Annotated in this window: 90 protein-coding genes, 1 tRNA gene and 1 riboswitch (1 of these 92 running past the window's edge); of the genes, 32 read left to right on the plus strand and 59 right to left on the minus strand. The window is 68.5% G+C overall.

Annotation, left to right across the window (positions count from 1 at the left end; genetic code table 11):
- On the plus strand, positions 1 to 900 hold the 3' portion of the coding sequence (locus V7702_RS00270; protein ID WP_335648142.1) for a phytanoyl-CoA dioxygenase family protein. It extends 33 nt beyond the left edge of the window; only the last 900 of its 933 coding nucleotides appear in the window; the start codon falls outside the window, past its left edge; its stop codon occupies positions 898 to 900.
- A gap of 18 nt (positions 901 to 918) precedes the next feature.
- Here the strand turns inward: V7702_RS00270 and V7702_RS00275 are convergent, their stop codons facing one another.
- Positions 919 to 1,764 carry a universal stress protein gene (locus tag V7702_RS00275; protein ID WP_335648143.1) on the minus strand — a complete coding sequence of 282 codons (846 nt, stop codon included), beginning with the start codon at positions 1,762 to 1,764 and terminating at the stop codon, positions 919 to 921.
- A gap of 93 nt (positions 1,765 to 1,857) precedes the next feature.
- Entirely contained in the window at positions 1,858 to 3,102 is a 1,245-nt protein-coding gene (locus V7702_RS00280) for a hypothetical protein (RefSeq protein ID WP_335648144.1), read from the minus strand.
- A 203-nt stretch (positions 3,103 to 3,305) separates the two neighbouring features.
- Here V7702_RS00280 and V7702_RS00285 point away from each other — a divergent pair, with 203 nt between their 5' ends.
- Together V7702_RS00285 and V7702_RS00290 are read left to right on the plus strand one after the other, a co-directional pair.
- On the plus strand, positions 3,306 to 4,823 hold the full coding sequence (locus tag V7702_RS00285; protein WP_335648145.1) for a CehA/McbA family metallohydrolase: 1,518 nt from the start codon (positions 3,306 to 3,308) through the stop codon (positions 4,821 to 4,823).
- Between the two features lie 124 nt (positions 4,824 to 4,947).
- Positions 4,948 to 5,574, plus strand: coding sequence for a DUF1134 domain-containing protein (locus V7702_RS00290; protein WP_335648146.1), 627 nt, complete (start codon positions 4,948 to 4,950; stop codon positions 5,572 to 5,574).
- Positions 5,575 to 5,608: 34 nt separating this feature from the next.
- Here the strand turns inward: V7702_RS00290 and pheT are convergent, their stop codons facing one another.
- The 9 genes from pheT to V7702_RS00335 all read right to left on the minus strand — a co-directional run bounded on the left by pheT (position 5,609) and on the right by V7702_RS00335 (position 15,517).
- The gene (gene pheT, locus V7702_RS00295; protein WP_335648147.1) at positions 5,609 to 8,041 is read right to left on the minus strand and encodes a phenylalanine--tRNA ligase subunit beta; all 2,433 of its coding nucleotides are present in this window, start codon (positions 8,039 to 8,041) and stop codon (positions 5,609 to 5,611) included.
- A gap of 114 nt (positions 8,042 to 8,155) precedes the next feature.
- Positions 8,156 to 9,265 (minus strand): phenylalanine--tRNA ligase subunit alpha, encoded by a 1,110-nt coding sequence (gene pheS / locus V7702_RS00300; RefSeq protein WP_335648148.1) that lies wholly within the window; start codon positions 9,263 to 9,265, stop codon positions 8,156 to 8,158.
- Between the two features lie 122 nt (positions 9,266 to 9,387).
- Positions 9,388 to 9,744 carry a 50S ribosomal protein L20 gene (rplT, locus tag V7702_RS00305; RefSeq protein WP_293321438.1) on the minus strand — a complete coding sequence of 119 codons (357 nt, stop codon included), beginning with the start codon at positions 9,742 to 9,744 and terminating at the stop codon, positions 9,388 to 9,390.
- A 17-nt stretch (positions 9,745 to 9,761) separates the two neighbouring features.
- Complete coding sequence (gene rpmI / locus V7702_RS00310; RefSeq protein ID WP_293321436.1) at positions 9,762 to 9,962, minus strand: 50S ribosomal protein L35; 201 nt, start codon at positions 9,960 to 9,962, stop codon at positions 9,762 to 9,764.
- Between the two features lie 146 nt (positions 9,963 to 10,108).
- The gene (locus V7702_RS00315) at positions 10,109 to 11,323 is read right to left on the minus strand and encodes an MFS transporter (protein WP_335648149.1); all 1,215 of its coding nucleotides are present in this window, start codon (positions 11,321 to 11,323) and stop codon (positions 10,109 to 10,111) included.
- On the minus strand, positions 11,320 to 12,534 hold the full coding sequence (locus V7702_RS00320; RefSeq protein WP_442958376.1) for an MFS transporter: 1,215 nt from the start codon (positions 12,532 to 12,534) through the stop codon (positions 11,320 to 11,322). Before V7702_RS00320 ends, V7702_RS00315 begins: the two co-directional genes overlap by 4 nt.
- 195 nt (positions 12,535 to 12,729) lie before the next feature.
- Positions 12,730 to 13,251, minus strand: a complete 522-nt coding sequence (infC, locus tag V7702_RS00325) for a translation initiation factor IF-3 (RefSeq protein WP_304713508.1) — start codon at positions 13,249 to 13,251, stop codon at positions 12,730 to 12,732.
- 110 nt (positions 13,252 to 13,361) lie between these two features.
- Positions 13,362 to 14,354: a glycosyltransferase family 9 protein gene (locus V7702_RS00330; RefSeq protein WP_335648151.1), complete on the minus strand. Its 993-nt coding sequence runs from the start codon at positions 14,352 to 14,354 to the stop codon at positions 13,362 to 13,364.
- On the minus strand, positions 14,354 to 15,517 hold the full coding sequence (locus V7702_RS00335; RefSeq protein ID WP_335648152.1) for a glycosyltransferase family 4 protein: 1,164 nt from the start codon (positions 15,515 to 15,517) through the stop codon (positions 14,354 to 14,356). Before V7702_RS00335 ends, V7702_RS00330 begins: the two co-directional genes overlap by 1 nt.
- A gap of 82 nt (positions 15,518 to 15,599) precedes the next feature.
- Between V7702_RS00335 and V7702_RS00340 the strand changes: the two genes are divergently transcribed.
- Positions 15,600 to 16,355: an alpha/beta fold hydrolase gene (locus tag V7702_RS00340; protein WP_335648153.1), complete on the plus strand. Its 756-nt coding sequence runs from the start codon at positions 15,600 to 15,602 to the stop codon at positions 16,353 to 16,355.
- Here the strand turns inward: V7702_RS00340 and V7702_RS00345 are convergent.
- The 3 genes from V7702_RS00345 to V7702_RS00355 form a co-directional block, all read right to left on the minus strand.
- Positions 16,340 to 17,200 carry an SDR family oxidoreductase gene (locus V7702_RS00345; RefSeq protein WP_335648154.1) on the minus strand — a complete coding sequence of 287 codons (861 nt, stop codon included), beginning with the start codon at positions 17,198 to 17,200 and terminating at the stop codon, positions 16,340 to 16,342. The genes V7702_RS00340 and V7702_RS00345 overlap by 16 nt on opposite strands.
- A gap of 11 nt (positions 17,201 to 17,211) precedes the next feature.
- Entirely contained in the window at positions 17,212 to 18,420 is a 1,209-nt protein-coding gene (locus V7702_RS00350; protein WP_335648155.1) for an NAD-dependent epimerase/dehydratase family protein, read from the minus strand.
- Positions 18,421 to 18,539: 119 nt separating this feature from the next.
- Positions 18,540 to 19,409 (minus strand): UTP--glucose-1-phosphate uridylyltransferase, encoded by an 870-nt coding sequence (locus V7702_RS00355; protein ID WP_335648156.1) that lies wholly within the window; start codon positions 19,407 to 19,409, stop codon positions 18,540 to 18,542.
- Positions 19,410 to 19,696: 287 nt separating this feature from the next.
- Between V7702_RS00355 and V7702_RS00360 the strand changes: the two genes are divergently transcribed.
- Positions 19,697 to 19,963, plus strand: coding sequence for a hypothetical protein (locus V7702_RS00360; protein ID WP_335648157.1), 267 nt, complete (start codon positions 19,697 to 19,699; stop codon positions 19,961 to 19,963).
- 64 nt (positions 19,964 to 20,027) lie between these two features.
- Here V7702_RS00360 and V7702_RS00365 read toward each other — a convergent pair whose 3' ends face one another.
- A complete protein-coding gene (locus V7702_RS00365; RefSeq protein WP_335648158.1) occupies positions 20,028 to 20,591 on the minus strand; it encodes a demethoxyubiquinone hydroxylase family protein in 564 nt (187 codons plus the stop codon).
- On the minus strand, positions 20,588 to 21,103 hold the full coding sequence (locus tag V7702_RS00370; RefSeq protein WP_335648159.1) for a disulfide bond formation protein B: 516 nt from the start codon (positions 21,101 to 21,103) through the stop codon (positions 20,588 to 20,590). Before V7702_RS00370 ends, V7702_RS00365 begins: the two co-directional genes overlap by 4 nt.
- Positions 21,104 to 21,275: 172 nt before the next feature.
- Here V7702_RS00370 and hppD point away from each other — a divergent pair, with 172 nt between their 5' ends.
- The 6 genes from hppD to V7702_RS00400 are packed head-to-tail and all read left to right on the plus strand — an operon-like array spanning position 21,276 to position 26,355.
- The gene (gene hppD, locus V7702_RS00375; protein ID WP_335648160.1) at positions 21,276 to 22,379 is read left to right on the plus strand and encodes a 4-hydroxyphenylpyruvate dioxygenase; all 1,104 of its coding nucleotides are present in this window, start codon (positions 21,276 to 21,278) and stop codon (positions 22,377 to 22,379) included.
- 12 nt (positions 22,380 to 22,391) lie between these two features.
- Entirely contained in the window at positions 22,392 to 23,429 is a 1,038-nt protein-coding gene (locus tag V7702_RS00380; RefSeq protein WP_335648161.1) for an isoaspartyl peptidase/L-asparaginase family protein, read from the plus strand.
- Entirely contained in the window at positions 23,429 to 24,562 is a 1,134-nt protein-coding gene (locus V7702_RS00385) for a homogentisate 1,2-dioxygenase (protein WP_335648162.1), read from the plus strand. The genes V7702_RS00380 and V7702_RS00385 overlap by 1 nt, the downstream gene beginning before the upstream one ends.
- Positions 24,559 to 24,834: a hypothetical protein gene (locus V7702_RS00390; RefSeq protein WP_300578535.1), complete on the plus strand. Its 276-nt coding sequence runs from the start codon at positions 24,559 to 24,561 to the stop codon at positions 24,832 to 24,834. Before V7702_RS00385 ends, V7702_RS00390 begins: the two co-directional genes overlap by 4 nt.
- Before the next feature lie 22 nt (positions 24,835 to 24,856).
- Positions 24,857 to 25,864 carry a fumarylacetoacetate hydrolase family protein gene (locus V7702_RS00395; RefSeq protein ID WP_335648163.1) on the plus strand — a complete coding sequence of 336 codons (1,008 nt, stop codon included), beginning with the start codon at positions 24,857 to 24,859 and terminating at the stop codon, positions 25,862 to 25,864.
- Positions 25,861 to 26,355 (plus strand): MarR family winged helix-turn-helix transcriptional regulator, encoded by a 495-nt coding sequence (locus V7702_RS00400; protein ID WP_335648164.1) that lies wholly within the window; start codon positions 25,861 to 25,863, stop codon positions 26,353 to 26,355. Before V7702_RS00395 ends, V7702_RS00400 begins: the two co-directional genes overlap by 4 nt.
- Here V7702_RS00400 and feoB read toward each other — a convergent pair.
- Together feoB and V7702_RS00410 are read right to left on the minus strand one after the other, a co-directional pair.
- A complete protein-coding gene (gene feoB / locus V7702_RS00405) occupies positions 26,352 to 28,226 on the minus strand; it encodes a ferrous iron transporter B (RefSeq protein ID WP_335648165.1) in 1,875 nt (624 codons plus the stop codon). The genes V7702_RS00400 and feoB overlap by 4 nt on opposite strands.
- Positions 28,223 to 28,558, minus strand: a complete 336-nt coding sequence (locus V7702_RS00410; RefSeq protein ID WP_335648166.1) for a FeoA family protein — start codon at positions 28,556 to 28,558, stop codon at positions 28,223 to 28,225. The genes feoB and V7702_RS00410 overlap by 4 nt, the downstream gene beginning before the upstream one ends.
- Positions 28,559 to 28,734: 176 nt before the next feature.
- Here V7702_RS00410 and V7702_RS00415 point away from each other — a divergent pair.
- Positions 28,735 to 28,819, plus strand: a tRNA-Leu gene (locus V7702_RS00415).
- Between the two features lie 20 nt (positions 28,820 to 28,839).
- Here the strand turns inward: V7702_RS00415 and V7702_RS00420 are convergent.
- Positions 28,840 to 30,309: an SLC13 family permease gene (locus V7702_RS00420; protein ID WP_335648167.1), complete on the minus strand. Its 1,470-nt coding sequence runs from the start codon at positions 30,307 to 30,309 to the stop codon at positions 28,840 to 28,842.
- A gap of 169 nt (positions 30,310 to 30,478) precedes the next feature.
- On the opposite strand from V7702_RS00420, the gene V7702_RS00425 reads away from it, so the two are divergent.
- The 5 genes from V7702_RS00425 (at position 30,479) to ypfJ (ending at position 34,487) form a co-directional block, all read left to right on the plus strand.
- The gene (locus V7702_RS00425; RefSeq protein WP_335648168.1) at positions 30,479 to 31,444 is read left to right on the plus strand and encodes a hypothetical protein; all 966 of its coding nucleotides are present in this window, start codon (positions 30,479 to 30,481) and stop codon (positions 31,442 to 31,444) included.
- Between the two features lie 155 nt (positions 31,445 to 31,599).
- The gene (locus V7702_RS00430) at positions 31,600 to 32,451 is read left to right on the plus strand and encodes a DMT family transporter (RefSeq protein ID WP_335648228.1); all 852 of its coding nucleotides are present in this window, start codon (positions 31,600 to 31,602) and stop codon (positions 32,449 to 32,451) included.
- Positions 32,452 to 32,587: 136 nt separating this feature from the next.
- Positions 32,588 to 33,157 (plus strand): tetratricopeptide repeat protein, encoded by a 570-nt coding sequence (locus tag V7702_RS00435; protein ID WP_335648169.1) that lies wholly within the window; start codon positions 32,588 to 32,590, stop codon positions 33,155 to 33,157.
- 55 nt (positions 33,158 to 33,212) lie between these two features.
- Entirely contained in the window at positions 33,213 to 33,581 is a 369-nt protein-coding gene (locus tag V7702_RS00440) for a hypothetical protein (RefSeq protein WP_335648170.1), read from the plus strand.
- A gap of 57 nt (positions 33,582 to 33,638) precedes the next feature.
- Positions 33,639 to 34,487, plus strand: coding sequence for a KPN_02809 family neutral zinc metallopeptidase (ypfJ, locus tag V7702_RS00445; RefSeq protein WP_335648171.1), 849 nt, complete (start codon positions 33,639 to 33,641; stop codon positions 34,485 to 34,487).
- Positions 34,488 to 34,493: 6 nt separating this feature from the next.
- Here the strand turns inward: ypfJ and V7702_RS00450 are convergent, their stop codons facing one another.
- From V7702_RS00450 to V7702_RS00465, 4 genes are all read right to left on the minus strand, one after another.
- Entirely contained in the window at positions 34,494 to 35,195 is a 702-nt protein-coding gene (locus V7702_RS00450; RefSeq protein WP_335648172.1) for an aspartate/glutamate racemase family protein, read from the minus strand.
- Positions 35,192 to 36,196, minus strand: coding sequence for a D-cysteine desulfhydrase (locus tag V7702_RS00455; RefSeq protein ID WP_335648173.1), 1,005 nt, complete (start codon positions 36,194 to 36,196; stop codon positions 35,192 to 35,194). The genes V7702_RS00450 and V7702_RS00455 overlap by 4 nt, the downstream gene beginning before the upstream one ends.
- A 185-nt stretch (positions 36,197 to 36,381) precedes the next feature.
- Positions 36,382 to 36,777: an MAPEG family protein gene (locus V7702_RS00460; protein WP_335648174.1), complete on the minus strand. Its 396-nt coding sequence runs from the start codon at positions 36,775 to 36,777 to the stop codon at positions 36,382 to 36,384.
- Positions 36,778 to 36,883: 106 nt separating this feature from the next.
- The gene (locus tag V7702_RS00465; RefSeq protein WP_335648175.1) at positions 36,884 to 39,298 is read right to left on the minus strand and encodes a TonB-dependent receptor; all 2,415 of its coding nucleotides are present in this window, start codon (positions 39,296 to 39,298) and stop codon (positions 36,884 to 36,886) included.
- Between the two features lie 138 nt (positions 39,299 to 39,436).
- Between V7702_RS00465 and V7702_RS00470 the strand changes: the two genes are divergently transcribed.
- Positions 39,437 to 41,038, plus strand: a complete 1,602-nt coding sequence (locus V7702_RS00470; RefSeq protein WP_335648176.1) for a tetratricopeptide repeat-containing sulfotransferase family protein — start codon at positions 39,437 to 39,439, stop codon at positions 41,036 to 41,038.
- On the opposite strand, the gene V7702_RS00475 is transcribed toward V7702_RS00470, so the two are convergent.
- Positions 41,026 to 41,472 (minus strand): DUF6491 family protein, encoded by a 447-nt coding sequence (locus V7702_RS00475; RefSeq protein ID WP_335648177.1) that lies wholly within the window; start codon positions 41,470 to 41,472, stop codon positions 41,026 to 41,028. The genes V7702_RS00470 and V7702_RS00475 overlap by 13 nt on opposite strands.
- Positions 41,473 to 41,599: 127 nt before the next feature.
- Positions 41,600 to 41,707: riboswitch (TPP riboswitch) on the plus strand.
- On the opposite strand from V7702_RS00475, the gene V7702_RS00480 reads away from it, so the two are divergent.
- A complete protein-coding gene (locus V7702_RS00480) occupies positions 41,703 to 42,110 on the plus strand; it encodes a hypothetical protein (RefSeq protein WP_335648178.1) in 408 nt (135 codons plus the stop codon). (Overlaps the previous riboswitch by 5 nt.)
- Before the next feature lie 39 nt (positions 42,111 to 42,149).
- Positions 42,150 to 43,988 carry a phosphomethylpyrimidine synthase ThiC gene (gene thiC, locus V7702_RS00485; protein ID WP_335648179.1) on the plus strand — a complete coding sequence of 613 codons (1,839 nt, stop codon included), beginning with the start codon at positions 42,150 to 42,152 and terminating at the stop codon, positions 43,986 to 43,988.
- A 6-nt stretch (positions 43,989 to 43,994) separates the two neighbouring features.
- Here thiC and V7702_RS00490 read toward each other — a convergent pair whose 3' ends face one another.
- Positions 43,995 to 44,474 (minus strand): DUF421 domain-containing protein, encoded by a 480-nt coding sequence (locus V7702_RS00490; protein ID WP_335648180.1) that lies wholly within the window; start codon positions 44,472 to 44,474, stop codon positions 43,995 to 43,997.
- 300 nt (positions 44,475 to 44,774) lie between these two features.
- Here V7702_RS00490 and V7702_RS00495 point away from each other — a divergent pair, with 300 nt between their 5' ends.
- Positions 44,775 to 45,020 carry a hypothetical protein gene (locus tag V7702_RS00495; protein ID WP_335648181.1) on the plus strand — a complete coding sequence of 82 codons (246 nt, stop codon included), beginning with the start codon at positions 44,775 to 44,777 and terminating at the stop codon, positions 45,018 to 45,020.
- A 76-nt stretch (positions 45,021 to 45,096) separates the two neighbouring features.
- Positions 45,097 to 47,025 (plus strand): S9 family peptidase, encoded by a 1,929-nt coding sequence (locus V7702_RS00500; protein ID WP_335648182.1) that lies wholly within the window; start codon positions 45,097 to 45,099, stop codon positions 47,023 to 47,025.
- A 10-nt stretch (positions 47,026 to 47,035) separates the two neighbouring features.
- On the opposite strand, the gene V7702_RS00505 is transcribed toward V7702_RS00500, so the two are convergent.
- From V7702_RS00505 to V7702_RS00515, 3 genes are all read right to left on the minus strand, one after another.
- Positions 47,036 to 47,389, minus strand: a complete 354-nt coding sequence (locus V7702_RS00505) for a DUF1428 domain-containing protein (protein WP_335648183.1) — start codon at positions 47,387 to 47,389, stop codon at positions 47,036 to 47,038.
- A 77-nt stretch (positions 47,390 to 47,466) separates the two neighbouring features.
- Positions 47,467 to 47,934 (minus strand): YaiI/YqxD family protein, encoded by a 468-nt coding sequence (locus V7702_RS00510; RefSeq protein WP_335648184.1) that lies wholly within the window; start codon positions 47,932 to 47,934, stop codon positions 47,467 to 47,469.
- A gap of 48 nt (positions 47,935 to 47,982) precedes the next feature.
- Entirely contained in the window at positions 47,983 to 48,306 is a 324-nt protein-coding gene (locus tag V7702_RS00515; protein ID WP_335648185.1) for an ArsR/SmtB family transcription factor, read from the minus strand.
- Between the two features lie 62 nt (positions 48,307 to 48,368).
- Between V7702_RS00515 and V7702_RS00520 the strand changes: the two genes are divergently transcribed.
- Entirely contained in the window at positions 48,369 to 48,818 is a 450-nt protein-coding gene (locus V7702_RS00520; protein ID WP_335648186.1) for an SRPBCC family protein, read from the plus strand.
- A gap of 21 nt (positions 48,819 to 48,839) precedes the next feature.
- Here V7702_RS00520 and V7702_RS00525 read toward each other — a convergent pair whose 3' ends face one another.
- Positions 48,840 to 49,025: a hypothetical protein gene (locus V7702_RS00525; protein ID WP_335648187.1), complete on the minus strand. Its 186-nt coding sequence runs from the start codon at positions 49,023 to 49,025 to the stop codon at positions 48,840 to 48,842.
- A gap of 164 nt (positions 49,026 to 49,189) precedes the next feature.
- Between V7702_RS00525 and V7702_RS00530 the strand changes: the two genes are divergently transcribed.
- The 3 genes from V7702_RS00530 to V7702_RS00540 all read left to right on the plus strand — a co-directional run bounded on the left by V7702_RS00530 (position 49,190) and on the right by V7702_RS00540 (position 51,714).
- The gene (locus V7702_RS00530) at positions 49,190 to 49,765 is read left to right on the plus strand and encodes a hypothetical protein (protein ID WP_335648188.1); all 576 of its coding nucleotides are present in this window, start codon (positions 49,190 to 49,192) and stop codon (positions 49,763 to 49,765) included.
- Entirely contained in the window at positions 49,762 to 50,937 is a 1,176-nt protein-coding gene (locus tag V7702_RS00535; protein ID WP_335648189.1) for a zinc-dependent alcohol dehydrogenase, read from the plus strand. The genes V7702_RS00530 and V7702_RS00535 overlap by 4 nt, the downstream gene beginning before the upstream one ends.
- A 66-nt stretch (positions 50,938 to 51,003) precedes the next feature.
- Positions 51,004 to 51,714: a Crp/Fnr family transcriptional regulator gene (locus tag V7702_RS00540; protein WP_335648190.1), complete on the plus strand. Its 711-nt coding sequence runs from the start codon at positions 51,004 to 51,006 to the stop codon at positions 51,712 to 51,714.
- An 18-nt stretch (positions 51,715 to 51,732) separates the two neighbouring features.
- Here V7702_RS00540 and V7702_RS00545 read toward each other — a convergent pair whose 3' ends face one another.
- The 13 genes from V7702_RS00545 to V7702_RS00605 all read right to left on the minus strand — a co-directional run bounded on the left by V7702_RS00545 (position 51,733) and on the right by V7702_RS00605 (position 59,921).
- Positions 51,733 to 51,966 (minus strand): DUF6894 family protein, encoded by a 234-nt coding sequence (locus V7702_RS00545; RefSeq protein ID WP_335648191.1) that lies wholly within the window; start codon positions 51,964 to 51,966, stop codon positions 51,733 to 51,735.
- 91 nt (positions 51,967 to 52,057) lie between these two features.
- Positions 52,058 to 52,492, minus strand: a complete 435-nt coding sequence (locus V7702_RS00550; RefSeq protein ID WP_335648192.1) for a YciI family protein — start codon at positions 52,490 to 52,492, stop codon at positions 52,058 to 52,060.
- Between the two features lie 90 nt (positions 52,493 to 52,582).
- Positions 52,583 to 52,987, minus strand: a complete 405-nt coding sequence (locus V7702_RS00555; RefSeq protein WP_335648193.1) for a hypothetical protein — start codon at positions 52,985 to 52,987, stop codon at positions 52,583 to 52,585.
- A 96-nt stretch (positions 52,988 to 53,083) separates the two neighbouring features.
- Positions 53,084 to 53,467, minus strand: a complete 384-nt coding sequence (locus tag V7702_RS00560) for a limonene-1,2-epoxide hydrolase family protein (RefSeq protein ID WP_335648194.1) — start codon at positions 53,465 to 53,467, stop codon at positions 53,084 to 53,086.
- Positions 53,468 to 53,564: 97 nt separating this feature from the next.
- Entirely contained in the window at positions 53,565 to 54,242 is a 678-nt protein-coding gene (locus V7702_RS00565; RefSeq protein ID WP_335648195.1) for a nitroreductase, read from the minus strand.
- 125 nt (positions 54,243 to 54,367) lie between these two features.
- Positions 54,368 to 54,571 (minus strand): hypothetical protein, encoded by a 204-nt coding sequence (locus tag V7702_RS00570; RefSeq protein ID WP_335648196.1) that lies wholly within the window; start codon positions 54,569 to 54,571, stop codon positions 54,368 to 54,370.
- Positions 54,572 to 54,579: 8 nt separating this feature from the next.
- On the minus strand, positions 54,580 to 54,855 hold the full coding sequence (locus V7702_RS00575; protein ID WP_335648197.1) for an ArsR/SmtB family transcription factor: 276 nt from the start codon (positions 54,853 to 54,855) through the stop codon (positions 54,580 to 54,582).
- Between the two features lie 105 nt (positions 54,856 to 54,960).
- Positions 54,961 to 55,350, minus strand: a complete 390-nt coding sequence (locus V7702_RS00580) for a MazG nucleotide pyrophosphohydrolase domain-containing protein (protein ID WP_335648198.1) — start codon at positions 55,348 to 55,350, stop codon at positions 54,961 to 54,963.
- A 212-nt stretch (positions 55,351 to 55,562) separates the two neighbouring features.
- A complete protein-coding gene (locus V7702_RS00585; protein WP_335648199.1) occupies positions 55,563 to 55,892 on the minus strand; it encodes a DMT family transporter in 330 nt (109 codons plus the stop codon).
- The gene (locus V7702_RS00590; RefSeq protein ID WP_335648200.1) at positions 55,892 to 56,821 is read right to left on the minus strand and encodes a prephenate/arogenate dehydrogenase family protein; all 930 of its coding nucleotides are present in this window, start codon (positions 56,819 to 56,821) and stop codon (positions 55,892 to 55,894) included. The genes V7702_RS00585 and V7702_RS00590 overlap by 1 nt, the downstream gene beginning before the upstream one ends.
- The gene (hisC, locus tag V7702_RS00595; protein WP_335648201.1) at positions 56,821 to 57,942 is read right to left on the minus strand and encodes a histidinol-phosphate transaminase; all 1,122 of its coding nucleotides are present in this window, start codon (positions 57,940 to 57,942) and stop codon (positions 56,821 to 56,823) included. The genes V7702_RS00590 and hisC overlap by 1 nt, the downstream gene beginning before the upstream one ends.
- A 37-nt stretch (positions 57,943 to 57,979) precedes the next feature.
- Positions 57,980 to 58,789, minus strand: a complete 810-nt coding sequence (locus V7702_RS00600) for a chorismate mutase (protein WP_335648202.1) — start codon at positions 58,787 to 58,789, stop codon at positions 57,980 to 57,982.
- Between the two features lie 97 nt (positions 58,790 to 58,886).
- Positions 58,887 to 59,921: a DUF2125 domain-containing protein gene (locus V7702_RS00605; protein WP_335648203.1), complete on the minus strand. Its 1,035-nt coding sequence runs from the start codon at positions 59,919 to 59,921 to the stop codon at positions 58,887 to 58,889.
- Between the two features lie 36 nt (positions 59,922 to 59,957).
- On the opposite strand from V7702_RS00605, the gene V7702_RS00610 reads away from it, so the two are divergent.
- On the plus strand, positions 59,958 to 60,485 hold the full coding sequence (locus V7702_RS00610) for a gamma-glutamylcyclotransferase (protein WP_335648204.1): 528 nt from the start codon (positions 59,958 to 59,960) through the stop codon (positions 60,483 to 60,485).
- A gap of 3 nt (positions 60,486 to 60,488) precedes the next feature.
- Here the strand turns inward: V7702_RS00610 and V7702_RS00615 are convergent, their stop codons facing one another.
- The 4 genes from V7702_RS00615 to ftsE form a co-directional block, all read right to left on the minus strand.
- Positions 60,489 to 61,193 carry a lysophospholipid acyltransferase family protein gene (locus tag V7702_RS00615; RefSeq protein ID WP_335648205.1) on the minus strand — a complete coding sequence of 235 codons (705 nt, stop codon included), beginning with the start codon at positions 61,191 to 61,193 and terminating at the stop codon, positions 60,489 to 60,491.
- An 88-nt stretch (positions 61,194 to 61,281) separates the two neighbouring features.
- Positions 61,282 to 61,908, minus strand: coding sequence for a YdcF family protein (locus V7702_RS00620; RefSeq protein ID WP_335648206.1), 627 nt, complete (start codon positions 61,906 to 61,908; stop codon positions 61,282 to 61,284).
- A gap of 6 nt (positions 61,909 to 61,914) precedes the next feature.
- Entirely contained in the window at positions 61,915 to 62,808 is an 894-nt protein-coding gene (locus V7702_RS00625; RefSeq protein ID WP_335648207.1) for a cell division protein FtsX, read from the minus strand.
- Positions 62,805 to 63,536 (minus strand): cell division ATP-binding protein FtsE, encoded by a 732-nt coding sequence (gene ftsE / locus V7702_RS00630; RefSeq protein ID WP_300578905.1) that lies wholly within the window; start codon positions 63,534 to 63,536, stop codon positions 62,805 to 62,807. Before ftsE ends, V7702_RS00625 begins: the two co-directional genes overlap by 4 nt.
- A 56-nt stretch (positions 63,537 to 63,592) precedes the next feature.
- On the opposite strand from ftsE, the gene V7702_RS00635 reads away from it, so the two are divergent.
- Both V7702_RS00635 and V7702_RS00640 read left to right on the plus strand, forming a co-directional pair.
- The gene (locus tag V7702_RS00635; protein ID WP_335648208.1) at positions 63,593 to 64,462 is read left to right on the plus strand and encodes a DUF3426 domain-containing protein; all 870 of its coding nucleotides are present in this window, start codon (positions 63,593 to 63,595) and stop codon (positions 64,460 to 64,462) included.
- Entirely contained in the window at positions 64,452 to 64,982 is a 531-nt protein-coding gene (locus tag V7702_RS00640; RefSeq protein ID WP_335648209.1) for a phosphoribosyltransferase, read from the plus strand. The genes V7702_RS00635 and V7702_RS00640 overlap by 11 nt, the downstream gene beginning before the upstream one ends.
- 19 nt (positions 64,983 to 65,001) lie before the next feature.
- On the opposite strand, the gene arfB is transcribed toward V7702_RS00640, so the two are convergent.
- The 3 genes from arfB to V7702_RS00655 form a co-directional block, all read right to left on the minus strand.
- The gene (gene arfB / locus V7702_RS00645; RefSeq protein WP_335648210.1) at positions 65,002 to 65,421 is read right to left on the minus strand and encodes an alternative ribosome rescue aminoacyl-tRNA hydrolase ArfB; all 420 of its coding nucleotides are present in this window, start codon (positions 65,419 to 65,421) and stop codon (positions 65,002 to 65,004) included.
- Positions 65,405 to 66,712: a hemolysin family protein gene (locus tag V7702_RS00650; protein WP_335648211.1), complete on the minus strand. Its 1,308-nt coding sequence runs from the start codon at positions 66,710 to 66,712 to the stop codon at positions 65,405 to 65,407. The genes arfB and V7702_RS00650 overlap by 17 nt, the downstream gene beginning before the upstream one ends.
- Before the next feature lie 88 nt (positions 66,713 to 66,800).
- The gene (locus tag V7702_RS00655) at positions 66,801 to 67,298 is read right to left on the minus strand and encodes a Fur family transcriptional regulator (RefSeq protein WP_335648212.1); all 498 of its coding nucleotides are present in this window, start codon (positions 67,296 to 67,298) and stop codon (positions 66,801 to 66,803) included.
- A gap of 101 nt (positions 67,299 to 67,399) precedes the next feature.
- Here V7702_RS00655 and V7702_RS00660 point away from each other — a divergent pair, with 101 nt between their 5' ends.
- Positions 67,400 to 69,484 carry a TonB-dependent receptor gene (locus tag V7702_RS00660; protein ID WP_335648213.1) on the plus strand — a complete coding sequence of 695 codons (2,085 nt, stop codon included), beginning with the start codon at positions 67,400 to 67,402 and terminating at the stop codon, positions 69,482 to 69,484.
- Positions 69,485 to 69,570: 86 nt separating this feature from the next.
- Here V7702_RS00660 and V7702_RS00665 read toward each other — a convergent pair whose 3' ends face one another.
- From V7702_RS00665 to V7702_RS00675, 3 genes are all read right to left on the minus strand, one after another.
- Positions 69,571 to 70,518, minus strand: a complete 948-nt coding sequence (locus tag V7702_RS00665; protein ID WP_335648214.1) for a DUF4167 domain-containing protein — start codon at positions 70,516 to 70,518, stop codon at positions 69,571 to 69,573.
- A 247-nt stretch (positions 70,519 to 70,765) separates the two neighbouring features.
- Entirely contained in the window at positions 70,766 to 71,635 is an 870-nt protein-coding gene (gene prmC / locus V7702_RS00670; RefSeq protein ID WP_335648215.1) for a peptide chain release factor N(5)-glutamine methyltransferase, read from the minus strand.
- The gene (locus tag V7702_RS00675; protein WP_335648216.1) at positions 71,632 to 72,432 is read right to left on the minus strand and encodes an MOSC domain-containing protein; all 801 of its coding nucleotides are present in this window, start codon (positions 72,430 to 72,432) and stop codon (positions 71,632 to 71,634) included. Before V7702_RS00675 ends, prmC begins: the two co-directional genes overlap by 4 nt.
- Before the next feature lie 78 nt (positions 72,433 to 72,510).
- On the opposite strand from V7702_RS00675, the gene V7702_RS00680 reads away from it, so the two are divergent.
- Complete coding sequence (locus V7702_RS00680) at positions 72,511 to 73,731, plus strand: YihY/virulence factor BrkB family protein (RefSeq protein ID WP_335648217.1); 1,221 nt, start codon at positions 72,511 to 72,513, stop codon at positions 73,729 to 73,731.
- A gap of 1 nt (position 73,732) precedes the next feature.
- On the opposite strand, the gene prfA is transcribed toward V7702_RS00680, so the two are convergent.
- The 7 genes from prfA to V7702_RS00715 form a co-directional block, all read right to left on the minus strand.
- Positions 73,733 to 74,809, minus strand: a complete 1,077-nt coding sequence (gene prfA, locus V7702_RS00685; RefSeq protein WP_335648218.1) for a peptide chain release factor 1 — start codon at positions 74,807 to 74,809, stop codon at positions 73,733 to 73,735.
- A gap of 145 nt (positions 74,810 to 74,954) precedes the next feature.
- Positions 74,955 to 75,251, minus strand: coding sequence for a hypothetical protein (locus V7702_RS00690; protein ID WP_304711673.1), 297 nt, complete (start codon positions 75,249 to 75,251; stop codon positions 74,955 to 74,957).
- A gap of 70 nt (positions 75,252 to 75,321) precedes the next feature.
- Positions 75,322 to 75,786 carry a hypothetical protein gene (locus V7702_RS00695; protein ID WP_335648219.1) on the minus strand — a complete coding sequence of 155 codons (465 nt, stop codon included), beginning with the start codon at positions 75,784 to 75,786 and terminating at the stop codon, positions 75,322 to 75,324.
- A 38-nt stretch (positions 75,787 to 75,824) separates the two neighbouring features.
- The gene (gene ispG, locus V7702_RS00700; protein ID WP_335648220.1) at positions 75,825 to 76,967 is read right to left on the minus strand and encodes a flavodoxin-dependent (E)-4-hydroxy-3-methylbut-2-enyl-diphosphate synthase; all 1,143 of its coding nucleotides are present in this window, start codon (positions 76,965 to 76,967) and stop codon (positions 75,825 to 75,827) included.
- 56 nt (positions 76,968 to 77,023) lie between these two features.
- Entirely contained in the window at positions 77,024 to 78,025 is a 1,002-nt protein-coding gene (locus V7702_RS00705) for a helix-turn-helix domain-containing protein (RefSeq protein ID WP_335648221.1), read from the minus strand.
- 150 nt (positions 78,026 to 78,175) lie between these two features.
- Positions 78,176 to 80,437 (minus strand): phosphoenolpyruvate--protein phosphotransferase, encoded by a 2,262-nt coding sequence (ptsP, locus tag V7702_RS00710; protein WP_335648222.1) that lies wholly within the window; start codon positions 80,435 to 80,437, stop codon positions 78,176 to 78,178.
- An 87-nt stretch (positions 80,438 to 80,524) separates the two neighbouring features.
- Positions 80,525 to 80,803, minus strand: a complete 279-nt coding sequence (locus V7702_RS00715; protein ID WP_335648223.1) for a metal-sensitive transcriptional regulator — start codon at positions 80,801 to 80,803, stop codon at positions 80,525 to 80,527.
- A gap of 96 nt (positions 80,804 to 80,899) precedes the next feature.
- On the opposite strand from V7702_RS00715, the gene V7702_RS00720 reads away from it, so the two are divergent.
- A partial coding sequence (locus V7702_RS00720; protein WP_335648224.1) for an HAD-IC family P-type ATPase occupies positions 80,900 to 82,127 on the plus strand: 1,228 nt, incomplete at its 3' end.

Below are 82,127 nucleotides of genomic sequence, written 5' to 3' on the forward strand. Positions count from 1 at the left end.
GGTCACCCCGCGATCGACGATTTCGCCCTGGATGGCGTCCACGTCTTTGAGGATCTGGTGGACCCCGCGGCGGCGGCGAGCCTTCTGGCCGAGATCCGCGCGACCCGCCCCTTCGACCACCGGCTGTTTCTCAGCGAGGCCGAGTTCGACGCCGATCCGCAGTATGTGGGCGTCAACCCGCGGCCGGGGCGCAATCTTCTGGAGCGCTTCGAAGACCGGCTGGGCTTTGTCGATCAGGCGCCCCACATCGCCTCGGCCCTGCAGGCCCTGCTGGGCGAGGGCTATGAACTGCTGAACCGAAAGGTGGTCTGCGGCGTGCCCCAGACCGCCGTGCCGGACTGGCTGCGCCAGCGGATTCTCGGCAATCCGGTGAACAATCTCGGCGCCTATGTGCGGCCGGAATACCGCGATGTGACCTATTTCTACGGCATCGACTTCCACCAGGACCTGATCGACTACCGTGACCGGCCGGCCGATTTCCTGACCCTCTACGTCTATCTCCATCCCGTGGGACCGCAGGACGCGCCCCTGTTCCTGCTGACCGGCAGTCACCGCCTCGGGGGCACGGTGTTTCCGCACGACCTTCAGCGGGACGGCGCGGACGCCTGGACCTACCGTGACGGCCGCGGGCGCGAGGTGAAGACGCATCAGCGCCTGCTCACCGGCCCGGCGGGATTTGCGGCCATCTGGCACGCCTGCACCCTGCACGGCACCCAGCCCGACGCCGCCGATCACGAGCGGATCTCCCTGCGCTATCTCCTGGCCCGCGGCCATGGCCCTGCAGGCATCGACGCGGTGAACGCCCGCCTCGCGGGACCGCTGTCCTTGCCGCAGACCCGCACCGACCTCGCGCCGGATGGCCGCGCGGCCGTGAAGGGCAATATCGTCAACCAGGTCTGAGCCCCGGCTCAGCCGTCTTCAGTGGCTGAGCAGGAGGTAGCGGCTGGGCTCGTCCAGCAGCGTACGGGTCACGCCGCCGAACGCCCACTCCCGCAGCCGGCTGTGGCCATAGGCGCCGGCCACAATCAGATCAGCACCCAGGGCGTCGGCGGCCTTGTTCAGTTGGTCGACTACGCCGGCCTCCGGCACGACGCTCACCTGCGCCTGAGCCGAGAGGCCCCGATCCACGAGATAGGCGGCCACGTCCTCCACCTGAGCCTGCACGGCGCCTTGCTGATCGGCGCTGCAAACCCCCACGACCAGCACCTGGTCGGCCCGGTGCAGGAAGGGCAGGGCGTCGGCCAGGGCGCGCCGGGCCTCCCGGGTGTCCTTCCAGGCCACGACGATGCGCTTGCCGTTCAAGGGCTTGGCCTGGTCGGGCATGATCAGCACCGGGCGGCCGCTGCGCATCACCACCTCGGCGGGATCGGCGGCGTGGAAATGGTTCTGACTTGGATGGGCGGATACGATGATCAGGTCGCACGCCCTGGCGCTCGCCGCCAGGGCGTGGGCGGGCATGTCGCGGGCCTCGCGCCACTCGCGCTCTACGCGGGAGGCGAGATGATCGAAGCTCGCCCTGGCCGCGCTCAGGTCGGCCTCCACCTGCTGGGTCATGGCTGTGACCCATTCGGCGGTGTTCACGCCGCTATAGGGGGTGGCCAGCAGAGGTTCGACCATCTCGGCGCCCAGTCCGATCAACCGGGCCTCCAGCTCGCCGGCCAGGGCGACGCTCGCGTTCAGCCGGCTGGCCGAGTCCTCGCCTGGCCCCACATGGACAAGAAGGGCGCCGATGGCGGGCGGGGCGGCTTTGGAAGGGGCGGGCATGGCGATCTCCTGACGTATGGCCGGTCCGGCGTCAGGATACTGAGGGCGCCGACGCCCTTCGCCATTGATCTGAGTCAGCCCGTGGTGGCGTTGTCAGGCGCTGGCCCTGTGCAGGGCTTCGGCCGGAGACGGCACGGGCAACTGGTCCACCGGCCAGGATCGCCCGCCCATGGGCCTGGGTTGCAGGCGGCATACCGCCGGCCCGGTGATGAAGGGCAGGTGCGCCTCCAGGGCCAGGTCCAGCTCCCGCGGGTGCCGCACATTGGTCACGGCGGGCCAGATCCGACGGCGCTTATAGGCGTCGATCTTGCTGATGAAGCGCCGCAGCACGATGAGCCGCCGCTCCGGTTCTGCCTGGGGTAGGACCAGGGTGACGCTGGTCACCGCCTCCGCGTTGAGCTGCTCGATCTCGAAGGCTGGGTCCCGGGTTCGCAGGTCGATGGCGCTGAAATGCTCGTCCAGGGCTTCGTGCAGCTGTTTCAACGCCTGGAACGATGGGGCGCGGGGAACGTCGTAGACGGCCGCGGACAGCCGCCGCCGCTCGGAATGCGGCAGGATCGACAGCACCTCCGCATAGGCCGCCCGTCTGGAAGGTCGCAGCAGGGTCGAGAACGAAACCGGCAGGTAGAGCGGGGTGTCAGCCTGGGCCTCGGCGAGGAAGGCCATGGCGGCGATCACGCAATCGGCGTCGAAGGCCGCGGATTCGGGCGGGAGATGCTCCTCGCCGTCAACCAGGCTGTAGCGGGTGCGCGAATCTCCGGGCGTGCTGCTGATCACGTCGCCGACGAAGATCTGGCGGGCGGGATAGTAGATGCCCTGCAGGCCCTCCACATTCGGCTCGCGTTCGCGGAAGGGGGCCGGGGGTCTTGGGCTTCGGGTTTCGTCTTCAGCCAGATTCGAGCCGTCGGGCGGCGGCAACTGCAGGCGGCTTCCATCGGTGGCGATGCGGCTCAGTCGACCGCCCTCCGGAGCCGCCGCCGGATCGACCATGGCCCGCTCAAGCTCGCCGTCGCCCAATTCGGCGAACTTCGCCATGGCCGCGTCTTCGCCTTCGAACAGCAGGACCGTGACCTTGGCGCTTTCATCATTGGTCGCGCCGAACAGATGCGCATGGAGTTCGGCCGACAGCCGGCCGAGCTCGGCGGTGTCCAGTTCTGTCGCCGTGGGATCGTTAAGCAGGAAGGCGTAGGGGTTCAGCGCCGAGAATTTCCGTGGCCACGCCCAGCGCACTTCCAGAAAGGCGCTGGTGAACTTGGCCACAAGCGCGCTGAACATGGCTTCAGACAGGCTGGTCTGCTCGGAACGAACCACAACGCGCAGACAAGCCAGGGCCGACACGGACGTACTCCTCCAAAGAGGAATAGCCTCGCAGGACGGAGTGAAGGGGCCGTTAGCGGGGGAGGGCGCCAAGCTGCTCCGTTGTCGCAGGCGGCGCGCCAAGACGCCGGCTGCATCGGATTGCGGGCTGTTCTTTCTCCAGATTGGCGTCGATGCTGGAGTCGTGGGGCGGCGCAGGCTCGGTGAACCCTCGGGAGGCGGACATGGGCCGGTTTCAGGTCGCAGGCGCGGGCGCGTGGATCGTCGCCCTGGTGATGGCTCTGACCGCCGCGCCACCCTTCGCCGCTGCCGAGCGTCGCGCCGACATCCGCCTAGAGGGGGAACTCAGCCGCCAGAATCACGAGACCTATGTCGAGTTGCCCTTCGCGGTGCCTCCGGAGACCGGGCGGTTGACGGTCGTGTTTCGGCATGACGGCGCGGGCGACCGCACGACAATCGATCTTGGCCTGCGCGACCCGGACCGCTTCCGAGGCTGGAGCGGCGGGGCGCGGGATCGTTTCACCGTGGCCGAGACCGATGCGACGCCGGCCTACCTGCCCGGCCCACTCCCAGCGGGAACCTGGAACCTCGTCCTGGGGGTTCCCAACCTCCGACCGGGGGTGACGACGACCTATGTCGCCGAGATCTGGCTCGATCCCCAGGGCGCGCCTTCCGTGGGCCTGACAGAGGCGCCCCTACGGCAAGGCCCGGCCTGGTGGCGCGGCGACCTCCACGCCCATTCCGGCCACAGCGATGGAAGTTGCCGCAGCCGGCTTGGCGTGCGCATCCCCTGTCCCGTCTTTCGCGTCGTCGAAACCGCCGCCGCGCGTGATCTCGACTTCATTGCGCTTACCGAACACAACGCCGTCTCCCACACCCAGGCGCTGCGGGAGTTGCAGCCCTATTTCGACGACATCCTGCTGATCCCGGGCCGCGAGCTGACCACCTTCCAGGGTCACGCCAATCTCCTGGGCCTGACCGCGCCCCTGGAGTTCCGACTGGGCGCGCCGGGAGCGGCCGATCTGGACAGGGTGCTGGACAGGGCCGGGGCCCTGGGCGCGACCGTCTCGGTCAACCACCCGCGCATGCCGTCGGGCGAGGCCTGCATGGGGTGTGGTTGGCAGGCGGAGATCGACTGGTCGAAGGTTCATGCCATCGAGGTTCTGAATGGCGGCGCCATGGCCGCGTTCGGGGGCCGCGCGGAGAGCCCGCTCAGCGGCGTCGGCTTCTGGGAAGGCCTGCTCGATCAGGGCCACCGACTGACCGCCATCGGCGGAAGTGACAGCCACGACCCCGACCGACCGGTGGAGGCGCCCGGCGCCCTTGGGCGGCCGGCCACGGTCATCCATGCCGCCAGCCTCTCGCAGTCTGACCTGATGGCCGGCCTCCGGGCGGGGCGTGTCTTCATCGACCTTGGCCATCCCGGCCTGAAACGGCTTGACCTGGAGGCGGCCGCCGCCGGGCGCACCGCGCTGATGGGCGGCGCTCTGGACGCCCCGGCCGGCGCGTCTATCGCCTTCCGCGTCGCCATCGAAGGCGCCTCGGGCGCGCGGATCGAAGTGGTCGAGTCGGGTGGAGTCCGTGAACTGCTGCCCGCCCAGGCCGGCGAACAGATCGATCAGACCTTCACCCGCCGCAGCGACGGCCAGCGCCGCTGGCTCCGGATCAACCTGCGGGACGAGAGCGGCTCCCTGCTGGCCATCGGCAACCCGATCTATCTGAACTGGGGCGATGCGCCGTAGGTCGGAACCTGGGGGATGTCAGGGCCGCCTCGGTCAACCAAACATGCTTAATCGGGGTTTAACCAAGCTGCCCCATTCATGCCTTCGAGAGACGGGACGATCCCACCGTCATCAGGAGAACCACATGGACCGTCGCAAGCTGATCGTAAGCGGACTGGCGGCGGCCGGCTCGGCAGGCCTCGCCAGCTGCGCCACGGCCCAGCCGACCCCCCAGGGCGCGCCCCTGCCCGAGCAGGACCCCAACTACCCGGCCGAGGCCCAGCAGGCCGCGACCTATTCCCGCGATGAGATCGTCAGGGACGTCTCGGACTTCATGGGCGTGACGGCAGAGGCCGCCGGCGGCGCGGTGGAGCGCATCTTCGCCGAGAACGGTCAGCCCACGGGCTATATCGCCGGCGAGGAAGGCTCAGCGGCCATCGCCATCGGCGCCCGTTATGGCCGTGGCCTGCTCTATATGAAGAACCGCCAGACCCAGGAAGTGTTCTGGCAAGGGCCTTCAGTGGGATGGGATTTCGGCGGCAACGCCAGCCGGGTCTTCACCCTCTGCTACAACCTGCACTATCCGGACGCCATCTATCAGCGTTTCCCGGGCGTGGAGGGCTCGGCCTATCTGGTGGGCGGCCTGGGTGTGAACTACCAGAAGGCCAGCGACATCATCCTGGCGCCGATCCGGGCCGGCGTCGGCCTGCGCCTGGGCGCCAATATCGGTTACCTGGCCTATAGCCGGCAGCGGAACCTCTTCCCGTTCTAAGGCGTCGGGCGCGGCCGTCGCTGCGCCCCTTGTCCTAGCTTCGCAGTTTCGCGCCCACGGCCTTGGCTGCGGCGGCCACGACCTTGGCCGACAGCTGCTCGATCTCGGCTTCGGCCAGGGTGTGGTCCTGCGGCTGGACCAGGATCTCCACGGCCAGGGACTTCACGCCCTCGCCAAGCCCCGGACCGCGATAGACGTCGAACACCCTCGCCTGGGCGATCAGCGCCTTGTCGGCCCCGGCCACGGCCCGGATCAGGTCACCGGCCGCGACGCCTTCCTCGACCACAAAGGCGAAATCGCGGCTGAGCGGCATGTAGGGTGACAGCGCAAGGGCGGGCTTGGTCTTCACCGCCTTCCGCTTGCCTTCGGGCAGGGCGTCCACATTCAACTCGAAGGCCAGCATCGGGCCGGCCACGTCCAAAGCCTTCAGCACTCGCGGATGCAGCTCGCCGAACTCCGCGACAATGGTCTTGGGGCCGAGCTGCAGGCGGGCCGAGCGGCCAGGATGCCACCAGGACGAGGTGGAGCCCTGGGCGGTCTGCAGGGCCGGCGCGCCCAGTTCCTCGAGCAGGCCCATGAGATCGGCCTTCAGGGCGAACAGCGGATCATCGCCGCCGCCGTCCCACCGCCGCGGCGAGTGGGGGGCGATGAGTCCTGCGACCACGACCGACTGGCCCTCTGGCGTGTCGTCCCGATAGATCGGGCCGATCTCGAACAGGGCGACGTCGGCGAAGCCCTTGCGGGCGTTGCGGCCGGCCGCCTCGATCAGGTTGGGCAGGGCCGAGGGGCGCATGCAGTCCAGGTCGGCCGAAATCGGGTTGGCGATCATCAGCGCGCCGCCGCCGCCGCCGAACAGGCGCGCGGCTTCGCGCGGCAGGAAGCTCCAGGTGATGGCCTCGGCATAGCCCAGGGCGGCCATGGCCCGCCGGGCGGTGCGCATCCGGCCCTGGCGCAGGCTCAGCACTCCGCCGGCCGGGCGGGGCATTTCGGGCAGGGGCTCGACGGGCAGGGCGCCATAGCCCTCGATCCGAGCGACCTCCTCCACCAGGTCGGCCCGACCCTCCACGTCGCGACGCCAGGTGGGCGGGGTGACCTGTGCGCCGTCCACGGCGAAGCCCAGGTCCGTCAGAATCTGGTCGATGCGCGTATCAGCCAGGGAAAGGCCGGTGAGCTGACGCACATAGCTCCGATCAAATGTGATGGGGCCTGGCGCGGCCGGCGCCTCGCCGGCGACGACGACGTCCGAGGCCTCGCCGCCACACAGGTCGAGGATCAGCCGGGTTGCCAGCTCGAGGCCATCGACCACGAAGCCCGGATCGACCCCACGGGCGAAGCGGTACTGAGCGTCCGAGGTGATGCCGGTGGTCCGGCCGGTCTGGGCGGTGCGGATCGGATCGAACCAGGCGCTCTCCACGAAGACCTCGGTGGTGTCCTCCGAACAGCCGGTGCTCTCGCCGCCCATGACGCCGCCCAGGCCCACCGGGCGCTCACCGCCGGCGTCGGCGATGACGCACATCTCGGAGGTGATGTCGTAGGTCTTGCCGTCCAGGGCGATCAGCTGCTCGTCCCGGTGCTCGGCCGGCGTCGGCTCATCGGTGTGGGCCGGGGCGTTCGCATCCCGGCCGGCGCCCAGCCGGGCGACAATCACCTCACCCACCAGCTTGGCCCGGTCATAGACGTGCAGGGGCCGGGCGCGGTCGTAGGAGATCAGGTTGGTGATATCGACCAGTGTATTGATCGGGCGCAGGCCGATGGAGATCAGCCGGTGCTGCAGCCAGGCCGGCGAGGGGCCGTTCTTCACGCCGCGGATCAGCCGGCCGGCGAAGATCGGGCAGGCCTCGGGGCTGTCGAGACGGACCGAGACCGGGCAGGGGAAGGCGCCCTTTACCGGGACGACCGAGATGTCCTTCAGCGTACCGAGGCCGGCGGCGGCCAGGTCGCGGGCGATGCCGGCGACGCCCAGCCAATCGGGGCGGTTGGGGGTCACCTCGAAGTCGATGACGGCCTCCAGGCCGAGCGCCTCGGCGGCTGACGTCCCGACGGCGAGATCGCCGGGCAGCTCCATGATCCCGTCGGACTCCTCGGCGGTCTCGAGCTCGGAGGCCGAGCAGAGCATGCCGTTGGAGACGACGCCGCGCACCGGGCGCGCCTCGAGCGTGATGCCAGAGCCGGGCACATAGGCGCCCAGCGGCGCATAGATGGTGGTCAGGCCGGGCCGGGCGTTGGGGGCGCCGCAGACGATCTCCTTGCGGCCATCCTTGGTGTCCACCTGGCAGACCCGCAGCCGGTCGGCATTGGGATGCTGCACGGCCTCGACGATCTTGGCCACGGAGAAGGCCGCCAGCTTGGCCGCCGGATTCTCCACATGCTCGACCTCCAGGCCGGCCATGGTCATGGCCTCGACCACCTGATCGACGGTGGCCTGGGTGTCCAGGTGTTCCTTGAGCCAGGAAAGGGTGAACTTCATCGTGTCAGCTCGTCAGGTCCGTCCCCTCCTGCGAGGGGGCTGGGCAAGCTGCGAATTGGGTCTCGCGCTTGCGCCGGGGGGTGGCGTCGGTCTTGGAGACGCCTCGAATGGTGATCAGCTCAGTCCCGTGGCCGGGTTGGGCATGGCGAAGGGCGAAAAGCCGTAGTGGCCCAGCCACCGGGCGTCGCCGGCGAACATGTCGCGCAGATCGGGCATGCCGTATTTCAGCATCCCCAGCCGATCGACGCCGAAGCCGAAGGCGAAGCCCTGCCAGACTTCGGGGTCCAGGCCGCAGTTGCGCAGCACATTGGGATGCACCATCCCGCAGCCCACCACCTCCAGCCAGTCGGTCCCCTGACCGATCTTGATGTCACCGCCGGAGCGGTCGCACTGGACGTCCATCTCGGCCGAGGGCTCGGTGAAGGGGAAGTGGTGCGGCCGGAACCGACTGACCACGCCCTCGGTCTCGAAGAACCGCGAGATGAAGGTCTCCAGCGTCCATTTCAGGTGGCCCATATGGACCGCCTTGTCGATGACCAGGCCTTCCATCTGATGGAACATGGGCGTGTGGGTGGCGTCGGAGTCGCAGCGATAGGTGCGGCCGGGCACCACCACGCGGATCGGCGGCTCCTGGCCGGTGGCGACCCAGGCCGGGACCTTCTCGTTGATCTGGCGCATCACCCGCACCTGCACGGGGCTCGTGTGGGTGCGCAGCACCTTGCGTTCACCGGCCTCGTCGGCGGCCATGAAGAAGGTGTCGTGCATCTCCCGCGCCGGGTGCTTGGGCGGGAAGTTCAGCGCGGTGAAGTTGTTGAAGTCGGTCTCGATGTCCGGCCCTTCGGCCACCGAGAAGCCCATCTCGGCGAAGATCGAGACCATCTCGTCCATCACCTGCATGGTTGGATGGACGCTGCCCCGGCGCCTGGGCGGGGCGGGCAGGGACAGGTCGACGCCCTCCGCGGCCAGGCGGCGGTCCAGCTCGGCGGCTTCCATCTGCGCCTTGCGCTCGGCGATGCGGCCGGCGACAGCGTCGCGCAGGCCGTTGATCAGCGGGCCCTGCTCGCGGCGTTCGTCCGAGCTCATCTTGCCCAGCGACTTCAGGAGCTCGGAGATCTGGCCGCTCTTGCCGAGGGCTGAGATGCGGATCGCCTCCAGGGCGGCGGCGTCGGGCGCGGCCTCTACCTGGGCGATCAGGTCGGTCTTGAGGGTGTTGAGGTCGGTCATGGCCTGGGTGCTCTATCGCGTGGTCGTATCGGCGGGAAGGGCGCGCAGCAAAAAGCCCTCCGACGGCGACGCCGGAGGGCTTCTCGTAAGATCGGAGGAGAGCTGGAAGCTCTCCGCAATCCTTAAGCCAGCGCGGCGCGAACCTTGTCTGCGATGGCCTTGAAACCGGTCGGATCATTGCCCGCGATGTCGGCGAGCACCTTACGATCCATCTCGATCCCGGCCTTGTCGAGGCCGAAGATAAAGGTCGAATAGGTCATGCCTTCCAGGCGCGCCGCCGCGTTGATCCGCTGGATCCACAGCGAGCGGAAGTTACGCTTGCGCACCTTGCGGTCGCGATAGGCGTACTGGCCGGCCTTGTCGACGGCGGCCTTGGCGGTCCGGATGGTGTTCTTGCGGCGGCCGTAGAAACCCTTGGCCTGCTCGAGAACCTTCTTGTGTCTGGCGTGGGCGACCACACCGCGTTTAACGCGTGCCATATCTTATGCGCTCCCGATCACAGGCCGTAGGGCAGGAAGGTCTTGATGATGCGGGTATCGGCCGCGCTCATGACCTTGGTGCCGCGGTTCTGGCGGATGTACTTGCTGTTATGGCTGATCAAGCGGTGGCGCTTGCCCGCGACGCCGGCCTTGATCTTGCCGGTCGCGGTGAGCTTGAAGCGCTTTTTGGCGCCTGACTTCGTCTTCAGTTTCGGCATTTCACTTGCGGAGCGCCAGGCGCCCCGTCCTCTGGCGTATTGATGAGCCGTCCTGGCATGCCTGTTGGCCAGACGGCTCCGAAGGGGCGGGTGCTTACGCCAAGCCCGGACAAAAGGCAAGTCCGCGACCGCTGGCCGGCCTCCACTCAGGCCCGGCGATCAGCGACCTTGGCCATGATCTGCAGGCACAGCCAGATGGCCGGCAGGATCAGCAGGGCCGTCAGCGCGAACGGCGCCCCCGGCGCCACCAGCGAGAAGAGCTGGCCGGCCAGGACCGGGCCGCCGATGCGGGCCAGCGCGTTGTTGGACATGTTCAGGCCCAGCACCTCGCCCTGTCGCTCGGACGGGGTGGCCATGGAGATCAGGGCCACCAGATTGGGGAAGGTGATCGACTGGCCGAAGACGACGATGGCCAGGCCCAGCACCGCCATGGGCCAGCCTATGGCGGCGAACTGGGTCACCATGCCCACGAACATGAGGCACAGGCCCGCCAGCAGGACCCGGCCCTCGCCATAGCGGCGCACCAGCAGCCCTGTCAGCGAGCCCTGGGCCACCACGCCGATGACCCCGGCCAGCATGAAGGCCAGGCCGATCTGCTGCGGGCCCCAGCCGAAACGGGCCTCGGTCCAGAGCCCGTAGGTGGCCTCGATCCCGGCGAAGCCCGAAATGGTCACGAAGCTGATCAGGAAGACCCGCAGGATGACGGGGTCGGCCAGGGCCTGTCGCAGGACCGCCCCCCGCGGCGGGGCCGGCGGCCGCACCGCGTCCTTGGCCTGCGGAACGATGGTTTCGCGCATGAACAGGAAGACCCCGAGCGCCGAGGCCAGGCCGAAGGCGGCGGCTGCATAGAGGGGGATCTGGAAGCCCGTCGGCCCAAGCTCCGGCCGGGCCAGCAGGCCCCCCAGGGCCGGCCCTACCATGAAGCCCAGGGAGAAGGCTGATCCCATGATCCCCATCCGCCCGGCGCGCTGCTGCGGCGGGGTGATGTCGGCCAGATAGCCCTGCAGGGTGGAGATATTGCCGGACAGGAAACCGCTCACCAGCCGCACGGCGAGCGCCGTCCAGATGCCGGGCGCCAGCGCCAGGGCCACATAGGCCAGCGCCCCGCCGGCGGTGGTGAGGATCAGCACGGGTCGCCGCCCGATGCGGTCCGACAGCTTGCCCCAGAAGGGCTCGCCCAGGAACTGGCCCACCGAGAAGGCGGAGAACATCAGGGTGATCTGCCAGGCCGGCGCATCAAACGCCTGGCCGAAGAAGGGCAGGAGCGGGATGACCAGGCCAAAGCCGGCCATGTTCAGGAAGATGACCGACAAAAGGACGATCAGCGCCCGCGGATCATCCTTGGGCGCCTCGGAGGTCACGGCCGACTGGCCTCGGCTTCAGCCAGGTCGTCAAGCTGGGCTTCCATGGCCGGGGCGCGCCGACTGGCGGCCAGGGCCAGCCATATGGCCGGCGCCAGCATGAGGGCGGCGAGGAAGAAGGGACCGCTGATGGAGATGCCCGCAAAGGCAAGGCCCGCGCAGAAGGGGCCGACCACCCGCGCCAAGGCGCCCATGGCGTTGTTCAGCCCCAGGATCTGGCCGGTCCGGCTGGGATCGGCGGTGCGGGAAATCAGCGCGCTGACATTGGGGAAGGCCACCGACTGACCCACCGCCATGCAACACATCAGGGCGATGACCACGGTCCCGTTCGGCGCAAACGGCTGGGCGAGCGCGCTGACCAGGGTCAGGCTCATGCCGACGGCCAGCATCGGGCCTTCGCCATAGCGCTCAGACAGCCGGCCGGTGACGAACATCTGGGTGGTCGCCGCACAGACGCCGACAAAGGCGAAGCAGACGCCGATCTCGCGGGGCCCCCAGTCGAACCGCGCCTGGGTCCAGAGGCCGAAGATCGATTCCACCCCGGTGAAGGCGAAGCCGACCATGAAGGTCAGCAGCATGAGGCGGCCCACCACAGGATGACCGACGGCCTCGCCGATGGCCGACCAGCGGCTGGGCTGGTGCTCGAACACCTCCTGGCGGGCGCGGCTTTCACGGATGAACATCAGAATCGAAAGGGCCGAAGCCGCCGCCAGGCTCGAGGCGATCAGCAGCGGCAGGCGGAAGCCCAGGGGGCCGGCCTCCGGATGGGCGAAGATGCCCCCGACCGACGGGCCGACGATCAGGCCGACATTCCACGCCGCCCCCATGTGGGACATGCGGCGGGCGCGCTTTTCCGGCGGCGTGACATCGGCGATATAGCCCTGGATCACCGATCCGTTGCCGCTGGCCAGGCCGCCCAGAAACCGGACTCCGAGCGCGATCCAGACATTGGGGGCGAAGGCCAGGGCGAGATAGCACAGGCAGTTGCCGGCGATGGTGCTGATCAGGATCGGCTTGCGGCCATAGCGGTCCGACAGCCGGCCCCAGAAGGGTTCGCCAAAGAAGGCGCCTGCCGAATAGGCCGAGAAGATCAGGGCGATCTGCCAGGCCGGGGCGTCGAACGACTTGGCGTAGAAGGGCAGCAACGGAACGATGATCCCGAAGCCCAGCATATTGATAAAGATGACGGCGATCAGCGACGGCGCGGCCATAGCGGACGGAGTCGCCGCGCTACGCGCAGTCTTCGACATGGCGGGGTTGTTAGGCGTAGCCTTGAATTCCGGCAAGGCCCCTCGTCGCCAGATTTTCTGAGGCCTGGATAAATCTCCCTCGTCCCTTTGATCGGGGCGTCAAAAAAAAGGCCGGCGTCGCCGCCGGCCCCTCTTCGGTCTCAAGGGTCTCTGGGTCTAACGCGGCGCCAGGATCATGATCATCTGGCGGCCCTCCATCCGGGGCTCGTATTCTACCTTGGCGACTTCCTCGAAGTCGGCCTTGACCTTCTGCAGCAGCTTCATGCCGAGTTCCGGGTGGGCCAGTTCGCGACCGCGGAAGCGCAGGGTGACCTTCACCTTGTCGCCCTCCTCGAAGAAGCGATGCATCGAGCGGGACTTCACCTCGTAGTCGTGGGTGTCGATGTTGGGGCGGAGTTTGATCTCCTTGATCTCCACCACCTTCTGCCGCTTGCGCGCCTCGTTCTTCTTCTTCTGTTCCTGGAACTTGAACTTTCCATAGTCCAGAATCTTGCAAACGGGCGGATCCGCGTTGGGCACGATCTCCACCAGATCGAGGCCAGCTTCCGCGGCTGCTTCCAGAGCAGACGACGTGGGCATCACGCCCTGCTTCTCACCCTGCTGATCGATCAGCAGGACGCGCGGAACACGGATGTCCTCGTTGATGCGCGGCCCTTCCTTTTGGGGCGGCGCTTGCATGGGGCGGCGAATAGGCAAAGCTCCTAAGTCTGTTTCAGTGACGAACGTCGTGGACGCGCGCAGGCGCGCTCACCGAACGACAGACTATATGACGATGGCGCCGGACGCGATCAAGCATTCGCCCCGCTTGGAAACCGCGTCAGGGCGCGGACGGCCTGCATCACCTGAGCGACCGGCATGTCGGCCAGGTCCTGGGCCTGCAGGGCGGCCACATGCCCCCGGGGCGCCGAGAGGATCGGATCGGAGGCCTTGGAGAACAGCACGATGGTCGGCGGCCCGGCGGCGGCGGCCAGGTGAACCGGCCCGGTGTCATTGCCGACCACCAGGGCGGCGCGGGCGCCCAGCATGGCGATTCGAGCCAGATCTGTGCGTCCGGTCAGATCGCGGGCCTTGTCGACCGACTTCTGAATGGTGCGCGCCAGGGCGCTTTCCTGGGGGCCGCCGACCACGACGATGTCGAAACCGCCGACATAAAGCTCGCGGGCCAACCGGGCGTAGCTCTCGATGGGCCAGCGCTTCTCCAGCCGATGCGCCGAGCCGCCAGGCGCCATCAGCACATAGGGCCTAGCCTCGATGCCGCCGGCCACGGGGCGCGGGGCCTCGACCTTTCGCAGGATCCACGAGACGTCGGGCCCTGGGGCCGAGCCGGGTTCCGTGGGCGCGTCTGGCCATATGCCGGCGGCCCTCAACTGGTCGGCATGTCGCTCCAGGGTGTGCATCTGGTCGCGCCGCGGATTGCGATGGGGCAGGGCGCAGCCGGTGGCGATCCCCGACCACTCCGGGGCGAAGGGCCAGAGGCCATAGAAGATCATGCTCGACCGGGACGAGGTCTGCAGGTCGTAGACGCGGTCGTAGCGGGCCTTGCGGAGGCGTCCCACCAGGGCCAGCCATTCGCCGGCCCCCTCTGGCCGCCCGTCGGTCTCGACGGCGTTGAAATAGGGGCAGAGCTTGGCCAGCCCTTCAAAGGGCGGAGTGGTCAGCAGGGTGATCTGCGCCTTCGGATGGGCCTGGCGGATCTTCTTGGCCGCCGCCAGGGCGAGGATGAAATCCCCCATGGCCGAGAGCTTGACGACCAGAACCTTCTTGATCTCGCGAGAGGCCATCAGGCGCGCGCCTCCAAAACCTGCTGATAGGCCTCAAGGGTGGCGGCGCACATGGCGTCCACCGAATAGAGTTGGCGCGCCCGGTTGGCGGCGGTCGCGCCCATGGCGGCCAGGCGGCCAGGGCCAGCCTCGATCGCTCGGGCCAGGCCCGCAGTCCAGGCGTCCACGTCGCCGGGCGGGACGAGCCAGCCGGTTTCACCGGGAAGCACCGTCTCGATCATGCCCCCCAGCTGAGAGGCCAGCACCGGCCGTCCCATGACCTGGGGCTCTACCGCTGTCCGCCCGAAGGACTCCGGGACGATGGACGGCAGGATGGCGACGTCGGCCAGCAGATACGCCGCGGGCATGTCATCGCAGTGACCGACCAGCCGTACGCGCTCGCCCAGCCCAGCCGCCTCGATCTGGGCCTCCAGCTCGGCGCGGTAGGCCACCCGGCCCTGGTCGTCGCCGACCAGGATCAGGCGGAAGTCGTCTCGACCCTCCGCCTTCAGCCGGGCGAACGCCTCGATCACCGGCCCATGGCCCTTGATCCGGGTCAGGCGGGCGGCCAGCAGGAAGGTGGTGCGGCTAAGGTCGGGCGCAAGGTTCCACGCCTGGCGCAGGGCCTCCACCCGCTCGGGCGTAACCCAGTTGGGATTGAAGCGCTCGAGGTCTACGCCGCGGGGGATGCTGACGATCCGGGCCGGATCAAGCTGATGTTCAGCCAGCACGTGGTCGCGGGTGAAGTCGGAATTGGCGATCACCAGATCGCCCCGGGTCATGACCGCATTGTACCAGCGCTTCAGGCTGGAGCGCGCATTATAGACCCCGTGATAGGTGGCCACGAAGGGCGTGCGGGTGGCCTGGGCGGCCCACAGGGCCGAAAAGGCCGGGGCGCGGGACCTAGCGTGAATCAGGCTCACCTTTTCGCGGCGGATCAGGTCCGCCAGTCGCGCGGCGTTGCCCAGCATCACCAGGGGATTCTTGGTCTGCACCGGCATCTCGGCCAGCCGACCGCCGTCCGACTCCAGCCGCGCAGCCATGCGACCGCCGCGGGTGGCCACCAGCGCCTTGCCGCCGGCCCGCACCACAGCGTGGGCGACATCGATCGTGGTCTGTTCGGCCCCGCCCGTGTCGAGCTCGGGCACGACCTGCAGAAGCGTGAAGTCCGGGGGCAATGTCACGGCGCCCTCCATAACGCAGAACACGGCTTGGTAAACCCCGCACCACCCTGGGAAGGCGCCGAGACGCGCGCTATAGACCCTCATGGGCGAAGAGATTGGCATGCTGAAGCGGCCCGATGGGGCCAGCCTGGCCTGGCGCCGTGTGGCGGGCTCAGGCCCGACCGTGGTCTGGATGGGCGGCTTCCGCTCCGACATGGCCGGGACCAAGGCGGAGGCCCTGGCGCAGTGGGCGAGCGCGACCGGCCGGGCCTATGTGCGGTTTGACTATTTCGGCCACGGCGAATCCGAAGGCGACTTCGCCCGGGGCACGATCACCCGCTGGCGGGAGGATGCGCTCGCGGTCCTCGACGAGCTGGCGCCGGGGCCGGTCATTCCCGTCGGATCGTCCATGGGGGGCTGGATCGCCTGCCTCGCGGCCATGGTCAGGCCCAAGCAGGTGCAGGGTCTCGTGCTGGTCGCCCCGGCCCCGGACTTCACCGAAAAGCTGATGGGGCCGGAGATCGATGCGGCAGCCCGGCGCTCGCTTGAGGAGACCGGCGTCTGGATGCGTCCGTCGGACTATGGCGAACCCTATCCGATCACCCGCAACCTGCTGGAGGACGGCGACCGCTGGTCGATCCTGACGGGTCCGGTCCCGGTGACCGCGCCTGTGCGCATCCTGCAGGGCGGGGAAGATCCGGACGTGCCCTGGCGCCACGCCCTGGAGCTGGCTCAGGCGATCAACAGCCCCGACGTGGTCTTCCAGCTGATCAAGGACGGCGACCACCGCCTGTCGCGGCCCCAGGACCTCGTCCGCCTGATCGCGGCGGTCGAAGAGCTCGTTCAGCCGCCCGCCTGAAGGATGGCGCTCAGGCCCTCGCGATAGGTCGGATAGGCCGGCCGCCAGCCGAGTTCGGCCTTGGCCCGGGCGTTGGAGACCCGCTTGCTCTCGGCGTAGAACCGCTGGGCCGGGCCAGCCAGGTTCGCCTCTTCCACCGGGATTTCGGGGGGCGCGGCAAGCCCCAGAAGCTCCGCCGCATAGGCCACCACCTCGCTGTTGGGGGCCGGCTCGTCGTCACAGAGATTGTAGATTCCGCCCGCCCGCGGGCGGGCGATGGAGGCGGCCAGGCCCGCGGCCAGGTCGTCCACATGGATGCGGGAAAAGACCTGGTCTGGCGCGACGATTCGCTTGGCCCGGCCCGCGCGGAGGCGATCGAGCGTCGAGCGGCCAGGCCCATAGATGCCGGGCAGGCGAAAGATGGCCGTGGTCAGGCCCATGCCCTTGCCCACGTCGAGCCAGTCCCGCTCGGCGGCGACCCGGCGGGCGCCCTCCATCGACTGGGCCGCCAGGCGGCCAGTCTCGAAGACCCAGCCCCCCTGGCGATCCCCATAGACCCCGGTGGTGGAGAGATAGCCCAGCCAGTCGGGAAAGGCGCCGGCCCGCGCCATGGCCGGGACCAGGGCGCGCAGGCCCGGGCATCCTTCCGTGTCGGGGGCCGCGGTGACCAGGACGGCGTCGGCGGCCTTCAGTTCGTCGGCGAGCGCCGCCGGATCGCCTATTGAAACCGCATCGACGCCCAGCGCCTTGAGCCGCTCGGCGTCTTCAGTCCGCCGGTAGGTGGCCGCCAGGCTCCAGCCCTGGGCCGTCAGCCGCGTCCCCAGGGCCTGGGCCGAGAACCCGTAGCCGAAGGTGAAGAGCCGCACGGCCTGCGCCTCTATTCCGCCGCCACCGCCTTGCCCGGCGCGCTGGCCGCGGCCGCCCGCTCGGCGTTCCAGTGGGAGTGGCAGGGAATCTTGCTCATATCGGCCCGGTCGGCATAGGCGCGGGCGATCTCGGCGACCTCCATCAGCAGGCCGTCCTCGAGCCGGATAGGATTGAGGCCATAGTCCAGCAGGCACTTGTTCTCGACCACCAGGTCGTTCTCGTCAGCCTCGGCCCGGGGATTGGGCAGGTGGGCGACCTCGGCCTCGGTCAGCCCGGCGATCATCTGGGCCAGGTCCCGGACCCGCCAGGTCTCGGTCATCTGGTTCATCACCTTCACCCGGTCGCCGCGCTCCGGCGGGTGGGCGAGGGCCAGTTCGACGCAGCGCACGGTATCCTGGATGTGGATGAAGGCCCGCGTCTGGCCGCCGGCGCCGTGGACGGTCAGCGGATATCCGACCGCCGACTGCATCAGGAAGCGGTTCAGCACCGTGCCATAGTCGCCGTCATAGTCGAACCGGTTGATCAGCCGCTCGTCCTTGCGGGTCTCTTCGGTCTGGGTGCCCCAGACGATTCCCTGGTGCAGGTCGGTGATCCGCAGGTGATCGTTCTTGGCGTAGAACTGGAAGAGCAGGGCGTCCTGCGTCTTGGTCATGTGGTAGATCGACCCTGGATTGGCCGGATAGAGGATCTCCCGTTCCACCCAGCCATCGGGGGTTTCGATCTTGACGGTGAGATAGCCCTCGGGGATCGCCGCGCCGGCCGTGCCGTAGCCGTAGACGCCCATCGTGCCGAGATGGGCCAGATGGATGTCGAGGCCCGAATCGACGATGGCCGCCAGCACGTCGTTGGTGGCGTTCAGATTGTTGTCGACCGTGTAGCGCTTGTGCCTGGCCGACTTCATCGAATAGGGCGCGGCCCGCTGCTCGGCGAAGTGGACAACGGAGTCCGGCCGCCAGGTTTTCAGCAGATCGAGCAGGGCGTCGTAATCCTTGCCCACAGTGATGTCGTGAAAGCCGATCTCGTGACCTGAAACCTCTTTCCAGGCGGCGATCCGCTCATGGATATCCCGCACAGGGGTCAGGGATTGAACCCCCAACTCACCGTCGATCCGACGTCGGGACAGGTTGTCGACGATGGCCACGTCATGGCCACGGGCCGAGAGGTGGAGGGCCGTGGGCCATCCACAAAAGCCGTCGCCGCCGAGAATGAGTACGCGCATCGCCGCTCCGATCCGTACGGGTTTCACCTTCGCCAGGGCTAACAAACGCCAGGGCATTGGGAAAGCGCCGTCGACGAGATCGGGTTCAAGAGGTCAGGGTTCAGACGTTCCGCGGGTTGTCAGAGCAGGCCCGTAATCGCCTCGCGTGCAGCGCCGCCAAACGTCGGGTGGCGCAGGGCGAAGGCCACATTGGCGCGCAGCAGACCGATCTTGTCCCCGCAGTCATAGGTTACGCCCTCATATTCCAGGGCGTGGAAATCCTGGACCTTCATCAGTTCGGCCATGGCGTCCGTCAGTTGGATTTCCCCGCCGGCGCCCTTTCCCTGCTTTTCCAGCAAGGGGAAGATGTCGGGCTGCAGGATGTAGCGGCCGCTGATGAACAGGTTCGAGGGCTCGGTCCCCGGCGCAGGCTTCTCGACCATGCCCCGCATGCGGTTGATGCGGCCCTTCTGGCTCTCCAGGTCGACGATGCCGTACTTGTGCGCCTCGCCCTCCGGCGCCGGCTCGACGACGATGATATTGCCGCCGACCTGATCGTAGGCGGCTACGGCCTGGGCCAGGGTCGGGGTGTCGGCGGCCATCAGCATGTCCGGCAAAATCACCGCGAACGGCTCGTCGCCGATGATGTCGCGGGCGCACCAGACGGCGTGGCCCAGGCCCAGGGGCGCCATCTGGCGCACGAAGCTCATCTGGCCGGGCTGGGGCAGGTCGCGGCGAACCTCGGCCAGGATGTCGGCCTTGCCCTTGGCCTCCAGGGCGCCCTCGATCTCGGGCGAGGCGTCGAAATAGTCTTCGATCGCGCCCTGGCCGCGACCGACGATGAACACGAAGTGCTCGATTCCCGCGGCGCGCGCCTCCTCGACGATGTAGGACAGGATCGGACGGTCGAAGACATTGAGCATGTTCTTCGGCGTGGTCTTGGCGCCGGGTAGGACGCGCGTCCCCAGTCCCGCCACCGGCAGCACAGCCTTGCGAACCTTGGTGGTCATCTCGTCCTCCGTCACTGCTGTCCGGACTCGCCTAGACGAGGCGCTGCGCGAAATCCACCGTCGATCGGCGAAACATTCCCGGTTCCGGGCGCCTTCGATTCGATGGCGTCACAAAGCCGGGAACACGGCCTCGTGATGCAGCGTTTCGCAGGAAGGCAATTCGCCGTAGAGCCCGATGCGATCAGACGGAACCCTCTGGTCGGTGAATCAGGCCCTAAACTCTAAGGTTTGAACGCGCCCCGATAACGGGTCCCACCTGTCGGAACGCGCTCTAGGGAGCCAAAAACGTGAATATCCGCACGCTTTCCACCTTTGCCGTCGGCGCCCTCGCCGCGGTCACCCTTGCCGCCTGTTCCGATAACGATGCGGCCGACACCACCGAGGTCACGCCGCCGGCCGATAGCATGGCGACGACGCCTGCCGACCCGATGCCGCCAGCCACAACTGACCCGGCCATGCCCGCCGACGGCATGACGCCGCCTCCGGTGAACGATCCCGCGGCCATGGATCCGGCGGCCACATCGCCGGCTACCGACACCCCGCCGGCGCCCTGATCTTTGGGAAACATAATGCGGCCCCGCTCCGGCGGGGCCGTTCTTGTCCAGGCGAGCGGTCGCCTCAGACCTTCTCGCTGATCCTGATCGCCGTGCGACATCCGGCGCGGATCGCCGCTGACAGCAGGCCGTAGCCCGGCGCGCCATGGGCGCCTTCGTCTATGGCCAGATCCTTGTGGGCCAGCTCCTCGTCCCGGAACCGAGAGAGTTCCGCCGCCAGTTCCGGCTCGCGCTCGGCCAGTTCAGCCACCTGATCGGCATAGTGTTTCTCGATGACCGACTCCACCGCCTCGGTGCAGGCATGGGCCGCCTTCTCCCCCATCAGGGCCGTGCCGGCCCCCAGGGCGAAGCCCGCCAGGCGCCACAGGGGCGTCATGACGGTGGGACGCACGCCGTGTTCATTCAGCAAGGCGTCGAAGCGGGCCAGATGGACAGCCTCGTGACCCTCCATCTCCTCCAGCTGAGCGGCGATGCGCGCCTTGTCCTTGGCCGCGCCCAGGACCGCGCGCTGACCCTGGTAGATGTGGACCGCACCCAGTTCGCCGGCATGATCCACGCGCAGGATTTCGGCCAGCCGGGCTTCAAGGGTTCCGGCGCCGGGACGGGCGGGAATGGGCTTTTCGCTCATCGCTTGCCTCTTTCGTAAGCCGCCGCCGCCAGGCTCAGCGCCGCCAGGGCCAGGGAGATTAGGGCGTTCCACCCGGCCATGGACAGGCCGGCGAACACCCAGGGCGCCTCATCGCAGGCCGGGGCGCGGACGGCGGCGCCTTCTAGCAGACCCGACAGGGCCTCAAGGCTGACGGCCCCGCCGGTCGATGCGCAGGCCGAGGGACCGGGCCACCACTTCCACTCTGCGCCGGCGTGATAGGCCGCGACGCCAAAGCCTACGGCGAACACCATGGCCAGGCCAAGATTGAAGGCCGGGCGGAATCTCGCCCCGCCTTGCAGCCGGGTGAGGACCATGCCGGCCAGGGCGACCGCGACGGCTGCCCAGTAGACCTCCCGCTGGCGCAGGCACAGGGCGCAGGGGGCGAGCTCACCGAAGGTCTGGAACCCATGGGCGATGGCCAGCATGCCGGCCGAGGCGACCAGGGCCGAAAGCCGCCAGCGATGAAGGATCGGGTCGAGACCTTTGATCATGGAGTCCGATTGAACTGCATATTCGGCCTGTAAGCCACGGGGGACTGAAGAAAGCGCAACCCGGCTGGCGAGCGACCCTCGCCCATTTGCTAGCAGGGACACAGTAGCTTGTCTCCCGCCGCCGCGAGGTAGATAGTTGCATCTGATACTATATCGCTGGCAGGAGACTTCCATGACCGCGCTTGCGTCCACACCGACGACGCCCCTCGACCTGTTCGAGAATCCGCTGGGCACCGACGGCTTCGAGTTCGTCGAATTCACCTCGCCCGAGCCCGAGCGGCTGGGCGCCCTTTTCGACCTGATGGGCTTTACTGCGGTGTCGCGGCACCGGTCGAAGAATGTGGTCCGCTATCGCCAGGGCGACATCAACTTCCTGCTCAACATGGAGCCCTCGGGCCAGCCGGCCGACTTCCGCGAGGTTCACGGTCCCTCGGCCAACGCCATGGCTTTCCGGGTGCGAGACGCGGCCAAGGCCCTGGCCCTGGCGATCGAGCGCGGCGCGACCCCGGTCCAGGGGCCGGTGGGACCCATGGAGCTGAACATTCCGGCCATCGAGGGGATCGGCGGCTCGAACCTCTATCTGGTCGACCGCTACGGGGCCCAGGAAATCTATGACGTGGACTTCGTCCCCATCCAGGGCGCGGCCGAGCTGGAGGCTGAGCGCGGGGTCGGCCTGACCTATCTCGACCACCTGACCCACAATGTGTTCCGCGGCAACATGGCCAAGTGGGCGGACTTCTATGAGCGGATCTTCAATTTCCGCGAGATCCGCTATTTCGACATCGAAGGCGCCCAGACCGGCCTCCTGTCCAAGGCCATGACCAGCCCCTGCGGCAAGATCCGCATCCCGCTGAACGAGAGCCGGGACGACCACTCCCAGATCGAGGAGTTCCTCAAGGACTATAAGGGCGAGGGCATCCAGCATTTGGCGCTGGGAACCGACGACATCTACGCGGCCGTGGAGACCATGCGCGAGCGCGGGGTCCGCTTCCAGGACACGCCGGAGACCTATTACGACCAGCTCGACGCCCGGGTGCCCGGTCATGGCGAGGACCTGCAGCGGCTGCGGGCCGACCGTATCCTGGTGGACGGGGCGCCCACCGAGGGCCAAGGTCTACTGCTGCAGATCTTCACGGAGAACATGATCGGGCCGATCTTCTTCGAGATGATCCAGCGCAAGGGCAATGAAGGGTTCGGTGAGGGCAACTTCAAGGCGCTGTTTGAGTCCATCGAGCTCGACCAGATCCGCCGGGGCGTGCTGCCGAAGAAGGACTAGGGACGTTTGAGCATGCGGATAGTCGGTCTGGCGTTGGTGCTGGCGGGCCTGATGGCGGGGAATGCGATGGCGCAGCCGAAATGGGCGATCGTGGTTCATGGGGGCGCAGGCGTGATCGCGCGCGCAGACCTGACGGCTGAACAGGAGGCCGCCTATCGCGCCGCCATGACCCGGGCGACGCAGGCCGGCGGTGAGGTGCTGGCGCGCGGTGGTTCGGCTCTGGACGCCATCGAGACGGCGATCGGCCTCTTGGAGGACGATCCCCTGTTCAATTCGGGGCGCGGGGCGGTCTTCACCGCCGAAGGCCGCAATGAACTGGACGCCTCGATCATGGACGGCGCGACCTTGAAGGCCGGGGCGGTGGCCGGCGTCACTCGCACCCGACACCCGATCTCGCTTGCTCGGGCGGTGATGGAGAAGTCGCCGCACGTCATGCTGATGGGCGCTGGCGCCGACACCTTTTCCCGCGAAGCCGGCCTCGAGCAGGTGGAGCCGGCCTATTTCTACACCGAGCGCCGCTGGCGATCCCTGGAGCGGTTCCTGAACGAGAACAACCTGCCGGTCCCGGCGCGGCCAGAGGGCGCGGCCACCCCTGACGAAGCGGCGGGCCTGGCCCATGACGAGGGCAAGTACGGCACGGTCGGCGTGGTGGCGCTCGACCAGGCGGGCCATGTGGCGGCCGGCACCTCGACCGGCGGCACGACGGGCAAGCGCTGGGGCCGGGTGGGCGACAGCCCGATCATCGGCGCCGGCAACTACGCCTCGGACGCCTCCTGCGCGGTCTCGGCCACCGGAACCGGGGAGTATTTCATCCGCCTGACCGTGGCCCGGGAGGTCTGCGCCCTGGTGGAGCACAAGGGCCTCTCCCTGCAGGCCGCCGCCGACGAGGTGATCCAGACCAAGCTGACGGCCCTGGGCGGCGACGGCGGGGTGATCGCCGTGGCGCCCGGCGGCCAGATGGCCTGGAGCTACAACACCTCGGGCATGTACCGCGCCCGGCTGGCTGACGGCGAGCCCCTGAGCGTGGGGATCTACAAGGACGAGCCCTGATGGCGACCCGCAACTGGATCCCCGTGCGCGGCGCGCAAGGCGTCCATTCGCGCCAGGCCCATGCGGACCTGCCGGCCGGCACCTATGAGCGCGAGATCTCCAAGGAGGGCTTCTTCGGCCCGGCCGCCTTCCTGCATCATCCTCGGCCGCCCACCGGCTGGACGAACTTCGAAGGCCCCCTTCGGCCGCGGGCCTTCGATCTGGCGCGGCTGAACGAACCGCAGGCCTCGCCGTGGGATGCGCCGGTGGTGCTGCACAACGCCGCCACGGAAATCCGCTTCTGGAAGCTGGATCAGGCCATGCCGAGCCTGGTCCGCAACGCCGACGGCGACCAGCTGTTGTTCGTCCACCAGGGGGCCGGCGATCTCTTTTGCGACTATGGCCGCATCGGCTTTGGCGCCGGCGACTATCTCTATCTGCCGCGGGGGACCATGTGGCGCCTGGCGCCGGCCGAGCCCTGCGCCATCCTGACCATTCAGGCGACCAACAGCCACTTCACCCTGCCCGAGAGGGGCCTCCTGGGCCCCCATGCCATCTTCGATCCGGCCCTGCTGGACACGCCGGTGATGGATGAGGCCTTCCGCGACCACCAGGCCCACGACGGCGAAACCACGGTGGCCATCAAGAAGCGCGGGCAGGTCTCGACCGTGACCTATCCCTACAACCCCCTGGACGCGGTGGGCTGGCATGGGGAGTTGGCGCCCGTGCGCCTCAACGTGGCCGACATCCGGCCGGTGGCCAGCCATCGCTATCACCTGCCGCCCAGCGCCCACACGACCTTCGTGGCCGACCGCTTCGTGGTCTGCACCTTTGCGCCCAGGCCCTTCGAGACCGATCCCGGCGCGCTCAAGGTGCCGTTCTTCCACAACAATGACGACTATGACGAGGTGCTCTTCTACCACGCTGGCGACTTCTTCAGCCGCGATGGCATCGATGCGGGGATGATGACGTTTCATCCCTCCGGGTTCACCCATGGCCCGCACCCCAAGGCTCTGAAGAACATGCTGTCCCAGCCCAAGCCCGCCACCGACGAATATGCGGTGATGATCGACACCCGCGACCCGCTGGAGGTGGGCGAGGCCGCCGGCCCGGTGGAGAACCCCGCCTATGTCGACAGCTGGAAGGCCCGATGAACGCCGCCGTCCATGACGATCTGGAGGCTGCGGCCCGGGAGGAACTGGTCCAGGCCTGCGATCTCGGCTGGCGGGCCTTGGCGCCCTGCACCCCCTGGGGCGACACCTTCGAGGGCTTTAGCCCCCAGGGCCGGCCGGTCTGTTTCGAGCGCAACTACATGTGGGAGGCGGCGCCCGGCGGCGACATCCGCGTGGAGGTGCACGTCTATGAGGCCAAGGCCTTCGAGGCCGGCGTCCGACTGGTCCAGACCCTGATCCAGGAACAATCCTGAGCCCCAAGAAGCGGAGACCTAGATGAAGCTCGCCTCGCTGAAGTCCGGCCGTGACGGCCGTCTCGTGGTGGTCTCCAACGACCTGGCCTGGTTCACCGATGCGGCCACCGTCGCGCCCACCCTGCAAGCCGCCCTCGACGACTGGGAACGATGCGAGCCCATGTTGCGCGCCCTGGCCGAGAGCCTGGAGCATGGCGGCGTGCCCAAGGAACGCTTCCATGAGCACGAGGCCGCCAGCCCCCTGCCGCGGGCCTATCAGTGGGCCGACGGCTCGGCCTATGTGAACCACGTGGACCTGGTGCGCCGCGCCCGGGGGGCGGAGATGCCGCAGAGCTTCTGGACCGATCCCCTGATGTACCAGGGCGGTTCGGACGGGTTTCTTCGTCCGCGCGATCCTATTCCACTGGCCGACGAGGCCTGGGGCTGTGATCTGGAAGCCGAGGTGGCGGTGATCACCGGCGATGTCCCACAAGGGGTGAGCGCGTCCGACGCCCTGGACCACGTCCGCCTGGTGCTGCTGGTCAATGATGTCTCCCTGCGCAACCTGATCCCCGACGAGCTGGCCAAGAGCTTCGGCTTCTTCCAGTCCAAGCCCGCCTCGGCCTTCTCCCCGGTGGCGGTGACGCCGGACGCGCTGGGGGAGGCCTGGCGCGCGGGCCGCCTGCATGGCGCCATGGAGGTGGAGCTGAACGGCCAGGTCCTGGGCTGCGCCGACGCCGGCGTCGACATGACCTTCGATTTCGGGACCCTGATCGCCCATGCGGCCAAGACCCGGGCGCTGGCCGCCGGCACGATCATTGGCTCGGGCACGGTGTCGAATCGCGGACCTGATGGCGGTCCAGGAAAATCGGTGGCCGAGGGCGGCGTCGGCTATTCCTGCCTCGCCGAGGTGCGGACCGTGGAGACCCTGGCCCATGGAGAGGCCAGAACGCCCTTCCTCAAGGTCGGCGACACCGTACGGATTGAAATGCGCGATGGGCGCCGACACTCGATATTCGGCGCCATCGAACAGGAAGTACAAGCCCCATGACCGTGCAGACCCGGCCAGAACCGGCCGACGCCGCCGGCCTCCAGCTGGACGCCTATCTGCCCTATCGCCTGTCGGTGGCCTCGAACGCCGTCAGCCGGCTGATCGCGCGGGCCTATGAGGACCGTTTCGGCCTCACCATCCCCCAGTGGCGGCTCGTCTGCGTGCTGGCCGAGGACGGGCCGATGAACCAGAGCGCTCTGGTCAGCCGGACAGGCATGGACAAGGTCACCGTCAGCCGCGCCGCCCAGGGCCTGACCAAGCGCCACCTGCTGGAGCGTTCTGAGAACGACCGGGACGGCCGCTCCCACGTGGTGGCGCTGAGCCTGGAAGGCGTGCGCCTGCACGCCGAGATCGCGCCCCTGGCCCTGGCCTATGAGGCCGCCCTGATCTCAGGGCTCGACCCCCATGAGGTGGCCCTGCTCAAGCGCCTGCTGCTCCGTCTTCAGGGCGCCGCCGGCGTGCTGGCCGGCGAGACGCCGAGTCCAGGTTAGCCCCAGCCCAGCGCCACCGCGCCGTGATAGACGCCCATGGCCGCCAGATAGGCCAGGGTGACCATGTAGGCGAACATCACCGTGGGCCACAGCCAGCTGTTGGTCTCGCGCTTCACCACGGCCAGGGTCGGCGCGCACTGGGGCGCGAACACGTACCAGGTCAGGAAGGCCAGCCCCATGGCCAGGGACCAGTCGGCCGAAAGCGCCCCGGCCAGGGTGCCGACCTGCTCCTCGGCGTTGGCCACCGCATAGACGGTGCCCAGCGCGCCCACGGCGACCTCGCGGGCGGCCATGCCCGGGATCAGCGCCACGGTCATCTGCCAGTTGAACCCGATCGGGGCGAACAGGGGGTGGATCAGGTGGCCCAGCCGACCGGCGAAGCTGTAGTCGATGGCCGGTCCCGTCGCGCCCTCCGGCGGATAGGGGAAGGTCGACAGGACCCAGATCAGCACCATCAGCGGCAGGATGATGCGGCCGGCGCGGTTGATGAAGATCTCGGCCCGCTGCCACAGGTTGCGCAGGACGCTCTTGGGATCAGGCGCCTTGTAGGTCGGCAGCTCCATCAGGAAGGGCTCGACCTGCCCCCGCCAGAACAGCCGCCGGGCGATGAACGAGATGGAGAGCGCGCTGGTGATGCCGGCCACATAGAGGCCGAACATGACCACCCCTTGCAGGTTGGCGAAGCCCCAGACGGTCTGGTCGGGGATGAAGGCCGCGATGATCAGGGTGTAGACCGGAATCCGCGCCGAGCAGGTCATCAGCGGCGCCACCATGATGGTGGTCAGCCGGTCGCGCTTGGAATCGATCACCCGGGTGGCCATGACGCCCGGAATGGCGCAGGCGAAGGACGACAGCAGGGGGATGAAGGCCCGGCCATGCAGGCCCGCCCCGCCCATGATCTTGTCCATCAGGAAGGCGGCCCTGGCCATATAGCCGAAGTCCTCCAGCAGGATGATGAAGAAGAACAGGATCAGGATCTGGGGTAGGAAGACGAGCACGCTGCCGACGCCGGCGATCAGGCCATCGACGATCAGGCTCTGCAAAAGACCGTCCGGCAGCACCGTAGCGACCAGTCCCCCCAGGGCGCCCACGCCGGCCTCGATGCCGTCCATCAGCGGCCCGGCCCAGGCGAAGACGGCCTGGAACATGACGAACAGCAAGGCCAGCAGAATGGCCAGGCCCGCGACCGGGTGCAGCAGCACCCCATCGATCTTGCCGGTCAGGGTGTCGGGGCGTTCGGCCGGCCGCACATGGGCCTTCATCAGGCGCTGGGCCTCGGCGTGGGCCCGGCGGATTTCAGCGGGGCTCGGCTCATGCCAGGTGTTGGGGGCGTCCAGTTCGCCCGCGGCGGCCAGGGCCTCGACCTTGGCCTCTACCTGGGCGACCAGGTCCTCGATGCCGCGCTTGCGGGTGGCCACGGTGGTGACGATCGGCGCGCCGATGTCGCGGGCCAGGCCCTCCAGGTCGATGCGGAGGCCCTGGCGCTGGGCGATGTCGAACATGTTGAGCGCCAGAACCATGGGCCGGCCCACCTGGCGCAGTTCCAGGATCAGGCGCAACACCAGGCGCAGATTGGTGGCGTCGGCGACACAGACCACCACGTCCGGGGGCGTCTCTCCCTTGAGCTGCCCCAGGACGGCGTCGCGGGTGACCTCTTCGTCCGGGCTGCGGGCGCGCAGGGAATAGGTGCCGGGCAGGTCGATGACCGACAGGGTCCGCCCGCCAGGTGTCGTGACCATCCCCTCCTTCTTCTCCACCGTCACCCCAGCATAGTTGGCCACCTTCTGGCGGCCGCCGGTCAGAGCGTTGAACAGGGCGGTCTTGCCGGAATTGGGATTGCCGACCAGGGCGATGCGGGCGCTGGTGCTCATCGGCCAGCGCTCCGGGCGTCCAGGCGGATGATCACGTCGGCGGCGTCGTGGCGGCGCAGCGCCACGCGCATATCGTCCAGGCGCACCGCAATCGGGTCCCGGCCGATGGCGCCTTCGTGGATGACCTCGATGGCGGCCCCTTCGACGAAGCCCAGCTCCAGCAGCCGGCGCTCCAGCTCCTCGGCGCTCAGGCCGTGATGATCGACATCGGGGCGCACATGGACCCTACCGATGACGCCGCGATCCCCGAGCCGCGCCTGGCTCAGCCGCACCTCGCCATGGGCGGGCTGGGGATCGGCGGCCAGGGCCGAGGCGGGCGTGAGGTGGTCCATAAGCAAATCCAGGCCTGAGGCGAAGGGCGGCGCACGCGGCGCCGCGTCTGCGAACGATTATCAGTTACGGATGACCCATCGGCGATGCAAGCCCTGTCGCCCTGTCAGGACGATTCACCGCGCCGCCAGCCCACATTGACGCGACGGCGCGCGCCGCTAGATTGCGCTGCCCGCGGGCCCCTGTGGTGGAATTGGTAGACGCGCCGCACTCAAAATGCGGTACCGCAAGGTGTGTCGGTTCGAGTCCGACCGGGGGCACCAGGCCTTGGCGTGATGGGCGGCTAGCCCCCCGCCGCAAAGATCAGCGGGACGGCGATCAGGGCGATGGCCGAGATCACGACCACGCCGATGATGTTCAGCCACAGACCCGCCCGGCTCATCTGAGCGATGCTGATCAGGCCGCCGCCATAGACGACGGCGTTGGGAGGCGTGGCCACCGGCAGCATGAAGGCGCAGGAGGCCGCAAGCGCCAGCGGGATGGCGAACAGCAGCGGGTCGACGCCGATGGCGAGCGCCAGCGCTCCGCCGATCGGCAGGAAGGTGGCGGCCGAGGCGGTGTTACTGGTCAGTTCGGTCAGGAAGATCATCGCCAGGGTGACGATGACCACCAGGGCCGCCACAGGCCAGGCGCCCAGCACGCCCAGGAGTTCCCCCAGCCAGGCGGCCAGGCCGCTGTCGGAGATGGCTGCGGCCAGGCTCAGGCCCCCGCCGAACAGGGTCAGCACGCCCCAGGGCAGGCGCTTGAGTTCGGCGTCGGTGACCAGGCGCTCGCTGCGGAAGCCGGCGGCGGGGGTGAAGGCCAGGGTCACGGCCGCGGCGATGGCGATGCCGGTGTCGGTCAGCCAGGGCGCGTAGGGGGCGAGCAGGGGCCGGAAGATCCAGGCGCCGGCCGCCAGGGCGAAGATGATCGAGACCCGCTTCTCCGGCCCCGTCATCTGACCCAGCCTCGCCCGTTCCTCCCGGAACAGCACGCCGGCCTCCGGCAGGACCAGCTTCACGGGGTGGAGGGCCGTGAGCACGACCCAGGCGGCGCCCAGCAGGATCAGCGCCACCGGCACGCCGATGATCATCCACTGGCCAAAACCGATCTCGACCCCGTGCTCGCGGGCCATATAGCCGGCCAGCAGCGCGTTGGGCGGGGTGCCGATCAGGGTGGCGACACCGCCGATGCTGGCGCCATAGGCCACCGCCAGCAGGAGGGCGACGCCGAGATTGCGGTACGAGACCGGATCCTCGCGCCCGCCATGGTCCTCGGCCAGGGCCAGCACGGCCATGGCGACCGGCATCATCAGGACGGCGGCGGCGGAGTTGCTGACCCACATGGAGACCAGCGCCGTGGCGCCCAGCACGCCGGCCACCAGCCGACGGGGCGTGGCCCCAGCGGCGGCGGCGCAGCCGAGGCCGACCCGCCGGTGCAGGTCGCACCGTTCCATGGCCGCGCCAAGGACGAAGCCGCCCAGGAACAGGAAGATCACCGGGTCGGCGTAAGGGGCTGCGGCGTCGCGGATGTCGCTGACGCCCAGGGCCGGAAACAGAACGATGGGCAGCAGCGCGGTGGCCACCAGGGGCGCAGCCTCCGTGATCCAGAGGATGGCCATCAGGACGGCGATCGCCGCCACGGGCCGGACGGCAGGCCCCGGCCCGAAATCCGGCGCCAGCAGAATCGCCCCGAAGGCGAAGAATCCCAGGATCAGTCCAGCCGCCCGTCGGCGCGACCCGCCGGCCGCCTCATCGCTCGCCCCAAAGTCCACTTTTCTTCCCCCCGCTCGGCCGCACGCCCGGCGACCTGAACCGCGGCCAATATGGGCTATGCCGCACCTGTGACGCCAGAGGGAGGGCCGCCGTGCGCCACCTTCGCTCTGCGCCGTGCTAAACTGTCGCCCCAGGCTACGGCGCTCTGATGCGACTCCATGAGGCGAAATGGACGACCCCTCGGATACGGCCGGAACGGCGCAGGACGCCGCCTGCCAGGACATGTCTCGGCTGATCATCCAGTGCGCCATCCCCCACTTCGTCCAGGGCGTGGCGACCCTGGGGCACTTCGCCGGCGGCGATCCTCTGACCGGCGTCCTGGCGCTCTCGATTATCGAGGCCAATGTCCGGCATATCGTCCGGGATCCGGTCCTGGCCCTGCGCTACGCCGGCGTGGACAATCCGCCGCCCGACGACATCCGTCGGCCCATCAGCGTCGGGGCCCTGGCCGCGTCTTTCAGCATTCCCTACGACGCCGCCCGGCGTCGGGTCGCCGATCTCGAGGCCCGGGGCCTCTGCCGGCGGACCACCCGCGGGGTCTATATTCCGGCCGCGGCCCTCGAGACCGAAGCCAACCGTCAGGCGCTCGGGCGCAGCCTGGCGACGGTGCGCGCCCTGGCCGCCGATGTCCGCGCCGCCGCGCCCAACTTCGACCTGACGGGCGGCGCCAAGCCCATGCCCGGAATCACGCCGCCCACCTCCCAGGAGCGGCTGGCCGCCCGTTTCACCGCCGAATACGTTCTGCGGTTCGCCGAGCGCCTGACCCGCACAACCGGGGACTTCAGTCGCGGCATGATCCTTCTGGCCATCCTCGAGGCGAACTACCGGCCGCTGCATGAGGACCTGGAGGTGGCGCGGCGCTATGCATCGGTTCGACGGCCGCCGCCCGATGACCTGCTGGCGCCGATCAGCGTCCTGGCCCTGTCCAACAGCCTGAAGCAGCCGTTCGAGACCACCCGCCGAAATGTGAACGTTCTGATCCAGACCCGGCGCTGCCTTCGGACTCCCAAGGGAATCGTCGTCCCCGCCCAGGCCTTCAGGACACGTCTGGCCCACGATGCGCTGACCGGTCATGTGGCGGACATCCAGCGGGTGTTCGGCGCCATGGCGCGCCTGGGCGTGACCTTCGACTGACCCAGGGCGCGCCGTATGGGTGGCGGCTAGCCCTTGCCGCCCCAGGCGCGATTGACGGCGGCGTCGCCAGGGGCCATGGGCTGCCCATCGTGACCATGGCCTCCCCCCCGCGCCCCGTTCCTGAACGTCCGGCTTCCAAGATTGGCCTGGGTGTGATGCTCCGTGTGGCGGCCATGGCCTGTATGGCGGGCCTGTTCGGGCTGGTGAAGGTCGCCTCCGAGCGGGGGGTTCCGATCTTCGAGACCCTGTTCTTCCGCAACGCCTTCGCCTTCATCCCGATCGCCATCTACATCCTGCGCACCAGCGGGTTCGGCGTGTTGCGGACCAGCCGGCCGGGCGCCCATGCGGCCCGCGCCATGGTCGGGCTCACCGGCATGATCGGCGGTTTCATGGCGGTCTCCCACCTGCCGCTCACCGAGGCGACGGCGCTTTCCTTCTCCGCGCCCCTGTTCATGACCGCCCTTTCGGTTCCGTTGCTCAAGGAGGCGGTGGGGCCGCACCGCTGGGCGGCCGTCGCCGTCGGCTTCGTCGGCGTGCTGATCATGATCCGGCCGGACCCCGCCAACATGGCCAATATCGGGGTCATCTTCGCCCTGATCGGCGCCGTGGGGTCGGCCGGGGCCATGATCACCATCCGCCAGATCAGCATGACCGAGCCGGGTCCGCGGATCGTCTTCTACTTCACCCTGGCCGGCGCCGTGGCGGGCCTGGCCAGCCTGCCGTTCGGCTGGGTCATGCCCGATCGGGAGACCTTCCTCCTGCTGGTGGTCATGGGCCTGCTGGGCGGGGTCGGCCAGCTTCTGCTGACCGAGGCGATCCGCGTGGCGCCGGTCACCGTCGTGGCGCCTTTCGACTACACCCAGCTCATCTGGGCCAGCCTGTTCGCCTTCATCGTCTGGGACGAGCTCCCACGTCCGCTCACCCTGGTGGGGGCTGCGGTGGTGGCGGCCAGCGGGATCTATATCCTCTATCGCGAGACGATCCGCCGTCGCGAACCGCGACCCTAGGTCCTCCGGAAGTTGATTTCACACGACAAGTTGCGAAGACGGCGTCGCCGCCGCATTGACGGAACGTGGATACGGGAAGATTCTGTCGGCCTCGTCGGCGTTGGGTCGGCGAATCTTTCTTGAAGGAGGTCCCGCCATGCGTCGTGGACTTTCAATTCTCGCGGCGGCGGCCGCCTTTGCCTTCTGCGCCGGCGCAGCCCAAGGCGCGGTGACGGTCATTGGCGGCGGCATGGCCGAGGCCTGCTCCCGCGCCGCCGTCAACGGCGAGTCCGACAAACGGTTCGAGGAGTTCTGCGATATCGCCCTGGAGACCGAGTTCCTCAATTCCCGCGACCGGGCCGGCACCTATGTGAACCGGGGCGTCCTGCGTCTGCGGCGCACCGCCTATGAGGCCGCGGTGAAGGACTTCGACATGGCGGTGAAGATGAAGCCGGACCTGGGCGAGGGCTATGTGAACCGCGGCGCGGCCCTTATCGGCCAGGAGCGCTATGCCGAGAGCCTGGGTCAGATCAATCGCGGCCTGGAGCTCGGCGTCGAGGAGCCGGCCAAGGCCTATTACAACCGCGCCCTGGCCCATGAGGGCCTGGAAGACGCCAAGTCCGCCTATTTCGACTATCAGAAGGCCATCGAACTGGCGCCGGGCTGGAGCGCGCCTGCCGAACAGCTGGCCCGCTTCACCGTCACCACCCGGGCGCAGGCGAACTGAGCGGAGCTAGAGAAGCCATGGCGCGTTGAGGTCCTGCGCCTCAACGGAGCCTCCCATGCGTCCAGCTGCTTTTGTCGTTCGCCCGATGCTCATGGGCCTTGCCCTGATGGCTGCGGCGCCCGCCGCCGCGCAAAACGCCTATTATGATCATCAGCTGGGGGTTCTTCAGGCCCAGCAGCAGATGGACCGCCAGCGGGCGATCGCACTGGAGAACGAGCTCAACGCCCTCAGCGCCCAGGTCCAGACCGAGCAGGCCCTGCGCGCCTTGCGGATGCAACGCCAGGTCCCCGCCATCCCTTCAATCCTGCCCCGGCCAGGGGGGGAGGTCGCTGAACAGCCCGCCCTCGATCTGCCGACCACGCCGGACGCCCGTCTGGCGGCCTCCAACGCGCGGGTGAAGGCGATCCTGGACGGTTCGAAGTAGGCGCGCGCCCGCGACCAGGCCATGGTCGCGCCCTGAGACATATTCGGAGACGACTACATGCGTTGGCGGGGCGGACGGCGTTCTGGGAACATCAGCGATCGTCGGGGCATGGGTCCGGTGGCCGGCGGCTTGGGCGTGGGCGGCGTCGTCCTGGCCCTGATCGGCTATTTCGTCTTCGGCATCGATCCCACGACTACGCTCAGCGTCGTCAATGGCACCGGGGCGCCGGCCGCGGAGAGTTCCGGCGTGCGCGGGGCGCCCGATGATGAGGCCGGACAGTTCGTCGATGTCATCGAAACCTCCACCGCCGAGGTCTGGACCGAGGTCTTCGCCCAGGCGGGCCGGACCTATGAGCCCCCCGCCGCCGTGGTGCTCTACGAGCAGTCCACCAACACCCGCTGTGGGACAGGGCAGGCGGCCATGGGCCCCTTCTATTGCCCGGCCGATCGCATGGTCTATCTGGACCTGTCCTTCTGGGATGATCTGGAGAACCGCTTCGGCGCCGAGGGCGAGGCGGCCCGGGCCTATGTGATCGCCCACGAGATTGCTCACCATGTCCAGAACCTGACCGGCCAGATGGACAAGGCCCAGCGCCTGGGCTCGCAAGGGGCCGAGAGCGGGGCGGTGCGCTTGGAGTTGCAGGCCGACTGCTATGCCGGCGTCTGGGCCGCCCGGGCCGAAGCTGCGTCGGGCGGAGCGGTGGCTCTGGGGCCGGACGATATCGCCCAGGGGCTGGCGGCGGCCTCGGCCATCGGCGACGACACCCTGCAGAAACAGAGCCAGGGCCGGGTCGTGCCCGACGCCTTCACCCATGGCTCCAGCGCCCAGCGGATGGCCTGGTTCAGGACCGGCGCGCAGACCGGCGACCCCAAGGCCTGCGACACCTTCAGCGCCGCCCGGCTCTGACCGCCGTCAGATCGGTGGGGGCGGTTCAAACTCGAGGCAGATGTCCACGCAGCGGCGCGCCAGCAGGTCGCCCGCATCAAGGAAGGGGACCTGGACGTCGTCCGACGAGAGCACTAGCGGGGCCTCGGTGCAGCCGGCGATCAGGGCCTCGGCGCCCGCGGCCACCAGTTCACCCGCCATCCCGGCCATCTCGGAGCGGGCGCGGGACGAAAGGTCACCGCCCTTGATGCGATAGAGCAGGGCCATGAAGGCCTCCTGCCGCTCACCGCCGAGCGTCACCAACCCCAGGCCCCGGGCCGCGAGATATTCCCGATAGAGTTTCAGGGCGCCCTTGGTGCCGAGCACGCCCACCCGGTGGGCGCCGGTGTCGGCGGCGGCCTTGGCCGCGCCGCCGATCATGTCGATCAGGGGCAGGCCGCTGGCCCGTACGATCAGGTCGGCATGGGCGTGGGCGGTGTTACAGGGCATGGCCAGGACCTCGGCCCCGCCGCCGGCCAGCCCGCCGGCCATCTCGGCCAGGACATCGCCGGCCCCGGCGCCAGCGCCGGGACTGGGGGCGTTCCGGTCGGGGACCTGGGGGTTGAGGTCCATCAGGACGCGGATGTGGTCCTGGTCCCGCTGCGCCGGCGTGTAGGCCTGCAGCTTGCCGAGGAAGTCCAGGGTGGCGGCCGGCCCCATGCCGCCCAGAACCCCGAGGATCAGGCTCATGCCAGCTTGCCTTCCAGCTCGCTCTGATAGCCGAACAGGCCCTGGGCGCCGCCGGTGTGCAGGAAGACGACGGTCTCGCCCGTGAAGGCGCCCTTGGCGCAGAGGTCGATCAGGCCCTTCATCGCCTTGCCGCTATAGACGGGATCGAGGATCAGCGCTTCGGTGCGAGCCGCCAGCTTCAGGGCGTCGATCACCGCCTGGTCGATCAGGCCGTAGCCCGCGCCCACATAGTCGCAATTGGCCGACACCATCTCGCGGGTGACCCGGCCCTCCTGGCCCAGCAGGGCGCAGGTTTCCTGGGCCAGCTTGAACACATTGGCCTCCTGCATCGCCTGGGGCGCGCGGACCCCGATCCCCAGGACCGGGATGTCGGCGCCGATCACCGCCAAGCCTGCGACGAGGCCGGCCTGGGTGCCGGCGCTGCCGGTGGCGGTGACGATCCGGTCGATCTTCAGGCCCATGGCGTCGGCCTGGACCACCAGCTCCCGCGCGCAGTCGGCATAGCCCAGGGCGCCGACGGCGTTGGAGCCGCCGCCGGGGATCACATAGGGCCGCCCGCCGCGGTCGCGCACGCCTTGCGCAGTCTCTTCCAGCGCGGCGTTCATGTCGTTGCCGCCGGGCACGGTGCGGATCGCTGCGCCGAGAAGTCGGTCGAGCAGGACGTTGCCCGAGCCGTTGTAGTCGGTGGCCTCCGATCCGGTGCGGGCCTCCAGGACGATCTCGCAGGCCATGCCCATCCGCGCCGCCGCCGCGGCCGTCTGGCGGACATGGTTGGACTGGATGGCGCCCTGGGTCACCAGGGTGTCGGCGCCGCGGGCGCGGGCCTCGCCGACCAGGAACTCCAGCTTGCGCGTCTTGTTGCCGCCGCCGGCCAGGCCCGTGGCGTCGTCGCGCTTGATGAACAGGTTCAGGCCGCCGAGCGCCTCGCCCAGACGAGGCGCGCCCTCCAGCGGGGTGGGCAGATGGGCGAAGCGGGCGCGGGGAAAACGGGCCAGGTGCATGATCAGGCTCCTCAGATGAACTGAAGCCTGCCGTAGAGCATGATGCGATCAGACGGAACCGTCTGATCGTTGAATCATGCTCTAGCTTCAAAAGCTTGAGCGCATCTCATCCGTGAAACCGGATTCCACTTTTACGGGATGCGCTCGAGCACGCGCCTCCCCGCGCGTCTGCGGCCCAGCCGGGGTCAGGGGATCAGGATCGGGGCGGCGACCAAGCCCAGTCCCACGATGCTGACCAGCCAGGCCAGGGAGCGGACGCCCCGGACCCCGAAGGCGTAGAGCGGCACATAGGCGACCCTGGCCCAGAAATAGACCTGCGCCCCGATGGCCGTCAGCTCCGAGGCGCGGCCGGTGACATGGACGATCAGCACCGCGCCGATGAACAGCGGCAGGGTCTCGAACAGATTGGCCTGGGCCCGCTGCAGCCGGTTGGCGCGGGGGTTGAGGGCCGGCATCTCCTCGTCCCGGGCGCCGGTGTTCCACTTCAGCCCGTATTGCGACGTGCGGGCCATGTCGAAGAGCAGGATCTGAACGAAGGCCAGGACCAGTGTCCAGGCCAGCATGACGAGTTCGATGGTCACGTGACGTCCCCCAGGCTTGCGGGCCGCAGGCTGCGGTCCTTCGGCCCAGGGGACGCTCACGTGCCGGTCGCCGTCAAGGACGACCCAGCGTCAGCCTAGATGGCGATCAGCCGCCGAACTTGCGGGTGAAGCGCACCCCGATGGCCCGGGGCGGCAGGACATAGGTGTAGTAGCTGCGCACATAGACCGGGTCGCCGTCCCCGTCGAAGACCGGCTGGTTGTACTGGCTGGTGGCCCGCGCGCCGGTCTCGGCGAACTCGTTGAACAGGTTCTTCACATAGAGGGTGGCGGTCCAGACGTCGGTGCTGAGCGAGACCGCAGCATTGTGCACCTGATAGCCCTCGAGCGTCAGGCTCTCTGCCCGGCCGCCGGTGCGGGTCAGCACGTCGCCGAGCGCCGTGACGCCGTAGTTGACGCCAAAGTCCATGCCATTGGAGAGCGGCCGCTCATAGTCGATGAACAGGCTGCCCTGATGTTCCGGCGAGCCGGGCAGGCGGTCGCCAGGCATGCCGTCCTCATAGGTGATGGTGCCCTGGAAGCCCGGCGGGTTGAAGCGTGGCACCAGGTTCGGCGTGATCTCGGTGAGCTCGGAGGTGTTGTAGGAATAGCTGCCGCGGACGGTCAGATCGCCCGTGACCTGGCCGATGAAGTTGATCTCCACACCCTTGGACTCGGCCGCCGAGCCGTTCTTGGTGATGGGGATCAGGCCGTTCTCCGTGGCCGAGGCGACCTGTGGATCGCTCCATTCGATGAAATAGGCCGAGCCGTTGAGGGTCAGGCGATCATCGAACAGCTGGGTCTTCAGACCGATCTCGTAGTTCAGGGTCTTGTCGGGCTGATAGGCCAGCTCATTGGGGAGCGCGCAGCTGAGCTGGTTGGTGGGCAGCGGGTCGGGGCAGGGGCCGACGCCGTTGGAGTTGCCGATCCGGTAGCCTTCGCTGACCGTCAGATAGCCCAGGATGTCGTCGGTGAACTGGTAGGAAGTGTTGAACTTGAACAGCCAGCCATCGTCCTCCTGGCCGCCCGGCTCGAAGTCCAGGGTGATCGCATCGGGCGCCGCGCCGAAGAAGACGCTGTTGAGCAGCGGGAAGTCGACGGCCTGGAAGGTCTCCAGCTCGTAGGAGTATCGCCGCGCCCCGGCCGTCACCTGCCAAGCCGGGGTGATGTCATAGGTGACTTCACCATAGATGGCCTGCTCCTTCAGGTTGGTGGTGCCCACGTTATAATATTCCAGGGCGTCCGGCCGCTCACCTCCGAGCCACTCGGCGTAGCCCGGGGTGAACTCCTTGCTCGAGGAATTGGAGTCCAGCTCGTAGTAGAAGCCGCCAAGGATCCAGCTGAAGGGACCCTCATGATCCGACACCAGCCTGACCTCCTGGCTCAGCACCTGCTGGCCAGCCTCTTCCAGGGTGTAGGCGGTGAAGGTCGGGAAGGCTTCGTAGCTGTATTCCAGGCTGATCAGCAGGTCGGTCTGGTCGCGCTGGCCGCGCTCGGTGTAGCGCGACTTGCCGGTGGAAGAGGTCAGCTGAGCGAAGCCGAGGTCGGCGGTGACCTCGAGGGCCAGAAGCTCGTTCCAGCGCGTGTTGGGCTCCAGGACGCGCTCGGCTGATTCATAGTCGCCGGTGGCCAGCGTGCTGCGGCGATGGCTGACCTGACGGGCGCCCACATCCTTGTCCTGGAAGTGATAGGTGAGCGTGCTGTCCAGCCAGTCGGTGGGCGCCCAGCGCGCCGCCAGCCGGCCGGAGGTGACGTACTCGTAGTTCGCATCCTTCTCGTGCCGCAGGTTCTGCGACACCGCGGCAGGGTCGCTGAAATCCGGGTCGGGGTCGGAGATGCCGGGCTGCTGAACCAGGAAGTTGTAGTCGATGAAGCCGGTGTCGTGCAGCCGGTCGAAGGAGGCGCGCAGGGCGAAGGTGTCGCTGATCGGCGCGTTGAAGGTGACGCCGATGTCGTTCGAGAGCGAGGCGGATTCGCTGTACTGATAGGCGTCAGCGCGCACCTCCATCATCGGCGCGCTGAAGTCCGGCTTGTTGGGGATGTAGCGGATCGCGCCCCCCAATGTGCCGGCGCCATAGAGGGTGCCCTGCGGACCCAGCAGGATTTCGACCCGCTCCAGATCGTTGGTCTTCAGGTCCACATAGAGCGGGATTTCGCCGACATAGGTGGCCACCGTGCCGCCGCCGGCGGTGACGCCTTCGTCCGAGCCGAGCGGGTCGGCATTGAGACCTCGCACGATGATCCGGTTGTCCGAACGCGAGCCCTGGTCGACGATGTGGATGCCAGGCACCCACTTGGCTACGTCAGAGAGGTCCGACAGGCCCTGCTTCTGCATCTCCACCGCGCCGACGGCGGCGATGTTGATCGGAGCATCCTGAACGGTGGAGTTCCGCCGGGTGGCGGTGATGATCAGTTCCTCGACCTCGACGGCCTGGGCGGAAACGACGGTGGGCGTGGCGACAGTGACGGCGAGCGCGCTGATCGAGGTCAGCAGGGCTGCTCGCGGAGACAGATTGAGACGCATGATTGTTCCCCTCGGCTTTGCTGATAGGCAGGCTGGGGATGGCCGGGACCGCCTCTCAAGGGCGTTGTTGCGCCGCAGAACGCAATTATTCAGTATGACGAAAATATGAGCGCGTATGCACTGGTTTGACGGCGCCCCATGACCGCACAGCCCCCCAACGCCACTGTGGCGCGCCTCGTCCAGGCCGAGCGGCTGATGGCCGACAAGGCCTATGAGCCGGCCCACGCCCTGTGCATGGAGGCCCTGTCGGTCGATCCCGGCGCGGCCCGCGCCTGGTTCCTCCTGGGCGTCCTGGCGGCCGACCACGACAATCCTGGCAAGGCCGCCGAACTGTTCGGCCGCGCGGCGACCCTCGACCTCGACGACCCCCGGGCGCCGGCCCAGCTGGCCCGCTGCCTGATCGCCCTCAATCGCCGGGACGAGGCCCTGGTTCAGGCCCAGGCGGCCGCTGGCCGCGGCCCGGCCGACGCCCTGACCCTCGACACCCTGGGCGTGGTCTACAGCCGGGCGGGCCTGCATGAGCGCGCCATCGGCTTCTTCGAAGCCGCCTTCGCCCGCGAACCCCGCAACGCCAGCTTCGCCTACAATCTGGCGGCCTCGCGCCAGTTCTCCGGCGACTTCGAGGGCGCCGAGGCGGCCTATGCCCAGGCGCTCGCCCTCGACCCCAGCCTGCACCGGGCCTGGTCTTCCCGGGTGCAGCTACGTCGGCAGACGCCCGAGGCGAACTTCATCGCCGAGCTGGAGGCGCAGTTCGCCGCGCGAGGCGCTGACGCCGACCGGCGACTGCACCTGGGCCACGCCCTGGCCAAGACCTATGAGGATCTGGGCGAGCACGAGATTGCGCTGGACTGGCTGATCAAGGCCAAGTCCGCCAAGCGCCGTCAGGTCGGCTACGATCCCCGGGCCGACGCCGATCTGTTCGCGGCGGCCCGGGCGACCTTCGGCGCCGGCGACCTGGCGGCCGGCGATCCGTCAGACCGGCCGATCTTCGTGGTCGGCCTGCCGCGGACTGGCACAACCCTGGTTGACCGCATCCTCTCCAGCCATCCAGACGTGACCTCGGCCGGCGAGCTCACCAATTTCGGCCTGATCCTCAAGCGCATGACCGGCTCGCCCGGCGCCTTCGTGCTGGATGAGACCACCCTGGAGGCGGGCGGGGAGATCGATCTGCGCAAGGCCGGCGCGGCCTATGTGCAGAGCGTGGCGCCCCTGGTGACGGGCCAGGGCCGGTTCGTCGACAAGATGCCGCTGAACTTCGTCTATGCCGGCCTGATCCATCGCGCCCTACCCCACGCGCGGATCATCTGCCTGCGGCGCCATCCCATGGACGCTTGTCTGTCGAATTTCCGGCAGCTCTTCGCCACCGGGTTTTCCTATTACGACTACGCCTACGATCTGGCCGATACCGGCGCCTACTATGCGGGTTTCGACCGGCTGGTGGCCCACTGGCGCGCGGTCCTGCCTGCCGACCGCTTCACCGAGCTTGCCTATGAGGACCTGGTGGCTGACCAGGAGGGCGAGACCCGGCGCATCCTCGACTTCTGTGGCCTGGATTTCGACCCGCGCTGCCTGGCCTTCCACGAGAACGCAGCCCCCGTGGCGACGGCGAGCTCGGTGCAGGTGCGCAGCCCGATCTACGCCAGCTCCATCGGCCGCTGGCGTAGATACGGACCGGGCCTTGCGCCCCTGCGCTCAGCCCTGCAGGCGGCTGGAATAGAGATCGACGATCAGGGCCGCTGATCGTTCGGCAAGGCTGCGACCTCGGCTACGGTCAGCTTGCGCACCTCCTGGATCAGGCAGGGGGTCGCGCCGATGGGCGAGGCGACCTTCACGTCCAGATCCATGCGATTGCAGACGATGTCGGACCCGCCTGAGGGGATCAGCACCAGCGGGTCGGAGCTGACCGTGGTCAGGCAGGCGTTGCGCATGTCCATGCGGAAGACATCCTGTGGTCCAACGCTGGTGCGGAACAGGACGGTGCTGCGATCCACGATCTTCTGACCCCGGATGCCACTGACCCGGAAGCAGGCGCGCTCGCTGGGCGTGGCGGTCGCCGACGCCATGACGTCAGATCCCGTGGCCGCCTGTGGGCTGGGCATGCCGGCCGCACAGCCGGCGAGGGCCAGGGCGGTGAGGGCGCCGATCGGCGCTGCAATGTTCAGTTTGATGTTCATGATGGCTCCTTCCACCCACAACCCCCGCGGTCGTCCCGATGTTCCATACCGGTTTTGCGAGCCATTGCGGCCAAACCGGGGCGCAGCCGCAGCCCCTTGGCGCGACGCGACGTCGCGACTAGACTTCTGATCGTCCTCGGGGGGCCGCGCTTGGGCGGCTGAGAGGCGGGTGAGCCCGCGACCCGTAGAACCTGATCCGGGTCATGCCGGCGAAGGGAAGGGAGAGCGCCATGGCGCGGGTACTGGATTCGACACGACTGACCGCCCGGATTCTCGGGCCATTCCTGGCTGTAGCCGGCGCGGCCGCGGTGCTGCGCCGTGACGACCTCATTGGCCTGATTGAAGGCTTTCAGGACGACCCGGCCCTGACCTTCGTCACCGGCATGCTCCTGGTGCTGGCCGGGCTGGCCCTGATGGCGGTCCACCAGCGCTGGCGCACGCCCGCCGAGATCGCGCTCAGCCTGACCATCTGGCTCCTCACCCTGCGCGGCGTATTTCTGATCTTCGCCCCCAGCGTCATCTTCGACCTCGCCGACAATGTCATAGCCTCCACGCCCCTGGTGGTGGCCGCAGGCCTCGCCGCCGTGGGCGTCGGGGTCTGGCTGACCCTGGTCGGCTATCGCCGCGCGGCCGGCTAGGCCGCTCCCAACTCAGATGCTTCTCCTCAAGGTTCGCCCATGAACAAGCCGCTCACGCCAACCCTCGACGCCGACGCCATCCCCACGGGCGAGCGGCCGGGCTCGCGCAAGGTCTATGAGGCCGGCCGGCTCTGGCCGGACATCCGGGTGCCCTTCCGCGAGGTGGCCGTCCATGAGAGCGCCGGCGAGCCGCCGGTGACCCTCTATGACCCGTCAGGCCCCTATACCGACCCCACCGCCAGCATCGATATCGACAAGGGCCTGCCCCGCACCCGCGAGCCCTGGGTCGTCTCCCGCGGCGATGTCGAGGTCGTCGCAGAGCCCCGGAACGTCAAGCCGGAGGACAACGGCTTCGCCCGCGGCGCCCACCTGGCGCCCGAGTTCAGCCAGCCCCGTCGGGTCTATCGCGCCCGCCCCGGCGCCAGCGTCACCCAGATGGACTATGCCCGCCGCGGGATCGTCACGCCCGAGATGGAATATGTCGCCATCCGGGAGAACCTGCGCCGCAAGGAGGGCGAGGCCTTCATCCGCGACGGCGAGGACTTCGGCGCCTCGATTCCCGACCTGGTGACCCCGGAATTCGTTCGCGACGAGATCGCCCGCGGCAGGGCGATCATTCCGGCCAATATCAACCACACCGAGCTGGAGCCGATGGCCATCGGCCGGAACTTCCTGGTCAAGATCAACGCCAATATCGGCAACTCCGCCGTCCTCTCCACCGTCGCCGACGAGGTGGACAAGATGGTCTGGGCCATCCGCTGGGGCGCCGACACGGTCATGGACCTCTCCACCGGCCGTAACATCCACAACATCCGCGACTGGATCATCCGCAACAGCCCGGTGCCGATCGGCACCGTGCCCATCTACCAGGCCCTGGAAAAGGTGAACGGCGTCGCCGAGGACCTGAACTGGGAGGTGTTCCGCGACACCCTGATCGAGCAGGCCGAGCAGGGAGTGGACTATTTCACCATCCACGCCGGCGTGCGTCTGCCCTATGTGCCGCTGACCGCCAACCGGGTGACCGGCATCGTCTCCCGCGGCGGCTCGATCATGGCCAAGTGGTGCCTGGCCCACCACCAGGAGAGCTTCCTCTACGAGCACTTCGAAGACATCTGCGAGATCATGCGGGCCTATGACATCAGCTTCAGCCTGGGCGATGGCCTGCGGCCCGGCTCCATCGCCGACGCCAACGACGCCGCCCAGTTCGCCGAGCTGGAGACCCTGGGCGAGCTCACCCAGGTGGCCTGGAAGTACGGCGTCCAGACCATGATCGAGGGGCCAGGCCATGTGCCCATGCACAAGATCAAGGCCAATATGGACAAACAGCTCGCCGTCTGCGGCGAGGCGCCCTTCTACACGCTCGGCCCGCTCACCACCGACGTGGCGCCAGGCTATGACCACATCACCAGCGCCATCGGCGCGGCGATGATCGGCTGGTTCGGCACCGCCATGCTCTGCTATGTGACGCCCAAGGAGCATCTGGGTCTGCCCGACCGCAAGGACGTGAAGGACGGGGTGATCACCTACAAGATCGCCGCCCACGCCGCCGACCTCGCCAAGGGCCATCCCTCGGCCCGGGCCTGGGACGACGCGCTCTCGCGAGCCCGGTTCGAGTTCCGCTGGGAGGACCAGTTCAACCTGGGCCTCGATCCGGAGACGGCTCGGCTCTATCACGACGAGACCATGCCCAAGGAGGCGCACAAGACGGCGCATTTCTGCTCCATGTGCGGCCCCAAGTTCTGCTCGATGAAGATCAGCCAGGACATCCGCGAGGCCGCCCGCGGCCAGAACGCGGTGGCGGACCAGGGCATGGCGGAAATGAGCGAGAAGTTCCGCGCCACCGGCGGCGAGGTCTATGTTCCGACTCCCAAGGGCTGATCGGTCTTAGTCCTTGAGGACGGCGCTGAGACTGCCGTCCGATTCCAGCACCACGAAGGCGGCGTCCGAAAGCTGGGCGCCGCCTGAGGTGCGGATGGCCGCCAGCAGCTCCTCCTGCGTCACCCGCTGCTGGCGCAGGGCGCCGGGCAGGGGCTTGCCGTCCTTCAGCAGCAGGCTCGGCTCGGACTTGACCAGCTTGTCGATCCCCTTGATCCGCACCGACAGGAAGGTGACGGCGTATTGCAGCCCGACCAGCAGGGCGAGCGCCGCCACCCCCTCGGCCAGGGCCAGGTCCTTGGACGTCAGGATGCTGGAAAAGGTCGAGCCGATGGCCACCGTCACCACCAGATCGAAGGCGTTGAGCTTGGACAGGGTCCGCTTCCCCGAAGCCCGCAGCACGACAACCAGGGCGAAATAGGCCGCCGCCCCGACCACCAGGATGCGGATGATCGGGTCCCAGCCGGTGAACAGGGCGTCAGCGTCCATGGTGGTGGCTTCCGAAGTGATGCATGGCGGAGCAACACGCTGGCCGGCGAAAAGGCTCCTTCGGCTGACTGATGTCGGAACCATCAGCCCCTCACCGTCATCCTGGGCCTTGTGCCCAGGATCCCTTGTGACGCTTGCGCCCGCCTCGACGAGGGATGCTCGTCACAAGGGCGAGCATGACGGCGGGGGAGGACGCCGCCACCGTGCGGTGACCCTGGCTTCTCGCCGATCCGGGGCTTGACGCCGATCAAGGCCGCGCCGCGATCTTTGGCCAAGCTCTCTCCAAACAGGGAGCCGCCCATGGTGGATGAAGAATCGCAGACCGCCGGCCGTCGGAGCCCCCTGCGGGCGGTCTGGGGGATGGCGGCCGCCCTGGCGGGCCTGGTCCTAGTCAGCGCCATGCTGGCGGTGTCTCACATGCCCGAACTGGAACGCCTGCTGTTTCAACTCGGGCTCGGCGGCACGGCCCTGATCGCCGCCATTGGGCAGGTCCTGATCCTGGGTGGTCTGGCCCTGTTGTGGAGCGCCCTGCGCCGCCCGCGGTGATCTTCTGGCTTAGCCGCCATTGACGCCGCCGCCGTCAGGGGAAAGGCTCACCCCTTGGTTGTTCAAGGGTCTCGCCATGATGTTGCGCAAAGTCTTTCTGGGAACGGGCCTGGCCCTGCTGATGGCGACCAGCGCCCTGGCTCAGGTCGAGCGCCGCGAGGTCGGCCAGCTGGTCTATGAGGGCGCGCCGGCCATCTCGCCGGAGCTGCAGGCGACCATCTCCCCCTATTACGAGGTGCGCGCGGCCACATTCGAGGACTGGCTTGCCGACGGCTCCATGCTGGCGGCTACACGCTTTGGCCAGACCGAGCAGATCCATCACATCGCCCAGCCGCTGGGCGCGCGGACCCAGCTGACCTTCTTTGACGAGCCGATCACGGTGGCCACGGCCCAGCCGGGCGCCACGCGGTTCGCCTATCGTCGGGACGAGGGCGGCTCGGAATACTACCAGGGTTTCCTGCGTGACCTGTCGGGCCAGGAGGTGCGGCTGACCCGGCCTGAGACCCGCAACAGCGACTTCGTCTTCTCCAAGGATGGCCGGCAGGTGGCCTGGAGCCAGGTGACGCCGGGCGATCCCAACTACGACATCATGATCGCCGAGGCCGCCAATCCGGACGGCCGTCGCGTCGTCCTGGAAGGCGAGGGCGCCATGTCGCCCCTGGAGATCTCGGCCGATGGGGGGCGCATGCTGCTGACCCGCTACAACTCCGTCGCCGATGTGGAGCTCTTTGTCCTCGACGTGGCGTCGGGCGACCTGACGCGCCTGGGGCCGAGCGACCGCAAGGTCCACTATGCCGGCGCGGCCTTCGGCCCCGGCGCCGCCTCGGTGGTGACCTTGTCCGACGATGGGTCCGAGATGACCCGGCCTGTGGTCTTCGACCTCGCCACCGGCGCCATGCGCGACCTGGACCCCGGTGCGACCTGGCCGGCCGAGGGCTTCGACCTCAGCCCCGATGGGCGGACCATCGCCTATGTGGTGAACGAGGAGGGTTATTCGAAGGTGGTCCTGCGCGACGTGGCTAGCGGTCGCGTCCTGCCGGGGCCTGACCTGCCGCAGGGCGTGCTGACCGCCCTGAAGTTCTCGCCGGACGGCGCGCGCCTGGGCCTGAGCCTGTCGACCTACAACGCCTCCGGGGATGTCTGGAGCTACGACCTGGCCAGCCGCGAACTCACCCGCTGGACCGAGAGTGAGCTGGGCGGCCTGGACGCAGGGCGCCTCGTGGAGCCCGAGCTCTTCCGGTACACGACCTTCGACGACCGCTCGATCCCGGCCTTCATCTACCGTCCGGAGGGCGCCGGCGGAAAGCTGCCGGTGGTCATTCAGATCCACGGCGGACCCGAGGGCCAGGAGCTGCCCAGCTTCAGCGCGCGTCGCCAGTCTTGGGTGAAGGAACTGGGCGCGGCGGTGATCATCCCCAATGTCCGCGGCTCGTCCGGCTACGGGAAGACCTACCTCTCCCTCGACAACGCCGAGAAGCGCGAGGATTCCGTCAAGGACATCGGCGCCCTGCTCGATTGGGTCGCTCAGCAGCCGGACCTGGACGCCTCTCGCGTGGCTGTGGTCGGCCAGTCCTATGGCGGCTACATGGCCCTGGCGGTGGCAGCCCACTACAACCCCCGTCTGGTCGGCGTCATCGACCTCTACGGCATCTCCGACTTCGCCACCTTCCTGGAGAACACCGAGGGTTATCGCCGCGACCTGCGCCGGGCCGAGTATGGCGATGAGCGCGACCCGGCCATGCGCGCCGTCTTCGAGCAGATCGCCCCGATCAATATGAGCGACCGGATGAAGAAGCCCATGATGGTCTACCAGGGCGCCAACGACCCCCGGGTGCCCCAGAGCGAGTCCGAACAGATGGTCGCCAAGCTGCGCGATCAGGGGACCGAGGTCTGGTACGTGCTCGCAAAGGACGAAGGGCACGGGGTGCACAAGAAGGCCAACCAGGAGCAGGTCCGCGCCATGGAGGTGCAATTCCTGCAGAAGGTCCTGAACACCCAGCCCTGAGGCGGGCGGCTCAGCGAACGATCATCGACTCGAAGCCGCCGAAGATCATGCGCTTGCCGTCGAAGGGCATCTGGCCTGGCTCGTGATCCATGCGCGGATCGGCCATGACCTTGGCCACCACGGCGTCGCGGCTGGCGCGGGACTCGTAGGTGACCCAGGAGAAGATCACCACTTCGTCGTCCTTCGCCTGCACGGCGCGCGGGAATGAGGTCAGTTCGCCCATCGGCACGTCGTCGCCGATGCACTCCACATAGGTGAGCGCCCCGTGGTCCATCCACACCTCGCCTGCGAGGGTGGCCATCGCCCTGTAGGCTTCCAGATTGGCCTTGGGGACTGCGAGTACGAAGCCGTCGACATAGGGCATGGGACTTTCCTCATTCGGGTCCAGGTTTCGCCTCCAGGACGCACGGGACGACGGCATTCCGACAACAGCTCGGAAATTCAGCCGCGGCGCCGCCGCTCTTTCTGGATCACCTGGTCGAGCGCCTGGAGGAAACGCGAGCGGTCATTGCGATCGAAGGGCTTGGGGCCGCCATAGATGTCGCCCGTGGAGCGAAGTTGCTCCATCAGCGCGCGCTGGGCGATGGCCGAACCGATGGAGTCCTCGGTGAACGGCTTGCCGTTGGGCGCAATGGCGTGGGCGCGCGCCTGCAGCACCCGCTCGGCCAGGGGAATGTCGTTGGTGATGGCCACGTCGCCGGGCGCCACATGCTCGGCGATCCAGTCGTCCGCCACATCGGGGCCGGCATCGACGATCACCCGCTCGATCATGGGCGAGGTCGGGATCATCATGAAGGCGTTGGAGACCACCCAGGTCTTCAGGCCGTAGCGCTGGGCCACCTTGTAGACCTCATCCTTCACCGGGCAGGCGTCGGCGTCGATGAAGATTTCGATGGGCTTGTGGTCCATGGCGGTTCCCGTGAATTCGCTGGCGAACATATGGCGCAGGATCGCGCCTCAGGCTTCCAGATCCTGCTTCAGCCGGTCCAGAAGGCCGACCGCGCGGGCCGCATAGGCGCCGATCCAGCGATCATGGATGTGCTTGATCGGGAGAGGGTTGAGGTGGTTCCACCGCTCGCGACCCCGGCGCTCGACGATCACCAGGTCGGCGGCGTCCAGCACCTTGAGGTGCTGCATCACCGTGCAGCGGTCGAGGGCCGGGAACAGCGCGCAGAGATCGCCTGTGGTGCGCGGATTATCCCTCAGAGCATCCAGCAATTCGCGACGGATAGAGGAGGCCAAGGCCTTGAAGACCCGGTCTGATTCGGCGGCTGTTGACATGTTATGAAATTATAACATTATTGAGCGAGATACAAACTGACGTTGACCGCGGGGAGGCTGCTGTGGATCTCAAATTCAAGGTGTCGGCCCATATCGCGCGGCCTGTGTCCGAGGTGTTTGAGGCGGTGGCCGACCCGGCCAAGCTGTCAGGCTACTTCACCACCGGCGGCGCCAAGGGACGGCTGGAGACCGGGGCCACGGTCTATTGGGACTTTCACGATTTCCCCGGAGCCTTTCCGGTGGAGGTGACGTCGGTCGAGCCGAACAGCCGCATCGTGCTCAACTGGGCCGCCGAAGACCGGGACGGCGCCTATCCAACCACCGTGGTGATGACATTCGAGGCGCTGGAGGACGGGCGGACCCTGGTGACCATCGCTGAGTCCGGCTGGCGCGAAACGCCGGAAGGCCTCGCGGCCTCCTACGGCAACTGCCAGGGCTGGATGCAGATGCTCTGCGCGCTCAAGGCCTATCTGGAATACGGGGTGAACCTGCGCGAAGGCATGTTCAAATAGACCCGAGCGCGCAGGCGGGGTTCACCCAGGCTTTTTCTTGAAAGTGTCGCCGACCACGGTGGGATCGGGTCCGTCGGGCCCGGCGGCGTGGCGCGACTTCTCGCCGTTGTGCTTGATCTCGTCCTCGGAGGCGAGGCCCGGCTGTTTGCCCAGGGGTTGGGCGGCGTTGTCCTTGCGGCCTTCGGACTGGAGCGGGGGCTTGGTCATGGGGGTCTCCGCAGCGCTTCGATGTTGGGGGCTATAGGATCACTGGCGCAATCCACCGGCGCGCCGGGAGTTCCCCGCGTGACCATCGGATCATCAACCTCTGCAGAAGGAACGAAAGCCGCCGCAACGGGTCTTAGGACTTCAGACCGGTCAGGAGGCCCACCTTGCCCACCTCAGATATGTCCGCGCCCGTCGCCCAGTGGCGGCGAAAGGCCGGCGCAATTTCCCACGATCTGCTTAGCCTTGGCCGTTGGATGGGGGGAAAGCCCCTGGCCGACGCCCCGTCGGTGGAGTTCACCACCCCAGGCGGCGGGCGCATGAAGTTGACGACGGACCGGGTGCGCGCCCGGCCGGCCCTGACGCCCCAGCTGTCCTTCATGCTGGGCCAGAACGCCATCGGCCTCGGCGTCTGGGGCCTTTTGTTTCCCAAGGCGGTCAACAGGTTCCTGGGCGTGCAGGCCTCGCCCCAGGCGACCCAGGCCCTGTTCGGCGCGCGGGAGATGGCCACGGGCATGAGCCTGTTCTCCAACCCGACCCGCTCTGGCGTACTTTGGGCCCGGGTGGCCGGGGACCTCTTCGATATCGCGGTCCTGAGCCGGCTGAACCGGCCCGGCAACCCGAAGCGGGGCAATGCCCGCATGGCCCTGGGCGTCGTCCTCGCGGTCACGGCCCTCGACGCCATCGCCGCGGCGCGGCTGTCCAATGTCCAACGCAACAGCGCTTCCGGAGGTGCCCGATGAAAGCCATCTGCTGGCAAGGCAAGAAGGACCTCCGTTGCGAGGAGGTGCCTGATCCGATCATCGAAGACCCCCGCGATGCGGTGATCCGCGTGACGTCGACCTGCATCTGCGGCTCGGACCTGCACCTGAGGAACGGCTTCGTTCCCACCATGTGCGCCGGGGACGTCATGGGCCACGAATCCATGGGCGAGGTGGTGGAAGTCGGTGCGGAAGCCCGCGCCCAGGGTCTGTCGGTGGGCGACCGGGTGGTGGTCCCGTTCCAGATGACCTGCGGCGTCTGCGAACAATGCCGGGCCGGCAACTATTCGGTCTGCCAGACCACCAACCGCAACGCCGACCTGGCCAAGGCCTTCTTTGGCGATACGACCGCGGGCCTGTTCGGATATTCCCACATCACCGGCGGCTATGCCGGGGGGCAGGCGGAGTATCTGCGAACCCCCTTCGCTGCGACCTCGCTGATCAAGATTCCCAAGACCGGCGTCGACGAGAAGTATCTCTTCCTCAGCGACATCCTGCCGACCGGCTGGCAGGCGGCGGCCTTCGCCGACATCCAGCCCACCGACACCGTGGCGGTCTGGGGTTGTGGTCCCGTGGGCCTGTTCACCGTGCTCTCGGCCATCCTCCAGGGCGCCCGCCGCGTCATCGCCATCGACGACGTGCCCGAGCGCCTGGCCATGGCCCGACAGCTGGGCGCCGAAGTGATCGATCGCAGCCAGGCCAAGGTCCTGCCGACCCTGAAGGAGATGACCGGCGGCCACGGTCCGGAGAAGTGCATCGACGCCGTCGGCATCGAGGCCCACGGTCCCACCCCCCTGCTGGAGCTGATCGATCGAGCGCAGACCGCCCTCAAGCTGGAGACCGAACGTCCGGTGGCCCTGCGTGAGGCGATCATGGCCTGCAAGGCCGCAGGCACGGTTTCGGTGCCAGGGGTCTATGGCGGGATGTCCAACATGATCCCCATGGGCGCCTTGATGAACAAGGGCCTGACCCTGCGCACTGGTCAGACCCATGTGCGACGCTGGAGCGACGATCTGCTACGTCGCCTGGACGAGGGCGAAATAGACCCCACCTTTCTCATCACCCACACCGAGCCCCTGGGGCGTGGACCGGAGATGTATGACCTCTTCGACGAAAAGCGGGACGGCTGCGTGAAGGTGGTGCTCAAGCCGTGAGATCCGGCCGGTGCTGAACTGAAGCTTGGCGTCAAGCGTTCCGGGTTCCGACCAGAGGACCACGCCATGCCAGAAAATCGCTTTCTCAGCACCTTGGGTCGCGCCGACGCCGCCCTGCTGGGGCCGGCCCTGCGCGGCAGGACCCTGGCGCGGGACGATCTGGTGGCCAGCGAAGGCCGCCCCGTCGAGCGGGTCTTCCTGCCGGTCAACTGCATCCTCTCGGTCATCGCCGTTCTGCGGGATGGCCGGGAGGTGGAGACCCGCACCATCGGCTTTGAGGGCGGTTATGGCCTCCTGCACGCCCTGGGGTCTCTCCTCTCCTACGAGCGGGTGATCGCCCAGGTGCCGGGGGACGCCTACGAACTGCCCCTCGCCGCCCTGGCGCAGGCGGCCCAGGCCAGCCCGAGTCTCGTCAACCACATCGTCAGCTTCGCCCAAGCCTCTCTGATCCAGTCCGCCCAGACCACGGCCTGCAATGCGGTCCATAGCGCCGAGCAGCGCATGTGCCGCTGGCTGCTGATGTCTCAGGATCGCCTGGGGTCTGACCTTCTGCCGCTGACCCAGGAACACCTGTCGATCATGCTCGGCGTCCAGCGGACGACGGTGACCGCCATCGCCAAGGACCTGCAGGGCCGAGGGCTCATCCTCAACGGTCGCGGGCGTATCCGCATCATCGATCGCGAAGGTCTCCAGCGGGTTGTCTGCGAATGCTATGAGGCGCTGGAGGCCGGCGTCGCCCAGATGGTGGGTTTCAGACCCGCGGAGCAGGCGGGCTGAAAAACAGCCGCCGCCCGCTTAGATGTCGCTTGCCGTCGCCTCCACGGTCAGGACAAAGACCTCTTCCTGCGCCGCGTTGGTGACCAGAACCCGGGCCGGTCGCCCGCGCCACAGGTGCTGCTCCATCATCGGCAGCATTTCGCACAGCAGCCTCAGGGCTGCGTGGCGCGCCGCAGCGTCGTTCTCGTAGTCGGAGCCCTGCTCATCAACCACGCGACGCCCGTTCTCGGCGTGAAAGTAGTAGCGGGCCATGGGCGCTCCGGGCTTTCGCCGGCCGCGTCAGGCGGCGTGGCCAGCCTCAACCCGGTAGGGGCGGCGGGTGTTCCGCCGCCGCCCGAGCCCGTCAGTTTCCGGCCAGCTTGATGGCCACTCGACCATGCACGTCAGCGGCTTCCGGCGTCATGATCTCGTCGAAATCGGACAGTTCGTAGACGGGGCGGATCTCGATCTCGCTGGGTCCCGGCATGGGATTGGGGCACCGCTTCACCCAGGCGATGGCCTCGTCCATGTCCTTGACCTCCCAGAGCCAGTAGCCGGCCACCACTTCGTTGGTCTCGGCGAAGGGGCCGTCCATGACGAGCCGGCTGGTTCCGTCGAACCTGACCCGCTTGCCCTTCGAGGTGGGCTTCAACCCGTCGCCGCCCAGCAGGATTCCGGCGTCCGCCAGCGCTTCGTTGAAGCGGCCCATTTCTTCCAGCAGCTCGCTGGGGGGCATGACGCCGGCCTCGCTGTCGTCCGTCGCCTTCACAAAGACCATCACCCGCATCTTGTCCTCCATCGGAATCGCACATCCAGCCGGGGGCTTCCGGCCGGTCTTCCGAAGGACGATCGGTCGCGGCTGAGGCCGACATTTCTGCGCCGCGCGATTTCAGTCATCCTTGGCGTCGTCCAGGCTGACGGCGTTTTGCACAAGGTCTCGCCAGGTCGGATCGGTGTCATCGACCAGGTCCACATCCTCCAGCAGGGCGACGGCGGCGTCCCCGTCCGGCAGGATCAGGCCGAGCACCTCCATGGTCTCGCCGTCCGAGCCCACATGGGATTCCGCCTGCACGGCCACGGCCGCCTGCGCGCCCTCATCCTCCCACCAGATGACCGGTTGGGGCAGGTCCATGTCGAGGACCGCGGGGTCGCGGGTGTCGCCCAGGGCAAATACCGCCCGGCGGGCCTGGACATCGTCCAGGGTCGCCACCGCGCCGGCAAAGGCCCGAAGGCGACCCCAGTCGTCCACGTCGAAGCCGCCGCCATCCTCTTGCTCGTCGTCCGTCGAAGTCATGGGGCGAAGGCCTTTGAAACGCGCGGGCGGCGCTCGCCCACAACGGCCGGAATTTTCCGGCATGCCGCGGGATTCGACAAGGATGAGCGGGCGCGGCTAGCCCGCCGGCCACGCCGACAGGATGGTCGCGGCGTCGAAATAGTCGCGCCAATAGACTATCTTGCCGTCCTGGACTTCGAACACCCCGGTGACCGGCAGTTCGACCCACCTGTCGGACAGCTGGTGACGGTCGAGGCGCTCCATGAAGACTGTGGAGCCGCGCTCGGCTTCGCGCAGCAGCTTGAACTCATTGTGGAGGGTGGGGGCGAAGAAGGGCTCCAGCACGCCGCGAACGCCGGCCGGCCCATGCACCGTGGGCAAGGGCGGGGGATTCACATACTCGCACTGGTCAGCCACGAAGATCATCGCAGCCTCGTAGTCCAGCTGCTCCAACGCCCTCAGAAACGGGCGAACGATCTCGAGGGGCGAGGGATGGGTCATGAGGTTCTCCTGAGGTTTGTTGAGACCCCAGGCTCGGCTCCCCGGCGCCCGCCCGCAACGACCTGCCAGGTCATTGGCGACAGGGGATGCGGCTGACCTAATCGTCGAAGCCCACGAAGGTGGTGGCCTCTTCCACCGACTTGCGCTCGGAGACGACGGCGTTGGCCGGGAAGGTCTCGTCGGGCCAGCCGAGCGCGATGCTCTTCATGATGATCTGATCATCAGCGATGCCGGCGTGTTCGCGGACCACCGGCGACTGCATGATGCCCTGGCTGTTGATCACCGCGCCCAGGCCGCGGGACCAGGCGGCGTTGACCAGGGCGGTGGTCACCGCGCCGCAGTCGAACGGGGTGTCGTCGCTGCCGTCCAGCACGCGGTCATAGGTGACGATGATGCAGACCGGGGCGTCGAACTGGTGGAAGCCGCGCAGCACCCAGTCCTGGCGCATCTCCTTGTCCTCGCGGGCGATCCCCATGGCGGCGAACAGCTGCTTGGCCACGCCCACCTGGCGGTCGCGATGAGGACCGGCGAAGGCCTGGCCGGTGCGAAACTCCCGCGATTGGGGCACGCCGGCCACCATCCGCTCGGTATTGCCGGCCCGGATTCTGTCCAGCGGCTCGCCGGTGATGACGTAGAAATTCCAGGGCTGGGTGTTCATCGACGACGGCGCCCTCATGGCCAGGCGCAGAACCTCGTTGATCAACTCCCGAGGCACCGGATCGGGCTTGTAGCCGCGGATGCTGCGGCGACCGAGAACGACGTCGTCAAACTGCATGAAGAACCCCTGGAGACCTTGGCGATGGTTTGGGCGAAGACCTGTCAGCTTTCGGCCGCCAAGCCAATGTGTGCCGTAGCGTCAAGGCTGGCTTGGCTTGGTCCTCGCCCCTGGTCCCACCTTGTTCAGCTCACATCCTTCAACACCGTCTCGATGGCCGCCAGCCGCGCCTTGATCTCGGCGAGGCCATTGAGCAGGTCCTGCTGAGAGGCGCCGGTCCTCTGCTGGGCGCGCGCCTGCAGCACGGACGCGCCGTATCGCATCCCGAAAACGAGCAGGATGGTGGCCATCGGCATGGCGAGGGCCAGGAGGAAGATGTTCGCTTGCATATCGGTCTCTATGTCTCGGGTTTTTCAGACAGGGTCGGCGCCAGGGCGGCGACGATCTCCGGCGTCAGCTCCAGGTGGAACGGACGAACTTCGAAGTATTTCAGCGCCTTGCCGTCGGACGACAGCTCAAGCTGACTGGCCACCAGGCCCGCCTCCTCAAGCTTGCTGAGGTGCAGATGGAGCAGGGGACGGCTGATCCCGATCTCCCGGGCCAGCCGGCTCACATAGTTCCGCCCGCCGACACTCAGGGCCGCCAGCACTCGCAGGCGATGAGGGTTGCTCAAGGCCGCCAGGGTACGCGCCAGTTCGTCTCCCGGAGTCAAAGCGCGTATCCGTATTTCATGCGTCAGTTATTTCTTACGCATGAAAGGAAGTCAAGCGGTTGGGCCTTAAGGAAGCTCAGCGCTCGAGTCGCTGGCCCTGATCACTGGTCCGCCGAGGCCGCCTTGGCGCTTGGCTTGCTGACCCGCGAGACGCTGTTCCAGCTCGTCCATCGTGCCGGCGAACGCGGCGGCGAGATCCACATCGTAGAGGCGGGCGAGGACCATGACGCTCCAGAGGCAGTCGGCCAGCTCATGTTCGAGCTTGGCCTTGGCGTCGGGGATGGCGCGAACGCCTTCCGCAGCCTGGACGAGTTTCATCAGGTCGCCCACATCGCCTACGAAGCCCAGCGCCACCTCCTCGGCGGTCCAGGGCCGGCCATATCGAGCGGCCTCCAGAGCGGCATAGCGCTGGCGGATCGCCCAGGCGCGGGCGTCCATCTCTTGAAAGGTCTGCATCTGGCTGTCCCCTGCCTAGGTCGCGATCGAGTTCACCTGGATCAGGATAGCGCCAGCCAGGACCAGGTCGACGCCGCCCTGTTTCGACCCCAACCGTCATCCTGGGCCTTGTGCCCAGGATCCCTCGCGACGCTTGCGCTTAGTCCCGACGAGGGAGCTCGGCACAGGGCCGAGCATGACGCGCGGGGGGGCGGGCAAGTGGCGAAGCCGTCCTAAGCCGTCGTCTTCGAAAACACCTGGATCACGATCACGCCGGCCAGGATCAGACCGATGCCGATGAGGCCCGGCGTGTCGAGCACCTGGCGGTAGAGGACCCAGGCGATGGCGGTGATCAGCACGATGCCGATCCCCGACCACAGGGCGTAGACGATGCCTACGGGCACGGTCCGCATGGCCTGGGACATGCACCAGAAGGCGATGGAATAGCCCGCTGCGGTGATCACCGAGGGCGTGGTGTGGCGGAAGCCATCGGACGCCTTCAGCGCCGTGGTGGCGATCACCTCGGCGACGATGGCGATGGCGAGCCAGGCCATGCCGGGCATCAGACGCCCCGCTTTCGGCCGAAGTCGGGCTCGGCGCTTTCCTGGCCGGCCTCGATCACCCCGCGGCGGATTTCGCGGGTGCGGCTGAAGAGGTCATAGAGCTTGTCGCCCTCACCCCAGCGGATGGCCCGCGACAAGGCCTGCAGGTCCTCGGTGAAGCGGCCCAGGACCTCCAGCACCGCGTCCTTGTTGGTCAGGAAGATGTCGCGCCACATGGTGGGGTCGGAGGCGGCGATGCGGGTGAAGTCGCGAAAACCGCCGGCGGAGTATTTCATCACCTCGGCCCGGGTGACCTCCTCCATGTCGGCGGCGGTGCCGACGATATTGTAGGCGATCAGGTGGGGCAGGTGGCTGGTGACGGCCAGGACCAGGTCGTGGTGCTTGTCGTCCATCCGCTCGACCTGGGCGCCCAGCGCGGTCCAGAAGTCGGCCAGCCGCTGGACGGCGTCCAGATAGGCGTCGTCCTCCCGAGGCTGCGGCGTCAGGATCACCCAGCGCTGATGAAACAGCTCGGCGAAGCCGGCGTCGGGGCCGGACTGCTCGGTGCCGGCGATGGGGTGGCCGGGCACGATGTGGACGGTGTCGGGCAGGGCGGCGGAGAGCGCCTCGCTGACCGCGGCCTTCACCGAGCCCACATCGCTGACGATGGTTCCCGGCGCGATGGCGTGGGCGCAAGCGGCTGCGGCCTCGCCGATGGCGCGCACCGGCGTGGCGAAGATCACCAGGTCGGCGCCTGCTACGGCCTCCTCGGCGCTCAGCGCCACCTCGTCAGCGAGGCCCAGCTCGGCGATGCGGGCGCGGGCGAACGCGCTGGCGTCATGGATGACGATCTGGCCGGCGGCGCCGGACGCGCGCGCGCCGCGGGCCAGGGACGAGCCGATCAAACCACAGCCGATGATGGCCAGGCGGGCGAAGACAGGCTCGGCCATCAGGGCGCCTGCATGAAGTCGGCGAGCGCCTCGACCACGGCGCGGTTGTGCGCCTCCAGGCCGATGGTCATGCGCAGGTGGTCGGGCAGGCCATAGCCGCCAACGCCGCGTAGGATCAGGCCGCGGCTGGCCAGATAGGCCTCGGCCGCCTTGGCGCTCTTGGGGCCGGTGGTGGGAAAGCCGATCAGCACGAAGTTGGTGGCGCTGGGCACCGGCGACAGGCCCATGCCGCCGAACTGCTGGACGAGCCAGGGCCGCCACTGGGCCAGCAGGTCCAGGGACTGCTTCTGGAAGTCGGTGTCGGCCAGGGCTTCCACGGCGGCCAGCTGGCCGGGGATGGAGGTGTTGAACGGCTGGCGGATGCGGTCCAGGGCGTCGATTATCTCCGACGGCGCGTAGGCCCAGCCGACCCGCAGCGTCGCCAGGCCGTGCAGCTTGGAGAAGGTGCGGGTGACGATGACATTGTCGCTGGTCCGCGCCAGATCGGTCCCGTCCTCGAAGGCCGGGTCGTCGACGAACTCGGCATAGGCGCCGTCCAGCACCAGGACCACGCTGGGCGGCAGGGCCGCATGCAGGCGACGGATCTCCTCGCCCCCCACATAGGTGCCGGTGGGATTGCCGGGATTGGCGATGAAGACCAGGCGGGTGCGCTCGTTCACCAGCTTCAGAAGCTCGTCCACATCGACGCGATAGTCCGGCTCCGGCGCATTGAGCACCTGGGCCTGGCAGGCCCGGGCCCCGATGGCATAGGCGCCGAAGGCGAATTCGCCCTGAACGATGTTGTCGCCGGGCTCCAGATAGGCCTGGCAGAGCATGTGGAAGATCTCGTCCGAGCCGCAGCCGAAGATCAGCCGTTCCGGCTCCAGCCGGAAGGTGCTGGCGATGGCTTCGCGCAGGGGCGTGGCGCGGCTGTCGGGATAGACGTGCAGTTGGTCGATGGCCGCGGCGAAGGCCGCCTTGGCCTTGGGGCTGCAGCCCAGGACGTTCTCATTGGCCGACAGCTTCAGCGGATGCTCGATCCCGTCGACCTTGGCCTTGCCGGGGACGTAGGCGGCGATGTCGAGGATGCCCGGCTTGGGAACCGGGCGGTCGGCGGCGGCGCGATCGGGGGACTGGGACATGGGAAGGCCTGGGGTTCGTCGTGTCAGGCCCTGGCTCTTACACGTCGAACGGTTCCGGCGCAGCCCCGATGACGCCGCTCAGCCGACCCGGCGCCCGGGCCAGGCGCTCGTCATCGGCTTGGTAATAGCCGGCCAGGGTGAAGAGCTTGAGGCCGCCGGCCTCGCTGAGCAGTTCGGCGGCCACCCCGTCGCGGCTCAGCGCCTCGGCGGTGCGGGCGGCGGGGCCGGGCGCATCGGTGACCCACAGGGTGATGTCAGCGCCGGTGGGCTCCACCTCGACCTCGGCGAAGGCCAGCGCCGAGGGCGGCCCCCAGGCGTTGAGGCAGGGCAGGACGGCGAACACCTTGAGTTTGGGCTCCGCCAGCAGGCGGCCCCACCAGGCGCTGTCGCCGCTCAGCATGGCGACGCCGACGCCGCCCTTGAGCCTGGCGGCGGCGATGGCGTCCTCAGGCTTCTGGGCCATGCGCAGGGAAGGGGCGGCGCCAAAGCGCAGGCGGGCCAGCTCCACGGCGCGGGCCGGCGTCGGGCCGCCCCAGACGGTCAGATTGAAAGGCCCCTGCAGGGCCAGGCTCTGGCCCATCAGCTCGCGCCAGACGCGGATGACCAGGGCGTCGCTTGCCCCCTGCCGGGGCATGGCCAGCAGCCGGCGCAGGATCTCGGTCTCGCGGCCGGGGCGCAGGCCGAAGCGGTCGGCCTGGCCGGCGGCGGCCTTGGCGGCGGCCACCTGCTTGCCGAGCGCCGTGCGCTCATCCAGCAGCGCCAGCAGGCCGGCGTCGATCTCGTCGATACGCGCCCGGACGTCGTCCAGGGCGACAGGCGAAGGCGCAGGAGGCGGGGCGTCGGCCATTTCTTTTCCCGAAACGAAAGCCGCGACCTAGGTCATTGCGCCCAGGGGCGCAATAGCCGGCCCCCGCGCAATAAAGTTGCAGCCGAAACCATCAGCCTCAGTAGACCCGCGGCGCTGGCCCGATGGCGACGGGGCCAAGGGTGGTCTGGCCGGCCTGGAAGGTGATAGCCGCCTGGGCCACATTGTCCGCGCCCTGGCGGGCCGAGGCCACGGCTGCGGCGGTGTCGGCGGTTTCCGGGGGCAGCACGCCGCCCGCGCCCAGGGCCTCCAGGGCCTCCGGCGCCTCGCGCAGGGTGACGTCCAGGGTTCCGCGCAGGCGGCCGTCCGGGCCGACGAACAGCTGGCCGCGATTGACCCCGATCATGGCCTCGCCCGCGGTAAGGCCCGCCTCCTGGATCTGCGCCATGCCGCCAGCCAGGGCCCAGTTGCGCACGGCTGAGGGCCAGTCGGTCCCGTCAAAGGCGCTCATCTTGCTCAGCACCGCGTCCCACTTCAGGTCGACGTCGCCGTCCTGGGCGATGCGGGCGAACATGCCGGAGAACTGCGCCTGGCCCTTGGTGACCCCCAGGAACATGGCCCCCTGGTCCTCAGGCCCCGGGCGAAGGTGGAAGGCGACCTCCTCGGCCGACGACAGGGCGAAGGGCTGGGCGCCGGGACCCGGCGCGAAGATCACGTCCAGCCCCTGGAAGTCGAAACTCGGCGGCTTGCGGTCGGTGTCGCCGAGGCTGGCGCGCAGGACCCGGCCGTTCACCTGCACCGAACCCGACTGCGGTCGGGTGAAGGTCAGGCCGTCCGGGGCGGCGAACACCCAGTGATCCAGGGCGTGCATGAAGGCCTCGGACTCCAGCCGCGGCGTGGCGATGGCCCATCCCGACGGTTCGCGGATCTGCGCCTCGGTCAGGGTGACGTTCAGCCGGAAGGGATAGCCCCCGATGCTTCGCGCCTCCCAGCTCACCTCATAACCGGCGCTGCGCAGGGCCTCGGCCGCCTGGTCCATCCGGTCGCCGGTCTGGATGCGGGTCCAGAACCAGAAGCCGCTCCAGACCACGACCGCCAGGATCAGCAGGGCGAAGGGCAGGACGAGGCCAAGACGGCGGGGTTTGCGGGCGGGCTTGGTATCGGGCACAGACATGAACGGTTTTGCGGGGCTTCTGCTAGCGGATCGGGAATGGCGGACGACGAAGACTACTGGGTGTTTGGCTACGGATCGCTGATGTGGCGGCCGGGCTTCGACTTTGTCGAGCGTTCCAGCGCCACCCTACACGGCCGCCGCCGGGCCTTCTGCATCTATTCGGTCCATCATCGCGGCACCTATGAACGGCCGGGCCTGGTGCTTGGGCTGGCCCCTGGGGGCGCGGTGCGCGGGGCGGCCTATCGCATTGCGCCGCAGGCCTGGCCCGAGGTCTACGCCTATCTCCTGGAGCGCGAGCAACCCACCGAAACCTATGTGGAGGCCAGGCGGCGCGTGCGCCTGGCCGATGGGCGGCGGGTCGAGAGCCTCGTCTTCCTCTCCGACACCGGCCATCCCCAGTGGGCCGGCGCCCTGTCCCTGGAGCGGCAGGCGCAGCTGATCGCCGGCGCCGTGGGCCTGTCCGGTCCGAACGAGGATTATCTCCGCGATCTCGTCGCCCACCTCCGCGAGGCGGGCGTCAGGGACCAGGCCATGGAGAGCCTGTTGGCCAAGGTCGTCGGCTGAACCCTACAGGTCCAGCAGCTTCATCGAGGCGGTTTCGATCCGCTCTTCCAGCAGACGCATGAACTCGGCGCGCTTCAGGCCCGGCGGGATGGGCTCCAGATATTCGAAGACGATGACGCCGGGCTTGCGCATGAAGCCGTGCTTGGGCCAGTGCGCGCCGGAATTGGTCGCCACCGGGTGCACCGGCAGGTTCAGCTCACGATAGAGGGCGGCGATTCCCGGCTTGTAGTCGCCCTTCACCCCGGGCGGTCCCCGGGTGCCTTCGGGAAAGATGACCAGCTGCCGGGGTTCGGCCAGGCGGGCCTTGGCGTCGCGGACCATCTTCTTCAGGGCCGCCGAATGGGCCTCACGATCGACCACGATCATGTCGGCCTTCTGGGCGAACCAGCCGAAGAAGGGAATCCACATCAGCTCCTTCTTCAGGACGAAGCAGATGTCGGGCAGCCAGGCGAACTGGGCGAAGACATCGAACATGCACTGGTGCTTGGGCGCTACCAGGGCCGCGCCCACAGGCATGTGCTCCAGGCCCCGCAACTCCACCTTGATATCGCAGATCCCCAGCAGGGCGATGACGCCGCGGCTCCAGAAGTCCAGCGCCCGCAGGGTCCAGGCCCGCGGCGCCAGCAACAGCGGCGTGATGCTGATCGCCACCAAAGCCGACCAGAGATAGAAGAGCGACACGAAGAGCAGCGAGCGCAGAACCGTCACGGCGGGCCTTTCCTCAATGTTTTCTGGCCTCAATGTTTTCGGGCGTCAGGACTTGCGGGTCCCTGGTTCGGGCGCCGCGGCCGAAAGATCAACCGCTGTTCGCCGCCGTCGCCGTCTCCGGCTCGTCCTTCGGCCCCAGGCCAAGGATCGTCTCGCGACCCAGGATGGCCAGGTACTTCATATATTCGGTGACCATCAGCCGGGCGCCGCCAGAGGTGCGCCACCAGCCGCGGGCGTCGAAGCCGGGCGTCTCCACCGGATAGGCCTGCAGGGTGGTGTCGGGCAGGGCCGAGCCCAGCTCCAGCATGGCGCGGGGCATGTGATAGTCGGCGGTCACCACGATCAGGCTGTCGAACCGCCGAGCCGTCACCCAGCCGGCGGTTTCCTGGGCGTTGCCGAAGGTGTCGGCGGCCTCGAAGCCCAGGTCCACGCAGCAGTCATAGAGCAACTGGACCGCCCGGCTGACACTACGGATGTCCTCGCGGCTGGCCTCGCGGTTGACCCCGGACACCAGCATCCGGTCGCCCTTGCCGGCCTCCAGCAGGCGCATGCCCGCCGCGATCCGTTCGTTGGAGCCGGCGCCGGTGAGGGCGACGATGCCGTCGGCGGCCTGCGGTTCGGGCGCGGGTGTGGAATTCTCCACGCGGGCCGCGAAGGCCAGGAGCCCGGCGCCCCAGATCAGGGCGGCGACAAAGAGGAGGGCGAGCGTTTTCATCGGTGGCTAGGAAAGCTCGCGAATGAGGTTGGCGGCTGTCAGCCGCGCGGCCACCGCCGCGACGAGGGCGGCGGCGATGGGACAGGGTAGAACGGCCAGCAGATCGCTCCAAGCCACCGGAAGCACCGGCGTCAGGCCCTGTCCTCCGCCGGCCAGCCGCAGGCCGGCGCCCAGGGCTGCGGCCGCTACGGCGCCGATCAGGCCGGCGCCGGCGGCCATGCGGGCGAAGCGGGCCTGGAACAGGCGGGCGATGAAGGCGTCTTCGGCCCCGGTCAGGTGCAAAAGCTCCACCACTTCGCGCCGGGCGGCCAGGCCTGCCCGGGTGGCGAAGGCCACTACAGCGGCTGCGGCGGCCGAGATCAGCAGGAAGACGCCGATCCCCAGCCAGCGCGCGATCGCCGCGCCGCGCTGGATGTCGGCGAGCCAGGTGGTGTGGTCGTCCACCACGGCGTCCAGGCCGCGGGTGCGCAAGGCGCGCTCCAGGGCCTCGCCCGTGGCCGGGGCCTCGCGGCTCAGGGTCACGGCCACCAGACGTGGCACGGGCAGGTCGGCGAGATCGGCCACATCCCCAAGCCAGGGGGCGATCAGGGCCTCGGCCTTTTCCCGCTCCAGGGCCCGCGCCTCGGCCACGCCGGGCACGCCGGCCAGGGTCTCGGCCGCACGGGCGGCGGCGGAGTCGGGAGTCTCGTTGGCCTTGGGGCGGACGATCACCGTCATCTCGCCGTTCAGCTGGTCCGACCAGCCCCGGGCGGCCCGGTCGGCGGCGAGGACGCCCAGGGCGGTCAGACAGGCCATGAAGCACAGCACCGCCACCACAAAGACCAGGGCGCTGTCGCGGGTGTCCCGCTCAGGCAGGAAGGCCGCCGGGCGCCAGCGGGCGGGATCGAAGATGACGCTCATCCGTCAAATCCCTGGGGCACGGGCCCCATATGGACCAGGCGGCCGTCTTCCAGATGCAGGATGGGCTTGCCCGACCGGGCCACGAGGTCCTGGTCGTGGGTGGCGATCAGCACCGTGGTGCCCAGGCGATTAAGCTCGAGAAACAGGCGCAGGATTCTCAGGCCCATGGCGTGGTCCACATTGCCCGTCGGCTCGTCGGCCAGCAGAATGTCGGGACGGCCAACCACGGCCCGGGCGATGGCCAGACGCTGCTTCTCGCCGCCGGCCAGCGTCGGCGGCAGGGCGTGCATCCGGTCCTTGAGGCCGACCCAGCTCAGCAGCTCGGCCACGTCCTGGCGGTAGGAGTCGGGCTTGGCGCCGGCGATCCGCAGGGGGATGGCGGCGTTGTCGAAGGCGCTCATATGATCGAGCAGGCGGAATTCCTGGAAGACCACGCCGATCCGACGGCGCAGAAAAGGCCGGATATCGGCCGGCGCCTGGGCGACGTTCTGGCCGAACAGGTGCAAGAGTCCCTTGGACGGCTGCGCCGCCAGATAGATCAGCTTGAGCAGAGAGGTCTTGCCCGCTCCCGACGGGCCGGTGACGAAATGGAAAGACCCTTGCGGCAAGGAGAAGGTGAGGTCCCGCAGCGTTTCGGGCGCGCGTCCGTACCGCATGGAGACGTCGTCGAAGCGAACGACGGCGTCGTCGGCGTCGGTCACGTCTGCGGCATACGGGTTTCTGGACATGGAGACCGGAATCGGCGACCTCGATACGGTGGGCTGGAGGGTCCGATACGGCGGCCATGATACTGACCTGTCCAGACTGCTCCACCAGCTATTTCGTGGACGACGCGAAGATTCCCGAGGATGGGCGCGTCGTGAAGTGCGCGAGCTGCGGCCATCGGTGGACGGCGCGCCGCGAGATCGAACTGGATACGGCCCCTCCGGCCGCCCAGATTGAGCCCGCCCCCGCCGATACCCCCACAACCTCTACCGATCAAGCCGACCCCGAAAAGACAGCGACGGCGGCCGAGGGCGGCGTGGCCCTGCCCAAGGCCTTCCGCGCCAAGGCGCATGACAATCGCCGGCTGCGCGAGGCTGCGGCCACCGGTGTGGTCTGGGCCGGCATGTCGGCCGCCCTGGCCCTGATGATCGCCGTGGCCGTGGTCTTCCGGGTGGACGTGGTCCGCCTGTGGCCCAGCGCGGCGGGCGCCTTCGCCAGCGTCGGCCTGCCGGTCAACAGCGTCGGCCTGGCCATCGAGGGGGTGGAGTTCGAGCCGGCCCTGCACGATGGCCATGCCGCACTCTCGGTGTCGGGCATGATCCGCAATATCGAAGACCGCACCATCACCGCCCCGCCGCTGCAGATCCGCCTGCTGGACAAGTCCGGCGCAGCCGTGGCGACCAAGGTCGCCCGGGCGGCGGACCCGAACATTCCGCCGGGCGAAACCCGCCACTTCGCCATCGCCATCATCGACCCGCCGGGCACGGCCGCCGACCTGGAGGTCAGCTTCGCCGAATTGCGCGCTGCGGCCGAGCCGCCCGCCGAGCCCGAAGCCCTCGACCTGCGCGGCGCAGCCGAGGCCGCCGCCCCGGACATTGAGGCGCGCGAGGTTCTGGACGCCAAGCCGCTGCCAGCCGACGATCCCGAGGCCGAGGCCCATGGCCACTGAACGCTCGCCCGAGGTCCTGCTGGACGAGGCCGAGGTGGCCCGCCGGGTCGAGGCCCTGGCCGGCGAGATCGCCCCGCGGATCGACGACGACACGGTGGTCATCTGCCTGCTCACCGGCGGCCTGTGGTTCTGCGCCGACCTGACCCGGGCTCTGGCGCGGGCTGGGCGAAATGTGCGCTTCGACGCCCTGTGGCTGGCCTCCTATGGCGACGCCCGCGCCAGCCTGGGCCGTTGCGAGGTGCGCGCCGACCTGCAACGCCCCCTGGAGGGCCGCCGCGCCCTGATCGTCGACGATGTGATCGACACCGGCCTGTCGCTGAGCGAGGCCGCCCGCCTGGTGCGCGACTCCGGCGCCTCCGAGGTGCTGACCTGCGTCTTCGCCACCAAGCCCTGGCCGACGCCCCGCGCCATCGAGCCCGACTTCGTCGCCTGGACCGCCCCGCCGCGCTTCCTGGTGGGCTATGGCATGGATGCGGCCGGCCAGCTCCGCGGCCTGCCCTATGTGGGCGCGATGGACTGAGCGACCCTGTGGCCGGCGCTCAATCGTCCTTGCCAGGCCTTCCCCGCATGGATTTCAGACCGCTGCGGCGGGTCTTGCTGTCCAGCCGGCGCAGCTTGGACGCCTTGGTGGGTTTGGTCGGCCGCCGCGGCTTGGGGCGATGCAGCGCCTGACGGATCAGCTCGGCCAGCCGCTCGCGGGCCTCCTGCCGGTTCATCTCCAGGGACCGCGAGCCTTGGGAAAACAGGATCAGCACATCGTCATTCGACAGGCGGCTGCCAGACAGCCGCCTCAGCCTGGCCTTGACGTCGTCGGCCAGACTGGACCTGCCCACGTCAAACCGCAGCTCCACGGCGTTGGACGTCTTGTTGACGTGCTGTCCCCCGGGTCCGCTGGCCTTGACCATCCGCTCGGTGAACTCGTCGTCCTCGATGGCGACGGCGTCAGTGATCTTCAGCATCGGGCTCCAGCCGGGTGAAGAGCAGCTTGTCGATCCGGCGCTCGTCCATATCCACCACCTCGACCTGGTAGCGACGGATGGTGGCGGTGTCGCCCTCCCGGGGAATGCGGCCCATACGGTGGAGCACCAGGCCCGCGGCGGTGTGGAAGCCCTCATTCTCCTCGAAGGTCTCCCCCAGCCGGTCGCCCAGGTCCATCAGGTCGGCCCGGCCATCCACCAGGAATGAGCCGTCGGCGCGGCGGACGATCAGCGGGTCAGGCGTCCCGTCGTGCGCTTCGGGGAAGTCCCCGGCGATCATCTCCAGAAGGTCGATGGGGGTGACCACCCCTTCCAGATTGCCGAACTCGTCGACCACGAAGGCCATGTGGGTGGTGGTCTTCTTGAAGTGCTCCAGGGCGCGCAGGATCGAGGTGGTGTCGGGGATGAACAGCGGGGTGTGAACCAGGGGCTTGAGGTCGAAGGCCGCCTCATCCATCAAAAGGTCGGCCACGTCCTTCTTGTGCAGCACGCCCAAGGGATCATCGACGTCATGGCCGCGGCTGACCACGATGCGGGAATAGGGGCAGCTGCGAATCTCCTCGCGGATCTTGTCGCGCGTGTCGGACAGCGAGATCCAGTAGACGTCCCGCCGGGGCGTCATGGCCACCCGCACGGGACGATCGCCCAGACGCATGACCTCGGTCATGATCTGTTGCTCGGTCGGTTCGATCAGGCCCGCCCGGGCGCCTTCGGCCAGGGCCATCTCCACATCCTCCTGGCTCATCGGCGAGCCGTGGGCGTCGCGCACGCCCATCAGGCGCAGGACGCCGGCGGTGGACGCGGTCAGCAGGGTGATGAACGGGCCCATGGCCAGGGCCAGCCAGGTGAGGGGGCGGGCGGCCATGGCGGCCATGGCCTCGGGAAAGATCAGCGCCAGACGCTTGGGCACCAGCTCGCCGACGATCAGCGACAGATATGTCAGGCAGACGACGACCACGCCGGTGGAAATGGCTTCGGAATAGGGCGCCAGGGGCCCGGCCCCCTCCAGCAGCAGGTCCAGCTCGCCGGCGATGGTGGCCTGGCCAAAGGCCCCGGCCAGAATGCCGATCAGGGTGATGCCCACCTGCACCGACGACAGGAACCGGGTCGGCTGTTCGGCCAGGCGCAGGGCGGCGGCCGCGCCCTTGTCGCCGCGATCGGCGCGAACCTGCAGCTTGCCCTTGCGCGCTGAGACGACCGCCAGTTCGGACATGGCGAAGAGGCCGTTGAGCACCAGCAGGAGCAGGACGGCGGCGATGGCGATGAGGAGCATGGGCCTGAAAACAGCAGAGCGCGACCAGGGGGCGGTCGCGGCGTCAGTCTAGGGCCTTGACGGTTTCATGCCAGATAGGATGGCGCGACTAGGCCTGGGCCGAGGTTTCGACCTTACACGCCGGGCAGAGGCCGCGGGCTTCGAGCGTCACCGTGCGCACAGCGTAGCCGGCGGTTTCGGCGGCGGCGAACTGGGCCGAGAAGTCGGGCTCGAACTCTTGCGCCGCCCCGCAGCATTCGCAGATCAGGAAGGCCGCCCGGTGGCCGGCGCCTTCCATGCGGCAGGGCACATAGGCGTTCAGGCTCTCGATACGGTGGGCGAAGCCGAGGCGTTCGAGAAACTCAAGGGCGCGATAGACGGTGGGCGGCTTGGCCGGCTCGCCGTCCGCGCCATAGGCGGCGATCAGGTCATAGGCCTTCATCGGCCCATCGGACTCCAGAAGCAGCTCAAGGACGCGGCGGCGCGGCGGGGTCAGCCGTTCTCGCGTGCGTTCACACTGCGCCTGGGCGGCGGCGACGGCGCTCGCCAGGGCGGCGCCTTCGAGGCCCGGCTGCGCGCTTTCGGCGTGATGACACTCGGCTCCCATGCAGACCAGCTAAACATCTCTCTTTTTCGGCGCAACAGGCTTGACGCCTCGTTATGTTATTTCATAACGCTGCGGCTTGGTTTCAAGAACGGGGCGCCGACATGCGTAAATCCATCCTTCTCGCTTCCGCCGCCCTGCTGGCGGCGGCCGGCCCGGCCCTCGGTCAGACCGCGGGGCGACCGACCAGCGTGTCGGAGGTCGTGGTCACGGCGGCCCCCTATGTGGTCTCCCTCGACTCGGTCACGACCAGTGTCGATGTGCTCGACCGCGATGATCTCGACACCGCGCCGGCCGCCGGTCTTGGCGAGGTGCTCAGCAACCTGCCCGGCGTGCGCTCCAGCTTCTTTGGGCCGGGCGCCAGCCGCCCGGTGATCCGCGGCCTGGCCGGGCCCCGGGTCCTGGTGCTGACCAACGGGGTGGGCATGGTCGACGCCAGCGCCCTGTCGCCGGACCACCAGGTGGCGGTCGATCCCCAGGAGGCCAAGCGGATCGAGGTGCTGCGGGGCTCGGCCGCGCTGGCCTATGGCGGTTCGGCCATCGGCGGGGTGGTCAATGTGATCGACGACCGCATCGCCGAGACCCCGGTGGAGGGGATCGAGGGCCGGGTCATGGGGGCGCTCTCCAGCGTCGACAGCGGCGAAACGGCCTCGGGGGCGATCAAGGCCGGCCTCGGCCCCTGGGTGTTCAGCCTCGACGCCCTGCGCCGCCAGAGCGAAGACTATGACGTCCCGACCCTGCCCGAGTCCCGCCGCCAGCTGGCCGCCGAGGGTGAAGAGTTCCCCGGCAAGCAGGACAGCGTGGTGGAGAACACCGCCGTCACCCTCGATTCCTATGGCGCCGGCGTCTCCTATGTGGGCGACCGGGGCTTCCTCGGCGTGGCGGTCAAGCAGACAGACACCCGATATGGCGTGCCGGGCCATGCCCATGAGCATGCCGACGAAGAACACGATCATGATCACGAGGACGAAGATCATGATCACGACGAGGATCACGCGGACGAGGATCACGACGAGGAAGCCGGCGCCGAAGAGGGCGTGCGGATCGACCTGAAGCAGACCCGCTATGACCTGCGCGGGGGTCTCGACCTGGCGCTTGGCCCCTTCGAGAAGGTCCGCTTCTCCGGCGGCTATGCCGACTATGAGCATGTGGAGATCGAGGACGGCGCCCCGGCCACCCGCTTCCTCTCCGAAGGCTGGGAAGGCCGGCTGGAGCTGGTCCAGGCCGAGCGCGACGGCTGGCAGGGCGCGGTGGGCGTCCAGGCCCTGACGCGGGATTTCGACGCCCTGGGCGAAGAGGCCTATGTGCCGGCCGTCGAGATCAACGAGGCCGGTGTCTTCACCCTGCAGCGCCTGGACCGGGACTCGTGGGGCCTTGAGGGCGGCCTGCGCTTCGACCGCCGCGCCCTGGAGACCGCCGCGGCCAAGGCCGAGTTCGACAATGTCTCGGCCAGCCTCGGCGCCTTTGTGCGTCCGGCCGAAGGCTGGTTCGCCGGCGTCAGCCTGTCGCGAGCCGGGCGCGCGCCCACCGAGGCCGAGCTGTTCGCCGCAGGCCCCCACATCGCCACCCGCGCCTTCGAGGTCGGCGACGCTGGCCTGGACTCCGAGGTGTCCTACGCGGTCGACGCCACCCTGCACTATGACGGCGGCCCCTGGGACGCCGACCTGCACGCCTTTGCGGTGCGCTATGAGGGCTTCATCGATCTGCGCCCGACCGGCGCGGAGGATGCCGAGAGCGAACTTCCCATCTTCGCCTATCAGCAGACCGACGCCGAGTTCTGGGGAGGGGAGGCCGAGGTTTCCTACCGTCTCTGGGAGGCGGGTGATCGCAGCTTCACCCTGGAGGGCGTGGCCGACTATGTGCGCGGCGACACCGACCTGGGCGCGCCGGCCCGTATCCCGCCCTGGTCGGCCACGGCCCGCGGCGTCTTCGAGACCGACCGGTGGACCGGCAAGCTCGAGCTGCGCCAGGTGGGCGAGCAGGAGCGGGTCGCCGAGGGCGAACTGCCCACGGACGGCTATCGGATGATCAACGCCTCGCTGGTGGTCCGCCCCACCGACGGGTTCAAGATCTTCGTCGAGGGGCGCAACCTGAACGACGCCGAGGCCCGCGAGCACGCCTCCTTCCTGAAGGACCTCGCGCCGCTGCCGGGCCGGAGCTTCCGTCTGGGGCTGGGCTACACCTTCTGATCCAGTCCGCCTGGCATGGCGCAACGAAAGACCCCCGGAAGCGAGGCTTCCGGGGGTCTTGTTGTTCGCGTTGATGCTTAGGGAGCCTAGGCTTCTTCGGTCTCGTTAGACGGGGGCGCGCCTTCGCCACCCTCGAAGCTGCGCGGGGCGCGGCGACGACGGGGCTTGCGGACGGGCTCCTCGCCTTCGACCTTGGGTTCGGCGCTGCGAGGCGCCTGCAGGAAGGCCGGGGCTTCGCTGGCGCCGCCCTCGGCGTCGCGCAGCATGGGGCCGTCGGGGGCCGGCGTCTCGGCCACGAGGGGTGAGGCCTGAGGCTCGACCACAGCCATCGGATCGCGTTCGGGGCGCTCGCTGCGGTCGGTCCGCTCGCGGCGGTTCTCATCGCGGTCACGCCAGCGTTCGCGGCGGGGCGGACGGTTCTCGTCACGGGGCCGGTCATCCCGCGGCTGCTCGTCCCGTGGGCGGTCGTCCCTGGCTCGGTCGTCCCTGGCTCGGTCGTCTCTGGGGCGATCATCCCTGGGACGATCATCGCGGGCGCGGTCATCCCGAGGACGATCGTCTCGCGAACGGTCATCGCGGCGGCTGTCGTCCCGGCGGCTCTGGTCGCGGTTCTGATCACGATCGCGACCGTTGCGGTCGCTGTCGTTGTCAGACTCGTTGTTGTCGCCCTCGGGGGCGTCGGACACCTGTTGCTGGCCGCTCTCGTCCTCGAAGTCGATGTCGAGGCCCGAGCTCACCTGGTCGCGGCCCAGGATCTCGCTAGGCGAGCGCTGGGGCTGCATGGCGCGCAGCAGGCGGAAATAGTGTTCGGCGTGCTGGAGGTAGTTCTCCGCCAGAACCCGGTCGCTGGACGACGTCGCGTCGCGGGCGAGCTGCTGGTACTTTTCGAAAACGTGCTGGGCGTTGCCCCGCACCTTGACGCCGTCGGGGCCGTTCGAATCGAAGGCGCGGTTCGCGTTGTGCTGCTGGGGTTTATTCCCGCCGCCTCCGCGATTGCGTCCGCGCTGACGCTTCATGCCCTTGAAATCTCTCATATGCGGTAACCGTCTTGCGCCGCGCCCAGGGCGTACCCTTCAGGGCGTGCGGCTGCGTTAGCCTCATCTCGGGAGTGGGCGTAGCGCCCAATGTTCCGTGTTGAAGACGTAAATAATCCCCGTCATCCGCCCGACCTGCGAGCGCCCGTCTGCAACGCGGCGCCTGCCGGAGTGGCCGCTGTCCCGATTTCCGGGTCCAGCCTGTTTCACCGGCGATTTGGGTGGAGACAATTAGGGATGTAGCGATTCAGGCCGGATTTTCCAAGGCTCTTTTTTCACCGAGCACCACCCGGTCCAGGCCGGCCAGGTCCTGGTTGGTCCTGACGCCCTGGGCGCCGGCCTCTCGGAAGAGCGCCTCGACGGCGGCCTTCTGGTCATAGCCGATCTCCACGGCGAAGCGCCCGCCGGGCTTGAGGACCCGCAGGATCTCCGGCGCCAGGCGACGGTAGGCGTCCAGGCCGTCCGGCCCGCCGTCCAGGGCCAGGCGCGGCTCATGCACCCTAACCTCGGGCTCCAGCGTCTCGATCACCTCCGAGGCGATATAGGGCGGGTTGGCGGTGACGATGTCGAAGCTGGCGTCCGACAGGCCATCGGCCCAGTCGCCCCGCAGCAGGGCGCAGCGACCGGCCAGGCCCAGATGGGCCGCATTGTCCCGCGCCACCGCCAGGGCGTCCTCCGATACATCGACGCCCAGACCGCGGGCGTTGGGGCGCTCGGCCAGGATGGCCAGCAGGATGGCGCCCGAGCCGACGCCGAGGTCGAGGATCGAGACCCGCTCGTCCTCGGTTCCAGCCTTGAGCACCGCGTCGACGACGCATTCTGTGTCCGGCCGCGGGGTCAGCACGTCCGGCGTGACCTGGAGCATGATCTTCCAAAAGCCCTTGCGGCCCAGGATGTGGCTCACCGGTTCCCGCCGTCCCCGGCGGGCGAGGTAGTCCTCCAGGGTGGCTTCCTGTTCAGCCGTCAGGGTCCGATAGGGATCGGTGACGATATCCAGCCGCGTGGCGTCGGCTGCGGCCTCCACCAGCAGGCGGGCGTCGATGACGGGGCCTGAGAGGCCCACGGCCTCGAGCTGCGCCTTGGCCTTGGCCCAGGCCTGCACCAGGGTCAGGCTCACAGGGCGCCAGCCTGCGGCGTAGCCGCCGTCGTCTCAGTCTGGGGCTGGCTGCAGGCGTCGCCGGGAGCGACCTCGCCCTCGCGGGTGACGTGGATATAGACGCCACAGAACATATGGCCGAAATGATCGTACAAGGCCTTGGTGATCTCCATGTCGCGCTCGGCGGTGTGGGGGTCGACGTCGGGGGCGGCGCAGCGGACGATCGGCTTGAACACCTTGGCCTGGGCCCAGCCCACCATCAGCTCCCGTCCGGCCCAGTCATTTTCGGCCCAGGCGGGCCAGCCGTCCACATAGATGTTGGCGCGGAAGCGCAGGGGATCGATCTCTTGGCTGAGCTTCTGTTCCAGGTCGCGGACGCTGGCCAGGTTGACGATCGAGACGTCACCCCGAGGATGATCCATGAACCTGTGGCCCGGCGCCTCGACCACCTGCAGCGGCCCACGGACCTCGTCCCCCAGGAGCCGCGTCAACCATTGGGCGAAGGCCTCACGGCCGGCGGCGTCGCCAAGCGGGGCGGCAAGGTCGGGCTGGCCCGGGGCCTCGACGTGCAGCACGCCGGTCGCCTCGTCATAGCGGGTGCGCGCCCGGGCCACGGCCGGGATCGCCGCCAGGACCGCGAACTTCTGCTTGGGAATGAAGACGGGCGCCTGCGCATCGAAGCCCGAAGGGCCGTTCTCCACGGCGAACAGGCGATCGTAAGGGAAGGGCGCGGCCGCGTTCAGCTGGACCCTCTCCAGCCGTTCGGGGGTGAAGCCCTTGACGGGATGCCTGTAGAGGGCTGCCACTTGTCCGGTCATGGGCTTTCTGTTGCAGCAAGGCGGGCGGCCTCACAAGGGGAACGGGGTGGCCTGCGAAGGGTTTGATCGAACGTAGACATGACCGCGCCCCGCTCAACCTCCACCCGCCGCCGCATCGGCGCTGATCTGGCCCGCAAAGGCCTGGTCGCAGCGCCCTGGGTGGCGCTGGCGGCGCTCGCCTTCTGGAAGCGGCGGCTGATCGTCCCTCCGCCGGGGATGAGCCGCTCCGATGCGGCCGATCCCCTGCAAATCGAGACGGAGGAGCCTGGCCGGGGTCGGCTGGCCGGCGATCCCCGGGACATCCCGCCGCATGGCTGGAAGGACGTCGCCTGGCGCACGCTCGCCGAGATCGGTCGCGACCAGCTACCGCGGGTGGCGGCCGGCGTCACCTTCTATACTCTGCTGGCCATTGTTCCTGCGCTTGCGGTTTTTGTCTCGCTTTACGGGCTGTTTGCCGACATCGGCCAGGTCCAGAATCAGTTGGCCCAGATGTCACGGGTCATTCCCGGGGACGTGGTCGATATCATCGGCGAGCAGATGAAACGCCTGGCGGTGGAGCGTAAGGCCAATCTCAGCCTCGCCTTCGCCTTCAGCCTCCTGCTGTCGGTCTGGACCGCCAGCAACGCCGTGCGCGCCCTCGTGGAGGGGGTGAACATCGCCTATGACGAGGACGAGAAGCGCAACATCGTCCAGCTGATGGCGCTCACCTATGCGGCCACCTTTGCCGCCCTGGCCTTCCTCATCCTGGTCACCGGCCTTCTGGTGGCCGCGCCCATTGCGCTCAAGCTCCTGGGCCTGGGGAGTCTTGAAGTGTTCTGGGGGCCGCTGCGCTGGGTGATTCTACTGGCCATCGGGGCGCTGGCGTTCACGGTTCTCTACCGCTACGGCCCCTGCCGCTCGCGGGCGCGGTGGCGCTGGGTGCTGCCCGGCGGGGTTTTCGCCTCAGTGGTCTGGATGGGCGGGTCGCTGGGCTTTTCGTGGTATATCAACAACATCGCCAAGTACGACGCCACCTACGGCTCCCTGGGGGCCATTATCGGCTTCATGATGTGGATCTGGTTTTCGGTGATGGTCGTGCTGCTAGGCGCCGAGCTGAACGCCGAGATCGAGCATCAGACGGCCCTGGACTCCACCACAGGCCCCGAACTGCCGCTCGGCCAGCGGGGCGCGACCATGGCCGACACGGTGGGTCTGGCCCTGACCACGACCCTGGCCGACGCCATGGGGGCGGTGCGCAACCGTGGCGCCAGCCTTGCCGCTCGTCTGCGCCGGGCCAGGCCTGACACGCCGGAAAGCTAGATCAGCCGAACTCGTCCTCGAGCGCCGAGAGGCGAGCGGCCTGGTCCTCGGCGATCAGCGGGCCGATGACGTCATCCAGCGATTCCCCTTCGATCACCTTGGCGAGGTTGTAGAGGGTCAGGTTGATCCGATGGTCGGTCACCCGCCCCTGCGGGAAGTTGTAGGTGCGGATGCGCTCGGACCGGTCGCCGGAGCCCACCTGGCTCTTGCGGGCGTCGGCCCGGGCGGTGTCCAGGGCCTCACGCTGCTGGTCATAGAGCCTGGCCTTCAGCACCTTCAGGGCGCGGGCCCGGTTCTGGTGCTGGGATTTTTCCGACGAGGTCACCACGATGCCGGTGGGCAGGTGGGTGATGCGCACAGCCGAGTCGGTCTTGTTCACGTGCTGGCCGCCGGAGCCTGAGGCGCGATAGGTGTCGATCCGCAGGTCAGCGTCGTTGATCTCGATCTCTACGTCCTCGACCTCCGGCAGGACGGCGACCGTGGCGGCCGAGGTGTGGATGCGTCCGCCGGCTTCGGTCTCAGGGACCCGCTGCACCCGATGGACGCCGCTCTCGTACTTCAGCCGGCCAAACACGCCGTCGCCGGTGATCGAGGCGATGATTTCCTTGTAGCCGCCCACCTCGCCCTCGGAGACGGAGTCGATCTCCACCCGCCAGCCCTGGGTCTGGGCGTAGCGCTGGTACATGCGGAAAAGGTCGCCGGCGAACAGGGCGGCCTCGTCGCCGCCGGTGCCGGCCCGCACCTCCAGGATGGCCGAGGCGTTCTCATCCTTGTCCTTGGGAGCCAGCAGCAGGGCGACCTGACGCTCAAGTTCGGGCAGGCGGGCCTGGAGTTCGGCCAGTTCCTCGCGGGCGAGGCCGGCCATCTCCCGGTCGCTGGCCGCGGCCATCTGCTCCAGTTCCGGCGCCTCGGCCCGGGCCTTGACCAGGGTCTCCACGGCCTCGGCCACGGGGCGAAGCTCGGCGTGCTCCTTCGAGAGTCGGACGATCTCGGCTCCGTCGCTAGCCGCGCCCATCCGCGCTTCGATCTCGTGGAAGCGGTCGAGCACCTGGTCGAGGCGGGCCTGGGGAAGTCGCACGTTGGATTGTCACCTGAACATCTGGGGACGCCTATCTAGCGTCGCGCGCAGTCCGGGACAAACCTCCCGCGCCGATCAGCGGGCGGGACTCCATCGGATTGTGAGAAAAGGGACCGCGCCGTATCGGCGCGGTCCCGTCGGACTCTTAAGCGCGGACGCCGGTCATCGGCGCGCTGCCGAAGGCGCCGAGCTTCACATTGCCGTTCATGGCGTCGCCTTCGACCTTGGCTTCGAACTCCAGGGTCATGGGCATGGGCTGGGTGATCTGGGTCGACCAGGTCAGGGTGTCGCCATTGACCTTACCCTCGACGCTCTGCGTGCCCATCTGGCCGGACGTGGTGCCGGTGAAGGTGTCGCCGCTGGTGGTGATGACGGCGTCGACCGTCTGGGCGCCCATGGGCGTATTGATGGTGATCTTCCAGTTGCCGTCTGCTGCGGACATGACGTCCTCCCCATTTATGGAGCCGGCACCTAATCAAGCGCCGGGGGCGGGCGCAAGCATGACCCCGACGTCAACGTCCGGAGGTTTCGGACTCCCCCAGGGAGACGCCCGCCTGACGGAGCCGGGCGAGAATCTCGATCAGGCGCCCGTAGGTGTCGTTGGTCCCGGCCAGCATCTCGGCGCGCGTGAACACCGCCGAGGGCACGACGAGGCCCATGTCGCGACGCTCGATCATGCCCACTTCGATCAAAGCCGCCACATAGGGATCCTGGATGTGTCGCGGCAGACAAAGGCGCTCGGCCAATTCAGCCTCGCTGATCGGCCGCCTCTGGCTATCGGGCGGAATGTCGTGAAGGGCGGCGTAGCGGTCGGTGGTGGTGCGCAGGTGGGCGGTGTTGGCGGTCCAGACGCCGGTGAACACCAGCAGCGAAATCAGGTCTCCCCCGTAGCGATGGGCCATGTCGCTGAGCAGGTCGATAAGCTCGAAGGCCACCAGGCGACCGGTCAGCCGGCGGTTGTCTTGGGGAAAGGACATAGGCAACCAACTCGCACAGTAGGAAAAGCGCCCCGCGGCTATTCGGCGGCGGCCAGCTCCGCACCCTGGGCGGCCGCGAGCTCGGCGGCGCGAGCCTCGACCAGCTCGACGATGTGGTCGACCATGTGCTCATTGTCCATCTTATGGTCGGGCTTGCCGGCCATATAGACCATGCCTGAGCCCTTGCCCCCGCCGGTGAAGCCCAGGTCGGTCATCAGGGCTTCGCCGGGGCCATTCACGACACAGCCGATGATGGAGAGGCTCATCGGGGTGGAGATGTGGGCCAGTCGTTCCTCCAGGGCCTCCACCGTCTTGATGACGTTGAAGCCCTGACGGGCGCAGGACGGGCAGGCGATGATGTTCACGCCTCGGTGGCGCAGACCCAGCGACTTCAGAATGTCGAACCCGACCTTGATCTCCTCCACCGGATCGGCGGCGAGGCTGACCCGGATGGTGTCGCCGATGCCGGCCCAGAGCAGCGAGCCCATGCCGATGGCGGACTTCACCGTGCCGGTGCGCAGGGCGCCGGCCTCGGTGACGCCCAGGTGCAGCGGACAGTCGATGGCCTCGGCCAGCATCTGGTAGGCGGCCACCGTCATGAAGACGTCCGAGGCCTTCACGCTGATCTTGAACTCGTGGAAGTCGTGGTCCTGGAGAATGCGGGCGTGGCTCAGCGCGCTCTCCACCATGGCCTGGGGGCAGGGCTCCCCATAGCGCTCCAGCAGTTCGCGCTCGAGCGAGCCGGCGTTGACGCCGATCCGGATGGAGCAGCCGTAGTCCTTGGCCGCCTGGATCACCTCGCGCACCCGGGCCGGAGAGCCGATATTGCCCGGATTGATCCGCAGACACGCCGCGCCGGCCTGGGCCGCCTCGATGCCACGGCGATAGTGGAAGTGGATGTCGGCCACCAGGGGAACCTTGGCCGCCTTGGCGATGGTCGAGAAGGCTGCGGTGGAGTCCTCGTCGGGGCAGGACACCCGCACGATGTCGGCCCCGGCCTCTTCCAGCTGACGGATCTGGTCGATGGTCGCCGCGGCGTCGGCGGTCAGCGTATTGGTCATCGACTGGACGGTGATCGGGGCGTCGCCGCCCACCTCGACCGACCCGACGCGGATCTTACGGCTGACGCGCCGCTCTATCGTGCGCCAGGGACGGAGATGGGTGTGATCGTGCTGGGTCATGGGCCTGCAAAATAGGCCCTCGCGCGCCGTTTCCCAAGCCGGGAAACATGACGCTTTTAGTCACCCAGGCGGCTGAGCGGGGTCTGGGCGCCGGGCAACAGGCCCCGTGTCTGTCCGTTGACGAACACCTGGAAGGCGGTCGGCTCGGAGACATCGATCACCAGGCCCCGTAGGTCAGGGGCGCGATAGGCTTCGCCGGCGGCGAGCTGGCGGGCGAAATAGACCTCGCCATCGGCGCTGCGGACGATCAGGGCCGCAGACTCCCGGGCCTGCAGCACGATGGGCGAGGCGGGCGCGGCCGGCGCGCCGTAGACGGTTCCGTCCGGGGTAAAGGTCGGAGGCAACTGGCTGAGGTCGGCCTCGGCCTGAGGTCCCCTGGCGATCTCGCGGTTGGAGGCGATCACCGCGTCGGCCGAGCCGCCGGCGGCGGCGGCCACGTCGAGGCCCGGGGTTTCATAGAGCTCAGGCACGGTGGATTCCACCGGCGCAGGCAGGGGCGCGCCCAGGGACAGCGGGCCTTGCGGTCCGGCGTTGGCGGCGATCTCTTCGGCGGTGCTGGGCGGTGCGGTCACGGGCGCCACGGGCTGGGCCTCGTTGATGCCTCGCTGGGCGAAGTTCCAGACCAGGATGGCGCCGACCACCAGGACGCCGGCGGTGATGGCCAGGCCCAGTCGACTGTCGCCGGCGCGCCGCACGCCGACAGGCTCGCGCAAGGCCTCGTCGCCCGCGGGCTCATCGGCCTTGAAGCGGGTCACGGCGGCCTCTGCCTCCAGGCCCAGCGCCTTGGCGTAGGCGCGGACATAGCCGATGGTGAAGGGCCGCGACGGCAGGTCCTCCAGCCGCATTTCCTCGATGGCGGCCAGATAGGCGCGCCGGATTCGGGTGGAGTCGGCGACATCCTGCAGCGAGAGGCCGCGGAATTCGCGCGCCGCCTTCAGGGCGGCGCCGATGTTGGGACCAGAGTCCAGGGTCGGCATATAGCTTTCAACAGCGCTGAGGGGGTGCGTCCCCTCAAAGCTCGGATTGAAGTCAGTGACCCGCCCAGTGTCGAGCGCCATGGCTGCTCGTCATCCCCGAAAAATAAATGCGGCCAGATAGCCGCCACCCGCCCCGTCCGTTTGCCACGGATCTGTTAATTTCTCTTTTCCTATAACACGATAGCGCCAGCCGTTCAACGCCGGCCGAACGCTGATTCGTCACGGTCAAGCTTAGATCGACAGGTAGAGCTTGCGCGCCAGGGTCTCGATCTCGCCGCGCACCGAGCCGCCCGTGCCTCGGATCAGGGCGCTGACCCCGCGGTGGGCCGCCTCCCGGTCGCAGGACAGCACCATCTGCTTGACCGGCCCGACGCCGGCCGGCGGCATGGACAGGCGCTCATAGCCCAGGGCGACCAGGGTGAAGGCCTCAAGGGGCCGGCCGGCCATCTCGCCACACACCGACACCGGCGTCCCCGTATCGGCGCAGGCCTTCTGGATTTCGGCCAGCACCCGCAGGGCCGGGGGTGACAGCGGGTCATAGCGGTCTGCCATGCGGGCGTTGCCGCGGTCGGCGGCGAACAGGTACTGCAGAAGGTCGTTGGTGCCGACCGAGACGAAGTCGGTCATCGGCAGCAGGGCGTCCAGGTGCCAGATCAGGGACGGCGCCTCGATCATCGCGCCCACGTCCAGGCGGGCCGGGGCCGGGCGTCCGCGCCGCTGGGCCCAGGCCACCTCGTGATCCACCAGGGCGCGGGCGGCGCGGAACTCATCCACGCTGGCCACCAGGGGAAACATGATGCGCAGGGCCCGTCCGCGGGCCGCGGCGATCAGGGCGCGCAGCTGCAGGCGCAGGAGGGCCGGGCGATCCAGCCCCATGCGGATGGCCCGCCAGCCCAGGGCCGGGTTCTCTTCCCGCTCGGCCTCGAGATAGGGCAGCACCTTGTCACCGCCCAGGTCCAGGGTGCGGAAGGTCACCGGCAGGCCGCCGGCGGCGTCCAGCACCCGGCTATAGAGGGCGGTCTGGGCGTTGAAGCGTGGCAACTCCTCGGCGACCATGAACTGGAATTCGGTGCGGAACAGGCCGATCCCCTCGGCCCCGGTGTCGCCCAGGATCTCCAGGTCCACATCCAGGCCGGCGTTCATCAGCAGGGTGACCTTGACCCCATCGCGGGTGAAGGCCGGGGTGTCGCGCAGCTTGGCGAACTCGGCCCGGCGTTGCGACCGCACCTCGATCCGCGAACGGATCGCCTGGACCACGTCCAGCCGGGGCCGCAGATAGGCCTCGCCGGTCTCGGCGTCGACGATGACCGGATCGCCCTCATTGACCCGGTCGCGCAGGCCGTCCAGGCGACCGACGCAGGGAATGTCCAGCGCCCGGGCGACGATCGCCGCATGGCTGGCCGGCGAGCCCTCTTCGAGCAGCAGGCCCTTCAGCTTGTGGCGGTCATATTCCAGCAGGTCTGCGGGGCCGAGGTTTCGGGCGATCAGGATGGCGTCGTCCGGCAGGTCGCGGGCCGCATGGCCGTCGCCGGAAAGGTGGCGCAGCAGCCGGTCGGCCAGGTCCTCGAAGTCGTGCAGCCGCTCGCGCAGATAGGGGTCGCGGGCCTGGCCCAGCCGGGCGCGGTGCTCCGAGCGCACCCGCTCCACCGCGGCCTCCGCCGTCAGCCCGTTGCGGACGGCGTCTTCCAGGGACCGGTTCCAGCCCCGGTCGTGGGCGAACATCCGATAGGTATCGAGCACCTCATAGGAGGCTTCCACCAGGCCGTGCTGGCCTTCCAGCATTTCGTCGAGCTGGGCCTGGAGACTGGAAATGGCGCTCTTGAGCTTGGCCTCTTCGGCCACCACGTCGTCGGCCAGCAGCTGCGAAGGCGCCACGGGCGGCTCGTGCAGCACCGCGACCCCCAGGGCCAGGCCGTCGGCGAAGCGGGCGCCTTTCAGCCGTTCCGACCGGTGTGGGGCGATCTCGACGCCGGACAGTTCGTCCTCGGAGATCAGTTCGCCGGCGACCATTTCGGCCAGCACCATGGCGATGATCTGGACGTCCTCGACCTCGTCCTCGGTATAGACCCGCTCGGTGCGGTTCTGGACCACCAGCACGCCGATGGCCCGGCCGCCGCGCAGCAGGGGCACGCCGAGGAAGGCGTGATAGGGGTCTTCGCCGGTTTCCGGGCGGTAGGAGAAGGCCGGATGGTTGGGCGCGTCGGCCAGGTTCAGCGGCCGGCCCAGGCGCATGATCTCGCCGACCAGGCCCTCGCCCGGACGCATGCGGGTCAGGTGGACGGCCAGGGGATCGAGGCCCTCGGTGGCGAACAGCTCCATCTCGCCGCCGGCCCGGCGCATGTAGAGCGAGCACACCTCGGCGACCATGGACCGCGCGATGATGCGCACGACCATGTTGAGGCGTTCCTGCGCAGGACCGCCGCGCTGGACCGCCTCGCGAATCTGCCGCAGCAGGCTCCGCTGACCCCGAATGACCGCTCCGGTCATCGCCATCTTGCCCTGGTCTCCTCTCCCTCGTCGCTTCCTAGCAGTATCGCACGTCGGATCGGAGACGGAATGCCGTCCCTGATCCGCAGCGACCTATCGCGTCGCCCGTCCCAGCAGTTCGATCAGCTCACTGGCCTTGCGCCGCTGTTCCTCGGCGTCGCCGCTGACGATGGCGCCTTCGATGCAATGGTCCAGATGATCCTTCAGCAGCTCGGTCTCCACCCGCGCCAGCGCCGCGCGCACCGCCTGCACCTGGGTGAGGATGTCGATGCAGTAGCGGTCTTCTTCGACCATGCGCGAGACCCCGCGCACCTGCCCCTCGATGCGGCTCAGGCGATTGGCCAGCTTGGACTTTGAGTCTGCATCCTTCATGGGGCGCCTCCGTGGGTCTCAGTAACATACCCCAGGCTGGTAATTGCGAAATGCCCCCTAGGGGTATAATTTGCGCTGGCGGCCGGAGTATTGACCATGTCAGAGACGCATCACCATCACGGCGAACAATCGGCCACGGCTGGGAAGGCTGTCGATCCCGTCTGCGGCATGCAGGTGACCGTGGATGGCGCACAGCATGTGGCCCCCCATGACGGGCAGGCCTTCTATTTCTGCTCGGCCGGTTGCCGCACCAGGTTCGAAGGTGATCCCGAGCGCTACCTTTCGCCCCGCGAGCCGGAGCCGCCGGCGCCGGCCGGGACGATCTACACCTGCCCCATGCACCCGGAGATCCGCCAGGAGGGGCCCGGGTCCTGCCCGATCTGCGGCATGGCGCTGGAGCCGGACCTCGTCACCGCCGAGGCCGAGGCGAATCCCGAACTGACCGACTTCGCCCGCCGCGCCTGGATCGGCGGCGCCCTGGCCCTGCCGCTCTTCGTGCTGGAGATGGGCGCGCATCTGTTTGGTCTCCATGTTCCCCTGCCGGACGGGGTCGGCCCCTGGGTTCAGCTCGCCCTGGCGACGCCGGTGGTGTGGTGGGCGGGCTGGCCCTTCCTGCAGCGGGGCTGGACGTCCCTGCGCACCGGCCAGCTCAACATGTTCACCCTGATCGCGCTCGGCGTGCTGACCGCCTGGACCTTCAGCGCCGCGGCCGTCCTGGCGCCTGGCCTGATCCCCGACGCCTTCCGGGACGCCCACGGCGCGCCGCCGCTCTATTTCGAAGCCGCCGCGGTGATCGTGGTCCTGGTCCTGGTCGGCCAGATCCTGGAACTCCGCGCCCGGGAGCGGACATCTGGCGCCCTGCGCGCCCTGCTGAACCTGGCGCCCAAGACCGCTCTGCGGGTCGGGGCCGATGGTCAGGACGCCGAGGTCCCGGTGGACCAGATTGCGCCCGGCGATCGGCTGCGCGTTCGTCCCGGCGAGAAGATCGCCGTCGATGGCGAGGTCATCGAGGGCCGCGCCGCGGTGGACGAATCGCTGATCACCGGGGAGTCCCTGCCGGTCACCAAGGGGGTCGGCGACAAGGTGTCGGCCGGCGCCCTGAACACCACCGGCGGCTTCATCATGCGGGCCGAAAAGGTAGGCGCCGAGACCCTGCTGGCCCAGATCGTCCAGCTGGTGGCCCAGGCCCAGCGCAGCCGAGCGCCCATCCAACGCCTCGCCGACAAGGTGTCAGGCTGGTTCGTGCCGACGGTGGTCGCCGTCGCCGCGGTCGCCTTCATGGGCTGGAGCCTGTGGGGGCCGGAGCCCCGCCTGGCCTACGCCC

The organism is Phenylobacterium sp., assembly GCF_036963605.1.
Taxonomy (GTDB): domain Bacteria; phylum Pseudomonadota; class Alphaproteobacteria; order Caulobacterales; family Caulobacteraceae; genus Phenylobacterium.

Excerpts from the sequence above, each read along its gene's own strand:
- hisC (WP_335648201.1), bottom strand. The coding sequence starts at position 57,942 with ATGTCCCAGTCCCCCGATCGCGCCGCCGCCGACCGCCCGGTTCCCAAG.
- V7702_RS00600 (WP_335648202.1), bottom strand. The coding sequence starts at position 58,789 with ATGGCCGACGCCCCGCCTCCTGCGCCTTCGCCTGTCGCCCTGGACGAC.
- V7702_RS00480 (WP_335648178.1), top strand. The coding sequence starts at position 41,703 with ATGGCGCGGGTACTGGATTCGACACGACTGACCGCCCGGATTCTCGGG.
- ypfJ (WP_335648171.1), top strand. The coding sequence starts at position 33,639 with ATGCGTTGGCGGGGCGGACGGCGTTCTGGGAACATCAGCGATCGTCGG.
- V7702_RS00585 (WP_335648199.1), bottom strand. The coding sequence starts at position 55,892 with ATGCCCGGCATGGCCTGGCTCGCCATCGCCATCGTCGCCGAGGTGATC.
- V7702_RS00510 (WP_335648184.1), bottom strand. The coding sequence starts at position 47,934 with ATGGACCACAAGCCCATCGAAATCTTCATCGACGCCGACGCCTGCCCG.
- V7702_RS00290 (WP_335648146.1), top strand. The coding sequence starts at position 4,948 with ATGGACCGTCGCAAGCTGATCGTAAGCGGACTGGCGGCGGCCGGCTCG.
- ptsP (WP_335648222.1), bottom strand. The coding sequence starts at position 80,437 with ATGGCGATGACCGGAGCGGTCATTCGGGGTCAGCGGAGCCTGCTGCGG.
- V7702_RS00395 (WP_335648163.1), top strand. The coding sequence starts at position 24,857 with ATGAAGCTCGCCTCGCTGAAGTCCGGCCGTGACGGCCGTCTCGTGGTG.
- V7702_RS00535 (WP_335648189.1), top strand. The coding sequence starts at position 49,762 with ATGAAAGCCATCTGCTGGCAAGGCAAGAAGGACCTCCGTTGCGAGGAG.
- V7702_RS00675 (WP_335648216.1), bottom strand. The coding sequence starts at position 72,432 with ATGACCGGACAAGTGGCAGCCCTCTACAGGCATCCCGTCAAGGGCTTC.
- V7702_RS00550 (WP_335648192.1), bottom strand. The coding sequence starts at position 52,492 with ATGGAGGACAAGATGCGGGTGATGGTCTTTGTGAAGGCGACGGACGAC.
- V7702_RS00475 (WP_335648177.1), bottom strand. The coding sequence starts at position 41,472 with ATGAACATCAAACTGAACATTGCAGCGCCGATCGGCGCCCTCACCGCC.
- pheT (WP_335648147.1), bottom strand. The coding sequence starts at position 8,041 with ATGAAGTTCACCCTTTCCTGGCTCAAGGAACACCTGGACACCCAGGCC.
- V7702_RS00435 (WP_335648169.1), top strand. The coding sequence starts at position 32,588 with ATGCGTCGTGGACTTTCAATTCTCGCGGCGGCGGCCGCCTTTGCCTTC.
- V7702_RS00505 (WP_335648183.1), bottom strand. The coding sequence starts at position 47,389 with ATGCCCTATGTCGACGGCTTCGTACTCGCAGTCCCCAAGGCCAATCTG.
- V7702_RS00390 (WP_300578535.1), top strand. The coding sequence starts at position 24,559 with ATGAACGCCGCCGTCCATGACGATCTGGAGGCTGCGGCCCGGGAGGAA.
- V7702_RS00665 (WP_335648214.1), bottom strand. The coding sequence starts at position 70,518 with ATGAGAGATTTCAAGGGCATGAAGCGTCAGCGCGGACGCAATCGCGGA.
- V7702_RS00565 (WP_335648195.1), bottom strand. The coding sequence starts at position 54,242 with ATGCAGTTTGACGACGTCGTTCTCGGTCGCCGCAGCATCCGCGGCTAC.
- V7702_RS00605 (WP_335648203.1), bottom strand. The coding sequence starts at position 59,921 with ATGTCTGTGCCCGATACCAAGCCCGCCCGCAAACCCCGCCGTCTTGGC.
- V7702_RS00450 (WP_335648172.1), bottom strand. The coding sequence starts at position 35,195 with ATGAGCCTGATCCTCGGGGTTCTGGGCGGCATGGGGCCGGCCGCCACC.
- pheS (WP_335648148.1), bottom strand. The coding sequence starts at position 9,265 with ATGACCGACCTCAACACCCTCAAGACCGACCTGATCGCCCAGGTAGAG.
- V7702_RS00695 (WP_335648219.1), bottom strand. The coding sequence starts at position 75,786 with ATGTCCTTTCCCCAAGACAACCGCCGGCTGACCGGTCGCCTGGTGGCC.
- V7702_RS00470 (WP_335648176.1), top strand. The coding sequence starts at position 39,437 with ATGACCGCACAGCCCCCCAACGCCACTGTGGCGCGCCTCGTCCAGGCC.
- arfB (WP_335648210.1), bottom strand. The coding sequence starts at position 65,421 with ATGCTGAAGATCACTGACGCCGTCGCCATCGAGGACGACGAGTTCACC.
- V7702_RS00570 (WP_335648196.1), bottom strand. The coding sequence starts at position 54,571 with ATGCAAGCGAACATCTTCCTCCTGGCCCTCGCCATGCCGATGGCCACC.
- infC (WP_304713508.1), bottom strand. The coding sequence starts at position 13,251 with ATGCAAGCGCCGCCCCAAAAGGAAGGGCCGCGCATCAACGAGGACATC.
- ftsE (WP_300578905.1), bottom strand. The coding sequence starts at position 63,536 with ATGTCCAGAAACCCGTATGCCGCAGACGTGACCGACGCCGACGACGCC.
- V7702_RS00560 (WP_335648194.1), bottom strand. The coding sequence starts at position 53,467 with ATGACCCATCCCTCGCCCCTCGAGATCGTTCGCCCGTTTCTGAGGGCG.
- V7702_RS00355 (WP_335648156.1), bottom strand. The coding sequence starts at position 19,409 with ATGACCACCAAGGTTCGCAAGGCTGTGCTGCCGGTGGCGGGACTGGGG.
- V7702_RS00715 (WP_335648223.1), bottom strand. The coding sequence starts at position 80,803 with ATGAAGGATGCAGACTCAAAGTCCAAGCTGGCCAATCGCCTGAGCCGC.
- V7702_RS00635 (WP_335648208.1), top strand. The coding sequence starts at position 63,593 with ATGATACTGACCTGTCCAGACTGCTCCACCAGCTATTTCGTGGACGAC.
- V7702_RS00525 (WP_335648187.1), bottom strand. The coding sequence starts at position 49,025 with ATGACCAAGCCCCCGCTCCAGTCCGAAGGCCGCAAGGACAACGCCGCC.
- V7702_RS00640 (WP_335648209.1), top strand. The coding sequence starts at position 64,452 with ATGGCCACTGAACGCTCGCCCGAGGTCCTGCTGGACGAGGCCGAGGTG.
- V7702_RS00340 (WP_335648153.1), top strand. The coding sequence starts at position 15,600 with ATGGGCGAAGAGATTGGCATGCTGAAGCGGCCCGATGGGGCCAGCCTG.
- V7702_RS00380 (WP_335648161.1), top strand. The coding sequence starts at position 22,392 with ATGCGGATAGTCGGTCTGGCGTTGGTGCTGGCGGGCCTGATGGCGGGG.
- V7702_RS00455 (WP_335648173.1), bottom strand. The coding sequence starts at position 36,196 with ATGCACCTGGCCCGTTTTCCCCGCGCCCGCTTCGCCCATCTGCCCACC.
- V7702_RS00610 (WP_335648204.1), top strand. The coding sequence starts at position 59,958 with ATGGCGGACGACGAAGACTACTGGGTGTTTGGCTACGGATCGCTGATG.
- ispG (WP_335648220.1), bottom strand. The coding sequence starts at position 76,967 with ATGACCCAGCACGATCACACCCATCTCCGTCCCTGGCGCACGATAGAG.
- thiC (WP_335648179.1), top strand. The coding sequence starts at position 42,150 with ATGAACAAGCCGCTCACGCCAACCCTCGACGCCGACGCCATCCCCACG.
- V7702_RS00500 (WP_335648182.1), top strand. The coding sequence starts at position 45,097 with ATGATGTTGCGCAAAGTCTTTCTGGGAACGGGCCTGGCCCTGCTGATG.
- V7702_RS00320 (WP_442958376.1), bottom strand. The coding sequence starts at position 12,534 with ATGGCCGCGCCGTCGCTGATCGCCGTCATCTTTATCAATATGCTGGGC.
- V7702_RS00650 (WP_335648211.1), bottom strand. The coding sequence starts at position 66,712 with ATGCTCCTCATCGCCATCGCCGCCGTCCTGCTCCTGCTGGTGCTCAAC.
- V7702_RS00370 (WP_335648159.1), bottom strand. The coding sequence starts at position 21,103 with ATGATCAAAGGTCTCGACCCGATCCTTCATCGCTGGCGGCTTTCGGCC.
- rplT (WP_293321438.1), bottom strand. The coding sequence starts at position 9,744 with ATGGCACGCGTTAAACGCGGTGTGGTCGCCCACGCCAGACACAAGAAG.
- V7702_RS00350 (WP_335648155.1), bottom strand. The coding sequence starts at position 18,420 with ATGCGCGTACTCATTCTCGGCGGCGACGGCTTTTGTGGATGGCCCACG.
- V7702_RS00275 (WP_335648143.1), bottom strand. The coding sequence starts at position 1,764 with ATGCCCGCCCCTTCCAAAGCCGCCCCGCCCGCCATCGGCGCCCTTCTT.
- V7702_RS00410 (WP_335648166.1), bottom strand. The coding sequence starts at position 28,558 with ATGGACCACCTCACGCCCGCCTCGGCCCTGGCCGCCGATCCCCAGCCC.
- rpmI (WP_293321436.1), bottom strand. The coding sequence starts at position 9,962 with ATGCCGAAACTGAAGACGAAGTCAGGCGCCAAAAAGCGCTTCAAGCTC.
- V7702_RS00285 (WP_335648145.1), top strand. The coding sequence starts at position 3,306 with ATGGGCCGGTTTCAGGTCGCAGGCGCGGGCGCGTGGATCGTCGCCCTG.
- V7702_RS00540 (WP_335648190.1), top strand. The coding sequence starts at position 51,004 with ATGCCAGAAAATCGCTTTCTCAGCACCTTGGGTCGCGCCGACGCCGCC.
- hppD (WP_335648160.1), top strand. The coding sequence starts at position 21,276 with ATGACCGCGCTTGCGTCCACACCGACGACGCCCCTCGACCTGTTCGAG.
- V7702_RS00545 (WP_335648191.1), bottom strand. The coding sequence starts at position 51,966 with ATGGCCCGCTACTACTTTCACGCCGAGAACGGGCGTCGCGTGGTTGAT.
- V7702_RS00705 (WP_335648221.1), bottom strand. The coding sequence starts at position 78,025 with ATGGCGCTCGACACTGGGCGGGTCACTGACTTCAATCCGAGCTTTGAG.
- V7702_RS00330 (WP_335648151.1), bottom strand. The coding sequence starts at position 14,354 with ATGGCCTCTCGCGAGATCAAGAAGGTTCTGGTCGTCAAGCTCTCGGCC.
- V7702_RS00580 (WP_335648198.1), bottom strand. The coding sequence starts at position 55,350 with ATGCAGACCTTTCAAGAGATGGACGCCCGCGCCTGGGCGATCCGCCAG.
- V7702_RS00490 (WP_335648180.1), bottom strand. The coding sequence starts at position 44,474 with ATGGACGCTGACGCCCTGTTCACCGGCTGGGACCCGATCATCCGCATC.
- V7702_RS00620 (WP_335648206.1), bottom strand. The coding sequence starts at position 61,908 with ATGAAAACGCTCGCCCTCCTCTTTGTCGCCGCCCTGATCTGGGGCGCC.
- V7702_RS00440 (WP_335648170.1), top strand. The coding sequence starts at position 33,213 with ATGCGTCCAGCTGCTTTTGTCGTTCGCCCGATGCTCATGGGCCTTGCC.
- V7702_RS00365 (WP_335648158.1), bottom strand. The coding sequence starts at position 20,591 with ATGAGCGAAAAGCCCATTCCCGCCCGTCCCGGCGCCGGAACCCTTGAA.
- V7702_RS00625 (WP_335648207.1), bottom strand. The coding sequence starts at position 62,808 with ATGAGCGTCATCTTCGATCCCGCCCGCTGGCGCCCGGCGGCCTTCCTG.
- V7702_RS00555 (WP_335648193.1), bottom strand. The coding sequence starts at position 52,987 with ATGACTTCGACGGACGACGAGCAAGAGGATGGCGGCGGCTTCGACGTG.
- feoB (WP_335648165.1), bottom strand. The coding sequence starts at position 28,226 with ATGAGCACCAGCGCCCGCATCGCCCTGGTCGGCAATCCCAATTCCGGC.
- V7702_RS00430 (WP_335648228.1), top strand. The coding sequence starts at position 31,600 with ATGCTCCGTGTGGCGGCCATGGCCTGTATGGCGGGCCTGTTCGGGCTG.
- V7702_RS00385 (WP_335648162.1), top strand. The coding sequence starts at position 23,429 with ATGGCGACCCGCAACTGGATCCCCGTGCGCGGCGCGCAAGGCGTCCAT.
- V7702_RS00680 (WP_335648217.1), top strand. The coding sequence starts at position 72,511 with ATGACCGCGCCCCGCTCAACCTCCACCCGCCGCCGCATCGGCGCTGAT.
- V7702_RS00660 (WP_335648213.1), top strand. The coding sequence starts at position 67,400 with ATGCGTAAATCCATCCTTCTCGCTTCCGCCGCCCTGCTGGCGGCGGCC.
- V7702_RS00400 (WP_335648164.1), top strand. The coding sequence starts at position 25,861 with ATGACCGTGCAGACCCGGCCAGAACCGGCCGACGCCGCCGGCCTCCAG.
- V7702_RS00495 (WP_335648181.1), top strand. The coding sequence starts at position 44,775 with ATGGTGGATGAAGAATCGCAGACCGCCGGCCGTCGGAGCCCCCTGCGG.
- V7702_RS00690 (WP_304711673.1), bottom strand. The coding sequence starts at position 75,251 with ATGTCCGCAGCAGACGGCAACTGGAAGATCACCATCAATACGCCCATG.
- V7702_RS00515 (WP_335648185.1), bottom strand. The coding sequence starts at position 48,306 with ATGTCAACAGCCGCCGAATCAGACCGGGTCTTCAAGGCCTTGGCCTCC.
- V7702_RS00425 (WP_335648168.1), top strand. The coding sequence starts at position 30,479 with ATGGACGACCCCTCGGATACGGCCGGAACGGCGCAGGACGCCGCCTGC.
- V7702_RS00590 (WP_335648200.1), bottom strand. The coding sequence starts at position 56,821 with ATGGCCGAGCCTGTCTTCGCCCGCCTGGCCATCATCGGCTGTGGTTTG.
- V7702_RS00655 (WP_335648212.1), bottom strand. The coding sequence starts at position 67,298 with ATGGGAGCCGAGTGTCATCACGCCGAAAGCGCGCAGCCGGGCCTCGAA.
- V7702_RS00465 (WP_335648175.1), bottom strand. The coding sequence starts at position 39,298 with ATGCGTCTCAATCTGTCTCCGCGAGCAGCCCTGCTGACCTCGATCAGC.